Source organism: Streptomyces lacrimifluminis (assembly GCF_014646095.1).
In the GTDB taxonomy this organism is placed as follows: Bacteria; Actinomycetota; Actinomycetes; order Streptomycetales; family Streptomycetaceae; genus Streptomyces; species Streptomyces lacrimifluminis.
Map to the genome: position 1 here is coordinate 105,142 of NZ_BMMU01000017.1, position 83,399 is coordinate 188,540.

Sequence of the window (83,399 nt, forward strand, 5' to 3'; positions counted from 1 at the left end):
CCGGCACCGCCGCGTTTAGCTGTTCCGGTGTTCCGGTGACTACGCCAGGCCGCCGCTGATCGCGCTCACCAGCTCCCCGTTGCTCGTGTCGCCGCTGAACTCCCAGAAGAACGCGCCGCCCAGGGCCTGGTTCCTGGCCCAGGTCATCTTCCCGGCGATCGTCGCGGGAGTGTCGTACGACCACCAGTTGTTGCCGCAGTGCGCGTATGCCGTGCCGGCGATCGTGCCGGTGGCCGGGCAGGACGACTTGAGGACCTTGTAGTCCTCGATGCCCGCCTCGTACGTGCCCGGTGCCGCGCCGGTCGCCGTGCCGCCGGGGGCGGACTGGGTGACTCCGGTCCAGCCGCGGCCGTAGAAGCCGATGCCCAGCAGGAGCTTCGCCGCCGGGACACCCTTCGCCTTCAGCTTGGCGATGGCGTCGGCGGAGTTGAAGCCGGCGGCCGGGATGCCGGCGTACGAGGTGAGCGGCGAGTGCGGGGCGGTCGGACCGTCCGCGTCGAAGGCGCCGAAGTAGTCGTACGTCATCACGTTGTACCAGTCGAGGTGGGCGGAGGCGCCGCCGTAGTCGGCCGCGTCGATCTTGCCGCCGGAGGAGCCGTCGGCGGTGATGGCCGCGGTGACCAGGTAGTTCGCCCCGAACGTCGAACGCAGCCCCGACATCAGGTTCTTGAAGGCCGCGGGACCGGACGTGTCACAGGTCAGGCCACAGGCGTTCGGGTATTCCCAGTCGATGTCGATGCCGTCGAAGACGTCCGCCCAGCGCGGGTCCTCGACGACCGCCTTGCAGGAGGCGGCGAAGGCGGCCGGGTTGGCGGCGGCCTGGGCGAAGCCGCCGGAGTAGGTCCAGCCGCCGAAGGAGTACAGCACCTTGATGTGCGGGTACTTGGCCTTCAGCTGGCGCAGCTGGTTGAAGTTGCCGCGCAGCGGCTGGTCCCAGGTGTCGGCCACGCCCGACACCGACTGGTCGGCGGTGTAGGCCTTGTCGTAGGCGGCGTAGGTGTCGTCGACGACGCACTTGCCGTCCTTGACGTTGCCGAACGCGTAGTTGATGTGCGTGATCTTCGACGCCGAGCCCGAGGTCACCAGGTTCTTGACGTGGTAGTTGCGGCCGTAGACACCCCACTCGGTGAAGTAGCCGAGCTTGACCTTGTTCCCGGGGGGCGGGTCCGTGGTGCCGCCGGTGGTGCGGACGGCGACCGCGCCGCTCACCGGACCGGTCTGGTCGGCGGTGTCCCGGGCCCGGACGGTGTACGAGTAGTCCGTACCCGCGGTCAGACCCGTGTCCGTGTACGTGGTCGCCGTCACTGTCGCGACCTTGGTGCCGCCGCGCAGAACGTCGTAGTTCTTGATGCCCTTGTCGTCGGTGGCAGCGCCCCAACCGAGCTTCACCGAGGTGTTGGTGACGCCCGAGGCGGTGGGAGTTCCGGGCGCCGAGGGGGCGTTGTCGCCGGGGACCGAGCCGCCGTCACAACTGCCGCCGTTCAGCTTGCAGTTGGCGGGAGAGCCGGAGCCCGCGCCGTTGAAGCCGAAGGAGACGGCGGCGCCGGGCGCGAGGGTGCCGTTCCACGACTTGTTCTTGGCGGTCCAGTGGGTGCCACCGGAGGTGACGTCGGCGTCCCAGGCCGAGGTGACGGACGTACCGGAGGGGAAGTCCCACTCGACCGTCCATGAACTGATCGACGTGGTACCGGTGTTCTTGACCGTCCACCTGCCCTCGAAACCGGTGCCCCAGTCCTGGGTCTTGGCGTAGGTCGCGGTGGCCGAGGTGGCCGCCTGTGCCGGGCTCGCCAGACCCACCAGGGTGGCGAGGGGGAGCAGCAGGGTTGTCAGGCCTGCCGTACATCTGAGTCCGAAGCGCATGCCGCGCCTCCTTGGAGGTGAGGGGGGCGCGACTGAGCCTTCGCACCCACAGTGCCGCGAGAATAGGAAGGTCTGGACCACGGGTCAATAGGTCTGGACCACTTCGCGGAAAGCCTCCGTCGAGTCGCTAAACCCCCAACTCCTGAGCCAGCACCGCCGCCTGGACCCGGCTGCGCAGCTCCAGCTTGCCCAGCAACCGGCTGACGTGCGTCTTCACCGTCGCCTCGGCCATGTCGAGGCGGGTCGCGATGTCCGCGTTGGACAGTCCCTCGCCCAGACACGACAGCACCTCGCGCTCGCGGCGGGTGAGGGCGTCCAGCACGGCTGGGTCGGCCCTCGGCTCCCGTACCGGCCCCGAGGCGAACTCCGCGATCAGGCGCCGGGTGACCGCCGGGGCGATCAGACCCTCGCCGCGCGCCACCGTCCGTACCGCCTCGATCAGGTCCTTCGCCTCCGTGTTCTTCAGGAGAAAGCCGGAAGCTCCCGCGCGCAGCGCCCCGAAGACGTACTCGTCGAGGTCGAAGGTGGTCAGCACCAGGACGTCGGCCAGCTGTTCGGAGACGACCTGGCGGGTCGCCGACACCCCGTCCAGCCGCGGCATCTGGATGTCCATCAGCACCAGATCCGGCCGCAGTTCCCGGGCCAGCGCCACCGCCTGCTCGCCGTCCGAGGCCTCCCCGACCACCTCGATGCCGGGCGCGCTGCCCAGAATGAGAACGAGCCCGGCCCGTACGGCCGACTGGTCCTCGGCGACGAGCACCCGGATCGCCGCTCCGGCCTGTGTCATACGTCTTCTCCTTCGGCTTCGGTGAGGGGCAGCGTGGCGCGCACGGCCCAGCGGGCGCCGTCCGGTCCCGCCGCGAAGGTGCCGCCCAGCAGCTCGACCCGCTCCCGCATCCCGACCAGACCGGCGCCCGAGCCGGGCGCGCGCGGGCTGCCGTGATCGCCGTACGGGCTGGTCACGGTGACGCTCAGCGAACAGTCCCGTCGGGTGAGCGCCACCGCGACCCGGCCGGGGGAGGCGTGCTTGAGGGCGTTGGTCAGGGACTCCTGGACGATGCGGTACGCGGCCAGCTCGACCGGGGCCGGCAGGGTGCCGTGCCCGGATCCGGCGTCGAGGGCGACGTCGAGGCCGTTGGTACGGGCACCGTCGATCAGCGCGCCGAGGCCGTCCAGTGTCGGGGCCGCCGCCGGTTCCAGGTCCCCGCCGCTGTCGCGCAGGATGCCGATCAGGCGACGCATCTCGGCCAGTCCCGCCACGCTGTTCTCGCGGATGACACCCAGGGCCCGCTTCGAGGTGTCCGGGTCGTCGAGAGAGAGCGCGGCCGTGGAGTGGATCGCGATGGCGGAGAGGTGGTTGGCGACCATGTCGTGCAACTCCCGTGCCATCCTCGCCCGTTCGGAGGTCACCGCCTGGGTTCGGTCCAACTCGGCCAGCAGTGCGGTCTGTTCGGCACGCAGCCGGGCGGAGTCGGCGGCGTCGCGGTGGTTGCGCACGATCAGACCGGTGGCGGCGGGCGTGAACGCCACGATGGCGACGACCACGCCGATGAGCAGGGCCTCCGGTACCCGCCAGACGGCGAAGGGCACGATCGCGGTCGCCACCGAGAGCAGTCCGGTGATCCAGGGAACCCGGCGGGCGGTGGCGGGCGGCCCGTACAGCACGGCCGCGTACACGAGGTCCGTGAACATCACGACGGTGACCAGGTTGCCCTGCGTGAGGACGTCCACGGTCAGCGCGGCCGTGCCGACCAGCAGGCCCGTACGCGGACGGGTCCGCCGGAGCAGTTCGCAGCCGGCGGTCACGACGAGCGGCAGCAGGATCGGCCAGCGCCCGTCCAGGAGCACGAGCGGATCACCGGCCGTACGGGTACCGAGACCGACGCCCCAGATCAGCAGCCCGCCGAGCAGCCCCGCGAGCGCGATGCGCACGTCGTCACGGTGCGGGCGGGGAAGTCGCGGGGCCATGACTCCATCCAACACGGCCCGGGCGACGCCCGCCTGATCCCCGGGAAGGGTCCCCCACTGCATCTTTCGATGTACCGGGACTTCCTCACCGCCGACGACGACTCCGGCCCGTCCCGCCGGGAGCCTGGAAGGAGAACGGATTCCCCGGGTCTCCCGGACTCTCCCGTGAGGAGCGAGTCGTGATCGTCGCGTTGATCATCGCCTGCGAGGTCGGCTTCTGGGTGCTGCTGGCGCTCGGCCTGGCCGTCCGCTACCTGCTCAGGTGGCGTCGCACGAGCGTGGTGCTGCTGCTGTGCGAGCCGCTGCTGGAACTGGTGCTGTTCGTCGTCACGGCGATCGACCTGAGGAACGGCGCCGAACCGAGTTGGGAGCACGGCTTGGCCGCGCTCTACATCGGCTTCACGGTGGCGTACGGCCACTACACGATCCGCTGGCTCGACGGCCACGCCGCCCACCGCCTGGCCGGCGCCCCGCCCCCGCCGGGCCCGCCCCGATACGGCATGGCCCGCGCCCGCCACGAGGGCCGCCTGTGGCTGCGTACGGTCGTCATGGCCGCGGTCGCGTGCGCGCTGCTCCAGGCGGCGGTCTGGTACGTCGGCGACGGGGACACGTCGTCGCTGCGCTCCTTCCAGGGGGCGGCGCTCAGGGCCGTCGGCATCCACGGTCTGATCGCGCTGACGTACACGATCTGGCCCAAGAAGGACCCGGGCGGGCCCGGAGGGGCCGGGAGCGCCGACCGGGTCACCTTCGAGAAGGAGAGCGCGCGCCGATGAACAAGGCGACGAGAAACCTGCTGGAGGGCGCCGTCACCCTGGTGATCGGCCTGGTGCTGTGGCTGTTCGCCGGGGGAGTGGAGCTCCCCTTCGTCACCCTGACGAAGGTGGGTGTGGTCATGATGTGCGTCGGCGGAGCACTGCTCCTGACGGGCCTGTTCCGGACGGCAGGCCCATCGACGAACAGGCGGTAGGGAGTCGGGGCCGCCCGGCCTCCTCAACGCTCCCCGCCCGGGACCCAGAGCACGTCCCCGACTTCCTTGTTCGCGGTCCGCGCCAGAATGAACAGCAGGTCCGACAGCCGGTTGAGGTAGGTGGCGGTGAGCGGGTTCATGCTGCCGTTCTCTCCTTTGGCGCCGTGGACCTCCAGGGCCGCCCAGGTGGAGCGCTCGGCCCGGCGTACGACCGTGCACGCCTGGTGCAGCAGGGCCGCGCCGGGGGTGCCGCCGGGCAGGATGAACGAGCGCAGTTTCTCCAGGTCTTCGAGGAACCGGTCGCAGTCCGCCTCCAGCTTGTCGATGTAGGACTGCTCGACCCGCAACGGAGGAAACTCCGGGTTCTCGGCCACCGGAGTCGCCAGGTCCGCGCCCACGTCGAACAGGTCGTTCTGCACGCGCGTCAGCACCTTGACGACCTCCTCCGCCAGCCCACCGAGGGCAACGGCGGTCCCGATCACCGCGTTCGCCTCGTTGGCGTCGGCGTACGCCGAGATCCGCAGATCGGTCTTGGCGACCCTGCTCATGTCACCGAGGGCGGTGGTGCCCTTGTCGCCGGTCCTGGTGTAGATACGCGTCAGATTCACCATGCGGCCAGAGTAATGATGACCTTCCGCCACCGCTCAACTAGGCCGTACGAGGGGCCGAATGAGCCACGTCGGTGTGATGTCCGTCAGATGAGACGTGACGCGCATTACTTACCGGTCACACAGCACCCTCACGACCGCTAGGGTCCGCCGAAGAGGCCCAATACACGAGGCATACATAAACAGCGCGTCAGGGGAGTCGCACAGTGGCACGGAAGCTAGCCGTCATCGGAGCCGGCCTGATGGGTTCCGGCATCGCCCAGGTCTCCGCCCAGGCGGGCTGGGACGTCGTACTGCGCGATGTCACCGACGAAGCGCTCACCCGTGGCACGGACGGCATCAAATCCTCCTACGACCGGTTCGTCGGCAAGGGCAAACTGGCCGCGGCCGACGCCGAGGCGGCTCTCGGACGCATCACCGCGACGACCGATCTGGACGCGGTCGGCGACGCGGACATCGTCGTCGAGGCGGTCTTCGAGAAGCTGGAGGTCAAGCACGAGATCTTCCGCGCGCTCGACAAGATCGCGCGCGACGACGCCGTGCTCGCCTCCAACACCTCCGCCATCCCGATCACCAAGATCGCCGCAGTCACCGACCGCCCGGACCGGGTCGTCGGTACGCACTTCTTCTCGCCGGTGCCGATGATGCAGCTGTGCGAGCTGGTCCGCGGCTACAAGACGAGCGACGAAACCCTCGCCACCGCACGGGAGTTCGCCGAGTCCGTCGGCAAGACCTGCGTCGTCGTCAACCGGGATGTCGCCGGTTTCGTGACGACCCGGCTGATCTCGGCGCTCGTCGTCGAGGCGGCCAAACTGTACGAGTCCGGTGTCGCCACCGCCGAGGACATCGACCTCGCCTGCAAGCTCGGCTTCGGGCACGCCATGGGCCCGCTGGCCACCGCCGATCTCACCGGGGTCGACATCCTGCTGCACGCGACGAGCAACATCTACACCGAATCCCAGGACGAGAAGTTCGCTCCTCCGGAGCTGATGCGCCGGATGGTTGACGCCGGTGACATCGGCCGTAAGAGCGGGCAGGGCTTCTACAAGCACTGAGCAGTACCGAACAGCATCGAGCATTACCGGGCAACACCGAGCGGGTTACCGAGAAGCGATGAGAAGTGCCGCTGCACAGCAGTACCGCACGTAGTCAACAGGCACGGAAACCGCACGAACCCCTGGGGTATCACCCTGTGGGGTGAATTGAGTATCGGTTCGCTCACAGACGGCAACCTGACCGCCCCTCAGGCAGTCAGACGTTGCATCACCTGCCGACGCGGAGCACGACACGCACTCACGGGAGCGCATATGTACATCAGGGGCGACCACGCCGAGCTGGTCGTCGGGGGCCGCCTCGACGTCCGCAGCGCGGCGGACGCCCGTACGGTCCTGCATACGGCCGTCGACACAGGCGTCGGCGATCTCGTGCTGGACCTGTCCGAGCTGGACTCCTGGGACGCCACCGGACTCGGGGTGATCATGGGAGCCCACCGGCGGTGCGGGCGGTGCGGCAGACGGCTCGTGCTGCGCGACGTACCACCACAGATGCAGCGCCTGCTGGTGGCCACCCGGCTGCACCGGATCCTGGCGATCGAAGGTGGTATCGGGGTGGAGTCACTGCCCAGAGTGTGAGTCCAGAGTCCCACCGACCTGTTTTTCTGCTGGGGGTCCGGGGGTTATCCCCCGGGAAGGCGCAGTACGCACAATCCTCACGAGACTGTGACGTCTCGGACGGCGCGGTACCCCGGCCTGTCATAGATACTGTGCGAAGGTTTAGGGTTCGGTCGCCCGCTGCCTGACATCCCATGGGCGGGCCCGGACCAGAAGCGACAGCGCAGTGTGCGGCAAGGCCGGGAGGGGCCTGGGTCCTGTCGACCCGCACACGACGCTTTTGGGGGGCTTGAACCTTATGGACCCGAACAGCCAGGGCTCCGAGGAGTACGGCCACGACGCCGACGGCACCACGCCGCGTCAGCGCCCGCCTCGTGACGCCCTCACATCCGACTTCGGCCAGCACACGCCCGCGCTCGCCCGCACGGCGCAGCTCGTCTCGGGCGACTACCTGCTCACGGTCAACCCCGTCGACGGCAGCGAGATAGAGGTCTGCCCGCCCGGCGAACGGCCCGGCCGGCCCGCCAAGTTCACGGCGGCCGAGCGCGCCGAGGTCACCCGAGCCGCGAGGCCACCCGTACCGCCCGGGCCCGCGCAGCCCGAACTGCCGCTCCTGGAGCGCGACGGCGAGCGCGAACGGCTGGTGCGACTACTGGCCCGGGGCCGTTCCGTACGGCTGACCGGCCCGGCCGGCTCCGGCCGCACCACGCTCCTCGACGCCGTCGCCGCGGACTGCGCGGACCTCGCGCCCGACGGCGTGGTCCGCCTCACCGGTCTCCACCGCACCAAGACCGACCTGCTCTACGACCTCTTCTACGCCGTCTACAGCGCACCCCTGTACCGGCCGGAACCGGACGAACTGCACGCCCTCGTCCGTGAGGCCGGCGCGGTCGTCGTCCTCGACGACGTGGAGTTCGGCGGCGCCGCGCTCGACGAACTCCTCGACGCGACCCCCGAGTGCGCCTTTCTGATCAGCGCCACCCCCGACGTGCCGGCGCCGTCCGCCGACTCACTGGTCGAGGAGATGTTCCTCGACGGCCTCGACCGGGCAGGCGGCCTGGAGCTGCTGGAGCGTGCCGTCGGCCGGGTCCTGACCGAGGAGGAGGCCAACTGGGCCGGCGACCTCTGGTTCGAGTCCGAGGGGCTGCCCCTGCGGTTCGTCCAGGCCGGCGCCCTGCTCAGGCAGCGCGACGGTCTGCGTGCCGGCGCCGACGCCCTCGACGGGTTCGGCGTCTTCGAGGACACCCCGGTCGACGCGCCCTTCGACACCGGCGACGAGGACGACGTACCGCTGCCCTCGCTCGCCGAGGGAGCCGCGCCCGCGCCGCTGCTCGCGTCCCGGCTCAGCGTGTCCGCGAGGGAGACCCTGCGGTTCGCCGTCGCGCTCGGCGGTGAGGTTCCCCACCAGGCCCATCTGCCCGCACTGGTCGGTGACACCCACGCGGACGCCGCCCTCGGTGAGCTGCTCGGCTGCGCCCTCGTCTCCCCGGTCGGCTCCCACTACCGGCTCGCGGCCGGGGTACGGGCCCAGCTGGAGGCCGCCGGATACGGCGAAGGCGCCCAGGACCGGGCCTTCACCGCCGCCCAGCACTACGCCTGGTGGGCCGGACACCCTTCCGTCACCCCCGAGCGGGTCTGTGCGGAGGCCGACGCCCTGCTCGCCGCCCTCGCCGTGCTGGTCCCCGCGACCACACCGCCGGGGGAGGGCGAGGAGAGCACGGCCGTACAGCTGGCCCGCACGGCGGCGCCCGCCTTCGCGGCAGGTCTGTACTGGAGCGCTTGGGAACACGTCCTGCACTCCGGAGCCGAGGCTGCCCGGCTCGCCGGGGAGGTTTCGGAACAGGCCTATTTCCACCACGAGTTGGGCATACTCGCACTCTGCGGCGAACAGCTCGACCAGGCCCGTGGTGAGCTGGAGGCCGCGATCGGCCTGCGCGGCGCCGTCGCCGACAAGCGCGGTACGGTCGCGGGCCGCCGCGCCCTCACCCTGGTCGCCGACCGGGCCGGCGACACCCCAGGCCCGGGTTCCGCGGCCGGTGAGGAGGTGCCGGACGCGCGCTACGAGGAGTCGGCGTCCCCGCCCGGCGGGGTCCCGGCGGTCTTCGGGGCCGCGGGCTACCCGCCGCTCAAGCCGTCGCCCACCGGTTCCGGTTCGGCTTCCGGTTCCGGCTACGGGGCCGGTGACTTCCCGGCAACGGTGATCACACCCCGGTCCGGGGGCGGCGGGGCGCACAAGGTCTCGACCGTCCAGCGGCTCGTGGGCGGTGCCCGGCGCAACCTCGTGGCGGTCGGTGCGGGCGCCCTGCTCGCGGCGGTGCTCGGCACGGTGGTGACGCTGGGAGCGACCTCGAACCCCAACGACGCGCCGTCCGACCAGGTCGGCGTCAACCCGTCCGCCAGCGCGGGCAGCGACGACGACAGCCTGGGCGCAGACAAGGCCGACAACGGCGACAGTGACAGCGACGGCGACACCGGTACGGCCACCAGCCGGCCGACCGACCCGGGCCCCGACGGGACCATGGGCACCTCGGACGACCCGACGCCGCCCACGGACAGCCAGGAGCCGTCGGACAACCCTACGGGGACGAAAACGCCGGGGGGCGGGAGCAGCACGGGCGGGAGTACGCCGTCCACACCCTCCACCTCGCCGTCGACGACGCCCAGTTCCAACCCGTCGACGTCGACTTCTCCGTCGACACCGTCGTCCAACACGCCCACGCCTTCGGCGTCGGAGTCGGCCGAGCCGTCCGAGGAGCCGTCGCCCTCGGAACCTCCTGCCTCGGCCAGCGGCCCGGTCTCCAGCCCCGTCCAGTCCGAGTCGGCGAGCGAGTCGGCGAGCGCCCCGGTCGACACCGACGAGCCGACGCCGGTGATCTGACAGCACGTCGAAGGGGGCGGGCCCGTAACCAACGGACCCGCCCCCTTCGACGTGCAGCCACACAGTTGTGCCGAGCCGTACAGTCGTGAACCGGCCTCAGAACAGCCGGAGTTTGTCGTCCTCGATGCCGCGCAGCGCGTTGTAGTCGAGGACCGCGCAGCCGATGCCCCGGTCCGTGGCGAGGACGCGGGCCTGGGGCTTGATCTCCTGGGCGGCGAAGATGCCGCGGACCGGAGCGAGGTGCGGGTCGCGGTTCAACAGCTCCAGATAGCGCGTGAGTTGCTCCACGCCGTCGATCTCGCCGCGCCGTTTGATCTCCACCGCGACCGTCGCGCCCTCGGAGTCACGGCACAGGATGTCGACCGGGCCGATGGCCGTCATGTACTCGCGGCGGATGAGGGTGTAGCCGTCGCCGAGGGTCTCGATGCGGTCGGCGAGGAGTTCCTGAAGGTGCGCTTCCACGCCGTCCTTGATCAGGCCGGGGTCCACGCCGAGTTCGTGCGAGGAATCGTGGAGGATCTCCTCCATCGTGATGATGAGCTTCTCGCCCGCCTTGTTGATGACGGTCCAGATCCCCTCCTCTTCTCCTGCCCCCTCCTTCAACGTGCAGGGCGGAGACATCCAGTTGAGAGGCTTGTAGGCGCGGTCGTCCGCGTGGATCGAGACGCTGCCGTCAGCCTTGACCAGGATGAGACGGGGGGCCGACGGGAGATGAGCGGTGAGCCGGCCCGCGTAGTCCACGGAACAGCGCGCAATGACGAGACGCATGGTCGGCAACGCTACTCGACGCGCGGTGGTCCACGCGATTCGCCCACCTCAGAAGTGCCGACGTGGCCTCCGTGGTCCGAAGGAACATGCCACGGGCAACTGTTCGTTGTTGGCTGATTGTGTTCCTACGGGGACGGTTCTGACCGGTCCTGTATCCGCGTTTTCCTGGTGCCGTCACGGTCCGTTGCCTACGGTAGTAACCGGGAGGTCGCGATGCGTGTACGGAGCGTGCTCGGTGTCGCGGACTCCCTTTCCCTGTCCGGCAACCCCTGCGATCCGGGGGTGCGAGAGGAGAACTCATGTCGCTCGACGTCTCACCGGCCCTACTCGAACAGGCCGAGCGAGGCGAGGTCGACGAAGCCGCCTTCGTCGACTGCGTCCGGACCTCCCTGCCCTACGCATGGGAGATGATCAGCTCCCTGGTGGCCCAGCTGAAGGTGGACGGCGGAGACTTCGCCGACAACCAGACGCCGCCGCCGGACGAGCAGGCAAGGGGCCAGCTGCTACGTGCGCTGGCGAGTGACGCGATACGCGGCGCGCTGCAGCGGCACTTCGGTGTCCGGCTGGCCTTCCAGAACTGCCACCGGGTGGCGGTGTTCCCGCTGGACGCCTCGGTTGACGTCAAGCTGGACCGCTTCACCTCGGTGCGCAGCCAGTTGCTGAACCAGTCGCCGGAATTCCGGGACTGCTGACGGGATCAGGGCACCGGCTTGCCGCTCCGTACGCGGGAGGTGTTTCTGTGCGGGGCGGCAAGCTCCCTGCGACAGCCGGGTGTTCAGCGCAGCTGGGTGAGTACCTCGGTCCCCAGCCGCCGTACGTTCTCCTCGGTGGCCGCCAGGTCGCCGGACCCCTCGACGAGCAGGGCGAAGCGAGAGATGCCCGTCCGTTCGGAGGTCGCCGCGAGCCGGTCGGCGCAGAGCCTGGCCGTGCCCACCGGGTGCAGCCCGCAGAGGAGTTCGGTGTACGCCACGGGGTCCCGCATCGAACGCGCCCTGCCGTCCACCGTGACATGCGCTTCCAGCCCCTGTCGCAGCCAGCCCGGCATCGCCTTCATCAGCGTCTCGACCGCGTCCGTGCGCCGGTCCGCGATCTGGCAGACGCCGGCCGACACATGGGCGGCGCCCCGGATCTCGTCAACCGGGCGTCCCGCCGCACGCGCGTACTGCCGCCACAGGCCGACCATCTCGGCCTTCTCCTCGTCCCCGACATGCATCCCGAGGAGCATCGGCAGCCCGCGCTCGGCGGCCAGCCGCACGCTCGACGGCGAGGTGCACGCGACGACGACCTCCGGCCCCGCGGTGTCCGTCAGCGACTCCGACGGGCTGGGTACGACGGGCACCTCGCGGAACCTGAACCGGTCGCCGTCGGCCGACACGGACGGTTCGCGCAGCCAGCGGAGCAGCAGATCGAGTGACTCCGGGAACGCCGTCTCGTACGCCTCGACCCCCGTCCCGAACACCTCCAGGTCGATCCACGGCCCGCCGCGCCCCACGCCCAGCGTGAACCGTCCGCCCGACGCCAGATGCAGCAGCGCCGCCTGTTCGCCGAGGGCGACGGGGTGGGTGGTGGGCAGGACGCTCACCGCCGTACCGATCCGGATGCGCCGGGTGCGGCCCAGCAGCAGAGCGGCCAGGGTCGTCGCCGACGGGCAGGTGCCGTACGGCACGAAGTGGTGCTCCGCCAGCCAGACCGTGTCGAGACCCGCCTCCTCGGCGACCTCCGCGGACCTGACAGCTCGGTGCAGCGCCTCCCCCTGGCCCTGGCCCGGGAACTGGGCCGCCAGCACAAAACTTCCTACGCGCATTGCTCTTTCCTGCTTCCTAGGCCCCGACGCGGAGCTCCCCCGCACGGCATAACCGCTCGACACGTGCCGAAGTCACGGCTTGGCGGAGAGATAGGCGGATTGTCTGCAGAATCGAGCAGCCGGGAGGGGAGAGGCCGGGGTGCCGATGGCGAGCCGACGGGGGATTCGAGAGAGGGTTCGAGCGAGGTGATGCGGAGGCCCTGGTTCACGTCTACCCCGGATCGTGCCGCGTAGGCTGGATACGACTCGTGCCCCCCGAACCGCTCCGTGAGGTGTCCTGTGTCCCCGCGTCGCAACCGCCCCCAAGGCCCCGGCGGCTCGTCCGGCCGGAGCGCCGACGGGGACGATTCCCGCCGCTACGGCGGCTTCCAGTCCTCGGAGAGCTGGCGGGGCGAGAGCTGGAACGTCCGGAATGTGGTGGGCGCCGGGGCCCAGGGCAAGACCTACCGCTGCCCCGGCTGCGACCAGCTGATCCCGTCCGGCGTCCCGCATGTCGTCGCGTGGGCCGAGCACGCGGGTGTGGACGACCGGCGGCACTGGCACAAGGCGTGCTGGAACGCGAAGGACCGCCGCACCACACGGGTGCAGCGGTCCCGTAACGCACCGAGGTTCTGACCGGGTTTCCGAACTCGCCCAGCAGCCCGGGGAGTTCACGCGTTGGGGTGAATCACACGTCCCGTCGGTCCAGCAGCACGAAGGCGCCGGCGATCGCCGCGGCCGTCAGCCCGACGAGCAGGCCGAGCTGTGCGCCGCCGGCGGCGTTCTCGTTGTCCAGCCCGAAGATCTTGGCGAGGGCGTTGGGCGCGTTGTACTCCATCATCTTCTCGCCGATCGTCCGCATGCTCTCGGACAGCATCAGGAACGCGGGCAGGATCGCCGGCACCAGGACGAGGCCCAGCATCGCGGTGATCGCGCCCGCCGAGTGACGCAGCATCGAGCCGACCGCGAGGGCGAGCACACCGAGCAGCGAGACGTACAGCGCGCCCATGACGACCGTGCCGCCCCACGCCTTGCCCTCGCCGCCGCTGTGCATCGCCTCGGTCATCAGTCCGACGAAACCGATGGCGAACGCGGACACGACAAAGGCGACAGCGAAGAAGATGATCAGCTTGGCGGCGAGCACCCGGTGGCGCTGCGGCGAGGCGGTGAACGTCGTACGGATCATGCCCGTGCCGTACTCCGACGAGATGACCAGCACACCCAGCGTGATCAGGCAGATCTGCCCGAGGACCAGCCCGAAGAACGCGGTGATGGTGTAGGGCACGTTCCCGAAGTCTTCGTCCTGGGTCTGCGAGGCGACCAGCAGACCGATGCCGACGACGAGGAGCAGGAAGACCCCGAGCGTCCACATCGTGGAGCGGACCGACTTGATCTTCGTCCACTCGGAGGCCAGGGCATGACCGAGGTGCGTGCGCGTGACCGGGATCGGCGAGGTGTAGAGGGAGTACGGAGTGCCGGGCGCCGCCTGCCGGTCGGGTGCGGCCTGCGGTGCCAGCTGCTGCGTCGGGGGCTGCTGGGGCGTGCTCATCGGGCGTCCTCGGGCTTGGTCAGGGCGGGGGCGGCGGGAGCGGCGGGCGCCTGCTGAGGGGCGGCGGGCTGCGCGTACGGGTTCGCGTGGTCACCGGCGGGAGCGCCGCCGGGGCCGCCAGGAGCGCCGTACGGGCCCGCCGGCGGGCCCGGCTGCCCGGGCGCCGCGAACGGCGGCTGACCGCCCTGCTGGGGCGGCGGCGGGGCGTACCAGCCGGGCTGGCCCTGCCCCGGGACCGGCATCTGCACCGGCGGCTGCGCGCCCGGCGGCAGCGGCTGCTGGAGCCCGGCCCTCTGGTCGACGGTCGAGCGGTAGTCGACGGCGCCCTGCGTCATCCGCATGTACGCCTCCTCCAGCGACGCCTGGTGCGGCGACAGCTCCCACAGGCGTACGTCGGCGGAGTGCGCCAGGTCGCTGATGCGGTGCAGCGGCAGGCCCATGACGCGCAGTGCGCCGTCCTGCTCGGGCAGCACCTGCCCGCCCGCCTCGGTCAGCGACGCCGTCAGCTTCTCGCGCTGCTGCGGCTCGGTATCCGGCGTGCGTACGCGCGCGAAGTCGGCCGAGTTGGTGGAGATGAAGTCCCGCACGCTCATGTCGGACAGCAGCTGTCCGCGCCCGATCACGATGAGGTGGTCGGCGGTCAGCGCCATCTCGCTCATCAGGTGGGAGGAGACGAACACGGTCCGCCCCTCCGCCGCGAGCGCCTTCATCAGGTTGCGCACCCAGAGGATGCCCTCGGGGTCGAGGCCGTTGACCGGCTCGTCGAAGAGCAGTACCTGGGGGTCGCCGAGGAGCGCGGCGGCGATGCCGAGCCGCTGTCCCATGCCGAGCGAGAACCCCTTGGAGCGCTTGCGGGCCACGTCCTGGAGCCCGACGACCCCGAGCACCTCGTCCACGCGCCGCGCCGGGATGCCCGAGAGCTGGGCCAGGCACAGCAGGTGGTTACGGGCGTGCCGGCCGCCGTGCACCGCCTTGGCGTCGAGCAGCGCGCCCACCTGCCGGGGGGCGTTGGGCAGCTTGCGGTAAGGGAAGCCGCCGATCGTCACCCGGCCCGAGGTGGGCTGGTCGAGGCCGAGGATCATCCTCATCGTCGTCGACTTGCCGGACCCGTTGGGGCCGAGGAAGCCGGTGACGGACCCCGGCCGCACCTGGAAGGAAAGGTTGTACACGGCCGTCTTGTCGCCGTAGCGCTTCGTCAGGCCGACTGCCTCGATCATGCTCCGCACCCACCGAAAAATTCAGGACAGCAGGGCACATGCCCCCGTAAGGATTAGGAGCTTATCCGGACACTGACGGTTCCCTTCAAGGGGCGGAAAAATGTCGGGTGCATGCCGTCCCCCGAAGGGGCGAGGGACTGCGTCGATACGCGGCGCCGTCACGGGCGCGACAGCCCCCACCGGCCCGCGGCGAAGAAACCGCCCCCCCCCGGCGGACCGCTCACGCGTCCCGCTGCTTCAGCAGCACATAGCCGCCGAGCAGGGCCACGACGACCCACCCCACCATGATGGCGAGCCCGCCCCAGGGACCGTAGGGAGTGTCGTTGTCGACCGGGGTGACCACCTGCATGATCTTGCTGCCGGCCTGGTCGGGCAGATAGCGGGCGATCTTCTTCGTCGCCGAGACCGCGCCCAGGATGTTGGAGATCAGGAAGAAGAACGGCATCAGGATGCCCAGCGACAGCATCGGGCTGCGCAGCATCGCGGCCACGCCCATGGAGAACAGGGCGATCAGCGTCATGTAGAGCGCCCCGCCGAGGACCGCGCGCAGTACGCCCGGATCGCCGATGGACGTCGAATGTCCGCCCAGCATCGCCTGCCCGAGGAAGAACGCGGCGAAGCTGGTGACGATCCCGACCGCGAAGGCGAGCCCGGCCGCCACCGCGAGCTTGCAGGCGAGGAACGTGCCGCGCTGCGGTACGGCGGCCAGCGAGGTGCGGATCATGCCGGTGCTGTACTCGTTCGACACGACGAGCACCCCGAACACGATCATCGCGAGCTGCCCGAGACTCATCCCCGCGAAACTGGTGTACGTCGGGTCGAAGGACAGCCGGTCCTTCTCGCTGAGGTCGCTCCACTGGTTCTTGAAGAGCAGCGAGATCAGCGCGCCGAGCGCGATCGTCACCACGGCCGCGAGACCGAGCGTCCACACCGTGGACGCCACCGACCGGATCTTGGTCCACTCGGACCGGATGACCTGAGCGGCCGTCATGACCGTCCTTCCTGCCAGCCGTCGCCCCACGCCGCCGCCGAGGAATCGGGCGGGGCGCCGGCCGGGAGGCCGGACGGGGCCGGGGTGTCGGAATGCGCGTGGTACTCGACCGACTCGGCGGTCAGCCGCATGAACGCCTCCTCCAGGGAGGCCTGTTGGGGGCTCAGCTCGTGCAGCACGAGGTGGTGCTGCGCGGCCAGCTCACCGATCTGCTCGGCCTTCCCGCCGTCCACTTCGAGCGTCTCGCCGCCGGCCTGCACCGCCGTGATCCCGGCGGCGTACAGGACGTCGAGCAGCCGTTCGCGCTGGGGGGAGCGGATACGGACGTACGAACGCGAGTTCTGCTCGATGAAGTCCGCCATGGAGGTGTCGGCGAGCAGCCGCCCCTGCCCGATGACGACCAGGTGGTCGGCGGTCAGCGCCATCTCGCTCATGAGATGCGAGGAGACGAAGATCGTACGGCCCTGCTCGGCCAGTGATTTCATCAGGTTGCGGATCCAGTGGATGCCCTCGGGGTCGAGCCCGTTGACCGGCTCGTCGAACATCAGGATCCGCGGGTCACCGAGGAGCGCGCCCGCGATACCGAGGCGCTGCCCCATGCCGAGCGAGAACCCCTTCGCCTTCTTCCGGGCGACCGCCGTGAGCCCGACGGTGTCGAGCACCTCGTGCACGCGCGAGGAGGGGATGCCGTTGCTCTGCGCGAGACAGAGCAGGTGGTTGAAGGCGCTGCGACCGCCGTGCATGGCCTTGGCGTCGAGGAGGGCGCCGATGTACTTGAGGGGGTCCTTCAGCCGGTCGTAGTGCTGACCGTCGATCCGGACATCGCCGGCGGTGGGGCGGTCGAGGCCGAGCATCATCCGCATGGTGGTGGACTTGCCGGCGCCGTTGGGGCCGAGGAAGCCGGTCACGATGCCCGGTCTGACGGTGAACGTCAGGTGGTTGACCGCCATCTTGTCGCCGTACCGCTTGGTCAGCCCCTCTAGCTCGATCATGCGGCCACGCTAGTTCGAGGGTTCGGGCGATGCCAGTCGGCTCCGCCGGGCAGGGGGGCACGTGTGCCGGAACATTTGGTGAACGCGGGTTCGGGCTCGGCAGTGATCGCCGGTGGGTGCGTGCTGCGCCGTCGTGGCTTGTCGCGCCCGCGCGGCGGAGCCGCAAATGTCACAGCCCCGCGCCCCCAACAAAGACGCCCGCACCCCTCGTGCGAGGGGTGCGGGCGTCTACAGCCGTCTACACGACGTCCGTCCTGCTGCTTACCGCGACTGCTGGGCCGGAACCCCGCGGGTGATCGGCTCGTCGTCCGTGGCCGGGGCGCCGGCGGCGGCGACCGCGGCTCCCGTCAGGGTGGCGAGCATCTCGCGGACGTTCGTCAGCTGGGCGTTGATCGAGTCGCGGCGGTTGGTGAGAGCCGCCAGCTCGCGCTCCGATTCCGAACGGATCCGGTCGGCCTTGGCGTTCGCGTCGGCCACGATGTCCTCGGCCTGGCGCTGGGCCGTCTCGACCGTCTGGCGGGCGCGGCGCTCGGCGTCCGTGCGCAGCTTCTCGGCCTCCAGGCGAAGCTGCTCCGCGCGGTGCTCGATCTCCGCGAGGCGCTTCTCGGCCTTGGCCTGACGGGACGCGAGGTCGCGCTCCGACTGCTCGCGGCGCTTGGCGAGGTTCGTCTCGAAGTCCGCGGCGGCCTGGGCGGCCTTGGCGCGGGTCTCCTCGAAGAGGGCGTCCGCCTCCTCGCGCTTGGACTGCGCGTCCTTCGTCGCCTCCTGACGCAGCTGGGAGGCGTCGCTCTTGGCCTTCTCGACGATCCGGACGCCCTCGTCCTCCGCCTTGGACTTGCGGTCCGCAGCGAACGATTCTGCGTCGTTGCGCACCTGCTGGGCCGCCGACTCGGCGAGCTCACGGTGCTGCTCGGCCGCGCGACGGGCCTCCTCGCGCAGGTCCTTCGCCTCCTCCTCGGCGAGACGGAGGATCTTCTCGACGCGCGCGCCGAGACCGGCGTACGACGGCTCTGCGTCGCTGACCTGGGCCTGGGCGTTCTGCGTTTCGAGGTGGAGCTCCTCGATGCGCTTTTCCAGAGCAGTGATCCGAGCCAGAGCGCTGTCACGGTCGGAGACGAGCTTCGAGATGCGTTCGTCCACCTGAGCGCGGTCGTACCCACGCCGCACAAGCTCGAAGCCGTAGGGGGAAGTGTCGCTCATGGGGTTCCTGTCGAATGAGACCGGTGAGGTGATAGGTGGAATCCTAGGGGTCCAAGCGGCGTGTCATCGAGCAGTCACCCGATTGATATGGAGAATGAGACCCCTTTTGAGTGGCTAACCGGCGGACTGCTTGCCAAAGAATTGGTCAAAGACCCCAGAAAGCCCCACAGGATGTACGCAACGCGCGCTCCGTGTCAGCCGTCTGACGACTTGCCACCCGAACGGGTCACGCCGACGGCAGCGCCCGCCTTGACGCCGCCGTCCTTGTTCGCCGCCGGGGCCTCAAAAGACTCCAACGCCTCCAGGACGTCCTGGACACGGGAAATCTCCGCCTGAATGTCCTCGCGACGCCGGACGAGGACTTCGAGCTCGCGCTTGCCCTCCTCGACCGTGGCCTTCGCCTCGCGGATCGCCTCGGCCCGCAGTTCCTCGGCCTCCCGGATCAGCGAGGACTTCTTCTGCTCGGCCTCCTTCAGGAGCCCCTCGGCCTTCTTGACGGCGGCGATACGGACCTTGCCCGCCTCGGAGTTGGCCTCCGAGACCAGGTCCTTGGCCTTCGCCTCGGCCTTGGCCAGCTGCTCCTCGGCGGCCGTGATCAGCGCGTCACAGCGGTCACCGGTCGACCTCATGGTCTCGGCGGCCTCGCGGCGGGCCCGCTCGTGCAGGCTTTCGATCTCGGCGGTGATGCGGTCACGCAGCTCCTCCGCGCGCCCCCTTATGGCGGTGGCGTCCCGGCGGGCGCCGACGAGCAGCTCGTCCGCGTTCGCGCGGGCCTTCTCCACCGTCGAGTTGCCCCTGGCTGTCGCCTGGGCCACCAGCCGGTCGGCCTCGCTGCGGGCCGCGCCCACCATCGAGTCGGCCTGCGCCTCCGCCTCCGCCGTCGTCTTCTGCGCGGCCTGCTGCGACTCCGACAGGAGCTTGTCGGCCTCGGCGGCCGTCTCCGTGATGAGCGTGTCGACCTGCTCGGCCGCCTCGGAGCGTCGCTTGTTGGCCTCCTTGCGGGCCTCGTCCAGCGTGTTGTCGGCCTCGTCGCGCGCGGTCGACATGAGCCGGTCGGCCTCCGCCGCAGCCTCGGCCCTGACCCGCTCCGCCTCCGTACGGACCCGCTCCGCGTGCTGCTGCGCCGAACCGACCGTGTCGGCGGCCTCGGCCCGCAGCCGCTCCGCTTCCCCGGTCGCCTCCGAGATCAGCTGCTCGGCCGCGGCCACGGACTCGGCCCGGACCCGCTCCGCCTCGGCGTTGGTCTCCTCGGTGAGCCGCTCCGCCTCCGCCGTCACCTCGGTGATCAGCGTGTCGGCCTGCGTCGCCGCGTCCGAACGGATCCGGTTCGCGTCCTCGCGCGCCTCCGCACGGCTGCGCGCCGCGTCCTGCTCGGCACCCGCGATGGTGTCCGACGCCTCGGTACGCACCCGCTGGGCGTGCGCGGCGGCGTCCTGACGCAGCCGCTCCGCCTCGGCGATCGCCTCGCCCACCGTGCGCTCGGCGAGCGCCTTGGCGTGCTCCGACGCCTCCGCCGCCTCGCGCCGGACCCGGCTCGCGTCCTCCGAGGCCCGCTCCCGCTCGGAGTAGGCATCGGCGCGGACCCGGTCCGACTCCTCGGACGCCTCGCGCCGCATCCGGTCGGCGACGTGCTCGGCGGCGGAACGCAGCCCCTGGATCTCCTCCTGGGCCTGCTCGTGCAGCCCGGACACCGACTCCCGCACCTGCTGGGCGTGCTGCTCGGCCGCCGACACCATCTCGGTGGCCCGGCGATCCGCCTCCTCGACCAGCCGTACGGCCTCGGCCTGGGCGTCCTCAACGCGCCTGCGCGCAGACGCCAGCAGTTCCTCGCTCTGCTCGCGGGCCCGCTCGCGCTCCTGGTCGGCCTCCTGGCGGGCGGAACCGAGGGTCTCCTCGGCCTCGCGGCGACGCCGGGCGGCCTCCTCCTGGGCGGCGGCCAGCGTCTCCGACGCCTCCGTCGCCAGTCGCTCGGCGGCGGCCTGCGCCTCCGCCCGTACCCGGTCGGCGGTGTCCTGGGCCTCCGTCTTCAGCCGCTCGGCCTCGGCCGCCGCCTCGGACCGCAGGCGTACGGCGATGGCCTCGCCCTCCGCCCGGGACGCGGACGCGTCCGCCGCCGCCTCGTCGCGCAGCCGCTGGATCTCCGCGTCGGCCTGCGCCTGCAGGCTGCGGATGCGCTCGGCGGCCTCCGAACGAAGCCGCTCCGCCTCCTCGGACCCCTCGCGGCGGGTCCGGTCGGCCTCCGAGCGGGCGTCGGTGAGCGCCTGCTCGGCGGCGGTGAGCCGGTCCTCGGCCTCGGTCTGCAGCCGGGTGAGGTCGGCGGCGGCCTCGTCGCGGCGGACCCCTATCGCCCGTTCGGTCTCCTCGCGCAGCTCGCGCGCGGCCTGCTCGGCGTCCGCCTTGATGCCCTCGGACTGCTCGACGGCCTCCGCGCGGTGCCGCTCGGCCTCCTTGCGGGTGCGCTCCAGGGTCTCCTCGGCCTGCCGGCGCAGCGTCGTCGCGCGCTCGATGGCCTCCGTACGGACCTTCTCGCTGTCCGACTGTGCGGTCTGGCGCGTCTCGTCCGCGTCCGCCTTCGCCTTGGCGAGCAGCTCCTCGGCGGTCCTGGCCGCCTCCTCGATCTGCTGGACGGCCTCACGGCGCGCCTCCGCGCGGATGCGCTCGCCCTCGGCGACCGCGTCGGCGCGCAGCTGCTCGGCCTCGCCGCGCAGCCGCCGGGCCTCCTCCTGGAGCTCGACGGTCTTGGCGCGGTACTCCTTGGTGTCGTCCTTCGCCGTGCCCTTGAGCTGCTCGGCGATGTCGTGCGCCTCGGCGCGCAGCCGGTCCGCCTCCGCCTCGGCCTCGGCGCGGATGCGCTCGGCCTCCTCGGTGGCCGCCCGGGTGGTCGACTTCGCTTCCTCGGACGCCTTGTTGAGGACGTCCTCGGCGGTGCGGGCCGCCTTGGCGAGCTGGGATGCGGTCTCCTCGGCGGTGAGACTGCGCGCGGTCTCCTCGGCCTCCGCGACGATCTTCTCGGCCTTGGCCTTGGCGTCGGCGACGATCTCCTCGGCGGACGCCTTGGTGGCCTCGGCCTCCTGGCTTGCCTCGGTGACCAGCCGGGCGACCTGCTCCTTCGCCGTACGGGTGCGCTGCTCGTTGGCCGACTCGGCGCTGGAGATCGTCTTGGTCGCGGTCTCCTTCGCCTCGGTGAGGACCTTCTCGGCCTCGGCGCGTGCCTCCCGCAGGGCGGCCTCGGCCTCCTGCATGCGCTGCTCGGCGGCGCGGCTCAGCTCGGTGGCCTGACGGCGGGCGCTGTCCGACTCGGTCACCGTGGAGCTGCGCAGCTGCTCGGCGTGGTCGGCGGCCTCGCGGGCCTCGGAGGTGGCGCTGTTCAGGAGACGCTCGGCCTCGGCACGCGCCCGGCGCAGCAACTGGTCGGCCTCCGCGCGGGCGGACTCGCCCTCGCTCTGCAGCCGCAGCCTGGCCTCGTTCGCGACCCGCTCGGCCTCGGCGCGCGCGGCGGCCAGCGCCTGCTCGGCCTCCGCCCGCGACTCGTCGACGAGCCGACGCGCCTGGGACTCGCTGCGGGCCCGCAGCTGCTCGGCCCACGCCACGTTCTCGTTGACGTGCGCCTCGACGGTCTGCCGGCGTTCGGCCAGCTCCTGGTCGAGCTGCTGGCGGCGGGTGACCGCCTCCTGGTGCAGCTCGGCCTGCAACCGGGCCGCCTGTTCGGCGTGCTCCTGCAGGATGCGCTGCGTCTGCGCGCGCGCCTGCGAGATCTCGCGCTCGGCGTCCTGGCGCAGCTGATCCGCCTGGATCTGCGCGTTGCGCAGCAACTGCTCGGCCTGATAGCCGATGTCACCGCCGTCATAGGCGGGCCGGGACATGAGGGTGCGGCGCGCCTCGTGAAGCTTGGCGCGCAGCACCTCGACCTGGTAGCCGAGGTCCTCGGCATGCTGAATCGCCTTTTCCCGCTCGGTCTTCAGCCGCTCCATCTCGGCCTCGAACCGAGAGAGGTGGTCGACGTCAGCCGCCGGCTCTCGCTCCTGGCGTTCGTAGCCCCGCACTGCGCGGTCCCATCCGTCCCCTGGTCGCAACCTTCTCCGAACGAGCCACGTCCATCCGCCGGACGGGACCCCCGGGGAATGGTGTCAGATCAACGGCGAAGCACGGACTCCCGCCCTCACCCTCGGCCCCCGAAACCTGTACCCCGGCCCTCGGATCCCGCACCTCCACACACCGGGATCCGGGCCGCTCCCCGACAACACGGCAGCGGCTGTCCCCAACCCTACCGGCCCATATGTACGAGGGTCAGTGCTCAGGTGACTCAACAGCCGCCGAAGTGACCAGTTCTGTCAGTACTCCGTGGCAATCCTTGGGGTGCAGGAAGGTGATCCGCGACCCCATGGAGCCGCGCCGTGGCTCCTCGTACAGAACGCGTACGCCCTTGTCGCGGATGTCGGCGGCATCTCCGTCGACATCCGCCGTACCGAAAGCGATGTGGTGCACTCCCTCCCCGTTCTTGGCGAGCCACTTGCCCACGGCGGAGTCCTCGCGGGTGGGCTCCAGGAGCTGGAGGTAGGAGGCGCCGCCGTCGTCCGTGTTGTTGATCTTCAACATGGCCTCGCGTACGCCCTGCTCCTCGTTGACCTCGGAGTGGAACACCTCGAAGCCGTACGTGGCCCGGTAGAACTCGACGGTCTTGTCGAGGTCGAAACAGGCGATCCCGATGTGGTCGATTCGCGTCAGCATGGTGTCAGTGCAGCGCTCCGGAGGCGGTTACGCAACGTGCGCGCGATCACACCGACGGCCCGATGACGGCGGGACTACCGCTCAGTACATTCAGGTAAACCCTCGTTCACACTCCTCAGCTCCCCAGCTGAAAGGGGATCGCACCTCATGTCAGGAACGAACAGCAGTACCTCGGTGATCGTCGCGGGCGCACGCACGCCCATGGGGCGGTTGCTGGGCTCGCTGAAGACCTTCTCCGGAGCCGACCTCGGCGGCTTCGCGATCAAGGCCGCCCTCGACCGTGCGGGGATCGGTGGCGACCAGGTGCAGTACGTGATCATGGGCCAGGTCCTCCAGGCCGGTGCGGGCCAGATCCCGGCCCGCCAGGCCGCGGTCAAGGCCGGCATCCCGATGAACGTCCCGGCGCTGACCATCAACAAGGTGTGTCTGTCGGGCCTGGACGCGATCGCGCTGGCGGACCAGCTGATCCGCGCCGGCGAGTTCGACATCGTGGTGGCCGGTGGCCAGGAATCCATGACGAACGCCCCCCACCTGCTCCCCAAGTCCCGCGAGGGCTTCAAGTACGGCGCGATCGAGATGCTCGACGCGATGGCGTACGACGGTCTCACCGACGCCTTCGAGAACATCGCCATGGGCGAGTCGACGGAGAAGCACAACACGCGTCTGGGCATCCTGCGCCCCGAGCAGGACGAGATCGCCGCCGCCTCCCACCAGCGCGCGGCGGCGGCCCAGAAGAACGGCGTGTTCGAGGCGGAGATCACGCCGGTGGAGATCCCGCAGCGCAAGGGCGAACCGATCGTTTTCAGCCAGGACGAGGGCATCCGGGCGGAGACGACGGCGGAGTCGCTGGGCAAGCTGCGCCCGGCGTTCACGAAGGACGGCACGATCACGGCGGGCACGTCGTCGCAGATCTCGGACGGTGCGGCGGCCGTGGTCGTGATGAGCAGGGCGAAGGCCGAGGAACTCGGCCTGGAGTGGATCGCGGAGATCGGCGCCCACGGCAATGTGGCGGGCCCGGACAACTCCCTCCAGTCCCAGCCCTCCAACGCCATCCTGCACGCCCTCGGGAAGGAGGGCCTGGGCGTCGAGGATCTTGACCTGATCGAGATCAACGAGGCCTTCGCGGCGGTCGCGGTCCAGTCAATCAAGGACCTCGGGGTGTCCACGGAACGGGTGAACGTCAACGGCGGAGCGATCGCCCTGGGCCACCCGATCGGCATGTCCGGCGCACGGCTCGTACTGCACCTGGCCCTGGAGCTGAAGCGGCGCGGCGGCGGCGTGGGCGCGGCGGCCCTGTGCGGGGGCGGCGGCCAGGGTGACGCGCTGATCGTGCGGGTACCCAAGGCATAACGGGTATCCATACGGCTGTGATCGGAACGGAGTTGTGATGCAGGACGTCCCCACGCTGGTGGCCCAGGCCCGGGAAGGCCGGCCGCGGGCCGTGGCCAGGCTGATCTCCCTGGTGGAGGGGGCGTCCGGACAACTCCGCGAGGTCATGGCCGCACTGGCCCCGCTGGCGGGCAACGCGTACGTGGTCGGCCTGACGGGATCACCGGGCGTGGGCAAGTCGACGTCGACCTCGGCGCTGGTCACGGCGTACCGGCGGCAGGGCAGGCGGGTCGGCGTACTCGCCGTCGACCCGTCGTCGCCCTTCTCCGGCGGCGCGCTGCTCGGCGACCGGGTGCGGATGTCCGACCACGTGTCGGACCCGGGCGTCTACATCCGCTCGATGGCGACCCGGGGCCACCTCGGCGGTCTGGCCTGGGCGGCCCCACAGGCGATCCGTGTCCTGGACGCGGCGGGCTGCGACGTGATCCTGGTGGAGACGGTCGGCGTGGGCCAGTCCGAGGTGGAGATCGCCGCGCAGGCGGACACCAGCGTGGTGCTCCTCGCGCCGGGGATGGGCGACGGCATCCAGGCGGCCAAGGCGGGAATCCTGGAGATCGGTGATGTGTACGTCGTCAACAAGGCGGACCGGGACGGCGCGGACTCCACCGCCCGCGAGCTGAACCACATGCTCGGCCTGGGCCAGTCCAGAGGGCCCGGCGACTGGCGCCCCCCGATCGTGAAGACGGTCGCGTCGCGGTCGGAGGGGGTCGACGAGCTGGTGGAGGCCCTGGAGAAGCACCGTGCGTGGATGGAGGAACACGGCGTCCTGGCCGAGCGCCGCCGCGCCCGCGCCTCCCACGAGGTCGAGACGATCGCCGTCACGGCCCTCCGCGAACGCATCGGCGACCTCCACGGCGACCGCCGCCTGAGCGCTCTGGCAGACCGGATCGTGGCGGGGGAGCTGGATCCTTACCGGGCTGCGGACGAGTTGGTGGCGGGGCTGACGGAGGGGTGAGGCCTGTTCAGTCCGGGCTTTGATTTCCCACCCACCCACCCACCCACCCGTTCGCCGCATCTCACCAACCCAGACCGGGGGTATTTCAGCCCGTCCGGCGTTTGAGGACGAGGCCCGTTCAGGGCCGAAGCGGGGGTCTGGGGGCCGCAGGCCCTCAGGGGCGGGACTCAGTCGTCGTCGGAGTGCTCCTGCGTGACCTTGCCCGTGTCGAGCGCCACCTTCCACTCGCTCGCCGCGCCGCCCTTCACCGTCTCCACGCTCCACACCACCGAGCCACCCTCCTCGTCACCGCCGACCTCGGTGACCGTGCCCTTCGCCGCGGCGGCAACGGCGGCCTCCCGGGCGTCGAACTTCGCGCCCCTCAGCGCGGCGAACTCGGAGCGGTCGTCCTTGTCGTTGTCGTCGTCGGTGTCACGCTGCGCCCCCAGCACCTTCCCCGTGCCGGAGACCTTGACGTCGTACTCGGCCCCGTCGCCCCGCACGACCTCCACGCCCCACGTGCCGGCGTCGGCGTCGTCGTCGTCCTGCGACTCGGCGGAGACGGCGGTGCCCGGGGTGTGCCGCAGCGCCGCGGCGATGGCCTCGGCGGCGGTGCTGCCGCGAACAGCCGTACCGTCGTCGGCGCTGTCGGCTTCGTCGACGGCGTCGGTCTCGTCCGTGTCGTCGTCCCGGTCGGAGGCCACCCGCACGTTCGCCCCCGTCCGGTCCCGCGCCGCCGTCTCGTCGCCGCCCGCCGCGAAGGCGGCGACGGTGCCGCCGGCCAGGGCGGTGGCGGTGAGGGTGGCGATGACGATGTTCCGCTTCATGGGATTTCCTGCCTCTTCGTTCGGTTCATTCGGTTCGTTCGGTTCAGCGGCGATTCGCTCCGCTTCGTTGACGAGAACCAAGCTGCCCGACGGCGGCTGAAGCGAGCCTGAAGGCACCTGAAGGCGTCTTCAGCTTCGTTTTGCGAGGCTGTACGCATGCGACTGTTGATCGTCGAGGACGAGAGGCGGCTGGCCCTGTCACTCGCCAAGGGCCTGACCGCCGAGGGATACGCCGTGGACGTCGTCCACGACGGCAGCGAGGGCCTGCACCGGGCCACCGAGACGCCGTACGACCTGGTGATCCTCGACATCATGCTGCCCGGCCTCAACGGCTACCGGGTCTGCGCGGCCCTGCGCGCCGCCGGCCACGAGGTACCGATCCTCATGCTCACCGCCAAGGACGGCGAGTACGACGAGGCGGAGGGCCTGGACACCGGCGCCGACGACTACCTGACCAAGCCCTTCTCCTACGTCGTCCTGGTCGCCCGGGTGAAGGCGCTGCTGCGCCGACGCGGATCCGCGGGAACCTCGCCCGTCCATGTGGTCGGCGAGCTGACGGTCGACACCGCGGCCCACCGCGTCCACGTCGGAGAGAGCGAAGTCACCCTCACCGCAAAGGAGTTCGCCGTCCTGGAACAACTCGTCGTGCGGGCCGGCGAGGTGGTGTCCAAGGCGCAGATCCTGGAGCACGTCTGGGACTTCGCGTACGACGGCGACCCGAACATCGTCGAGGTGTACGTCAGCACGCTGCGCCGGAAGCTCGGCGCTCCGCTGATCCGGACCGTGCGCGGTGCCGGGTACCGGCTGGAGGTGCCGCGGTGAGGCGCGCTCTCGGCTCCGTGCGGGCCCGGGCGACCCTCGCTGCCACCCTCGTCGTCGCGGTCGCGCTGGTCGCCGCCGGGACCGCCGTACTGCTGTCGCTGTGGTCCAACCTCAGCGGCCAGGCCGGTACGCAGGCCGAGCGGACCGCGCGGGCGGTCGCCGCCGATCTCGCGGCCGGGACGGCGTACGACAAGCTGTCGCTCGACGCCGACGACCGGCCCGTCCAGGTCGTCGACGCCGCCGGACGGCTGGTCGCGGCCAGCGAGGACCTGGAGCGGATCAGCGGCACGGGTGTGGCCGCCGTGCGTCCGCAGGTGCCCGCGGACAGCGGCCGTGACGACAGCGCGGCCGAGGACGACGGCTCCCTCTCGCCCGGCGAGATCGACGAGGACGTCTCCTTCACCGACGGGTCCGCGACCGTCGAGGGCGACGAGGCCGACTACCGGTTCGCTGCCGTGCGGGTCGAGGTCGACGACAAGGGCACGCTCACCGTCCACGCCGGCGCGCCGCTCTCCGTCGAACAGAGCGCCGTCAGCACCGCGTTGACCGTCATGCTGATCGGGTTCCCGCTGCTGCTCGGTGTCGTCGCGGGCGTCACCTGGCTGGTCACCCGGCGTGCGCTGCGCCCCGTCGAGGGCATCCGGGCCGAGATGGCCGCGATCACCGCCTCCGAGGATCTCGCCCGACGCGTCCCGGTGCCGGACACGCACGACGAGGTGGCCAGGCTCGCCCGGACCACGAACGAGACACTGGCCGCCCTGGAGACCTCCGTGGAACGCCAGCGCCGGTTCGTCGCGGACGCCTCGCACGAGCTGCGCAGCCCCATCGCCTCCCTGCGCACCCAGCTCGAGGTCGGCGCCGCACACCCGGAGTTGCTGGATGTGGACGGGGCCGTCGAGGACACCGTACGGCTGCAGCGCCTCGCCGCCGATCTGCTGCTGCTCGCCCGGCTGGACGCGGGGGAGCGGCCCGCCGACGCGCGCTTCGACCTCGCGGAACTGGTCCGCGAACAGGCGGAGGGCCGGACAGGACTGACGGTCGAGGCAGGCGCCGTGGAGGTGGCCGGGTCCCGGATGCAGCTGGGGCGGCTGGTCGCCAATCTGCTGGACAACGCGCAGCGGCACGCCCGGTCGGTGGTCACCGTGTCCGTACGGCGGGAGGGCGGACGGGCCGTTGTCGAGGTCGCCGACGACGGGGACGGGGTGCCCATGGCGGACCGGGACCGGGTCTTCGAGCGGTTCGTACGGCTCGACGCCGCCCGCAGCCGCGACGACGGCGGCGCCGGGCTCGGACTCGCCATCGCCCGGGACGTCGCCGTACGGCACGGCGGCACACTGAGCGTGCGTGAAGCGACAACAGGCGGAGCCCTGTTCGAGCTCCGCCTGCCGATCACCTGATCCGTCGGACGGGTTCTACGGCCGGCCCCGTCGGCCGCGCAGGTGCTGCGCGATCGGCTTGAGCGACGTGCTGAGCTGGGCCAGGGCTTCCGGGGTCAGCAGCTCGATGAAGTGCCGCCGCACGGACGCCACATGATGGGGCGCGACCTTGTTCATCGTGTCCATGCCCTGCTCGGTGAGCACCGCGTACAGGCCCCGCCGGTCGGACTCGCAGTTCTCGCGGCGGACCAGGTTCGCGTTCTCCATGCGGGTGATCTGGTGGGAGAGCCGGCTCTTGGACTGGAGAGTGGCGGACGCGAGGTCACTCATCCGCATGCGCACGTCTTCGGATTCGGAGAGGTTCACGAGGATCTCGTAGTCGTTCATCGTCAGGCCGAACGGTTGCAGGTCCTTTTCGAGCTGGTATGCCAACAGCCTGTTGACCTCCAGGTGGGTGCGCCAGGCGCACTGCTCCGCGTCGGTCAGCCAGCTTGCGGCCGTCTCGGTCTCCATGAATGAAGTCTACCTAAAAGGTTGAAAGGCGAACTAGTGAGGGTGGCGTGACGACGGGCACACGTTCGATGTCACACTCCGCAGACTACCGCTCACAGCCCGAAGCGACGCTGGAGGTCGCCGAGCTGTCCGGGAAGGCGCGGTGCGCCCGGTTGCTGTGGATGGCCTGTGGGGGCCCCACCGCCGCCCGGCACTCCCGGCTCGTGCGGAACCACTCCCGTGGCCTGCTCGGCCATGAGGGTCTCGCTGGACTGGAGCAGTACCGTGCCGGCCCCGACGAACTCGAACTGGTGCTCCTCGCCCGAGGCTCCGCCGATGCCCGTCATCGCACGTAGACCGCCCATCAGACCCGTCATGTACCCATGGTCGTAGTGGTGGCAGGGCGAGGGGCAGTCGGCCCAGCCGACCAGGGCCTGCGGGTCCACCCGGATGGGGGGTTCCATGAACACCACCGGGCCGTTCGAGGCGGCCACGAACTTGCCCGTTCCGATGAGGGTGAGGAAGCCCGGCACGATCGACTGCTTGAGCGCGAGACTTGGCTGAAAAGCGAGGAGGTTGCCCGAGCGAATGGTCAGGTTGCCCTCCTCCAGATCGTACGAATTCACGTCGAAGGCCCGGTCGGCGAGGAGCATCTTGCCCGAACCCTCGGCCACGACCCAGTCGCTCGCGTGCAGAGGCGAATGAAAAGACGTACGGACAAGACGGTCCAGACGGCCGTGTCCGATGCCGTTGAAGTCGATCGAGCCGTAGTAGGCGATCATCTTCCCCTTCTGCAGGAACCACTGGCTCCCCTTGAGCTCCACGCAGAAGGTGTAGTTGTTGACGCTGTCGTCGGACGGCAGCGTCATCGGGTCGTGGACGACGGGCCCCGCGCCCGGGTAGGTGGTCACAGCTTCTCCTCCGACGCCTGGACGTACACCGCACCGCTGCCGCTGAGCTCCAGCTGGAACGCCTCGCCCGAGCCGCGGCCCACCATGTCGCGCCAGCCGAGCGCGGTGGACAGCTTGTTGCGGACGTCGCCGTGGTGCGCGACGTACGCCTGGGGGTCGACATGGACCGGGCGCTGGGGGGTGATCGGCACCTCGATCACCCCGCCGTGGGCCATGACGGCGACCGCGCCCTGCCCCTTGAGGGTGGTGGTGAACAGGCCCTGGCCCGTCACCTGCCCCCGGACCATGCCCATGACGCCGCCCTGCGAGCCCATGAACATCGTGCCCTGCTGGAGCGTGCCGTCGAAGGCGAGGAGACGGTCCGCCTCGACGCACAGCGTGTCCCCGGTGAGGTTGATGACCTGGATGTGGTGGCCGCCGTGCCCGAAGAGGACCGTGCCGCTGCCCTCGACGGTCATCAGCGGGGTGGCCTCGTTCGCGACCCGGCGGCCGATCATCGACATGATCCCGCCCTGGCCGCCCTGCACGTTGGGCGTGAAGGACACCTCGCCCTTGTAGGCGAGCATCGCCCCGCGCTGGCTGAAGACGCGCTGGCCGGGCATGAGGGTCGCCTCGACCATCTTGGAGTTGATCTCACGGAAGGGCATGTCACACGTCCCCGGCGATCGTGTTGCGCTCACTGGGCTGGACGTACACCAGGCCGTCGCCCTCGAAGCGGATCTGGAAGGCCTCGCCGCCGCCCTCGCCCATGAGGGTGCGGAACGTCACCCCGGACTGGAAGGACTGCCGGACGTTGCCCTGGTGCGCGATGTACGCCCCCGGGTCGACCGTCAGCGGGAACTGCGGGCTGACGCGCAGCACCACCGCCGGCCCGTCCGACATGATCGCCGCCTGGCCGTGCCCCTCCACGGTCGTCGTGAACAGGCCGTTGCCCTGCGAGGCGCCGCGCATGCCGGTGAACGACGTGCCCGTGCGCAGGCCCGAGTCGGTCGCCAGCAGGTTGCTCGACTCGACGTACAGCTTGTCCCCCTGGAGGCCGACAAGGTTGATCTCCGAGGCGCGGTCGGCGAACCAGCACGTCCCGTGCCCCTTCACCTCCATCAGTGTCATCTGCTCACCGGTGATCCGCCGGGTGACCATCCCCCGGATGCCCTCACCGCCGCCGCTGAGCTTCTTGAAGTCCATCTGCCCGTCGTACGCCACCATCGAGCCGTTCTTCGCCTTGACGGCGTCCCCGGTCATGTCGATGGCCAGCACCTTGCTGCCTTGAAGTCGAAACATCGCCACGGGGCGAAGGTAGCCCGCCGAGCACCCCGGGCAACAGATCCCGAAGGTGGAGATCGCCCCTGAACCTCCCCCTAGGGGCCGAACATCCGAACGTCCGTCCGCACCCCCGTACCGGTCGCCCGAGCCGCCGGTGTCACAATGGGCGAACGTTTGTGCATCCATTCACAAAGCGACCCCCTCGCACCCACCGAAGGTGACCCGTGGACATCAAGACCGCCTCCGCTCTCCGCCGCCTGCGCCTGGTCTCGGCCCCCGAAGCCGTTTCCTTCCTCCTCCTGCTGGTCTGCTCGGTGCTGAAGCGGACCACGGACTTCAACGCGGTGCCCGTCATGGGCGCGGTCCACGGATTCCTCTTCGTCCTCTACGTGATCTTCTGGGCGGACGCCTGGAACCGCGCCAAGTGGTCCCTGAAGACCGCGGCCCTCTACTTCGTCCTCTCCGTCCTCCCGGCCGGCGGCTTCTTCGCCGAGCGCAGGCTGCGCCGCGAGGCCGAGAGCGCGGTCGACGCGGCCATCGCCTCCCGGGTCCGCCAGGAAGAGGCCTACAAGTCATGATCGCCGCCTTCTCCGTGACGCCCCTCGGCGTCGGTGAGGAGGTGGGGGAGTACGTCGCCGACGCCGTCCGCGTCGTCCGCGAGTCCGGGCTCCCCAACCGCACCGACGCCATGTTCACGTCCATCGAGGGCGACTGGGACGAGGTCATGGACGTCGTCAGACGTGCCGTCGCCGCCGTCGAGGCTCGCGCGCCGCGTGTCTCCCTCGTCCTCAAGGCGGACATCCGCCCCGGCGTGACCGACGGTCTGACCTCCAAGGTGGAGACGGTGGAGCGTCACCTCTCCCCGTCATCCTCACCCGGTGACGAGGCACCCCTCAACCGGTAAACCGGCCCCGTACGCGCTCACCCGTCCGGACGCACCCAGTTCGACTCGCCGTCATATCTCCACTTTGGTGGGGATATCGGCTCGTTCGATCACTGGAGGGCGCTGTGCGGCCGGACGGCTACGACTACGACACCCACAGCCGGCTCGCCGGACCCCTGACCGAGGCGCCCGCCGGATCCCCGTACCAGGTGCGGTACACCTCGCTCCTCTCCCGCGAGCCGCGCCGAATACGCGCCGTCCTGCTCATGACCCTCGCGCCCCTGCTCACCGGGGCCCTGCTCGTCTACCTCGTGTGGCCCACCCACTGGGTGGAGCGCGAGGCCGGTGAGACGTGGATGGTCGATCTCGACATCGTGATGCTCGTCGCCATCGGGCTGATCGAACTGTTCATGGTCGTCAACGTGGCGTCCATCGCCCACGCCACCATGGTCGCCCGCGACCCCGTCCCCGTCGTACCCGAGCCCGGCATCCGCGTCGCCTTCCTCACCACGTACGTCCCGGGCAAGGAATGCCTCGCGATGGTCCGGGCCACCCTCGAAGGCGCGACCCGCGTCCACCACACCGGCCCCCTGGACGTCTGGCTCCTCGACGAGGGCGACGACGAACAGGCCAAGGCGCTCTGCGCCGAACTGGGCGTACGGCACTTCAGCCGGCACGGGGTCCCCGAGTGGAACCGGGACAAGGGCGTCCACAAGGCCCGTACCAAGCACGGAAACTACAACGCGTGGATCGCCATGCACGGCGACGAGTACGACCTCTACGCCTCCGTCGACACCGACCACGTCCCGCTCCCCAACTTCCTGGAGCGGATGACGGGCTTCTTCCGCGACCCGGACGTCGCCTTCGTCGTCGGCCCCCAGGTGTACGGCAACTACACCCACCCCGTCACCAAGGCCGCCGAGTCCCAGCAGTTCCTCTTCCACGCGCTCATCCAGCGCGCCGGCAACCGCTACCGCGCCCCCATGTTCGTCGGCACCAACAACGTCGTACGCATCGCGGCCGTCAAACAGATCGGCGGCCTGTACGACTCCATCACCGAGGACATGGCCACGGGGTTCGAGCTCCACCGCCGCCGCAATCCGCGCACCGGGCGCCACTGGAGGTCCGTCTACACGCCCGACGTGCTCGCCGTCGGCGAGGGGCCCGTCTCCTGGACCGACTTCTTCACCCAGCAGATGAGGTGGTCGCGCGGCACGTACGAGACGCTCTTCAAGCAGTACTGGAAAGCGCCCTTCACCATGCCCCCGGGCCGGCTCTTCTCGTACACGCTCATGCTCGTCTACTACCCGATGACCGCCGTCAACTGGTTCCTCGGCATTCTGAGCTGCTTCCTCTTCCTCTGGTTCGGGGCCTCCGGCACCCAGGTCACCGCCTCCGTCTGGCTGATGCTCTACAGCGACGCCGCCGCCCTCCAGATCGGGCTGTACCTGTGGAACCGGCGGCACAACGTCTCGCCCCACGAACCCGAGGGCTCCGGCGGGCTCGCCGGCATGGCGATGTCGGCGCTCTCCGCGCCGATCTACCTGAAGTCCTTCGGCGCGGCCCTGCTCCGCCGCCCCAGCCGGTTCGTCGTCACGCCCAAGGGCGGGGACGCCAGCCCCGACCGGCTGCTCACCTTCCGCATCCATCTCTTCTGGGCCGCCCTGCTGGCGATCTCACTCGTCGCCTCCGTCCACCTCGGCCACACCCATGTGGCCATGCGCACCTGGGCCGTCCTCGCCATGGCGATCTCCCTGGCCCCGGTCGGGGTGTGGATCGCCACCCGGATCAAGGACCACAGGGCACGCAGTGAGAGCAGAGAAAGCAGGGAGAGCAGGGAAATCAGGGAGTGCGAGGAACCGGTGATCGCCACCGGCGCCGTCGCCCCGGTCTCCAGCACCTCGACAGGAGGCAACTAGGCCATGGCCTTCCAGCCGTCGAAGAAGACCAAGAAGACCGTCCTGGGCATCGGGGGTGTCGCCCTCCTCGCCGGTCTCAACGCCCCCGCCGTGCTCGGCTTCGCCGGTGAGCGGTACCACGAGTACAAGATCGCCCAGCCCGGCTACCGGGCGAAGTACGGCTCCTGGAGCGCGATCGACATCCCGAAGGAGTTCCGCACCAACGCCATCCACGCGGCCCTGCTCCACACCGGCAAGGTGCTGATCGTCGCGGGCTCGGGGAACGAGCAGAAGAAGTTCGACAAGGGGTCGTTCGACACGGTCCTCTGGGACCCGAGGACGGACACCTTCAAGAAGATCGCCACCCCCGACGACTTCTTCTGCGCCGGACACGCCCAACTCCCCGACGGACGGCTCCTGGTGGCCGGCGGCACCGCCCGTTACGAACTCCTCGACGGCGAGGTCGAGCGGGCCGGCGGCGGGATGCGCGTCAAGAACGAGAACCCCGACAAACCGGTGGTCCTCAAGAAGGGCACCCGCTTCCGCTCGCCGGCCGGCGTCGAGTACGTCAGCCGGTTCGACGTCACCGTCCCCAAGGCCAAGCGCACCCAGAAGATCACCTACAACGCGGCCGGGGTCATGCAGCCCTGGGTGACCAAGGTCGTCCCGAGCGAGGCCAGGGTCTTCGTCGAGGCGGCCGAGGCCGGGCCCGTGTCGATCACCGCCAAGCAGGCGCAGTACGAGATCGTCGGCCTGAAGGACAAGGACGCGGACAACACGTACGGCCTCTCCGAGAAGATCACCATGGACAAGCAGGACTTCCAGGGGATCAGGGCGGCCTACGAGTTCGATCCGAAGGCCGAGAAGTACCTCCCCGTCGATCCGATGGACAAGGCGCGCTGGTACCCGACCCTCGTCGGCCTCGACGACGGACGGGTCCTGGCCGTCTCCGGGCTCGACGACGTCGGCGCGATCGACCCCGGGGACAACGAGATCTACGACCCGAGGACGAAGAAGTGGACCCCGGGCCCCAAGCGCTACTTCCCCACCTACCCCGCCCTCTTCCTCACCAAGGGCGGCAAGCTGTTCTACCCGGCCTCCAACGCCGGCTACGGGCCCGCCGACCAGGGCCGCGCGCCGGGACTGTGGGACCTGGAGAAGAACATCTTCGAGAAGGTGCCGGGCCTGACGGACGCCGACAAGACCGAGACCTCCGCCTCCGTCCTCCTCCCGCCCGCGCAGGACCAGAAGGTGATGATCCTGGGCGGCGGAGGCGTCGGCGAGTCGAAGAAGGCGACGCGGCGCACGGCCGTGATCGACCTGAAGAAGGACAACCCGGTCTTCGAGGCAGGCCCCGACCTCCCCCAGGGCACCCGCTACCTGAACAGCGTCCTCATGCCGGACGACACGGTGTTCACGTCCAACGGCTCCGCCGACTACCGGGGCCGCAGCGGCAGCAACATCCTCAAGGCGCAGTTCTACGACCCCAAGGCCAACGCGTTCCGTGCGGCGGCCTCCCCGAAGGTGGGCCGCAACTACCACTCCGAGGCGCTGCTCCTGCCCGACGGCCGGGTGGCCACCTTCGGCTCCGACCCGCTCTACGACAACCAGCAGAACACCAAGCTCGGTCACTTCGAGCAGCGCATGGAGATCTTCACCCCGCCCGCGCTGCACAAGAACGGCAGGAACCGCCCCGTACTAGGGGACGGCCCCCAGGAGACCGACAAACTCGGCCGCGCGACCTTCGCCACCACCCACCCCGAACGGGTGGCGAAGGCCCGCCTGATGCGTCCCAGCGCGGTCACCCACACGACGGACGTCGAACAGCGCTCCATCGACCTCCCCCTCAGCAAGGACCGCACCTCGGTGACCGTCGACGTACCGAAGGACCGGACGCTCGTGCCGCCCGGCTGGTACATGCTGTTCGTGACGGACGCGAAGGGCACGCCGTCGGAGGCGAAGTGGCTCCAGGTGAGGTGAAGTCGCCTACCCCGTACGGGAGTTGCGGGCCAGCCCGAGCGCGTACTCCGGCCACCACCGGCCGGCCGCCGGTCCGCCCCGGCACTCGCCGTCCGACTCGCCGGGCCGCTTGATCCACAGGTAGGCGTCGAGGGCGGGCTCGCCGGTGCGGGTGGTCGGGCGGGTGCCGAGGGCGCGCCCCGGCGGATTGCACCAGGCGTCGCTGCGGTCGCCGCCCAGCGGCCCGTTCCCGTTGCGGCTGGTGTCGACGACGAAGTGCTTGCCGTCGAGTGCGCGGGAGAGCTCGACTCCGTACTTCCGGGTGGCCGCGTCCGTCTGGAAGTTGGAGACGTTCAGCGCGAAACCGTCGGCCCGCGCGATCCCCGCCCGCTTCAGCGGTTCGACGAGCTTCGACGGCTCCTCGATCCAGTCGGGGTTCCCGGCGTCCAGATACACCGTCGTACGGGGCTGCCGCTTGAGCCGCGCGACGGCCTCCCCGAGCAGCCGCTCGCGCTCGGCGTGGTACTCGCCGGGCGTGCAGCCGTCCACGACGTGCGCGACCGCGTCCGGTTCGAGGACGACCAGCGCCCGGCTGTCCCCGAGGGCCTCGGCGAAGCGCCCGATCCACGACCGGTAGGCGTTCGCGTCGCCGGCCCCGCCCGCCGAGTGCTGACCGCAGTCGCGGTGCGGAATGTTGTACGCCACGAAAAGGGTCGTACGCCCTTCCCTCGCCGCCGCCCCGGTGGCGGCCCGGATCACCGGCACCGGATCGTCCCCGGCCGGCCACAGCGCGGCGGGCTGCTCGGCGATCCGACGCAGCAGCCGCGCCTCCTTCTCCCGGCCCTGCCGCTGCCAGAGCCGCACCTGCCGGGCCGCGGGGCCGGCCGGATCGACCCAGAACAGCCGGTTCCCGTCGGTGGAGGCCTCCTTGGTGGCACCGGTGACGACGGCGGCCTCGCCCACCTCGGGCGCGGAGGCGCAACCGGCCGCGAGCCCGAGCGCCGCGAGCACCGCGAGGGTGGGGATCAGCCGGGTCATACGGCCCCCTTGGGCAAGGTGACGATCGGGATCGGCGGAGATCGGTGACGATCAGTCAGCAATCGTGGCACAAGCGGGCTGACCTCTACGGATACGACACCGGGACGGCCTGGCGCACGCCGGGCCGGACCGAAGGGCGAGACAGGGCTGACCGCGATATGACCGGCCGGTAAGGTCTGGTGCCGTGCCGAAGCCGCTCAGTCTCCCCTTCGACCCCATCGCCCGCGCAGACGAACTGTGGAAGCAGCGCTGGGGAAACGTCCCGTCCATGGCCGCGATCACCTCGATCATGCGCGCACAGCAGATCCTGCTCGCGGAGGTCGACGCGGTGGTGAAGCCGTACGGTCTGACGTTCGCGCGGTACGAGGCGCTGGTGCTGCTCACCTTCTCCAAGGCGGGCGAGCTGCCGATGTCCAAGATCGGCGAGCGACTGATGGTCCACCCGACCTCGGTCACCAACACGGTGGACCGCCTGGTGAAGTCGGGCCTCGTCGCCAGACGCCCCAACCCGAACGACGGCCGCGGCACCCTCGCCACGATCACCGAGAAGGGCCGCGAGACGGTCGACGCGGCGACCCGCGACCTGATGTCGATGGACTTCGGCCTCGGTGTGTACGACGCGGAGGAGTGCGCGGAGATCTTCGCGATGCTGCGGCCGTTGCGGGTGGCGGCGAGCGACTTCGACGAGGAGTAGGGCGGCAGGTCGGCAGTGGTCGGCAGGTGCCGGGGCCGCCGGAAGATCGCCGTAAACCGGTGGTTACGCTCGTACGCATGAAAAAGAGCGTGTTGACCCGCTATCGCGTCATGGCCTACGTCACCGGTGTCCTGCTGGTTCTGCTGACCTTCAGCATGATCGCCAAGTATGTGCTGGACATCAGCGGCGCGGCGGACTTCACCCGGGTCGTGAGCATCCTGCACGGGTGGCTGTACATCGTGTACCTGGTCTTCGCCTTCGATCTTGGTGCCAAGGCGAAGTGGCCGGTCCGTAAGCAGTTGTGGGTCCTGCTCGCCGGCACCGTCCCCACTGCCGCGTTCTTCGTGGAGCGGAAGATCAGCCACGAGCTGGCGGCACAGCTCGCGGAGCCGACGCCCGTGGTCGCCAAGGCGTAACCGCTACTGGCTCCGGCCCAGTCCCAGCACCAGTACCCGGGTGAACGCTCCCGCCCACTCCGGGTCCACCGGCTCCGCGCTCACGAGTGTGCGGTGCACCACCGCGCCCGCGACCATGTCGAAGATCAGGTCCACCGTGCGGGCGGCCTCCTCCGGGTCCGTTTCCGGGGGGAGTTCGCCGCGCTGCTGGGCGCGGGCGCGGCCTTCCAGGACCAGGCGCTTCTGGCGGTCCACGATCGACGCGCGGATGCGTTCGCGCAGTGCGTCGTCGTGCGTCGACTCGGCGACCACCGCCATCAGGCCGCTCTTGATCTCCGGGCGCACCAGGATCGCCGCGAACTGGAGGACGACGCCCTCGATGTCGGCGGCGAGGCTGCCCCGGTCGGGCATTTCCAGTTCGTCGAAGAGGGCGGCCACCGCGTCGACGACCAGTTCGTTCTTGCCGGGCCAGCGGCGGTAGAGGGTCGTCTTCGCCACCCCCGCGCGCGTGGCCACGTCCCCCAACGTCAGCTTGGACCAGCCCAGTTCGACCAGCGCTTCCCGCGTCGCCGCCAGGATCGCGGTGTCCGCGGCGGCGCTGCGGGGGCGTCCCGTGCGGCTGACGGGGCTGCGGCTCTGCATGGCATGACCATAACCGGCCAATCCCGCCCTGTGAGGCCGTGAGGGAGGTCACCCTCGGGTGCTTCCCAGGGGGCCGCCGCTGCCGTTACGCTACGACTCGTAGCGAAAGCGGTGACCATCGACCAGGACCGCATTTCACCACGCCTTTCCCATGGGCGTGCCGGACGGGGGAGGATAGACCCATGCAGCCACGGAACATGTCCATGAGCGGGGTCGTCGACCTCGCCGCGGTGAAGGCGGCCCAGGAGGCCAAGTCGAAGGCGGAGCAGGCGCGAGCCGAAGCCGCCCGGCAGGGCGGGGGAGGGGGCGTGTCGCCGGCCGACCTCGTCATCGACGTCGACGAGGCCGGGTTCGAACTCGACGTCCTGCAGCGCTCCACCGAGGTGCCCGTCGTCATCGACTTCTGGGCCGAGTGGTGCGAGCCGTGCAAGCAGTTGAGCCCCGTTCTCGAGCGGCTGGCCGTCGAGTACAACGGGCGCTTCGTCCTCGCCAAGGTCGACGTCGACGCCAACCAGATGCTGATGCAGCAGTTCGGCATCCAGGGGATCCCGGCCGTCTTCGCCGTCGTCGCCGGGCAGGCCCTGCCCCTCTTCCAGGGTGCCGCCGGTGAACAGCAGATCCGCCAGACCCTCGATCAGCTCGTGCAGGTCGCGGAGCAGCGCTTCGGCCTCACCGGCCTCGTCGTCGACGCGGACGCCGAACCCGGCGACCGGCCCGTCGCCCCCCAGGTCCCGGTCGGGCCGTACGACGCGCTGCTCGAAGCCGCCGTGCAGGCCCTGGACGCGGGGGACCTGGGCGGTGCGGTGCAGGCGTACAAGAACGTGCTGAGCGACGACCCCGGGAACATGGAGGCCAAACTCGGCCTCGTACAGGCCGAGTTGCTTCAGCGGGTACAGGACGTCGATCCGCAGCAGGTGCGCAAGGACGCCGCCGAGAAGCCGGGGGACCCGACGGCGCAGATCGTCGCCGCCGACCTGGATCTGGTGGGCGGCCATGTGGAGGACGCGTTCGGGCGGCTCATCGAGACGGTGGCGCGTACGGCGGGCGACGACCGGGATGCCGTACGGCTGCGGCTGCTTGAGCTGTTCGAGGTCGTCGGCGCGGATGATCCCCGGGTCGCGGCGGCCCGGCGGGCGTTGGCGCGGGCGTTGTTCTGACCGTCGGTCGGGGTGGGCGGCGGGTCGCTGATCGATCAGTGGTCTGACCTGTCGCTAAACACCGCGGCGCGTGTTGCCGGCGGGAAGATTTTGTCGATCGAGTGCTCATGCGGCCGCACTTTGCCAAATCTTGGCAATTGCGGCCGCTGTTACTTGGAGTAAGTCGACGGTGTCTCGCTGTCGGGTTTGGGTCAGGAAGTTGCCGGTTTGTCACCCCTCTGAGGGCCACCCAGTGTTGTCGGGCGACACCCGCGGGTCCCCGCTCGGTTATCTGCCCGTTACTAGCCAGTAACGAACCCCCTTGTGCGGGCGGCGAGAATGCACCACGATCGGCGTCGCTCGGTCCTATCCCGTACGCCGACAGCCAGTCGGCCGGACGGGAGTTGTTGGGTCCCCACCGGGCAGAGTCGGCGGCAGTGGCGCCGGCTCTCGGACAGGGGGGTCTTCGCCTTCGGGAGGAGCCTGTCCGGCATGGTTGTGCGTGATGTGCGTCAGGCGCGACCAGATGGTTGTCGCTCGGGGGTGATCGCTGGTGATTCGGGCGCTGTTCGCGTCGTCGAGCGCGGCGCTCTCCTTACCGAGGACGTAGCACTTCTCCCATCCCTGCCCGGCTGAGCCGCCGTCATGGGGCAGCCAGGGCCAGGAGATGTACGTCCGAGAAGGAGGAAAATATGGAGTCCCAGGTGCGTGGCGGGACAAGATGGAAGCGCTTCGCTGTGGTCATGGTGCCCAGCGTTGCCGCTACGGCGTGTATAGGTGTTGCCCTCGCGCAGGGTGCCCTCGCCGCTTCGTTCAGTGTGTCAGGCCAGTCGTTCAAGGTCAGCGCTGACTACATCCATGGCGAGGGCTTCTCTCAGTACGGCGCCATCGACGCCGGTAAGACGCTGGACGGCAAGGACGCCATTCACCCGGTTGCGGTGTCGGCGTTCTCCGATGCCCGTATCCAGAACATGTGCCAGTCGGTCGTTACGCCGGGCATCCCGTTCTTGGGTTCCGTCAGTCTGCAGCTGACCGCGGGCAAGAGTAACGACGAGGACAAGCAGGTTTCCGCCAAGAACCTGTACATCGACGTCGAGGACCTCGCCGCCGAGAAGGCCGTGTTCAGCGACATGAACATCGGCGTCGCCGCCAGCTCCCTGAAGAACCCGCCCATGAAGGGCGGCAAGGAGCAGTCGTACCCCAACGGCTTCGGCCAGTCGGCGGACAAGGTGGATCTGTACAAGGTGAAGCAGACGGCGTGGGCCACCACTGCCGGAACCTTCACGCTGCCCGGTCTGAGCATGAAGCTCTACTCGGGTGTCAAGGAGTGCTACTAAGCACTCGGTGACGGGCGGGGGAAGCCGTGAGGCGCCCCCCGCCCGCTCCTCTCCGACCGGGTCTTCGCGCATCGCCCCCACGGGTTGACGGAAGGCCTCTCACCACAGCAACACCGCACCAGGGAGCTGTTTCCATGAGCGCCGAGACTCCTGCCGCCCTTGATCTGTTCATCCGGTTGAGGCTGCAGTTCCGCGCCTGGCGGGGTACGAGGCCGTTCTGGGCCGGTCTGTTCGTCCTGCTCGCCGGTATCCCGATTATGTACTTCCCTTACGCGCACCTCACGCTCGGGCAGCTCACGATCCGCATGTCCACAACGGCCGGCGCGGGATCGCTGATCATCGGAGCCCTGCTCGTCGTCCTGGGCATCAGCCTCTGGTTCCAGAAGCACGTACGGACCTTCGCCGGCACCGCCGCGATCCTGCTGGGACTCGTGTCTCTCCCGATCTCCAACTTCGGTGGGTTCGTCGTCGGCTTCCTGCTGGCCCTGGTCGGCGGCGCGCTGGCCATCGCCTGGGCGCCCGGTGAGCCGGAGCCGGACACGAAGTACGGAGCGGCGGCGGGCAACGGCGGCACGGATGCGGCCCCCGCAGCTGAGGCTCCTGAGGCCCCGGTGTCTGCCGAGGCAACCGCCGGAGTGGACTCGGCGGCGGAGCCGGGCGCGCTGGACATGAGCAAGTCGAACGAGCCGTACGAGCCGAACGATCTGTCAGAAACGAGCCCGGTGAACGGGGCGAACGGGAGGCGAAGTGCCGGCTGACGAGGTGACCCACGGGACTGACGTGGACACGTCCCGCGGGAAAACCGGGCCGCGGCACGCGGCCCCGAGGAAGCCGCTGTTCACCAGGTTCCATGTGCCTGCCGGAAAGGCGATAGCCCTGGCGGCGATGCCGACCGCGGTGCTCATGGGCATGGGGTTCACGCCGACGCTCGCACGTGCCGACGAACAGCCGACGACGAACAGCATGACGGCCGAAGAGTACAAGGCCTGCGTCGCGGCGATGACGGACGAGGCCTCGGCATCGGCGAGCCCGTCGGTGACCCCTTCGGAGAACTCGTCCGACGAGGACTCCGACGAAGCGACGCCGACTCCGTCGGCCTCCGTCGATGACTCGGCCCCGGACGACGCTCCTTCGTCGGATTCAGGTTCCGACGACGAGGCCGAGCCGACCCCGACGCCTTCCGCGAGCAAGACGACGTCCAGTGGCAACACCGGCGGCGACAGCGACACGGCCACGCCCACCCCTTCGGCGAGCGCGAGCGCCACCGAGGAGAGCGGCGGCCTGCTGGAGACCATCGGCGACGCGATCGTGGACGTCTTCACGGGCGGCAACGACTCGTCGAGCGACACGGCGTCCACGACGACGACCTCCACGGAGACCACCGAGGCTGCCGCCAGCGCCACTCCGGCGCCGACCGCGTCCCCCGCTGCGACCGCGGAAGGGGCCGACAAGGACACGACCGACACCACCACGGTCAAGGACACGGCGCCGAAGGTCACCGAGGTCCTCAAGGACGCCACCGACACGGCGGCGAAGACGAGCGAGGAGACCACAGAGGCCGCCACGAAGGCAGCCGACGAGGCCACCGCGTCCCCGACCCCCTCGGCGAGCGAAACCACCAACGTGGAGGACTGCCCCGCCGAATCCACCGACGATGTGGGCGGCGTCGACAACTCGATCAGGCTGCCTGACGAGCCGTGGACCCTCCAGGCCAGTTCGCTGTTGCTCAAGGGAGCGGACTACCAGGGCATCGTCAAGGTGCGCACCGCCGACGGCACGGTCAAGGACGTCCTGAAGTACGTGATCTCCGGCGGCACGGATATCGGCGACCTGCACCAGCTGGTCAAGGACAACCTGGCCGGCAAGACCTATCACGCGCAGGCGGCCAAGGGCTCGCAGTCCACGATCGACGGCGGCAAGACGATCATGTACACGGAGAGCATCTCCGGCAACCTGTTCGGCCTGATCCCAGTGACGTTCGACCCGAAGCACCCCCCGCCGCTGAACATCCCGTTGATCTACTTCACGAACGTGAAGGTCATCCAGGCCGGCCAGTTCGGCGGCACGCTGACGATCCCGGGCCTGCACCAGTACACGACCTGAGCGCTCACCATCCTGTTCGGGAGCCGCACCGAGGACTGTGGCCCGGCCTACCGCTGTTGGCGGAGGGTCGGGCCACAGGCCTGTGCGGGAGGTGGCCAAGATTCGAACGTAATGGCTAAATAGGGGTTTCGTAAACGATTTCTCGGTGCCATGATGATCCGGTCCCTGTGGGAAAAGGGGCACGGGGGGCGCGTGTTGACCGCACGCGCAACAGAGACGGGGGTCTCGAACTTCTTGACTTGCCTACGTGACAGGCCGCCGGTGACGCCACCCGTCGGCCGTGGCCGAGTGTTCGTCGTGCTTTCTTCCTGCCGGACGAGACCGATCATCCGGATCGACCATTCGGGCAGGCGTCGACGTGCGGCTCCCGCAGTTTCCGACGAGCCTGGAACACCGCTCTCGGCAGCACCGCGGGCCCGCCTCTGATCTGCTCAACTCCCCTGCTGGGCAAGGTAATCCTCAATCCACGCCTGCCGCTCTCCGGGTGTCATCCGGACCTCGGGGTCAGGCTTTTATCCATGTTCGGACCCATTTCTTGAGCGACCGTCAGATTCGAGGGCGCGAGGCCGCTGCGTCACGCCGGCCCACCGCATCCTTCGGTCGGCTCCCTGATGAGAACAGGTACTCCATTGCGCTCCAGACCCCCAGGGTCTCCAAGAGCCCTGCTTCGACTCTCTCGCTTGACCAACCGTCTGCTCCCGCCGCTGCTCGCCATGGCCGTGGTGGCCGGGGTGGGTGTGAACAACGAGTACACGGCACCGCGGACCGAGCCGGCCGCCGACTACGACTGGTTCGAGGACACCGCCGCCGAGCAGTTGCGGCAGGACCAGTGCCTGATGAGCGACGTACTGCGGCTGGGCGGGCCGGCCATGGCCGCCACCGCGAAGGACGGGCTCAACCAGAGTCCGGAGCGGCTGCGGGAGCTGGCCGCTCGGGAGCACTGGGAGAACACCCCGCTCGCCACCGCGTACAAGTCCGACCGGGATGCCGCGCTCGTCGAGCTGAACCGGCTCGACGCGCTCCACAACAGCTGGAAGATATCCGGGCTTGAGACGCCGGGAGGCTTCGGATCCTCCGCCGACTTCGAGTGGCCGCCCGGGACCGGCGGTCACGACGGTGAGGACTTCCACTCTCAGACCGGCCTCATGGCGTGGATCGCCGACCGGTTCTGGAAGTCCGAGAACGACTTCTACGAGGACCCGACTCCGCTGGCCGACGCAGAGACCGTCGCGGCGGTCAAGGCTCTGGGGCAACCGCTGTACGGCAGTGACCCCGACCCGTCCCTGCCGGACTGGGACCGACGGCTCGCTCTGCGGGATGCCTACAAGATCCTGACGGCCTGGGGCATGGAGCCGACCGGCGCGGACAACGCCCGCATCTTCCTGAGCTCGGGCGGCTTCCCGAACAAGGCACCGGTGCCGGGTACCGCCGAGCACCGGGTCGTGGTCGAGGACCTCAAGTCCCGGTTCGCCGCCTGTGCGTGGCGTGACCCGATGGACCCGGAGAAGGTCCTGGGCGAGGTCTCCGCGACCGCTGCGGCGGAGTGGCAGCGGGAGATCGGCTCGCAGGCCGCCAAGCGCAACGACATCCTGACCGCGAACAAGAACGCCGTCCAGGCGCTGACCGTGGCCTCCGAGTCGTTGGGCAAGATGCTCGGCCACGCGTGGGTCGCCGACCACATCACCCGCTGGCAGGACTACTGGTCCTCGGGCGGCATCGGCTGGATCGGCGACTCCCCGATGGCCGTCCAGATCCCGGGCGCGGCCGGCAAGTGCCTGGGTGTGCAGGGTTCCGGCACCGCGAACGGCACGGCTGTCGAGGTCGTCGCCTGCTCCACGGCGGCGGCCCAGCAGTGGAGGGTCAACGGGGGCTACGGCGAGGGCTACAGCCTCCAGAACGTGAACTCGCAGAAGTGCCTCGACCTCGCCACCAACCTGACGAAGATCCAGATCTCGACCTGCCTCGGCACGCCCACGCAGGTGTGGAAGTTCAGCGTCCGGGCCGGTGCCACCCTGCAGAACCTGAGCGCGAACAAGTGCCTGAACTTCCCCACGTACACCGCCGGACAGGACGCGCTTGCGGCCGTCTGCAGCACCGCTGCCACGCAGAAGGTGCTGTTCAAGGTCTCCGCGCACAACGGCACGGTTCCGCCGACGGCGGAGTTCACCAAGGCCACGCAGCGGCTGACCGCCGCGCGCACCGGAGCGCAGGCCGAGCTGGCCGAGCTCAAGCGCCAGGCCACGGCCGCGACGGCCGCCCAGACCGCCAGCGTCACCGCCGAACAGGCGGCGTACGCGATCGCGGACGCCAGCGGGGCGCCGCGGGGCCGTGGTCTGCTGGTGGGCCAGCAGAAGGCACAGGTCACGCAGGGAGCGGCGGCTGCGGTCGCGGCGCTGGTGAAGGCCGGTGAGACCGCGGAGGCGGCCACTCGGGCGGCTGCCGCGGACAGCGCCACGATCGCCCAGCGGGCGCTGGCGCAGGCCGCGCAGTCCAAGGCGGAGTTCCGCAAGCAGGCGGCCTACCGGGCCGAACTGCAGGCCAAGGCAGCAGCGGACGCGGCCAAGCTGCACCGCGACAACGCCAAGAAGGACAAGGAGCTGGCCGAAGCCAAGCTGGCCGAGTCCCTGGTCGCGGAGGCGGACGCGAAGGCGGCGGCGGCTGATGCGCACGCCAAGCGGCTGAAGGCCGAGGCCGAAGAGGCCACGGCGAAGAAGGAGAAGGAGACCGCCGACGTCAAGAAGTCGGAGGCGGCCAGGCATCGGCAGACCGCGGAAACCGAAGCGGCCAACGCCGAGACCGCCAAGGGCAGGGCCGAGGCGTCGGAGGCCACCGCGGTGGCCCGGAAGGAGGACGCCGAGACCGCCCGGGATCGTGCCAAGGAACTGCGTGACGACGCGTGGGACGCCGAGCAGAAGGCGGACGCGTCGCGCGCCAAGGCCGACGCCAAGCAGGCCTACGCCGAATCCCTGGAAGCGGGGGATGCGGCGGACGCCGCGCGGGCGGCTGCCAATGAGGCCGACGGGCATGCGAACGACGCCGAGGCGGCGGCCGGCCGGGCCCGTACCGCAGCCGACGCGGCCACCCAGGCTGCAGCGGACGCGGACGCGGCGGCGACCCGCGCGGAGGCCGCAGCCAAGCGCTCCCGGGCAGCCGCGGACGAGGCGCAGGCGGCGAAGCTGCGGGCGGACGCCGCGGTGCGCACCGCGACCAGCGCCGCCGCCGACGCCATCGACGCCGCCGAGCACGCTTCGGCCGAGGCCGCGTTGTCGGTCGAGGCGGCCAACGAGGCAGAGGCGCAGGCGAAGGCGGCCAAGGCCGAGGCGGACGCGGCGCAGGCCGAGGCCGACAAGGCCACCGCCGCCGCAGCGAAGGCGGCGGGGTTCGCCTATGTCACCGCGCAGGCGGCGGTGGACGCCGGGAACTCGGCCGCGCAGGTCGCGGCTCCCGCGAACGACGCGATCCAGCTCGGCTCGCCGTACGTCACCAAGGACTCGGCCGCTTCCCTGGTGGTCCTGTCCGGCCAGGCGGCGAAGACCATCGCCGAGCAGCAGAAGGCCGTCGCGGACGCCCACGCCACCAACGCGGCCGAGGAAGCGGCTGCCGCCCAGGTCATCGCCAACCAGGCACAGGGTGACGCCAAGGTCGCCTACCAGCACGCGGCGAACGCCGCCAAGTACGCCGCGGACGCCCGCGGTTACTCGAAGGAGGCACTGACCTACGCGGCCGCTGCGGCGACCGCCGCGGCGAAGGCGCAGCAGTCACTGGCCCGCACCATCGAGTACGGCCGACAGGCCACGGCCGACGCGGAGGCCGCCGACAAGGCCGCGGGCCGCGCCGAAGGCTACGCCGCAGACGCCCGCACCTCCGCCGACGCCGCCGCCCTCGACGCCGCCGCTGCCCGTGCTGCTGCCGCGCAGGCGGAGGAGTCCGCCAGTCAGGCCAGGGCCGCCGCCGAGCGGGCCGACGCCGCCGCGACGGCTGCGGAGGAAGCCGCCAAGGACGCCCAGAAGTACGCCGAGTCCGCCCAGGAAGCCGCGACGCAGGCCGAGAACGCGGGGAACACCGGGCAGATCGAGTCCGGGACGGTCCCGGACGAGGCCGGCGGACTCATCGGCGGCGTGTTCTACGTCGTCGACCACATCGAGAAGGTCGGCGAACCGAAGGTCCTCAAGAAGAGCGAGGGCTGCGACGGCTGGTGGGACCAGCTCTTCTACGACGGCGACTGCACGATGACCGAGAAGATCGGCTACAAGGCCGATCTCGATCTGTACCTGTGCCGTACGGAGGTCTGGGAGAACTCGTGCTACTCCGGGGACACGGTGTACCTGGGCGAGCACAAGACGGACACGCAGTACACCGAGGTCACGCACACCATCACGATCGCGGAGTACCAGGAGGGCGTCGACCCCGTCGACATCCTCTTCGGCAGCTGGATCCGATGCGCCCAGAAACTCACCCCAGGTGGTGAGAACGGGAGCTGGGGCGGTTGCGCCTGGGCCGTGGTGGATGTGGCGTCACTGTTCGCCGGCAAGATCATCCGCCCCATCGCGGACGCCGTCCGGGCGATGGACGGTGCAGTCAGGACCGGGATCGGATTCATCGACGCGTGGGCGGCCCTGCGCTCCCTCCGGTTCTCCGAGGTCGCCGTCGCGGGCATCGCAAGCAAGATCATGCAGGCGGTCTTCGAGGCCTGTGAAACAGGCACTTCGAGGTCGCTACTGACCGTCGGAGCCCGGGCGCTCGCTGCCCAGAGCTCGCCTCAGGAATGCATAGAGAAGGTCCTCAAGGACCTGGTGAAGGACGGGGACCACGTCGTCCTCGGAATCAACCCCCACGCGGACAAACTGGCGAAGGCGATCGGCGCCAAGACGTTCAACAACGGTGCTTACGGCGCGGAGCTGCCACGAGCAATGGGTATGGGCGAGCGTCCGATCTGGACGGTCGGAGTCGAACGGACGGTGTCCAACCCCAACGTGCGGCTGACGGTCTCACTGGACGGCGTCCGCGGTGCCACCAACGAGAACGAAGCGCTCAAGCTGCTCCTGGAGCGGGGTGAGACGATCAAGGGCAGCGACTGGGCGCTGATCAGGTCCGAGGGCTACGGCACCGCGTGGGAGATGATAAAGCTGCGCACCGCGGTCAGGCTGGGCCAACGTGACTGGAAGACGATCACGTGGCGCTGGGACGGAAAGGACGTCGAGCCCGAGCGCTTCAAGCTGGCCAACGGGGAGCCGGTGCCGTGATCAAGAGAGGGCTTGGGGCATGACCGATTTCATCCGTACCGGGAGGCTGTTCCGAGTGGTCGGGTTCAACCCGTCCCACCGGCAGCTCTTCCTGCAGAGCGAAGCGACGCTGATCGACCGGACCACGACCCACATCGAGGTGCATGTCGGCAACGTGAGGCTGATGCTCCTGCAGCCCTACTTCCACAACGGCCTGCACATCCGGCACGCCAGTCCGGACGAGTTCGCGGTGCTGGCGGAGCGGCACGGGCTGGAGCCCGACGAGGCGATCTACACCTGGATGCTGGCCCCTGACGGTGACAGCTTCGTCGTCAGCAGCCCTCCGGACTGGCGCGAGGCGGAGTACGCGCTGATGGGCGACCGGGAGTCGCTGTACGCCGGGCCCTGGCCGCCGGACTTCCCGACGGATTCGGGGAACCTCTTCTGACGCTCGGCGCTGCGGACATACAAGGTGAGGGCGGCACCCGTATCGCGGGTGCCGCCCTCACCTTGTCACTCATGGTCCAGCATCGAACGCGACTCGAACTCGAAGCAGGCAGTTCCGTTGATCAGCCAGCCAGCCAGCCAGCCAGCCAGCCAGCCAGCCAGCTGGCTGGCAGACGCCGGGCAGCCCGACCGGCCTGGCCCGGCCGGAACGGTGCTGCGAAGTGGCTGGTCCGGGGCGGGCCTGTGGGTGTTTCGGTGAAGTGAGCGAGGTTTGGGGCGGCGCCAGCAATCGCCCCGCCCCAGGTCACCCCCTCCCGGCCCTCACCCCCGCAAATTCCCGAGCCCCTGCCCAAGGCAGCGCAGCCCACATCCGCGTCCCCCCTCCCGGTTCCCGAGCCTCCCCGAACCCCCACTCCCCGCCACACCCCTCGACCACGCACCCCAGAACCCGCAACGCATCCCCCCTCCGCTCATCGCAAGCCGCAGCGAGCCGGGGATGAGTGTGCCTCCGGTGACCGTCGTAGAGAACCACTTGCAGTTCCCTCTCCCACCATCACAGCGACACGTGCACCGAGGCATCCGCAGTGAACCGGAAAGCGCACGCCGTCAGTTCACCCACCACCTGCAATGCGGCGTCCGCCATTTCCTCCAGCCCATGTGTCTGGAGAACAACCCGAGTCGTAGCCCGGGCAACCCGCGAACTCACCGCCTCGGCAGGCAGGGTTGGGCTTGATTCGCCTTGACGGACATCTGAGATCAGGGGTTCTGCCCCGGGAGGATGTCCATCATGGAGAGCATGGGGAAGAAGAAGCCTCGGCCTCGCCGTTCGTTCACGCTGGAGTTCAAGGCCGAGATCGTCGAGCTGTGCCGGCGTGGTGACCGCTCGGTCGGTCAGATCGCCAAGGATTTTGACCTGACGGAGACCGCGGTGCGGCTGTGGGGCAGCCAGGCCGAGGTCGACGCCGGCGAGCGCGATGGCCTGACCACGGAGTACGCCGCCGGGCTGCTCGGGCTGGACCGGACGAAGGTGTCCAACATGGAGTCGGGCGTACGAGCCACCTCGCTCGAGCGGATCCGGATACTCGCCAGCAACTACGACTGCGCGGACGAGGCCTACGTCAACGCGCTCGTGGCCCTAACCGACTCACGCAGTCGCGGCTGGTGGGAGAGGTTCAGGGGCGCTCTTCCTCAAGGGCTCCTGGATGTGGCCGAGTTGGAGTGGTTCGCCACCCGGCTGCGCAGCTACCAGACTGTCCACATTCCGGGGCTGCTTCAACTCGGCGGCTATGCCCGGGCCGTATTCGACTCAGCTCTGCCCCCGCTGCCCAAGCCGCAGGTGGAACTACGCGTCGTACAGCGACTGCAACGTCAGCAGGTGCTCGACCGCGACAACCCCGTCGACTACATCGCGTACGTGCACGAGTGGGCGCTGCGCATGCAGTTCGGCGGGCGTCGGTCCACCCGCGAGCAGCTCACCCACCTGTGCGAGGCGTCCGAGCGCAAGCACGTCGACGTACGTGTGCTGCCCGTCGAGGCCGGAGCCTTCCCCGGCGCCGGGCACGCCGTCCTGTACGCCGACGGGGCCGTCCCCCAACTGGACACCGTGCAGTTGGACTCCGCGCACGGGGGTGAGTTCACCCACGCCGAGTCACAACTCGCCAAGTACCGCGCCCACATGGACTGGTGGCACACCCACACCCTGAGCCCCCAGGACTCACGCGACCTCATCCACGCCATCGCCCAGCAGCTTCGAGGAGAGCCGTCATGCCTGAGATCACCTGGGAAGAGCCCTTCTGTGCCGAAGGAAACAACTGCTTCCGCAATTAGGCACCGACCCCCACAACAACGCCTACATCGCCATCGCAGGCCAGGAGGACACCTATCTCACCGACACCCGAGAAGCCCTCCGCACCCTCATCCACGACATCAAGGCCGGCAAAGCAGACCACCTCCTGTAGCGCAGGGAAACTGGTGGCCAGTCGGTAGAAGGCGTGGCGACAATGACTTGCTGCGGGAGACGGTGGGAGCATCGCCGGCCGCGTGATCCAACGGCAAAAAGCCGAGGGCGCCCCCTGTCACACACCACAGGAGGCGCCCTCACAGCCGTACCGGCGTCACATCACGCGTGTTCGCCCTCGCCCAAGTGATGAACCCGGACCATGTTCGTGGTGCCGGGGACTCCGGGCGGGGAGCCGGCCGTCATGACGACGACCTCGCCGATGTTGAAGCGGCCGAGCTTCAGCATCTCCTGGTCGACCAGGGAGACCATCTCGTCCGTGCTGTTGACGAACGGGACGACGTACGAGTCGACGCCCCAGCTCAGGGAGAGCTGGTTGCGGGTGCCCTCGTCGGTGGTGAAGGCGACGATCGGCTGGGCCGCGCGGTAGCGGGAGAGGCGGCGGGCCGTGTCGCCGGACTTGGTGAAGGCCACCAGGCCCTTGCCGCCGAGGAAGTCGGCGATCTCGCAGGCCGCGCGGGCGACCGAGCCGCCCTGCGTCTTCGGCTTCTTGCCGGGGACGAGGGGCTGGAGGCCCTTGGAGAGGAGCTCCTCCTCCGCCGCCGCCACGATCTTCGACATCGTGCGGACCGTCTCGATCGGATACGCGCCGACCGACGACTCGGCCGACAGCATGACCGCGTCCGCGCCGTCCAGGATCGCGTTCGCCACGTCGGACGCCTCGGCGCGCGTCGGGCGGGAGTTGGTGATCATCGACTCCATCATCTGGGTCGCGACGATCACCGGCTTGGCGTTGCGGCGGCACAGCTCCACCAGGCGCTTCTGCACCATCGGGACCTTTTCGAGGGGGTACTCGACGGCGAGGTCGCCGCGGGCCACCATCACACCGTCGAAGGCCGCGACGACGGCGTCCATGTTGTCCACCGCCTGGGGCTTCTCCACCTTGGCGATGACCGGGACGCGGCGACCCTCCTCGTCCATGATCTTGTGGACGTCGTCCACGTCACTGGCGTCGCGGACGAACGACAGGGCGACCAGGTCGCAGCCCATGCGCAGGGCGAAGCGCAGGTCGTCGATGTCCTTCTCGGAGAGGGCCGGGACGTTCACGGCCGCGCCGGGCAGGTTGATGCCCTTGTGGTCCGAGATGACACCGCCCTCGATGACGATCGACTTCACCCGCGGACCCTCGACGTCCACGACCTTCAGCTCGACGTTGCCGTCGTTGATCAGGATCTGGTCGCCGCGCGACACATCACCCGGCAGGCCCTTGTACGTCGTACCGCAGATGGTCTTGTCGCCGGGGACGTCCTCGGTGGTGATGACGAACTCGTCGCCCCGCACCAGCTCGACGGGGCCCTCCGCGAAGGTCTCCAGGCGGATCTTCGGGCCCTGCAGGTCGGCGAGGACACCGATGGCCCGCCCGGTCTCCTTGGCGGCGGCCCGGACCCGGTCGTAGCGGCCCTGGTGCTCGGCGTGCGACCCGTGGCTGAAGTTGAAGCGGGCCACGTTCATCCCGGCCTCGATCAGCGACACGAGCATTTCGTGGGAGTCGACCGCGGGGCCGAGAGTACAAACGATTTTCGAACGGCGCATGGGGCGATCCTATCGGTTTGTTTCGCTTCGGAATATTCCGCCTGGTGGACGACGTAGAAGCACCTACTGGACACAAAGGGGCGGGATAGCGCTCAGGTGAGGCTCTTCCGGCAATGTCTGCCCAATGTTTCCCAATGTTCGTCCAATATCCGTTACGTGTCTTCAGTTGTCCGTTCTCGCCGTGCCCACCAGCGCGTACGTCTGTGTCGCGATCTCCAGCTCCTCGTCCGTCGGGACGACCGCCACCGCGACCGGGGAGCCCGCGGGTGAGATCAGCCGGGCCTCCTGGCTCCGTACGGTGTTCAGGGCGTCGTCCACGGCCATGCCGAGGCCCTCCAGGCCCGCCACCGCGGCCTCGCGCACCGGCGCCGCGTTCTCGCCCACTCCGGCCGTGAACGCGATGGCGTCCACCCGGCCGAGTACCGCGTAATAGGCGCCGATGTACTTCTTCAGACGGTGGATGTAGATCTCGAAGGCCAGCCGGGCCGCCGGGGCGTCCGCGCCGCCCTCGTCGATACGGCGGCGGATTTCCCGCATGTCGTTGTCTCCGCACAGACCGAGCAGGCCGCTCTTCTTGTTGAGAAGAGTGTCGATCTCGTCCGTGGACATTCCGCCAACACGCGTCAAATGGAAGATGACGGCCGGGTCCAGGTCACCGGAGCGGGTCCCCATGACCAACCCCTCCAGTGGCGTCAGCCCCATCGAGGTGTCCACGCACTTCCCGCCCCGCACGGCCGACGCCGACGCCCCGTTGCCCAGGTGCAGCACGATCACGTTCACGTCCTCGGGCGCCCGGCCCAGGAGCCGCGCCGTCTCCCGCGACACGTACGCGTGGGACGTGCCGTGGAACCCGTACCGCCTGATGCGGTGCTCGTCGGCCGTCTTCACGTCGATCGCGTAGCGGGCCGCCGACTCCGGCATCGTGGTGTGGAAGGCCGTGTCGAAGACCGCGACCTGGGGGAGGTCGGGGCGCAGGGCCTGGGCGGTACGGATGCCGGTGAGGTTCGCCGGGTTGTGCAGCGGGGCCACCGGGATCAGGCGCTCGATCTCGGCGAGGACCGTGTCGTCGACGACCGTCGGCTCGGTGAAGGACTGGCCGCCGTGCACGACCCGGTGGCCGATGGCCGCCAACTCCGGGGAGTCCAGACCCAGTTCGTCCTTCGCCAACTCCTCCGCCACCGCCTTCAGGGCCGCCTCGTGGTCGGCGATCGGGCCCGTCCGCTCGCGGGACGCGCCCCCGGTCGCCAGCGGGGTGTGCTTCAGGCGGGATGTCTCCTCGCCGATGCGTTCCACCAGGCCCATGGCGAGCCGGCTGCTGTCGCGCATGTCGAGCAGCTGGTACTTCACCGACGACGAGCCGGAGTTGAGGACGAGGACGCGGGTCGCGGTCACTGCGCGGCTGCCTTTTCGGTAGGGGTGGGGCCGGTGTCGGCGTCGGCGGTGGCTGTCTGGGCCTGGATCGCCGTGATGGCGACCGTGGTGACGATGTCCGGGACCAGGGCGCCCCGGGACAGGTCGTTGACCGGCTTGCGCAGGCCCTGGAGGACCGGGCCGACGGCGATCGCGCCGGCCGAACGCTGCACGGCCTTGTAGGTGTTGTTGCCGGTGTTGAGGTCAGGGAAGATCAACACGCTTGCCTGGCCCGCGACTTCGGAGCCGGGCAGCTTGGTGGCGGCCACGGTCGGCTCCACGGCCGCGTCGTACTGGATCGGGCCTTCGATACGCAGGTCCGGGCGCCGGGAGCGCACCAGTTCCGTCGCCTCCCGCACCTTGTCGACGTCCGCGCCCGAACCGGACGTACCCGTCGAGTACGACAGCATCGCGATCCTCGGCGCCACGCCGAACTGCTCGGCGGTGGCGGCCGACTGAATGGCGATGTCGGCCAACTGCTCGGCGTTCGGGTCGGGGTTGACCGCGCAGTCGCCGTAGACCAGGACCTTGTCGGCCAGGCACATGAAGAAGACCGAGGACACGATCGAGGCGTCCGGCTTCGTCTTGATGATCTCGAAGGCGGGCCGGATCGTCGCGGCCGTCGAGTGGACCGAGCCCGACACCATGCCGTCGGCAAGGCCCTCCTGGACCATCAGGGTGCCGAAGTAGTTGACGTCCGAGACGACGTCGTAGGCCAGTTCGACCGTGACGCCCCGGTGTGCGCGGAGCTGGGCGTACTTCTCGGCGAACCGGTCCCGCAGTTCGGAGGTCTGCGGGTCGATCAGCTGGCAGCCGCCGAGGTCGATGCCCAGGTCGGCGGCCTTCTTGCGGATGCCGTCGACCGGGCCGAGCAGTGTCAGGTCGCACACGCCCCGGCGCAGCAGCACCTCGGCGGCGTGCAGGACACGCTCCTCGGTGCCCTCGGGGAGGACGACCCGGCGCTTGTCGGCGCGGGCGCGTTCGAGGAGCTTGTGCTCGAACATCATGGGGGTGACGCGGTCACTGCTGGGCGCGGAGACCCGCCTGAGGAGCTCGGTCGTGTCGACGTGCCGCTCGAAGAGGCCCAGCGCCGTCTCCGCCTTGCGCGGGGTGGCCGCGTTCAACTTCCCCTCCAGGGAGAAGAGTTGGGCGGCGGTGGGGAAGCTGGTGCCGGGCACGGAGATGACCGGGGTACCCGGGGCCAGGCGGGCGGCGAGGGTGAGGACCTCGTTACTGGGGCGCTCGTTCAGGGTCAGCAGGACGCCCGCGATGGGCGGCGTACCGGCGCTGTGCGCGGCCAGGGCGCCGACCACCAGGTCGGCGCGGTCACCCGGCGTGACGACCAGGCAGCCGGGGGTCAGCGCGGTCAGGAAGTTGGGCAGCATCGCGCCGCCGAAGACGAAGTCCAGCGCGTCCCGGGCGAGCCCCGAGTCGTCGCCGAGGAGCACCTTGCCGCCGAGCGCGTGGGTGATCTGGGCGACCGTCGGCGCGGAGAGGGCGGGCTCGTCGGGAAGGACGTAACAGGGCACGGGAAGGCGGGAGTCGAGACCCTGGGCGATGCCGGCGCGGTCCTCGCGGGCGACGCGGTTGGCGACCATGGCGAGGACGTCGCAGCCCAGCGCCTCGTACGCGCGGTACGCGTTGCGCGTCTCGGCGAGCACCGACTCGGCGGTCTGGTCGCGTCCGCCGACGACGGCGACGACGGACGCGCCGAACTCGTTCGCGAGGCGGGCGTTGAGGGCCAGCTCGTCCGGGAACTGGGTGTCGGCGAAGTCGGTGCCGAGGACGAGGACGACGTCGTACTCGCGGGCGACGCGCAGGAAGCGGTCGACGAGGGTGGAGACGAGTTCGTCGGTGCCCTGCTCGGCCTGGAGCGCGGACGCCTCCGGGTAGTCCATGCCGTACACGGTCGACGGGTCCTGCGAGAGGCGGTAGCGGGCGCGCAGCAGCTCGAAGAGACGGTCCGGGTTGTCGTGCACCAGGGGGCGGAAGACGCCCACGCGGTCGACCTGCCGGGTCAGGAGTTCCATGACTCCCAGCTCGACGACCTGGCGGCCGTCGCCACGGTCGATCCCGGTCACGTACACACTGCGGGTCGTCACGCGTGCTCTCCGTTTCCTTGCGCGTCATTGATCGTTCCGGTGCGCGCGTCGCCGCTCGCACAAACGGCCCGCTAGGGGTGAGCGGAACCCTCTTGACAGTACCCGCGGCGCTGGCTAGGACGCCCGTCAGGATCGAGGGTCCGGCCGGGGCGTGAAACAATTGGAGTGGCTCACCGGCATCACAGGCAAGCAGAGCGATCAAAGCGATCAGACCGATCACAGCGAGCAGGAGACACAGCACGATGCGCATCGGAGTTCTCACCGCAGGCGGCGACTGTCCGGGCCTGAACGCAGTGATCCGGTCGGTTGTGCACCGAGCGGTCACCCAGTACGACGACGAGGTCATCGGCTTCGAGGACGGTTACGCGGGGCTGCTCGACGGCCGCTACCGCAGCCTCGACCTCGACGATGTCAGCGGCATCCTCGCCCGCGGCGGCACCATTCTCGGCTCGTCCCGGCTCCAGCGCGACCGGCTGCGCGAGGCCTGCGAGAACGCGCAGGACATGGCCCGCGAGTTCGGCATCGACGTCCTGATCCCGATCGGCGGCGAGGGAACGCTGACGGCGGCCCGGATGCTGAGTGATGCCCGCCTGCCGGTGGTCGGCGTTCCGAAGACGATCGACAACGACATCTCCTCGACGGACCGTACGTTCGGCTTCGACACGGCGGTGGGCGTCGCGACGGAGGCGATGGACCGCCTGAAGACCACCGCGGAGTCGCATCAGCGCGTGATGGTCGTCGAGGTCATGGGCCGGCACGCGGGCTGGATCGCCCTGGAGTCCGGCATGGCCGCCGGCGCGCACGGCATCTGCCTTCCCGAGCGCCCCTTCGACCCCGCTCACGTCGTGAAGATGGTCGAGGAGCGGTTCGCGCGCGGCAAGAAGTTCGCGGTCATCTGTGTCGCCGAGGGCGCGCACCCGGCCGAGGGCACCATGGACTACGGCCACGGCGCGATCGACCAGTTCGGCCACGAGCGCTTCCAGGGCATCGGTACGGCCCTGGCGTACGAGCTGGAACGGCGGCTCGGCAAGGAGGCCAAGCCGGTCATCCTCGGCCACATCCAGCGCGGCGGCACGCCCACCGCGTACGACCGCGTCCTCGCGACCCGGTTCGGCTGGCACGCGGTGGAGGCCGCGCACCAGGGCGCGTTCGGGCGGATGACGGCGCTGCGCGGGACGGACGTGGTGATGGTGCCGCTGGCGGAGGCGGTCACCGAGTTGAAGACGGTCCCGAAGGACCGGATGGACGAGGCGGAGTCGGTTTTCTAGGTCTGGGTGCCCCGGGCGCCCTGCGTGCTTGGGGCTGTCAGCGGGTGTGGGGCACGTAGGTGTCGACCCTCGCCCAGAAGTGCTCCACGATCCGGTCGAGGAAGTCGCGTCCGATGTAACTCGCCTCGGTCGCCGCGGAGCCGTCCGACCAGGTCAGGGTGGCGCTCAACTGCCCCTGGTAGTAGCGGTGCAGCTCCTGGAGGGTGCTCTCCAGGAGGCGCCGGTTCAGCGGCACCATCTTGCTGACGGGGCGGACGTACGCCTGCCAGCGTGTCGTGACCGCGCTGCGCAGCAGGCAGGCGAGCTTGCCGTCGAGGCCGGTCAGGGTCATGAAGTCGGCGAGCGAGAGTTCGAGCACCTCGGCGAGAATCGCGGACTGCCGCTCGGTGCCGCGCCATTCGCCGCTCTCCTCCATCCGTGCGTAGACGAGGAGTTCGAGCCCGACGGCCCGGGCGACGTCCTCGGCGCTGAGCCCCCTTGCGGCGCGGTGCTCGCGCAAGGTGCGGGGACGGCCGATGAGTTCGCAGGGCGCACACCACAACACACCGGCGAGAGCGGCGAGTTCATGAGTTCCGGGGGCCATGATGTTGCGTTCCCAGGCGATGACGTGGTCGGGAGTGATGTACGGCAGCCCGTACGAGACCCGCATCCCGTACGCGACGTGCTCGGGGCCCATTCCGAGGGCCGTACGGAGTCTGCGGGCGGCGTGGGCGTCGAAGGGCGGGGTCGGTGGCGTGGGCGGTGGGGGAACTGGGGGTCGGCGCACGCGCCACAAGCTAGGGGGGCGGGGCGGCGGTGGCTACGTTCTGTTCGGCCACAATGACAGATCGTTGAAAGTTACGGCTTCAGGTGGTGATTCCGGGGCTCTCGTGCCTGCCGGAGACCGTGGGGTGGAAGTCGGATGAGGGGTGCGAGGGGGCGTGCGAGGGGTGTACATCGGTGGCCGATCATGCGAACGGCAAGGTGGTGGGGCATATGCGCGGGCGTGCGCCGGTAAGGCGTGCGGGGGCTTGAGAGGGTCGAGGTGCCGGCGCTGTGGGGGAGTGCCGAAGGCGGGTGCGGTGTGGTGGGGGGTTCGGTCGGGTGGCGTGGGGCTGGTGACCGGCGAGTAGGGGCGGCGCGATTTGTGCGGTCCGTTGATGTGCCGCCGCTGTCTGGCCGTTTTTGCCGTAGCTGCCGTGGGCTGCCGTGGGGGTCGTCTGTCCTCGGTGTCCGATGGGCGTGCGAACGTCAAGTATCCGTTCAGCTGGGCATGTTGGGAGGGACGGGGGCGCGTACGGTGGTCGGTGGCCGCGGGCTGAAGGCTGCGGTCAGGGTGAGGCCGGGTTGCCCGGGTGGGTGGCTTGGCGGGTTTTGGAGGGCGCCGGGTGGCGTCGGAGAGCGGTGGACCTGTGAGCGGTAGGACGGAGAAGATCGAGGGGCACATACGGGAGCGGCTGCTCGCCCCGAACTTCTGGCACCTCGCGACGGTCGGTGCGGACGGCATGCCGCAGGTGTCGCCGATGTGGGTCGACATCGAGGGTGACCATGTCATGGTCAACACGGCCATCGGCCGCGTGAAGGAGGAGAACCTCCGCCGCAATCCGAACGTCTCGCTCTCCCATCACGATCCCGAGAACCCGTACGACCGTGCGGAGATCCGGGGGCGCGTGGTGCGCTTCGTGGAGGGCGAGGAGGCGGAACGTTCCATGGACCGGCTCACGCGGAAGTACATCGGCGAGGACCGGTATCCGTGGCTGCTGCCTGGGGAGCGGCGCGTGATGCTCCTCATCGAGGTGACGCGGGTGCGGCGGGTGGTGGGGGTGGAGCCGTTCCGACCCGGGGTGTTGGACGGGCCGGGCGACCGCGGGGGAGCGTGACGCGACCCGTCGACCCACAGTGACGTTCACCAGTCCCGTCCGGCCACCAACTCCTCGACGTCGGCGTCCTCGAACCCGTACGCCGACGCCACGAACCCGAAGTCCTCGCAGATCTCCTCACGCGCGACCGTCTCGATCTCGCTGCCGGCTGCCTCGAACTCCGCCTCCAGCGCGTTGAACTCCTCCGTTGCCACTTCGGTCAGCGCGTAGAGAGCCGCCAGGTCCGACGGCTGTTCGGCCTCGATCCGCGCGCACAGCCTCAGCAGGATGTCCTTCCCTCTGGTGACGACCTGATCGGGGTAGTAATCGTCCTCGAACAGCCCCTTCAGAAACGGATGGGCTGCCACCTGCTGGTTGGTGACCGTCATGACGATCCCGCCTTCCCTACCGAAGATCCGACGTCCCCATCCTGGACCGCTCACCCTTTGACGGCTCCCCCCAAGGCGAACCCTCCGCCCACCTTTCTCGCCACCAACACGTACAACAAGATCACCGGCGTCGAATAGATCACCGAGAACGCGGCCAACTGCCCATAAACAACCGTCCCCCGATTCCCGAAGAAATCATTGATGCTCACGCTCGCCGGCATCTGGTCCGGCGTGAGCAGCAACATGAACGGCACAAAGAAGTTCCCCCACATCATCACGAACGAGAACACCGTGACGACAGCCACCCCCGGCCCCATCAACGGCAGCACGATCCGTACCAGGGACTGAAACGACGAAGCCCCGTCCGTCCAGGCGGCCTCCTCCAGCTCCCTCGGCACCCCGTCCATGAAGTTCTTCATCAGCCAGATGGCGAAGGGGAGTTGGGAAGCCGCGAAGAAGAAGATCGTGCCCTGCATGGTGTCGATCAGGTTCACCCGCACGAAGAGCGCGTACACCGGCACCATGATCGCGGTGATCGGCAGACACGTGGCGAAGAGAACGGTCAGCAGAAACGGCCGGTTGAACCGTGACCGAAACCGCGACAACGGATACGCGGCCAGCGCCGCGCACACCACGGTCAGCAGGGTCCCGCCCCCGCACAGCATCAGACTGTTGAGCAGCGGCGTAAACGTGACGTCGTCCGTCAGCACCGCGTCGAAGTTGCCCAGCGTCAATCCGTCCGGCACCCGCACCCGCAGATCCGCCCGCGGATCCAGAGCCGACAGCACGACCCAGGCGAGCGGGAGCACAAAAGCCGTCGCCAGCACCAACAGACCCGCGTCGGCCGCCAACCGGCGGTTCGCGCGCCGGGACTTCGTCGTCGCCACCGTCACCACGGGCCCCTCACACCTCCGTACGCAGCAGCCGCATGTACACCACCGAGAACAGCGAGCCGACGACCAGCAGCAGCAGAGCCACCGCCGTCCCGTACCCGATCATGCTTTTCTGGAAGGCCTGTTCGTACATGAACAGAGGCAGCGTCTGGCTCCTGTTCCCCGGGCCGCCCCTCGTCATCACCCAGATCAGCCCGAACACCGACAGCGTCTGTAGCGTGTTGAGCATCAGGTTCGTGCCGATCGACCGCCGGATCATCGGCAGCGTGATGTGCCACATCCGCCGCCAGCCCCCCGCCCCGTCCACCTCCGCCGCCTCCGTGATCTCCTTCGGGATCTCGTTCAGCGCCGCCGAGTACACCAGCATCGAGAACGCCGTACCCCGCCACACGTTCGCGAACGACACCGCCAGGATCGGGAGCGTGAACAGCCAGTTCTGGGACGGGAGATGGAGCCAGTCCAGGATGGCGTTGAGGGTTCCCTCCCGCCGGAAGAACGCGTACAGCAGGAACCCCGCCACCACCTCCGGCAGTACCCACGCCGTGATCACGATCCCGCCCACCAGCGTCCGCACCGGCTTCGACGCGCGCTGCATCAGCGACGCCAGCGCCAGCCCCAGCGTGTTCTGGCCGACCAGCGACGACAGGACCGTGAAGACGAGCGTCAGCCATACGGCGTTCAGGAACGCCTCGTCCTTGAACGCCGTACGGAAGTTCTCGAAGCCGACGAACGACGACGCGGCCTGGCCCGTCAACTGGAGGTCGGTGAAGGCGATGTAGGCGCAGTACGCGATCGGGCCGGCGAGGAAGAGGAGCAGCAGGACCACCGCCGGCGTGACCGGAAGCGCCCGCGTCAGCGTTCGGGTCAGGGAGCGCCTGGTGGCCCTCTGACCCGCACCCGCACTCGTACTCACCGCTTCTCTACGACCTGGTCGTCCGTCGCCGACCTCAGCGCCTCGTCGTACGCGCTCGCCGCCTCCTCCACCGACGCGTCACCCGTCGTCACGCCCTCCATGGCCTCCTGGATGGCCGTCGAGACCTTCGGGTACGCCGGATACGCGGGCCGGTAGTGCGTGCTCGCGACCAGGTCCGTGAAGAACTTGATGCCGGGCTGGGCGTCGACGTACGACGGGTCCGCCGCCACGTCCTTCCGGACCGCGATGCCCGAGTTGGCGATGTACCACTTCTGGGCGTTCGCCTTCGTCTGCATCGTCTTGACGAACTCGAAGGCCAGGTCCGGGTTGGCGGCCTTCGACGGGATCGCCCATGTCCAGCCGCCCGACATGCTCACCCTGCCCGGCGCCTGGCCGTTCTGGGTAGGCATCGCCGCCAGGCCCAGCTTCGTCGACCACTCGGGCCATTCGTGACCGCTGCCCGGCAGCCAGTCCTGGGGGAGCCAGGAGCCGTCGAGGTTGATGCCCAGCTTGCCCTGGGGAAGCCACTCGCCGCGGACGCGGGTCGCGACGTTCGGGTCCAACGCGTCCGACACGTCCGGGCCCAGCTTCTCCTTGTAGACCGTCTCGACGAACGTCAGGGCGTCCTTGAACGCCTGGCTGCCCGCGATCCACTTCTTCGACGAGCCGTCGTACAGGGGGTCGCTCGCGGCCGTCGCTCCCGCGCTGCTCGTCCCGTACAGCAGCATCTCGAAGCCCTGCATCGTGGCCGCCTCACCGGCCGGCTTGCCCGTGTAGACGTTCAGGGGGATGGCGTCCGGCACCTTCTCCTTGATCGTGCGGGCGGCCGACAGCACCTCCTCCCACGTCTTCGGCTGCCAGTCCTTCGGAAGCCCCGCCTTCTTGAAGATGGCCTTGTCGAACCACAACCCCCTTGTGTCCGTGCCGTCCGGCACGCCGTACGTCTTGCCGTCCTCGGCCTTGGCCGCCGTCTTCGCGGTGTCGATGAACTGGTTCCAGTCCGGCCACTTGGCGAGGTAGGCGTCCAGCGGCTTCAAGTACCCGCTGGTGATGTCCGAGTTGATGAGGAACGTGTCCTCGTAGACCAGGTCGGGAGCCGTCTTGGGGGAGCGGAGCATCTGCTGGACCTTGGTGTAGTACTCCGAGTCCGGGGCCTTGATCGGGACCAACTCGACCTTCTTGCCCGGGTTGGCCTTCTCGAACTGCTTCTTGACGTCCGCGAGGTAGGTGTCCATCACCTTCACGGAGTTGTCGGTCGACTGCTTGAAGGAGATCTTCACCGTGTCCGGATCACTTCCGGAGCCGCCGCCGCACGCCGTGAGCGAACCGGCGGCGATGGTGAGGGCGGCGGCAACGAGCAGGGAGGATGGGGCAGTTGGGCGGGCGGCGGTGGGGCGCACGAGCACGACCTCCTACGGGCTGTAAGCCTGTACGGCTGCCCGGCGAACGTAAGAGGAATGGTCTAGTCAGGTCAATGACCTTGCAGCGACCAACGCTCGACAGTCACCACGGCACCACGGCACCACGACAGCAAAGCCGGGGAAGGCAGGGTGGCCACGGTCAACTCCCCTTCCTCCGCTAGCCCTTCACCCACCGGTACTGCAACTCCGGCCGCCCCACCTGCCCGTACTGCGGGCTCCGCGCCGCCCGGCCCGCGTCCACCAGGTGTTCCAGGTAGCGCCGGGCCGTGATGCGCGAGATGCCGACCTCTTCGGCGACCCCGGCCGCGGTGAGCCCCTCGGTGCTGGCCCGCAGGGTCACCGTCACCCGTTCCAGGGTGGGGGCGCTCAGGCCCTTGGGGAGGGCGGCGGGGCCCGGTGCGCGCAGGGTGGCCAGGGCACGGTCGACCTCGTCCTGGCCGCTCGCCTCACCCGCCGACGCGTGGTACTCGGCGTACCGCACCAGCCGGTCCCGCAGGGTCGCGAAGGTGAACGGCTTCAGTACGTACTGCACGACCCCCAGCGAGACCCCCTCCCGCACCACCGCCAGGTCCCGTGCCGACGTCACCGCTATCACGTCCGCGTGGTAGCCGGCCGCCCGCAGCGAGCGGGCCAGTTGCAGCCCGTGTCCGTCCGGGAGGTGGAGGTCGAGCAGGAGCAGGTCGACGGGCGTACGGTCCAGCGCGCGCCGCGCCTCCGCGCCCGTGTGCGCCTTGCCCACGGCCGTGAACCCGGGCACCCGGCCCACATACATGACGTGCGCGTCGGCGGCGACCGGGTCGTCCTCCACGACGAGGACGCGGATCGGGTCCGTCGTCGTGTCTCTGCGCGTCGTGTCTCTCGGGTCGGTCATACGTCGCCTCCTGGCAAGGCGGGCTCGGCTGTCTCGGCGGGCTCGGTGGTGCACTCGGCGGTGCTGGACCTGACGGGAGCGTGACGTCCCGAACCGTTAGGCGGGGCCACCACGGGCGCCGCAACCCTAGGCAACGGCAGCCGAACCTCGAACTCCGCCCCGCCGCACGCCGCCTCGGCCACCGTCAGCGTCCCGTCGTGCCGGGCCACCGCCTGCCGTACGAGCGCCAGGCCGAGACCCCGACCGCCCGGTCCCGCCGGTTTGGTCGTGAACCCGCGCTGGAAGACCGCCTCCGCGTGGGCCGGGTCGACACCCGCGCCCGTGTCCGACACCCGCAGCACCAGCAGGGAGTCCTCCGTCAGGGCCGTCACCGTCACCCGGGACGCGCCCATGCCGCCCTCCACGCTTCCCTGGGCCGCGTCCACCGCGTTGTCGATGAGGTTGCCGAGGATGGTGACCAGGTCGCGCGAGGGCAACGTGTCGGGGAGGAGGCCGTCGTCGAGGCTGCTGTCCTCCGACACCACCAGCTCCACGCCCCGCTCGTTCGCCTGTGCCGTCTTGCCGAGCAGCAGGGCGGCCAGCACCGGTTCGCTGACCGCCGCGACCACCTGGTCGGTGAGCGCCTGGGCCAGCTCCAGTTCGGCGGTCGCGAAGTCCACGGCCTCCTCCGCCCGGTCCAGTTCGATCAGGGACACGACCGTGTGGAGACGGTTCGCCGCCTCGTGCGCCTGTGAGCGCAACGCCTGGGTGAAACCGCGCTCGGAGTCCAACTCGCCCATCAAGGACTGGAGTTCCGTCACATCGCGCAAGGTGACGACCGTGCCCCGGCGCTCACCGCTCGACACCGGGGAGGTGTTGACGACCAGCACCCGGTCGGCGGTCAGATGCACCTCGTCGACGCGCGGCTCGGCCGACAGCAGCGCGCCCGTCAGCGGCGCCGGCAACCCCAGCTCGGCCACGGACCGGCCGACGACCTCACCCTTGTCGAGGACGCCCAGCAGCTCCCGTCCGCCGTCGTTCATCAGCGCCACCCTGTACTGCCCGTCCAGCATCAGCAGCCCCTCGCGTACGGCGTGCAGGGCGGCCTGGTGGTAGTCGTGCATACGGCTCAGCTCGGCCGCGTTCATCCCGTGCGTGTGGCGGCGCAGGCGCGCGTTGATGACGTACGTGCCGATCGCGCCCAGCGCCAGCGCGCCCGCCGCGACCCCGAACAGCGCCGTGACCTGGTCCTGGACCCGGGCAGTGATCTCCTCGACCCGGATCCCCGCGCTGACCAGCCCGATGATCTCGCCGTCGGCCCCATCGGCGCGAATCGGCGTCACCGCGCGGACGGACGGCCCGAGCGTGCCCGAGAAGACCTCCGTGAACGACTCGCCGCGCAGCGCGCGCTCCCGGTGCCCGAGGAAGCGCTGCCCGATCTGCTCCTCGTCGGGGTGGGTCCAGCGGATGCCCTCGGGGTTCATGATCGTGATGAAGTCGACGTCCGTGTGGTGCTGCACCTGGAGGGCGTACGGCTGGAGCAGCGTCGTCGGCTCGGGAGCGGTACGGATCGCCTCGCGCACCGAGGGCGAGTCCGCGACGGAACGCGCGACGGCCATCGCCTGGCGGCCCGCCGCGTCCTCGGCCTGACTGCGGTCGCTGAGGTAGGTGAACAGCGCACATCCGGCCACCACGACCGCGATCAGCACGGCCTGCATCGCGAACAGCTGGGCGGCCAGGCTGCGGGGTCCGGGAACGCGGGGGAAGCGCATGGTGCCAGTCTGCCTCTCCTTATAAGCGTGAACTAAATGAACGGAAGGGTGACCGCCCTCACAGGCCAAGGGATAGTCACGGCATCGCAGGGACGCGATTCACGGGCCTTGGCCTGTTTCGGTCGCCGTCCGCGACCCCGAAGCACCCCCAGCACAACTTTCTCCCCATCCCCCGGACGTGAGCCGCACGCCGGTGATGCCGACGACGACGTCAAGGAGGGCAGCCGTGGCCACCTCATCCTCAACGGCACCTGCCGCACCCGCCGCCAAGCGGGACCGTACCCACTACCTCTACATCGCGGTCATCGCCGCGGTGGCCGCCGGTATCGCCGTGGGCCTGATCGCCCCGGACTTCGCGGTCGAGCTGAAGCCGATCGGTACCGGCTTCGTGAACCTGATCAAGATGATGATCTCGCCGATCATCTTCTGCACGATCGTGCTCGGTATCGGTTCGGTACGGAAGGCGGCGAAGGTCGGCAAGGTCGGCGGTATCGCGCTCGGCTACTTCGTGCTCATGTCGTTCATCGCGCTGGGCATCGGCCTGGTCGTCGGCAACATCATCGAGCCGGGCACCGGCCTCGCGCTGACCGACGCCGTCAAGGAGACCGGCCAGGCGCAGGTCTCGGCCGAGGCCAAGGACACCACCGAGTTCCTGCTCGGGATCATCCCGACCACGTTCGTCTCCGCCTTCACCGGCGGCGAGGTCCTCCAGACGCTGTTCGTCGCCCTGCTCGCCGGTTTCGCCCTGCAGGCCATGGGCTCGGCCGGCCAGCCGGTCCTGCGCGGTGTGGAGCACATCCAGCGTCTGGTCTTCCGTATCCTCGCCATGGTCATGTGGGCCGCGCCCGTCGGCGCGTTCGGTGCCATGGCCGCGGTGACCGGGTCCGCCGGTGTCGACGCGCTCAAGCAGCTCGCCGTCCTGATGCTGTCCTTCTACCTCACCTGTTTCCTCTTCGTCTTCATCGTGCTCGGTGCGCTGCTGAAGATCTTCACGGGCCTCAACATCCTGTCGCTCTTCAAGTACCTGGGCCGCGAGTTCCTGCTGATCCTTTCGACCTCCTCCTCCGAGTCCGCGCTGCCGCGCCTCATCGCGAAGATGGAACACCTGGGCGTCAGCAAGCCCGTGGTCGGCATCACCGTCCCGACCGGCTACTCGTTCAACCTCGACGGCACCATGATCTACATGACCATGGCGTCCCTGTTCATCGCCGACGCCATGGGTACGCCGATGGCGGTCAGTGAGCAGATCCCGCTGCTGCTCTTCCTGCTGGTCGCCTCGAAGGGCGCGGCGGGTGTCACCGGCGCCGGTCTCGCGACCCTGGCCGGCGGTCTCTCGTCGCACAAGCCCGCCCTGGTGGACGGCCTCGGCCTGATCGTCGGCATCGACCGCTTCATGAGCGAGGCCCGCGCCCTCACCAACTTCGCGGGCAACGCGGTCGCCACGGTCCTGATCGGCACCTGGACCAAGGAGATCGACAAGGAGCGCGTCGCGGAGGTCCTCGCCGGTCAGCACCCCTTCGACGAGAAGACGCTCATCGACGAGAACGACGACTTCCACCCGAACACCGAAACCGTGGACGTCCCCGAGCAGGGCGGCGAGAAGGAACTCGCCAAGGCCTGACCCCGGGCCCGGCCCCCTCCGGCCCGGTACGACCCGGCCCGGACCCGTCGACTCCGGGCGGCTGAGGTGCTCCCCCGTCCCTCAGCCGCCCGGGCACAGGACCCCGGCGCCGCGCGCCAGGCGGGTCCCAGCTTCACAGACTCAGAACGACAGTCAGATCCCGGAAACCCCGGGTGGCCCGGACACTCCCCAGAAGTCCAGCCGCCCGGCCCGGGGCCCCAGCAGGTCCGCCGGAGCCCCGGGACCTCGGAAAACGCCGAGCGGCCAGGCACTCCCCCGAAGCCTGGCCGCTCGGCTGTTTCTGTGTCCGGTAAGGCAATGCGCGGTGCGGCGAACAGGGAACAGCGGTACAGCGGTTCGCCGATACATCGCCCGGCTGCCGTTCCGCCGCGACGGCCGCGTCTCAGTCGCTCAGCTCGGCCACCAGTGCTGTGGCCCGGGCTACGGGGACGCCCGCCGCGGCCAGCAGGGTGACCGCGGCTGAGCGGCCCGCCTCCTCCGGTGCGAGGAGCCCGTCGTTCACCGCCTCCATCAGCGCGAACAGCATCTGCTCGTGTACGTACGCCAGTGCCGGCGCAGGCAGGGGTGAGGCGAACACGCCCTCCTCCAGGCCCCGCCGGAGCACCTGGACCGCGGCCTCGCGGACCGGGGTGAACCGGTCGCGGATGCCCTGCACGGTGACGCTGCGCTGGGCGAGCCCGACGAGGATGCGGTAGCGGTCGGCGACCCGCCAGACGGCGAGCGTGGACCGGGCGACGCACTCCGCCGGGTCCTCGGTGGCGCCCTCGGTCCCCTCGGCGTGCGCGGCGGCCACCGCCTCGACGGCGCCGTCGAGCAGCGTGCTGATCAACGCCTCCCGGTTGGGGAAATGCCCGTACACCGTCCGTCGTACGACACCCGCGGCGCGCGCGATCTGGTCCATCGAGGCGTCGGGATCGCGCAACAGCTCGGCGAGGGCGACGTCGAGAATGCGGCGGCGATTCACGTCGGCGCGGCTGGTGGTACCCGTGGTCATGGCTGACATTGTGCCTTCCCTTCCTTCTATTTGCACAGCACTGTGCATCGGAGTATGTTGCACATCATTGTGCAACTGCACGCCACTGTGCAAAACGATCAATCACCAGGCAGTCAGGAAGGCGATCCCGTGGCCATGCGACTCATCAGGACGGAACCCGTCGAGGGGATGACCCGCCCCTACGTCCGGCGCTGGTGGGCGCTTCTCGTGCTCTGCCTGAGCCTGCTGATCATCGTGATGGCGAACACCGCCCTCACCGTCGCCGCCCCCGACATGACCCAGGACCTGGGCCTGTCCAGCGCCGACCTCCAGTGGGTCATAGACGGCTACACCGTCCCGTACGCGGCCCTGATGCTGCTGCTCGGCGCGATCGGCGACAAGTACAGCCGGCGCGGGGCGCTCGTCCTCGGCCTGGTCGTCTTCGGTGCCGGGTCGGTCGCGGGTTCGCTGGTCGGCTCGGCCACCGGGGTCATCGCGGCCCGTGCCGTCATGGGTGTGGGCGCCGCGCTGATCATGCCCGCGACGCTCTCCCTCCTCGCCGCGACCTTCCCGCGCGCCGAACGAGCCAGGGCGATCACCCTGTGGACCGCCACCGCCGGCCTCGCCATCGCGGCCGGTCCGCTGGTCGCGGGCGCGCTGCTGGAGGACCACGGCTGGGCGTCGACGTTCCTGATCAACGTGCCCATCGCCGTGCTCGCGATCGTCGGTGCCCTCGTCCTCGTACCGCCGTCCAAGGCGGGCCACCACGACCGGATCGACTACGTCGGCGGGCTGCTGTCCGTGGTGTGGATCGCGGCACTGGTCTACATGATCATCGAGGGTCCGCACTTCGGCTGGGGCGTCAAGGCGATCACGGCGGCGGTCGCCGCGGGCCTCGGCCTCGTCCTCTTCGTGGTGTGGGAACTGCGCCACCCCCGCCCGGTCCTCGACGTACGCCGCTTCACCCAGCGCCGGTTCGCCGGCTCGAACCTCGCGGTCGCCCTCTTCTTCCTGGCGGTCTTCGGCGCGTTCTACTACCTCACCCAGCACCTCCAGTTCGTCCTCGGCTACGACGCCCTGGACACCGGCCTGCGCATGCTGCCGCTGGCGGGCGCGGTCTTCGTCGGCTCGGCCCTCACCGGCTACTTCACCCCGCGCGTCGGCATGAAGGTCACGGTCACGGCGGGCATGGTCGGCGGTACGGCGGCCCTCGCGCTGCTCTCGCAGGTGGACTCCGGTTCGGCGTACGGGACTTTCGTCATCCCTCTCGTCGTCCTCGGCCTGGCGATCGGCCTCGCGCTCTCCCCGTGCACGGACGCGATCATGGGAGCGTTCCCCGAGGCCGAACTGGGCGTCGGCGGCGCGGTGAACGACACCTCGCTTGAGCTGGGCGGCTCGCTCGGCATCGCGATCCTCGGCTCGCTGCTCTCCACGTCGTACGCCTCCCACCTCACCGACGCGACGAACGGCAGCAAGCTGCCGACGGGCGCGCTGAGTTCGGCCCAGGACTCGGTCGGTGCGGGCTACCAGGTGGCCCAGGCGATCGGCGAACGGGCCCAGCAGCTCGCGGCACAGGCGTCACAGGCGGCGAGCGCCGGGAAGCCTGAGCAGGCCGCCGAGTTGAAGACGCAGGCCACCCAACTCGCCCAAGGCGCACGGCAGATGGCGGACGCGGTCGGCTCGTCCTTCTCCGACGCGGTGGCCCGCACCAGCCTGATCGGGGCGGTGATCCTTGGGGTGGGGACGGTGCTGGTCGCTGTGCTGCTGCCGGGGAAGGGGCAAGCCGAGGGGGCGGGGGCGCCGGAATCGGTGACGGAGGCCGGCGCTGACGTCCCCGCGGAGACGTCCGAGTCCGCCGAGGCGTCCGAGCTCACGCGTACGGGTCGGTGATCTCCCTCAACAGGGTGAGGGACTGGCGGAGTTGAGCCATCCGGCGCTTGCCGAGATGAGCCTCCCACTCCGCCTCCACCTCGGCCACCACCCTGGCGGCGACGGGCTGCGCGGCACGCGCCCGCTCCGCGAGACACACCAGCCGGGCCCGTCTGTCGGACGGGTCCGGCTCCCGTGTCACATAGCCCGCCTTCTCCAGCTGGTCGACCAGGAATCCGGCGGTCTGCTTGGTGATCTGAGCCTGCCCGGCGAGTTCGGTGAGCCGGGTGCCGTCCGGGCCGACGCGCTGGAGCACGCGGGCCTGGGCGGGCGTGAAGTCGTCGAAACCGGCTGAGGCGAGCACGGCGAAGACACGGCTTTCCAGGGCCCGGTAAGGGAGGAAGAGCAGCAGCCCGGTGCTGAGCTCACTCTCGGGTACGGACGCGGTGGCCATGGTCGGCACTCTCCTCCGGCTTGACTTTGATAAGAGACTCTGACTAATTTGGTCAGAGAAGCTTACCACTTGAGTTGGCGGTGATCCCCATGGGTGTCGTGCTGGAGACGGACGAACGCTGGCAGGTGGTCGACGATGAGCGGGCGGGTCTGGCGGAGCTGCTGGCAGGGCTGAGCCCGGCGGAGTGGGAGCTGCCCACGCGGTGCGGCGACTGGCGCGTACGGGATGTGGCCGCGCATCTGACCATCGCCGCGCGCTTGTCGTACGGAACGGTGGCACGCGAATTCGTCCGGGCCCGGGGGAACATCGACCGGATGATCCACGACACGGCGGTCAAGGAGGCGCGGCTGCCGGTCGAGGAGATCGTCGCCAACCTGCGCGCGACGATCGGGTCCCGTCGGCTGGCGCCCGGAACGACCCGTCGCGAACCGCTCCTCGACATCCTCGTCCACGGTCAGGACATCGCACGGGCACTGGGCAGGGAGCGGGCGATGCCTCCGGCGGCGGCGCGGGATGCGGCCGACCGGGTGTGGACGATGCGGTTTCCGCCGCGCCCGTGGCCGTTGCCGGACGCGCGACTGGTCGCTACGGATGTCGAGTGGACGCGGGGGGAGGGGGCCAGGGAGATGCGCGGCCCGATCTCGGAGCTGCTGCTTCTGCTTACGGGGCGAGGGGAGGGGGGTGTGGGGTGAGGGTGGGGATGCCGGGGGTTGTGTGTCCCACCCACCCGCCTGTTTGCTGTCTGTCTCCAGCTCGGGCGCAGGTCTCTCAGCTTGTCCGGCGGTCGAAGGCAACGCCGGTACAGCCCAGGCCTTGTTTCCCCCACCCGCCCGTTCGCCGTCTGTGTCCAGCTCAGGCCCAGGTGCATCCAGCCCCTCTGGGGGCGGTAGCCCGCAGGGAGGGGGCGAAGGAACTCAGGGGCGGAGGTCGGCCACGAGGCGGAACCGTTCCAGTACCGCCTCGGTCGCGTCGTCCACGCTGAACCCGGGGTCCTCCAGCACCGCCCGCATCTCCGCGCTGTGCCAGAACCGCTCGTGACCGGCTCGCCACGCGGCCACGTCTGCATACCCCTCACCCTCGTGGAGTGCGTGGGCGAGATCCACCTCGGCCAGCGGAACGACCCGTACGCCCGTGACCTCGATGATCCCGACCGGCCGGTCCTCGGAGTCGACGACCACCGAACGGCTCCCGACCTCCGGCAGATCCTCACCCGCGTGTTCGTAGTCGACGACGAGCCCGGTTGTGGACGTCTTCGAACCGTCGAGAATCGCGGCGACGAGCTGGTCGCGCAACGGACCGGGAAAGGCGAACTCGGCCTTGGGGAGCCCTTCGGGCGCCTGAAGCGTTTCGGGTGTCGCGAAGCCTTCCGGAACCGGTATCGGCGGCCCTTCCGGCGTGGGGAGGCCCGCCGATACCGATACCGGAAGGTTCTCGGGCTGAGGCGGCTGCTCGGAGGGTGTCATGCCGTCACCGTAGGGGGCGCGCCCCTTCCGGGCGCGCCCATTACCCGCGGTACCGCTACCTGCCGTACCGCACGCCGCCTACCTCCCCCCGCCTCCGTGTCTCCCCGCCTCCGCCCCGAGCGTCTCGGCGACAGCTCGCGGCAGCCACTCCTGAACGTGGCCGAAGGTGAACCCGAGCTCCGTGGCCCGGGAGTTGTCCATGCCGTACGAGCGCGCGAAGGAGAACGGGGAGACCTTGCCGACGTCGACGTTCTGGAAGACGGTCCGGCCGTCCGGGATGTGCCGGGCCACACAGGCGCACAACTCCTCGGTGGTCAGCAGTCCGTGGGAGGCGGCGTTGACCGGCCCGGTGAAGTTCTCGCCCACCGTCCAGAACAGGAAGTCGGCGATCTCCTCGACGTGGATATAGGTCGCGGGCCGGTTCTCGGTCGGTACGGCTATCGGTGCGCCGGTGCGAATGCGCTGGGCGTAGTGGTCGAGCCGGCCGGTGAAGTCGTCGTCCCCGCCCAGGACATGGGCCACGCGTACGGCGGTGTACGGGAACTCCGTACCGCCGGCCGTCGTGTCATCGGAGGGGGAGGGGGAGGGGGAGGGGGAGTCGGAACCGGAGAGGGGGTCGGAGTCGCTGGTGGTGGCGGACGCGAAGACCGCCTCGGCCTGGCGCTTGCCCTCGCCGTAGTGGGTCTCGCGGAACTCCGGCTTGTGCCAGGGGAGTTCGAGACGGACGGGGACGGTACGCGGATCGACGGCGTCCTCGCGCACGGGGACGACGGTGTCCTCGTAGACGAGGGAGTCCTCGTACTCGTACACCTCGACCGTGGACGTCATCACATAGCGGCGGGTACGGCCGCCGGCGAAGACGCGCCGGGCGATCGCCGCCTGGCGGGGCGTGTAGCAGACCTGGTCGACGACGACGTCGAAGGCACGGTCGCCGAGAGCGGAATTCAGGGCGGCCTCGTCGTCGCGGTCGGCGACGAGGTGAATTGCCCCGGCGGGCGGGGGAGCGGAGCCCCGGTTGAGAACGGTGACCCGGTCTCCGGCGGCGATCAGCCTCCCGATGAGCCGCTTTCCGAAATAGCGATTACCGCCGATGACCAATACGTCACGCACGACGTCCCCTCCCCGTTGTGGACCTTGTGATCATAATTCTCCTGGCGTATCAGCGCGTTCTGAAGGGGGAGTCATGGGACATCCGGCGGGGGTACCGAAAGAACCACGGCAGTCGCGAGCCGCGGCCAACGAAACGTCGGTGGCCTTCGACGCGCTGGACCGGCAGATCCTGGAGCTCCTCCAGACCGACGGCCGGATCAAGCTGAGCGAGCTGGGCAGGAGGGTGCGGCTGAGTCCGGCGGCGGTCACCGAGCGCGTGCGCCGGCTGGAGTCGGCGGGCGCGATCACCGGATACGGCGCCCGTGTCGCCCCCGCGCGCCTCGGCTACGGCATCCAGGCCTTCATCAGGGTCAACCCGCACGGCGGCTACACCCTGAAGCATCCCAGGACCCTGGAGCTGCTCGCCCGCCCCGAGATCACCGAGGTGCACCACGTGGTCGGCGAGGACTGCTGGATCCTCAAGGTGGCCGTGGCGAACACGGTGCACCTGGAGGACGTCCTTGAACAGACGTCGGCGCTGGGCCGGACGACGACGTCGATCGTCCTGTCGTCCCCGGTGGAGGGGAAGCCGCTGTTGCCCCAGGGGTGAGCTCGCGGGGGGTTGCCTTGACGTCGGCGTCAAGGACTACGTTCGTACGCATGCGAATCGGCATGCGGATCGGGGAGCTGGCGGCGCGGGCGGGGACCACCACGCGGACCCTGCGGTACTACGAGTCACGAGGGCTGCTGCCCGCGCGGCGCACGGACAACGGCTACCGCGCCTACGACGAGGACGACCTGAAGCTGCTCCGGCAGATCCGGACGCTCCAGGACTTCGGGTTCGACCTGGAGGAGACGCGGCCCTTCGTGGACTGCCTGCGGGCGGGCCACCCGGAGGGCGACTCCTGCCCCGCGTCACTCGCCGTCTACCGCCGCAAGCTGGACGAACTCGACGCGCTGATCGACGAGTTGCAGTCGGTCCGGGAGAAGGTCGGCGAACAGCTGACGCGGGCCGAGCGGGCGCGCGACGAGCTGGCGGCCGAGGCGACGGTTCCGGGCGGTCCGGAACCGGCATGCGAGTGGGGAGGACAGACACGATGATCAGGGCAGCGGGTGTGGCCGAGGTGACGGACGCGGACTTCGAGGCGGAGGTGATCGGGTCGGAGCTGCCGGTCCTGGTGGAGTTCACGGCCGACTGGTGCCCACCGTGCCGCCAGATGGCCCCGGTGCTGAGCGCCCTCGCGGCGGAGGAGTCCACCCGCCTGAAGGTGGTCCAGCTGAACGTGGACACCAACCCGTTGACGACCAACGCCTACCGGGTCCTGTCCATGCCGACGTTCATGGTGTTCCGGGGCGGAGAACCGGTGCGGTCGATGGTCGGGGCCCGACCGAAAAGGCGGTTGCTGGAGGAGCTGTCCGACGTAGTCTGACGCAATCACCATGCGATGACCTGACGGAGAGCACTCCCATGACCGGCCGACGAGCGACAGCGAGCGAGACCGCGACGACCGGGACCACGACCCTGTGGCGCCCCACCGGGCCCAAGGAGCTGGACCTCGTCCGGGAGCTGAACTGGCGTGCCTGGCCGCCCCGCCTTCCTGAGCAGCCCATCTTCTACCCCGTCCTCAACGAGGAGTACGCGGTCAGAATCGCGCGGGACTGGAACGTCAGGCACGACGGCGCCGGTTTCGTGACGCGCTTCGAGATCGACTCGGCGTATGTGAGCCGGTTCCCCGTCCAGCAGGCGGGCGGGCGGACGATTCTCGAACTGTGGGTGCCGGCTGAGGAGCTGGACGAGTTCAACGCCCACATCGTCGGCGAGATCCAGGTGGTCCACCGGTTCCGGTGAGCCCTCGACTGTCGGCGACCGCCAGTGGCCGTCGGCGGAAACAAAAAGAAATCCCCCGAGCGATTGCGCTCGGGGGATTTCTTTGCGTATATTCAATGGTTCGCGACTTTCATCGAATGGAGTCGCGAAAAGTTCATTGAACAGAGTATATCCGAGCGGGAGCGGAATTGTCAAACAGGGGCGCAAACACGGAATCAACTCGCGATGAATTGCGGAGTGAGCAGGAATTCGTCGACGGGCTCTACGCCCGTGTCGACGCCCTGCGCGGCGACACCGAGCACTCCGTCACGGACGCGCTCGCGCAGGGCAGTACGCCGATGCAGGCCCGGCTGGAGCGGGACGTGCTCGTCGCCGAGCGGTCCGGGTTCCTTGCCGCGCTGAACGCCGTCGACGGGTCGCTCTGTTTCGGGCGGATCGATCTCACCTCCGGTGTCACCCACCACATCGGCCGTATCGGACTGCGCGCCGACGACGCCGAGCGCACCCCGATGCTCATCGACTGGCGGGCCGAGGTGGCCCGGCCCTTCTATCTCGCCACCGGGCACACGACGATGGGGCTGCGCCGGCGCCGGCACATCAGTACGGACGGGCGGCACGTCACCGGACTGCACGACGAGATCCTCGACCTCGGCGACGAGACACGCACCGGCTACGAGGACCCCTCCGGCGATGCCGTGCTGCTCGCCGCGCTCGACTCCGCCCGCACCGGCCGGATGAACGACATCGTGCAGACCATCCAGGCCGAGCAGGACGAGATCATCCGTGCCCCGCATCGAGGTGTGCTGGTGGTGGAGGGCGGGCCCGGTACCGGCAAGACCGCCGTCGCGCTCCACCGGGCCGCCTATCTGCTCTACGAGCACCGTGAACTCCTCGCCAAGCGGGCCGTGTTGATCGTCGGGCCCAACCCCGCCTTCCTCGGCTACATCGGTGAGGTGCTGCCCTCGCTCGGTGAGACCGGGGTGTTGCTGGCGACCGTCGGCGAGCTGTTCCCGGGCCTGAAGGCCACCGCCGCCGACACCGTCCGGGCCGCAACCGTCAAGGGGCGGGCCGAGATGGCCGACGTGCTGGCAGCCGTCGTACGGGACCGGCAGGGACTGCCCGACCCCGTCATCGCCATCGAGCACGACCGGGACATCCTCATGCTCGACGCCGGACTGGTGAGCATGGCGCGGGAGCGCACGCGCGAGGCGAAGCTGCCGCACAACGTCGCGCGCGAACACTTCGAGGGGCACATCCTCAACACGCTGACCGAGATGGTGGCGGAACGGATCGGCACCGACCCCTACGACGGCAGCAATCTCCTCGACCCCAGCGACATCACCCAGATCCGCGACGACCTGGCCGAGAACCGTGAAGTCTGGGCCGCCATCGACCAGTTGTGGCCCCGCGTCACCCCGCGGCGGCTGGTCGCGGACTTCCTCGCCGCACCCGAGGGGTACGTGTCGGAGGCCGACGCGGAGGCCGTCCGGCGGCCCGTCACCCGGGCCTGGACGACGGCCGACGTACCGCTGCTCGACGAGGCCGCGGAGCTGCTCGGCGAGGACGACCGGGTGGCCCGGGCGCAGGCGGAGCGCGAGCGCAGCAGCCAAGTCGCCTATGCGCAAGGCGTGTTGGATGTCTCGTACGCCTCCCGGACCTATGAGTTCGAGGACCTGGACGCCGAGGACTCCGAGGTGCTGTCCGCGCACGACATCATCGACGCGGAGCGGTTCGCCGAGCGGCACGAGGAGGACGATCTGCGGAGCGCCGCCGAACGGGCGGCGGCCGACCGGACCTGGGCGTTCGGGCACATCATCGTCGACGAGGCACAGGAGTTGTCGCCGATGGCGTGGCGGCTCCTCATGCGGCGCAGCCCGACCCGGTCGATGACCCTGGTCGGCGATCCGGCGCAGACCGCCGAGCCGGGCGGCGTCGGATCCTGGGAGGACATCCTCGCGCCGTACGTCCAGGACCGCTGGGAGCACGCCCGGCTGGGCGTCAACTACCGGACACCGACCGAGATCATGGACCTCGCCGCGGCCGTGGTGCGGGCGGAGCGGTCGGACTTCGAGCCGCCGAGGTCCGTACGGTCGACCGGGGTGCGGCCGTGGGTGCGTGCCGTGGACGGTGGCGGTCCCGCGGATCTCGCGGGGGCCGTGGAGAAGGCCGTCGGCGAGTTGGCGCCCGTCGAGGGGCGGCTCGCCGTGATCGCACCGCGCGAACTGCACGGGGAGTTGGCGGCGCGGCTGGACGGTGTGGAGGCGGGGGCGGAGCCCGACCTGACGCGGGATGTCGTGCTGCTCGATCCCCGGCAGGCCAAGGGGCTGGAATTCGACTCCGTACTGGTGGTGGAACCGGGAGCCTTCGGCACGAGTGACCTGTACGTGGCGCTGACCCGGGCCACTCAGCGCGTGGGCGTGCTGCACCAGGGGGAGTTGCCGGTGGCGTTGGCCGCTGTCGGGACCTGAGGGGGTCCGGGTGCGCCCGTGGAACGCGTGCACCAAGGGTCACCAAGACGTAACAGTTCGCGCCATGGTCACTGCGCGTGTGCGGTCAGTGCGGTATGCGTGTGCGTATGGAAGCCCATCCGTTCGCGACCGCACCCGTCGACAGCCCCGCGCTCGAGTCGTTGCCCGTGGAACCGCTGTTGACATCGGAGTTCGACGCCGACCCGGGCGGCGTGTACACCCGACTTCGGCGCACCTACGGTCCCGTGGCGCCGGTGGGGCTGATGGGCGTACCGGTGTGGCTGGTTCTCGACTACCGCGAGGTGCTGGAGGTACTGCGGAACGAGAGCGTGTGGCGGCGGGACGTGCGCTACTGGCGGGCCAGGTCGCAGGGCCGGCTGCCCGCCGACTGGCCGCTGCTGGCGGGCTACGAGGTGCGCCAGACGATGTTCATGGACGACGAGGAGCATCTCGCCGCCCGGCACACCCATCACTCGGCGCTGCGGCCGTTCCAGGACGGGCACACCCCGCAGGGCTGGGAGCTGCGGGCGACGGTCGCGCGGTACGCCGACGAGCTGATCGGGATGCTGGCGGCCGAGTCGGGCACGGTGGGGTTCGCCGACCTGGGGGCGCAGTACACGCGGCCGTTGCTGCTGATGGTCACCACGAAGCTGTTCGGCTGCCCTGTCGAGCTCGGGGACGAGCTGGTCATGGACCTGTGGCGGATGCTGGACGGCGGGCCGGACGCGGGGCCGGCGACCGGGCGGGCGTTGGGTGCCATGACGCGGCTGGCCGCGCATCGGCGGGCGCGGCCCGGGGACGACCTGACGTCGTACATGCTGCTGGCCGATCCGGGGCTGTCGGACGAGCAGTTGGGGCGTGAGCTGTTCATGAACGCGGTGTACCTGAACGACATCACCGGGAACATGGTGCTGAACACGCTGCTGGAGGTGTTGCGCGGGAACGCGACGGTGCGGCGCAGTCTGTCGGCCGGGCAGCTCGGGGAGACGGTGAACCGGGCGGCGCTGGTGAATCCGCCGGTGGCCAACATGTGCTTCCGGTTCGCGGCGCGGGATGTGGCGTTGGGGAACTTCTGGATCCGGGGCGGGGACATCGTGTCGCCGTCGGCTGCGGCGGCGCATGGGGACTTGATGGCGATCGGGGCGTCCCACCTGGTCGGGTCGGCCGTGAGTACGCGGGCGCATCTGGGGTGGGGGGCCGGGCCGCATCAGTGTCCCAGTGCGGCGCGGGAGTTGGGCGGGATGATCGTGAGTACGGCGGTGGGGCGGATCTTCGATCACCTGGAGAAGGCGGAACTGACGTTGCCGGCGGATCAGTTGCCGTGGCGGTCGGGGCCGGTGGTGCGGGGGTTGCGGTTGTTGCCGGTTCGGTATGAGTTGAGTGGGCGTGGGGTGGGGCAGGGGGGCGGGGTGGATATGGGTGTCGGTGTCGGTGTCGGCGGTGGTTTCGGGGAGGGGGCGGGGGTGACCGGTGAGGACGGGCGGGTGAAGGGGTTGTTGGGGGCGTTGCGGAGGTTGATGTTCGGGGGGCGGTGAGGTGGGGGGTGGGCGGTGAGTTGTTTCGCCCCCGCCGCCCCTACCCGTCCCATCCTCGGGGGCTGCGCCCCCGAACCCCCGCTACGGCCCTGAACGGGCCTTGTCCTCTTACTCACCCCAGAGGGGGACCCCCAGACGGGCTGGCAGGGCGGGGCCTGGGCTGAAGGAGGGGCGGGGGCGGGTGGGTGGGAAACAGGGCTTGGGCTGAACGGGGCTCGTCTTCGAGCGCCGGGTGGGATGGGGTGTCTGGGCTCGCGCTGGACAGGTGCGGTGAACGGGTGGGTGGGAAACAGGGCTGGGGCTGGAGGGCCTCGTCTTTGACCGCCGGGGGCGTGGAGGTGCTTGGGCCCGCGCTGGAGAGACGCGGTGAACGGGCGGGTGGGTGGGAAACCCCGCTCTCACGGTGCTACGCCGGGCGCAGCCATACCGTGGCCAGGGGTGGCAGGGTTACGCGGATGCTGGCCGGGCGGCCGTGCCAGGGCTGGGGGTCCGGTTTGAGGGGGTCCGGGTTGTGGCTGTCGGCGCCGCCGTAGCGGGACGCGTCCGTGTTCAGGGTCTCGTGCCAGGCCGGGACCGTGTCCGGGACACCGATGCGGTAGTCGCCCCGGACGACCGGCGAGAAGTTGCTGATCGACAGAAGAGGGGTGCCCTCCGCGTCGTAGCGGACGAAGGCGAAGACGTTGTCCTCCGCCGCGTCCCCGACCAGCCACTCGAAGCCCGCCGGGTTCGTGTCCAACTGCCAGAGGGCCGGGGTGTCCTGGTACACCGTGTTCAGGTCGCGGACCAGGTCGCGTACGCCCCTGTGGTCCGCCTCGGCCCCGTAGGCGGGGTCGAGCAGCCACCAGTCGGGGCCATGGGCCTCCGACCACTCGGCGCCCTGCGCGAACTCCTGCCCCATGAACAGGAGTTGCTTGCCAGGGTGTGACCACATGAAGGCCAGGTACGCCCGCTCGGTCGCCCGTTGCTGCCACCAGTCGCCCGGCATCTTGGACACCAACGAGCCCTTGCCGTGGACGACTTCGTCGTGGGAGATCGGCAGGACGTAGTTCTCGCTGTACGCGTACACCATGGAGAACGTCATCTCGTGGTGGTGGTGCCTGCGGTGGACCGGGTCGTGCTGGACGTAGCCGAGCGAGTCGTGCATCCAGCCCATGTTCCACTTCAGACCGAAGCCGAGCCCGCCGAAGCCACCGGGGCCCGTGTGGTGCGTGGCCCGGGTGACGCCGTCCCACGCCGTCGACTCCTCGGCGATCGTCACGACCCCCGGGACCCGCCGGTACACCGTGGCGTTCATCTCCTGGAGGAAGGCGACCGCGTCCAGGTTCTCCCGGCCACCGTGCTCGTTCGGCACCCACTGGCCCGGCTCGCGCGAGTAGTCGAGGTAGAGCATCGAGGCGACCGCGTCCACCCGCAGGCCGTCTATGTGGAACTCCTCGCACCAGTAAACGGCGTTCGCCACAAGGAAGTTGCGGACTTCCTTCCTGCCGTAGTCGAATTCCAGGGTGCCCCAGTCCGGGTGGGCGGCGCGCAGCGGGTCCTCGTGCTCGTACAGCGGGCGGCCGTCGAACTCGGCCAACGCCCACTCGTCGCGCGGGAAGTGGGCCGGGACCCAGTCCATCAGTACGCCGATGCCGGCGCGGTGGAGGGCGTCCACCAGGTACTTGAAGTCGTCCGGAGTGCCCAGCCGGGCCGTGGGTGCGTAGAAACCGGTGACCTGGTAGCCCCACGAGCCGCCGAAGGGGTGCTCCGCCACCGGCATCAGCTCCACGTGCGTGAAGCCCAGGTCCCGTACATAGGCGGGGAGCTGGTCGGCGAGTTGACGGTACGTCAAGCCCGGTCGCCAGGACGCCAGATGGAGCTCGTAGATCGACATCGGGGCCTCGTGCGCCGGGGCCTCCGCCCGCCGCGCCAGCCACTCCCCGTCCTCCCACTCGTAGTGTGAACTGTGCACGATGGACGAGGTGTTGGGCGGAATCTCGGTCCGTCGGGCCATCGGGTCCGCGCGCTGCGTCTTCGAGCCGTCCTGGCGCGTGATCTCGTACTTGTACAGCTCACCCTCGCCGACGCCCGGGACGAACAGTTCCCACACCCCGGTGGCGCCCAGCGATCGCATCGGATACGCCGTACCGTCCCAGAAGTTGAAGCCCCCGGTCACCCGGACCCCTTGCGCGTTCGGCGCCCAGACGGCGAAGCGGGTGCCGGTGACGCCCTGGTGGGTCATCGGCTCGGCGCCCAGGGCCTTCCACAGCTCCTCGTGCCGGCCCTCGCCGATGAGATGCAGGTCCAGGTCGCCCAGTGCGGGCAGCAGGCGGTACGCGTCCTCGGTCTCCTGCACCTGCTCCTCGTACGCGATGATCAGCCGGTACTCCGGGACGCCCCGCAGTGGCAGCGCACCCGAGAAGAACCCGTCGCCGTCGTCGTGCAGCTCGGCCCGCAGATCCCCCGCCACGACGGTCACCGACAGGGCGTACGGCCGCAGTACCCGGAACGCGACCCCGCCCGGCAGCGGATGCGCGCCCAGGACGGAGTGCGGGTCGTGATGCGTGCCGGCCAGCAGGCGCCCGCGGTCGGAGGCGTCCAGCGCGGGGGAGGGGAGCAGAGCGGTCTCCTCCGGAGCGGACCCGACGGGTCGCGGGGAGGGCTTCTCCGCCGCCGTGACCGTGACCGGCTCCGCCGCCGTGACCGGCACCGGCTCCGCCGCCGTGACCGGCACCGGCTCCGCCGCCGTGACCGGCACCGGCTCCGCCGCCGTGACCGGCACCGGCTCCGCCGCCGTGACCGGCTCCGCCGCCGTGACGGGGTCCGTGACTGTGACCGGCTCCGTGACCGACACCGGGTTCGTTTCCCGGGCCGCCTCGGGTGTCGCCTCGGGTGTCGTCTCCGGCTTGGGCTTCAACTTCTTCTCCGATGTTTTCTCCGACGCCTTCTCCAACTCCTTTGCCGCCCCCCGTGCCGCCTCCTTCATCGCCTGCTTTGCCGCCTTCTTCCCAGGGGCCTTCTTCGCGGACGTCTTCTTCTTCGGGTTCTTCGAGCCGCTGGAGGGGGAGTGCGGGGTCACGGGCGGGGGCCTTTCGGAGGTGAGGCAGGGCGTGGGAGGTGAGGGGGAGCGGGGTGCCGCGGGAGGTCAGCCGGGCGCGGCCAGACGCTGTACCGCCGACATCGGTACCGGAAGCCAGTCCGGGCGGTGCCGTGCCTCGTACACCACCTCGTACACGGCCTTGTCCGTCTCGTAGGCCCGCAGCAGGACGGGATCGGTACGCGGATCCAGGCCGGTGATCTCCGCGTATCCGGCGCAGTACGCGGCCCGGCACACCGCCGCCCAGCCGGGCAGCCGGGGGTGGAGCGAGTGGGCCGCGTAGTCGAAGGAGCGGAGCATGCCCGCGATGTCCCGGGCCGGCGGCTGTGACAGCCGGCGTTCCGCGAGCGGTTTGGACGGCTCGCCCTCGAAGTCGATCAGCGACCACTCCCCGGACGGCGAACGCAGGCACTGCCCGAGGTGCAGATCGCCGTGGATGCGCTGGGCCGTCCAGGTCCGGCCCTCGGCGGCGAGGTCGGCCAGCGCCTCGTACGCCGAGCGCAGGCCGGGGGCGTACGGATGGAGGGCCGGTACCGCCTGGACCGCCGCCTCCAGGCGCTCGATCATGCCGTCGACCAGCGGTCGCAGCTGCGCGTGGCCCAGCGTCACGGTGGGCAGGGCGCGGGCGAGCGCCAGATGCACCTCGGCGGTGGCCCGCCCGAGCGCCCGCGCCTCCGCGCTGAAGTCCTCTCCCTTGGCCAGCTCGCGCAAGGCCAGTTCCCAGCCGTCGGCGGCACCCCGCACGAAGGGCTGGAGGACGCCGAGTACGTAACTGTCCTCGGCATTCGTCTCCGTGGAGGGGTCAGTCGTTCCGTCGGCGTCGGTGTGTATCCACGCCACCGGGGCCGGAACCCGGGGGCAGCCCTCGCGGGCGAGCGCCAGCGGCAGTTCCAGGTCGGGGTTGACGCCCGGCATGACCCGGCGGAGCAGCTTCAGAATGAACGTATCGCCGTAGACGATCGACGAGTTGGACTGCTCCGCGGTCACCAACCGGGCCACCAGCCCCGCGGGTATCTCGCCCTCGCCGTCACCCCCGGCCGCGCCCTTGTCGTCCCCGCCCCCACTCCCGTCCCCGTCGCGGTCGAAGCGCAGCGCGCCGATCCGGGCCCGGGTACGCATCGCCTCCAGGAGCACTTCGGCCGGCCGGGCGTCGTACAGGGCGTCGTACACCGTCCGTCCGGTCAGCGGGCCCCGGTCGACGTGTCCGATCCGCGCGGGCGCCAGCCGGGGCGGCAGCGCCTCGCGCGCGCCTATGAGGAGCTGGTAGCAGTCTCCGGGGCCCTGGAGAGCGGGCTGATGGGCGCGTACGAGGAGGTGGTACAGGCCGAGCTGTGTGGTGACCGGCAACAGTTCGGTGGCCGCCACCAGGGTGAAGTCGGTGACCGGACGTCCCTTACCGGCGAACCAGCGCTGCCTCGGCAGCCATTCGCGCAGCAGTGGTTCCAGGGACGTGAGGAGGTCGGGACTTGTCGTGGCGGAGCGGGTGATGGCTTCCGACATGGCGCCTGTCCTTTCCCCAGGGGGCGGGGTGTGACTGTTGCGTGCCCCGGGCGGGACGGGAGAAACCGGCCCGCCGGGGTTCGGCACGTACGACCGTGTACGTCCGGGTAGGACTGTTTTCTACCCCGCGTCCTTCGCGTCCTTCCGCAGCCGGAACCAGTAGAAGCCGTGGCCTGCGAGGGTGAGGAGGTAGGGGAGTTCGCCGATGG

Annotated in this window: 70 protein-coding genes and 2 pseudogenes; 36 read left to right on the forward strand and 36 right to left on the reverse strand. The window is 69.9% G+C overall.

Features of this window, described 5'->3' with window-relative positions; genetic code table 11:
- Positions 1-39 precede the first annotated feature (39 nt).
- The 3 genes from IEY89_RS24305 to IEY89_RS24315 form a co-directional block, all read right to left on the reverse strand.
- Entirely contained in the window at positions 40-1,860 is a 1,821-nt protein-coding gene (locus IEY89_RS24305) for a glycoside hydrolase family 18 chitinase (RefSeq protein WP_189149595.1), read from the reverse strand.
- A gap of 127 nt (positions 1,861-1,987) precedes the next feature.
- Positions 1,988-2,647: a response regulator gene (locus IEY89_RS24310; RefSeq protein ID WP_189149596.1), complete on the reverse strand. Its 660-nt coding sequence runs from the start codon at positions 2,645-2,647 to the stop codon at positions 1,988-1,990.
- On the reverse strand, positions 2,644-3,828 hold the full coding sequence (locus IEY89_RS24315) for a sensor histidine kinase (RefSeq protein ID WP_189149597.1): 1,185 nt from the start codon (positions 3,826-3,828) through the stop codon (positions 2,644-2,646). The genes IEY89_RS24310 and IEY89_RS24315 overlap by 4 nt, the downstream gene beginning before the upstream one ends.
- Before the next feature lie 179 nt (positions 3,829-4,007).
- Between IEY89_RS24315 and IEY89_RS24320 the strand changes: the two genes are divergently transcribed.
- Positions 4,008-4,601, forward strand: a complete 594-nt coding sequence (locus IEY89_RS24320; protein WP_189149598.1) for a hypothetical protein — start codon at positions 4,008-4,010, stop codon at positions 4,599-4,601.
- Positions 4,598-4,795 (forward strand): DUF5708 family protein, encoded by a 198-nt coding sequence (locus IEY89_RS24325; protein ID WP_189149599.1) that lies wholly within the window; start codon positions 4,598-4,600, stop codon positions 4,793-4,795. The genes IEY89_RS24320 and IEY89_RS24325 overlap by 4 nt, the downstream gene beginning before the upstream one ends.
- A 23-nt stretch (positions 4,796-4,818) precedes the next feature.
- On the opposite strand, the gene IEY89_RS24330 is transcribed toward IEY89_RS24325, so the two are convergent.
- A complete protein-coding gene (locus tag IEY89_RS24330; RefSeq protein WP_189149600.1) occupies positions 4,819-5,406 on the reverse strand; it encodes a cob(I)yrinic acid a,c-diamide adenosyltransferase in 588 nt (195 codons plus the stop codon).
- A gap of 203 nt (positions 5,407-5,609) precedes the next feature.
- Here IEY89_RS24330 and IEY89_RS24335 point away from each other — a divergent pair, with 203 nt between their 5' ends.
- The 3 genes from IEY89_RS24335 (at position 5,610) to IEY89_RS24345 (ending at position 9,891) form a co-directional block, all read left to right on the forward strand.
- Positions 5,610-6,458, forward strand: coding sequence for a 3-hydroxyacyl-CoA dehydrogenase family protein (locus IEY89_RS24335; protein WP_189149601.1), 849 nt, complete (start codon positions 5,610-5,612; stop codon positions 6,456-6,458).
- 252 nt (positions 6,459-6,710) lie between these two features.
- Positions 6,711-7,034, forward strand: a complete 324-nt coding sequence (locus tag IEY89_RS24340) for an STAS domain-containing protein (RefSeq protein WP_006382151.1) — start codon at positions 6,711-6,713, stop codon at positions 7,032-7,034.
- Positions 7,035-7,311: 277 nt separating this feature from the next.
- Positions 7,312-9,891 carry an ATP-binding protein gene (locus IEY89_RS24345; RefSeq protein ID WP_189149602.1) on the forward strand — a complete coding sequence of 860 codons (2,580 nt, stop codon included), beginning with the start codon at positions 7,312-7,314 and terminating at the stop codon, positions 9,889-9,891.
- A gap of 96 nt (positions 9,892-9,987) precedes the next feature.
- Here the strand turns inward: IEY89_RS24345 and nucS are convergent, their stop codons facing one another.
- Complete coding sequence (gene nucS / locus IEY89_RS24350) at positions 9,988-10,659, reverse strand: endonuclease NucS (protein ID WP_189149603.1); 672 nt, start codon at positions 10,657-10,659, stop codon at positions 9,988-9,990.
- Positions 10,660-10,958: 299 nt separating this feature from the next.
- Between nucS and IEY89_RS24355 the strand changes: the two genes are divergently transcribed.
- The gene (locus IEY89_RS24355; protein ID WP_189149604.1) at positions 10,959-11,351 is read left to right on the forward strand and encodes an SCO5389 family protein; all 393 of its coding nucleotides are present in this window, start codon (positions 10,959-10,961) and stop codon (positions 11,349-11,351) included.
- Positions 11,352-11,434: 83 nt separating this feature from the next.
- Here the strand turns inward: IEY89_RS24355 and IEY89_RS24360 are convergent, their stop codons facing one another.
- Positions 11,435-12,463 carry an LLM class flavin-dependent oxidoreductase gene (locus tag IEY89_RS24360; RefSeq protein WP_189149605.1) on the reverse strand — a complete coding sequence of 343 codons (1,029 nt, stop codon included), beginning with the start codon at positions 12,461-12,463 and terminating at the stop codon, positions 11,435-11,437.
- Between the two features lie 279 nt (positions 12,464-12,742).
- On the opposite strand from IEY89_RS24360, the gene IEY89_RS24365 reads away from it, so the two are divergent.
- Positions 12,743-13,078, forward strand: coding sequence for an Rv1322 family protein (locus tag IEY89_RS24365; protein ID WP_189149606.1), 336 nt, complete (start codon positions 12,743-12,745; stop codon positions 13,076-13,078).
- 52 nt (positions 13,079-13,130) lie between these two features.
- Here the strand turns inward: IEY89_RS24365 and IEY89_RS24370 are convergent, their stop codons facing one another.
- From IEY89_RS24370 to mce, 7 genes are all read right to left on the reverse strand, one after another.
- A complete protein-coding gene (locus IEY89_RS24370; protein WP_189149607.1) occupies positions 13,131-13,991 on the reverse strand; it encodes an ABC transporter permease in 861 nt (286 codons plus the stop codon).
- Positions 13,988-15,208: an ABC transporter ATP-binding protein gene (locus IEY89_RS24375; RefSeq protein WP_189149608.1), complete on the reverse strand. Its 1,221-nt coding sequence runs from the start codon at positions 15,206-15,208 to the stop codon at positions 13,988-13,990. The genes IEY89_RS24370 and IEY89_RS24375 overlap by 4 nt, the downstream gene beginning before the upstream one ends.
- 220 nt (positions 15,209-15,428) lie before the next feature.
- Positions 15,429-16,199, reverse strand: a complete 771-nt coding sequence (locus tag IEY89_RS24380; RefSeq protein ID WP_189149609.1) for an ABC transporter permease — start codon at positions 16,197-16,199, stop codon at positions 15,429-15,431.
- Positions 16,196-17,191, reverse strand: a complete 996-nt coding sequence (locus tag IEY89_RS24385) for an ABC transporter ATP-binding protein (protein WP_189149610.1) — start codon at positions 17,189-17,191, stop codon at positions 16,196-16,198. The genes IEY89_RS24380 and IEY89_RS24385 overlap by 4 nt, the downstream gene beginning before the upstream one ends.
- A 261-nt stretch (positions 17,192-17,452) precedes the next feature.
- Positions 17,453-18,391, reverse strand: a complete 939-nt coding sequence (locus IEY89_RS24390) for a coiled-coil domain-containing protein (RefSeq protein WP_189149611.1) — start codon at positions 18,389-18,391, stop codon at positions 17,453-17,455.
- Positions 18,392-18,585: 194 nt separating this feature from the next.
- Complete coding sequence (scy, locus tag IEY89_RS24395; RefSeq protein ID WP_189149612.1) at positions 18,586-22,434, reverse strand: polarized growth protein Scy; 3,849 nt, start codon at positions 22,432-22,434, stop codon at positions 18,586-18,588.
- 244 nt (positions 22,435-22,678) lie between these two features.
- The gene (gene mce, locus IEY89_RS24400; protein ID WP_189149613.1) at positions 22,679-23,119 is read right to left on the reverse strand and encodes a methylmalonyl-CoA epimerase; all 441 of its coding nucleotides are present in this window, start codon (positions 23,117-23,119) and stop codon (positions 22,679-22,681) included.
- 147 nt (positions 23,120-23,266) lie between these two features.
- On the opposite strand from mce, the gene IEY89_RS24405 reads away from it, so the two are divergent.
- Positions 23,267-24,469, forward strand: a complete 1,203-nt coding sequence (locus tag IEY89_RS24405; protein ID WP_189149614.1) for an acetyl-CoA C-acetyltransferase — start codon at positions 23,267-23,269, stop codon at positions 24,467-24,469.
- Between the two features lie 37 nt (positions 24,470-24,506).
- Positions 24,507-25,463, forward strand: coding sequence for a methylmalonyl Co-A mutase-associated GTPase MeaB (meaB, locus tag IEY89_RS24410; protein ID WP_189149615.1), 957 nt, complete (start codon positions 24,507-24,509; stop codon positions 25,461-25,463).
- Positions 25,464-25,630: 167 nt separating this feature from the next.
- Here meaB and IEY89_RS24415 read toward each other — a convergent pair whose 3' ends face one another.
- Entirely contained in the window at positions 25,631-26,269 is a 639-nt protein-coding gene (locus IEY89_RS24415) for a PepSY domain-containing protein (RefSeq protein WP_189149616.1), read from the reverse strand.
- Between the two features lie 156 nt (positions 26,270-26,425).
- Between IEY89_RS24415 and IEY89_RS24420 the strand changes: the two genes are divergently transcribed.
- Positions 26,426-27,091 carry a response regulator transcription factor gene (locus tag IEY89_RS24420; RefSeq protein ID WP_189149617.1) on the forward strand — a complete coding sequence of 222 codons (666 nt, stop codon included), beginning with the start codon at positions 26,426-26,428 and terminating at the stop codon, positions 27,089-27,091.
- Positions 27,088-28,488: a sensor histidine kinase gene (locus IEY89_RS24425; protein WP_189149618.1), complete on the forward strand. Its 1,401-nt coding sequence runs from the start codon at positions 27,088-27,090 to the stop codon at positions 28,486-28,488. The genes IEY89_RS24420 and IEY89_RS24425 overlap by 4 nt, the downstream gene beginning before the upstream one ends.
- A gap of 15 nt (positions 28,489-28,503) precedes the next feature.
- On the opposite strand, the gene IEY89_RS24430 is transcribed toward IEY89_RS24425, so the two are convergent.
- The 4 genes from IEY89_RS24430 to IEY89_RS24445 all read right to left on the reverse strand — a co-directional run bounded on the left by IEY89_RS24430 (position 28,504) and on the right by IEY89_RS24445 (position 31,151).
- Complete coding sequence (locus tag IEY89_RS24430) at positions 28,504-28,980, reverse strand: MarR family winged helix-turn-helix transcriptional regulator (protein WP_189149619.1); 477 nt, start codon at positions 28,978-28,980, stop codon at positions 28,504-28,506.
- A 92-nt stretch (positions 28,981-29,072) separates the two neighbouring features.
- Entirely contained in the window at positions 29,073-29,870 is a 798-nt protein-coding gene (locus IEY89_RS24435) for an AIM24 family protein (RefSeq protein WP_189149620.1), read from the reverse strand.
- Complete coding sequence (locus tag IEY89_RS24440; protein ID WP_189149621.1) at positions 29,867-30,517, reverse strand: AIM24 family protein; 651 nt, start codon at positions 30,515-30,517, stop codon at positions 29,867-29,869. The genes IEY89_RS24435 and IEY89_RS24440 overlap by 4 nt, the downstream gene beginning before the upstream one ends.
- A gap of 1 nt (position 30,518) precedes the next feature.
- The gene (locus IEY89_RS24445; protein WP_189149669.1) at positions 30,519-31,151 is read right to left on the reverse strand and encodes an AIM24 family protein; all 633 of its coding nucleotides are present in this window, start codon (positions 31,149-31,151) and stop codon (positions 30,519-30,521) included.
- Positions 31,152-31,357: 206 nt separating this feature from the next.
- Here IEY89_RS24445 and IEY89_RS24450 point away from each other — a divergent pair, with 206 nt between their 5' ends.
- The 4 genes from IEY89_RS24450 to glxA all read left to right on the forward strand — a co-directional run bounded on the left by IEY89_RS24450 (position 31,358) and on the right by glxA (position 35,894).
- Positions 31,358-31,711: a DUF3817 domain-containing protein gene (locus tag IEY89_RS24450; protein WP_189149622.1), complete on the forward strand. Its 354-nt coding sequence runs from the start codon at positions 31,358-31,360 to the stop codon at positions 31,709-31,711.
- On the forward strand, positions 31,708-32,037 hold the full coding sequence (locus tag IEY89_RS24455; RefSeq protein WP_189149623.1) for an MTH1187 family thiamine-binding protein: 330 nt from the start codon (positions 31,708-31,710) through the stop codon (positions 32,035-32,037). Before IEY89_RS24450 ends, IEY89_RS24455 begins: the two co-directional genes overlap by 4 nt.
- A 104-nt stretch (positions 32,038-32,141) precedes the next feature.
- Complete coding sequence (locus IEY89_RS24460) at positions 32,142-33,935, forward strand: glycosyltransferase family 2 protein (RefSeq protein ID WP_189149624.1); 1,794 nt, start codon at positions 32,142-32,144, stop codon at positions 33,933-33,935.
- A gap of 3 nt (positions 33,936-33,938) precedes the next feature.
- Entirely contained in the window at positions 33,939-35,894 is a 1,956-nt protein-coding gene (gene glxA, locus IEY89_RS24465; RefSeq protein WP_189149625.1) for a radical copper oxidase GlxA, read from the forward strand.
- A 6-nt stretch (positions 35,895-35,900) separates the two neighbouring features.
- Here the strand turns inward: glxA and IEY89_RS24470 are convergent, their stop codons facing one another.
- Complete coding sequence (locus IEY89_RS24470; protein ID WP_189149626.1) at positions 35,901-36,911, reverse strand: glycoside hydrolase family 6 protein; 1,011 nt, start codon at positions 36,909-36,911, stop codon at positions 35,901-35,903.
- 184 nt (positions 36,912-37,095) lie between these two features.
- On the opposite strand from IEY89_RS24470, the gene IEY89_RS24475 reads away from it, so the two are divergent.
- A complete protein-coding gene (locus IEY89_RS24475; protein WP_189149627.1) occupies positions 37,096-37,605 on the forward strand; it encodes a MarR family winged helix-turn-helix transcriptional regulator in 510 nt (169 codons plus the stop codon).
- 77 nt (positions 37,606-37,682) lie between these two features.
- Positions 37,683-38,021, forward strand: a complete 339-nt coding sequence (locus IEY89_RS24480) for a DUF3817 domain-containing protein (RefSeq protein WP_189149628.1) — start codon at positions 37,683-37,685, stop codon at positions 38,019-38,021.
- Between the two features lie 3 nt (positions 38,022-38,024).
- Here the strand turns inward: IEY89_RS24480 and IEY89_RS24485 are convergent, their stop codons facing one another.
- Entirely contained in the window at positions 38,025-38,642 is a 618-nt protein-coding gene (locus IEY89_RS24485; protein ID WP_189149629.1) for a TetR/AcrR family transcriptional regulator, read from the reverse strand.
- A 182-nt stretch (positions 38,643-38,824) separates the two neighbouring features.
- Between IEY89_RS24485 and IEY89_RS24490 the strand changes: the two genes are divergently transcribed.
- From IEY89_RS24490 to IEY89_RS40895, 8 genes and pseudogenes are all read left to right on the forward strand, one after another.
- A complete protein-coding gene (locus tag IEY89_RS24490) occupies positions 38,825-39,799 on the forward strand; it encodes a tetratricopeptide repeat protein (RefSeq protein WP_189149630.1) in 975 nt (324 codons plus the stop codon).
- A gap of 671 nt (positions 39,800-40,470) precedes the next feature.
- Positions 40,471-41,115, forward strand: coding sequence for a DUF6230 family protein (locus tag IEY89_RS24495; RefSeq protein WP_189149631.1), 645 nt, complete (start codon positions 40,471-40,473; stop codon positions 41,113-41,115).
- Between the two features lie 134 nt (positions 41,116-41,249).
- Positions 41,250-41,873, forward strand: a complete 624-nt coding sequence (locus IEY89_RS24500) for a DUF6114 domain-containing protein (protein WP_189149632.1) — start codon at positions 41,250-41,252, stop codon at positions 41,871-41,873.
- On the forward strand, positions 41,863-43,218 hold the full coding sequence (locus tag IEY89_RS24505) for a hypothetical protein (protein ID WP_189149633.1): 1,356 nt from the start codon (positions 41,863-41,865) through the stop codon (positions 43,216-43,218). The genes IEY89_RS24500 and IEY89_RS24505 overlap by 11 nt, the downstream gene beginning before the upstream one ends.
- Before the next feature lie 713 nt (positions 43,219-43,931).
- A complete protein-coding gene (locus tag IEY89_RS24510) occupies positions 43,932-48,461 on the forward strand; it encodes a polymorphic toxin type 27 domain-containing protein (protein ID WP_189149670.1) in 4,530 nt (1,509 codons plus the stop codon).
- 19 nt (positions 48,462-48,480) lie between these two features.
- Positions 48,481-48,888: a hypothetical protein gene (locus tag IEY89_RS24515; RefSeq protein ID WP_189149634.1), complete on the forward strand. Its 408-nt coding sequence runs from the start codon at positions 48,481-48,483 to the stop codon at positions 48,886-48,888.
- A 1,035-nt stretch (positions 48,889-49,923) separates the two neighbouring features.
- Positions 49,924-50,607, forward strand: a pseudogene (locus IEY89_RS24520) (DUF5753 domain-containing protein); the annotation flags it as partial.
- A 44-nt stretch (positions 50,608-50,651) separates the two neighbouring features.
- A pseudogene (locus tag IEY89_RS40895) lies at positions 50,652-50,845 on the forward strand (hypothetical protein).
- Positions 50,846-51,006: 161 nt separating this feature from the next.
- Here IEY89_RS40895 and pyk read toward each other — a convergent pair.
- The 3 genes from pyk to pta all read right to left on the reverse strand — a co-directional run bounded on the left by pyk (position 51,007) and on the right by pta (position 55,949).
- Entirely contained in the window at positions 51,007-52,437 is a 1,431-nt protein-coding gene (gene pyk / locus IEY89_RS24525) for a pyruvate kinase (protein WP_189149636.1), read from the reverse strand.
- 162 nt (positions 52,438-52,599) lie between these two features.
- The gene (locus IEY89_RS24530; RefSeq protein ID WP_189149637.1) at positions 52,600-53,829 is read right to left on the reverse strand and encodes an acetate kinase; all 1,230 of its coding nucleotides are present in this window, start codon (positions 53,827-53,829) and stop codon (positions 52,600-52,602) included.
- Positions 53,826-55,949, reverse strand: a complete 2,124-nt coding sequence (gene pta / locus IEY89_RS24535) for a phosphate acetyltransferase (RefSeq protein WP_189149638.1) — start codon at positions 55,947-55,949, stop codon at positions 53,826-53,828. Before pta ends, IEY89_RS24530 begins: the two co-directional genes overlap by 4 nt.
- Before the next feature lie 242 nt (positions 55,950-56,191).
- Between pta and IEY89_RS24540 the strand changes: the two genes are divergently transcribed.
- A complete protein-coding gene (locus IEY89_RS24540) occupies positions 56,192-57,217 on the forward strand; it encodes an ATP-dependent 6-phosphofructokinase (protein ID WP_189149639.1) in 1,026 nt (341 codons plus the stop codon).
- Positions 57,218-57,254: 37 nt separating this feature from the next.
- On the opposite strand, the gene IEY89_RS24545 is transcribed toward IEY89_RS24540, so the two are convergent.
- Positions 57,255-57,983: a helix-turn-helix domain-containing protein gene (locus IEY89_RS24545; RefSeq protein WP_373287286.1), complete on the reverse strand. Its 729-nt coding sequence runs from the start codon at positions 57,981-57,983 to the stop codon at positions 57,255-57,257.
- A 625-nt stretch (positions 57,984-58,608) separates the two neighbouring features.
- On the opposite strand from IEY89_RS24545, the gene IEY89_RS24550 reads away from it, so the two are divergent.
- Entirely contained in the window at positions 58,609-59,076 is a 468-nt protein-coding gene (locus IEY89_RS24550) for a PPOX class F420-dependent oxidoreductase (RefSeq protein WP_189149641.1), read from the forward strand.
- 26 nt (positions 59,077-59,102) lie between these two features.
- Here the strand turns inward: IEY89_RS24550 and IEY89_RS24555 are convergent, their stop codons facing one another.
- From IEY89_RS24555 to IEY89_RS24580, 6 genes are all read right to left on the reverse strand, one after another.
- Complete coding sequence (locus IEY89_RS24555; protein WP_189149642.1) at positions 59,103-59,444, reverse strand: DUF5713 family protein; 342 nt, start codon at positions 59,442-59,444, stop codon at positions 59,103-59,105.
- 50 nt (positions 59,445-59,494) lie between these two features.
- Positions 59,495-60,340 (reverse strand): carbohydrate ABC transporter permease, encoded by an 846-nt coding sequence (locus IEY89_RS24560; RefSeq protein WP_373287287.1) that lies wholly within the window; start codon positions 60,338-60,340, stop codon positions 59,495-59,497.
- Between the two features lie 7 nt (positions 60,341-60,347).
- Entirely contained in the window at positions 60,348-61,250 is a 903-nt protein-coding gene (locus IEY89_RS24565; RefSeq protein WP_229695404.1) for a carbohydrate ABC transporter permease, read from the reverse strand.
- Positions 61,247-62,656, reverse strand: coding sequence for an extracellular solute-binding protein (locus IEY89_RS24570; protein WP_189149643.1), 1,410 nt, complete (start codon positions 62,654-62,656; stop codon positions 61,247-61,249). Before IEY89_RS24570 ends, IEY89_RS24565 begins: the two co-directional genes overlap by 4 nt.
- 172 nt (positions 62,657-62,828) lie before the next feature.
- Positions 62,829-63,542, reverse strand: coding sequence for a response regulator (locus IEY89_RS24575; protein WP_189149644.1), 714 nt, complete (start codon positions 63,540-63,542; stop codon positions 62,829-62,831).
- Positions 63,539-65,293, reverse strand: coding sequence for a sensor histidine kinase (locus IEY89_RS24580; RefSeq protein ID WP_189149645.1), 1,755 nt, complete (start codon positions 65,291-65,293; stop codon positions 63,539-63,541). The genes IEY89_RS24575 and IEY89_RS24580 overlap by 4 nt, the downstream gene beginning before the upstream one ends.
- 196 nt (positions 65,294-65,489) lie before the next feature.
- Between IEY89_RS24580 and IEY89_RS24585 the strand changes: the two genes are divergently transcribed.
- On the forward strand, positions 65,490-66,914 hold the full coding sequence (locus IEY89_RS24585; protein WP_373287288.1) for a cation:dicarboxylate symporter family transporter: 1,425 nt from the start codon (positions 65,490-65,492) through the stop codon (positions 66,912-66,914).
- Between the two features lie 403 nt (positions 66,915-67,317).
- Here the strand turns inward: IEY89_RS24585 and IEY89_RS24590 are convergent, their stop codons facing one another.
- Positions 67,318-67,938 carry a TetR/AcrR family transcriptional regulator gene (locus IEY89_RS24590; RefSeq protein WP_189149647.1) on the reverse strand — a complete coding sequence of 207 codons (621 nt, stop codon included), beginning with the start codon at positions 67,936-67,938 and terminating at the stop codon, positions 67,318-67,320.
- Between the two features lie 126 nt (positions 67,939-68,064).
- Here IEY89_RS24590 and IEY89_RS24595 point away from each other — a divergent pair, with 126 nt between their 5' ends.
- A complete protein-coding gene (locus IEY89_RS24595) occupies positions 68,065-69,798 on the forward strand; it encodes an MFS transporter (protein ID WP_189149673.1) in 1,734 nt (577 codons plus the stop codon).
- On the opposite strand, the gene IEY89_RS24600 is transcribed toward IEY89_RS24595, so the two are convergent.
- Positions 69,779-70,231, reverse strand: a complete 453-nt coding sequence (locus IEY89_RS24600) for a MarR family winged helix-turn-helix transcriptional regulator (protein ID WP_189149648.1) — start codon at positions 70,229-70,231, stop codon at positions 69,779-69,781. The genes IEY89_RS24595 and IEY89_RS24600 overlap by 20 nt on opposite strands.
- Positions 70,232-70,320: 89 nt before the next feature.
- Between IEY89_RS24600 and IEY89_RS24605 the strand changes: the two genes are divergently transcribed.
- On the forward strand, positions 70,321-70,923 hold the full coding sequence (locus tag IEY89_RS24605) for a maleylpyruvate isomerase family mycothiol-dependent enzyme (protein WP_189149649.1): 603 nt from the start codon (positions 70,321-70,323) through the stop codon (positions 70,921-70,923).
- A gap of 222 nt (positions 70,924-71,145) precedes the next feature.
- On the opposite strand, the gene IEY89_RS24610 is transcribed toward IEY89_RS24605, so the two are convergent.
- Entirely contained in the window at positions 71,146-71,694 is a 549-nt protein-coding gene (locus IEY89_RS24610; protein WP_189149650.1) for an ASCH domain-containing protein, read from the reverse strand.
- Positions 71,695-71,772: 78 nt separating this feature from the next.
- Positions 71,773-72,804 carry a Rossmann-fold NAD(P)-binding domain-containing protein gene (locus tag IEY89_RS24615; protein WP_189149651.1) on the reverse strand — a complete coding sequence of 344 codons (1,032 nt, stop codon included), beginning with the start codon at positions 72,802-72,804 and terminating at the stop codon, positions 71,773-71,775.
- A 139-nt stretch (positions 72,805-72,943) separates the two neighbouring features.
- On the opposite strand from IEY89_RS24615, the gene IEY89_RS24620 reads away from it, so the two are divergent.
- The 6 genes from IEY89_RS24620 to IEY89_RS24645 all read left to right on the forward strand — a co-directional run bounded on the left by IEY89_RS24620 (position 72,944) and on the right by IEY89_RS24645 (position 78,614).
- Positions 72,944-73,393, forward strand: coding sequence for an Lrp/AsnC family transcriptional regulator (locus tag IEY89_RS24620; RefSeq protein WP_229695405.1), 450 nt, complete (start codon positions 72,944-72,946; stop codon positions 73,391-73,393).
- A 62-nt stretch (positions 73,394-73,455) separates the two neighbouring features.
- On the forward strand, positions 73,456-73,884 hold the full coding sequence (locus tag IEY89_RS24625; RefSeq protein WP_189149674.1) for a MerR family transcriptional regulator: 429 nt from the start codon (positions 73,456-73,458) through the stop codon (positions 73,882-73,884).
- Between the two features lie 14 nt (positions 73,885-73,898).
- Positions 73,899-74,213 (forward strand): thioredoxin family protein, encoded by a 315-nt coding sequence (locus tag IEY89_RS24630; RefSeq protein WP_189149675.1) that lies wholly within the window; start codon positions 73,899-73,901, stop codon positions 74,211-74,213.
- A 38-nt stretch (positions 74,214-74,251) separates the two neighbouring features.
- The gene (locus tag IEY89_RS24635) at positions 74,252-74,632 is read left to right on the forward strand and encodes a hypothetical protein (protein WP_189149653.1); all 381 of its coding nucleotides are present in this window, start codon (positions 74,252-74,254) and stop codon (positions 74,630-74,632) included.
- Between the two features lie 209 nt (positions 74,633-74,841).
- Positions 74,842-77,079 (forward strand): HelD family protein, encoded by a 2,238-nt coding sequence (locus tag IEY89_RS24640; protein WP_229695406.1) that lies wholly within the window; start codon positions 74,842-74,844, stop codon positions 77,077-77,079.
- A gap of 107 nt (positions 77,080-77,186) precedes the next feature.
- Positions 77,187-78,614 carry a cytochrome P450 family protein gene (locus tag IEY89_RS24645; RefSeq protein ID WP_229695407.1) on the forward strand — a complete coding sequence of 476 codons (1,428 nt, stop codon included), beginning with the start codon at positions 77,187-77,189 and terminating at the stop codon, positions 78,612-78,614.
- Between the two features lie 406 nt (positions 78,615-79,020).
- Here IEY89_RS24645 and glgB read toward each other — a convergent pair whose 3' ends face one another.
- The gene (gene glgB / locus IEY89_RS24650; RefSeq protein ID WP_189149655.1) at positions 79,021-81,672 is read right to left on the reverse strand and encodes a 1,4-alpha-glucan branching enzyme; all 2,652 of its coding nucleotides are present in this window, start codon (positions 81,670-81,672) and stop codon (positions 79,021-79,023) included.
- A 66-nt stretch (positions 81,673-81,738) separates the two neighbouring features.
- Positions 81,739-83,190, reverse strand: a complete 1,452-nt coding sequence (locus tag IEY89_RS24655; protein WP_189149656.1) for a maltokinase N-terminal cap-like domain-containing protein — start codon at positions 83,188-83,190, stop codon at positions 81,739-81,741.
- Between the last annotated feature and the right edge of the window lie 209 nt (positions 83,191-83,399).

Bases quoted from the DNA above. Each gene is read 5' to 3' on its own strand.
- IEY89_RS24305 (WP_189149595.1), bottom strand. From the start codon at position 1,860: ATGCGCTTCGGACTCAGATGTACGGCAGGCCTGACAACCCTGCTGCTC.
- IEY89_RS24310 (WP_189149596.1), bottom strand. From the start codon at position 2,647: ATGACACAGGCCGGAGCGGCGATCCGGGTGCTCGTCGCCGAGGACCAG.
- IEY89_RS24315 (WP_189149597.1), bottom strand. From the start codon at position 3,828: ATGGCCCCGCGACTTCCCCGCCCGCACCGTGACGACGTGCGCATCGCG.
- IEY89_RS24325 (WP_189149599.1), top strand. From the start codon at position 4,598: ATGAACAAGGCGACGAGAAACCTGCTGGAGGGCGCCGTCACCCTGGTG.
- IEY89_RS24330 (WP_189149600.1), bottom strand. From the start codon at position 5,406: ATGGTGAATCTGACGCGTATCTACACCAGGACCGGCGACAAGGGCACC.
- IEY89_RS24340 (WP_006382151.1), top strand. From the start codon at position 6,711: ATGTACATCAGGGGCGACCACGCCGAGCTGGTCGTCGGGGGCCGCCTC.
- IEY89_RS24345 (WP_189149602.1), top strand. From the start codon at position 7,312: ATGGACCCGAACAGCCAGGGCTCCGAGGAGTACGGCCACGACGCCGAC.
- nucS (WP_189149603.1), bottom strand. From the start codon at position 10,659: ATGCGTCTCGTCATTGCGCGCTGTTCCGTGGACTACGCGGGCCGGCTC.
- IEY89_RS24355 (WP_189149604.1), top strand. From the start codon at position 10,959: ATGTCGCTCGACGTCTCACCGGCCCTACTCGAACAGGCCGAGCGAGGC.
- IEY89_RS24360 (WP_189149605.1), bottom strand. From the start codon at position 12,463: ATGCGCGTAGGAAGTTTTGTGCTGGCGGCCCAGTTCCCGGGCCAGGGC.
- IEY89_RS24370 (WP_189149607.1), bottom strand. From the start codon at position 13,991: ATGAGCACGCCCCAGCAGCCCCCGACGCAGCAGCTGGCACCGCAGGCC.
- IEY89_RS24375 (WP_189149608.1), bottom strand. From the start codon at position 15,208: ATGATCGAGGCAGTCGGCCTGACGAAGCGCTACGGCGACAAGACGGCC.
- IEY89_RS24380 (WP_189149609.1), bottom strand. From the start codon at position 16,199: ATGACGGCCGCTCAGGTCATCCGGTCCGAGTGGACCAAGATCCGGTCG.
- IEY89_RS24385 (WP_189149610.1), bottom strand. From the start codon at position 17,191: ATGATCGAGCTAGAGGGGCTGACCAAGCGGTACGGCGACAAGATGGCG.
- IEY89_RS24390 (WP_189149611.1), bottom strand. From the start codon at position 18,391: ATGAGCGACACTTCCCCCTACGGCTTCGAGCTTGTGCGGCGTGGGTAC.
- mce (WP_189149613.1), bottom strand. From the start codon at position 23,119: ATGCTGACGCGAATCGACCACATCGGGATCGCCTGTTTCGACCTCGAC.
- IEY89_RS24405 (WP_189149614.1), top strand. From the start codon at position 23,267: ATGTCAGGAACGAACAGCAGTACCTCGGTGATCGTCGCGGGCGCACGC.
- meaB (WP_189149615.1), top strand. From the start codon at position 24,507: ATGCAGGACGTCCCCACGCTGGTGGCCCAGGCCCGGGAAGGCCGGCCG.
- IEY89_RS24415 (WP_189149616.1), bottom strand. From the start codon at position 26,269: ATGAAGCGGAACATCGTCATCGCCACCCTCACCGCCACCGCCCTGGCC.
- IEY89_RS24420 (WP_189149617.1), top strand. From the start codon at position 26,426: ATGCGACTGTTGATCGTCGAGGACGAGAGGCGGCTGGCCCTGTCACTC.
- IEY89_RS24430 (WP_189149619.1), bottom strand. From the start codon at position 28,980: ATGGAGACCGAGACGGCCGCAAGCTGGCTGACCGACGCGGAGCAGTGC.
- IEY89_RS24440 (WP_189149621.1), bottom strand. From the start codon at position 30,517: ATGCCCTTCCGTGAGATCAACTCCAAGATGGTCGAGGCGACCCTCATG.
- IEY89_RS24445 (WP_189149669.1), bottom strand. From the start codon at position 31,151: ATGTTTCGACTTCAAGGCAGCAAGGTGCTGGCCATCGACATGACCGGG.
- IEY89_RS24455 (WP_189149623.1), top strand. From the start codon at position 31,708: ATGATCGCCGCCTTCTCCGTGACGCCCCTCGGCGTCGGTGAGGAGGTG.
- glxA (WP_189149625.1), top strand. From the start codon at position 33,939: ATGGCCTTCCAGCCGTCGAAGAAGACCAAGAAGACCGTCCTGGGCATC.
- IEY89_RS24470 (WP_189149626.1), bottom strand. From the start codon at position 36,911: ATGACCCGGCTGATCCCCACCCTCGCGGTGCTCGCGGCGCTCGGGCTC.
- IEY89_RS24480 (WP_189149628.1), top strand. From the start codon at position 37,683: ATGAAAAAGAGCGTGTTGACCCGCTATCGCGTCATGGCCTACGTCACC.
- IEY89_RS24485 (WP_189149629.1), bottom strand. From the start codon at position 38,642: ATGCAGAGCCGCAGCCCCGTCAGCCGCACGGGACGCCCCCGCAGCGCC.
- IEY89_RS24490 (WP_189149630.1), top strand. From the start codon at position 38,825: ATGCAGCCACGGAACATGTCCATGAGCGGGGTCGTCGACCTCGCCGCG.
- IEY89_RS24495 (WP_189149631.1), top strand. From the start codon at position 40,471: ATGGAGTCCCAGGTGCGTGGCGGGACAAGATGGAAGCGCTTCGCTGTG.
- IEY89_RS24500 (WP_189149632.1), top strand. From the start codon at position 41,250: ATGAGCGCCGAGACTCCTGCCGCCCTTGATCTGTTCATCCGGTTGAGG.
- IEY89_RS24510 (WP_189149670.1), top strand. From the start codon at position 43,932: ATGGCCGTGGTGGCCGGGGTGGGTGTGAACAACGAGTACACGGCACCG.
- IEY89_RS24515 (WP_189149634.1), top strand. From the start codon at position 48,481: ATGACCGATTTCATCCGTACCGGGAGGCTGTTCCGAGTGGTCGGGTTC.
- pyk (WP_189149636.1), bottom strand. From the start codon at position 52,437: ATGCGCCGTTCGAAAATCGTTTGTACTCTCGGCCCCGCGGTCGACTCC.
- IEY89_RS24540 (WP_189149639.1), top strand. From the start codon at position 56,192: ATGCGCATCGGAGTTCTCACCGCAGGCGGCGACTGTCCGGGCCTGAAC.
- IEY89_RS24555 (WP_189149642.1), bottom strand. From the start codon at position 59,444: ATGACGGTCACCAACCAGCAGGTGGCAGCCCATCCGTTTCTGAAGGGG.
- IEY89_RS24575 (WP_189149644.1), bottom strand. From the start codon at position 63,542: ATGACCGACCCGAGAGACACGACGCGCAGAGACACGACGACGGACCCG.
- IEY89_RS24580 (WP_189149645.1), bottom strand. From the start codon at position 65,293: ATGCGCTTCCCCCGCGTTCCCGGACCCCGCAGCCTGGCCGCCCAGCTG.
- IEY89_RS24585 (WP_373287288.1), top strand. From the start codon at position 65,490: ATGCCGACGACGACGTCAAGGAGGGCAGCCGTGGCCACCTCATCCTCA.
- IEY89_RS24590 (WP_189149647.1), bottom strand. From the start codon at position 67,938: ATGTCAGCCATGACCACGGGTACCACCAGCCGCGCCGACGTGAATCGC.
- IEY89_RS24595 (WP_189149673.1), top strand. From the start codon at position 68,065: ATGCGACTCATCAGGACGGAACCCGTCGAGGGGATGACCCGCCCCTAC.
- IEY89_RS24600 (WP_189149648.1), bottom strand. From the start codon at position 70,231: ATGGCCACCGCGTCCGTACCCGAGAGTGAGCTCAGCACCGGGCTGCTG.
- IEY89_RS24605 (WP_189149649.1), top strand. From the start codon at position 70,321: ATGGGTGTCGTGCTGGAGACGGACGAACGCTGGCAGGTGGTCGACGAT.
- IEY89_RS24610 (WP_189149650.1), bottom strand. From the start codon at position 71,694: ATGACACCCTCCGAGCAGCCGCCTCAGCCCGAGAACCTTCCGGTATCG.
- IEY89_RS24625 (WP_189149674.1), top strand. From the start codon at position 73,456: ATGCGGATCGGGGAGCTGGCGGCGCGGGCGGGGACCACCACGCGGACC.
- IEY89_RS24635 (WP_189149653.1), top strand. From the start codon at position 74,252: ATGACCGGCCGACGAGCGACAGCGAGCGAGACCGCGACGACCGGGACC.
- IEY89_RS24645 (WP_229695407.1), top strand. From the start codon at position 77,187: ATGGAAGCCCATCCGTTCGCGACCGCACCCGTCGACAGCCCCGCGCTC.
- IEY89_RS24655 (WP_189149656.1), bottom strand. From the start codon at position 83,190: ATGTCGGAAGCCATCACCCGCTCCGCCACGACAAGTCCCGACCTCCTC.